Origin of the sequence: Bradyrhizobium sp. sBnM-33 (genome assembly GCF_032917945.1) — a bacterium.
Lineage (GTDB): Bacteria > Pseudomonadota > Alphaproteobacteria > Rhizobiales > Xanthobacteraceae > Bradyrhizobium.
The window spans coordinates 4,350,395-4,464,672 of sequence record NZ_CP136624.1 but is presented as its reverse complement, the minus strand read 5'-3'; the positions used below and the strand labels follow the sequence as shown (position 1 = coordinate 4,464,672).

The following is a 114,278-nucleotide window of genomic DNA, read 5'->3' as shown; positions in this document are numbered from 1 at the left end:
CCATCAGCGCCGGCACGCCCGGCGCACCGCTGGTGCTGCTGCTGCACGGCTTTGCGGAATCGATGCATTGCTGGCGTGCGCAGGTCACGGCCCTTGGCGACATGGGCTATCGCGCGGTGGCGCCGAGCCAACGCGGCTATTCGCCGGGCGCACGACCTGATCCGCGCGAATTTTCGCACTACCTGATCGACTGCCTGATGGACGACGCCATGGCGTTCGTGGCGGCTGCCGGCTATGGCCATGCGCGGTTTCATCTGGTCGGCCATGACTGGGGCGGCAGCATCGCCTGGGGCATCGCCGACCGGCATCCCGAGCGGCTGGCGTCGCTCACCATTCTCTCGCGGCCGCACCCGAACGCGTTCAACCGCGCGCTGGCAACCGACGGCGAGCAGGCGCAGCGCTCAGAGCATCACAAGGCGTTTTTGGAACCGGATGCCGCCGATATCGTGCTTGCGAACGATGCCAAATGGCTGCGCGAGCGTCTCGCCGCCAATAGCGTGCCCTCTGATGCGATCGAGAGACATCTTGCCCTGCTCGGCAACAAGGATGCGATGGAGGCAGCGCTCGCCTGGTATCGCGCACGCGGCGCGATCCGCGGCCCACTCGGTCCGATCCGCGTGCCGACGCTTTATATCTGGGGCGACGCCGACGACACTGTCGGTCGCGCCGCCGCCGAAGGCACGGTGGATTTCATCGCCGCGCCCTATCGTTTCGAGGTGCTGCCCGGCGTCGGGCATTTTGCAGCGGATCAGGCGCCGGAACGGGTGTGCGAATTGCTGCTGGAACATCTGGCTGCGCATCCTGCGTGAGGAACGCAACGCCCGCAAAAATGTTGTCGTGCACAAAAATGGAGTACGACAACATGACCAGTGAAAAAGATAGGGAAAAGGCTGCAGCGGAGCGCAAGCAAGCGCGGGATCAGCGCTCTCCGTCGCCGCCCCCGCCGCAAGTCTCTCCGCCGCTTGGGAATGACGGCCCGGAACTGGTGCGCGACAGCCACTGCTGACGATGAAAACAAAAACGCGACGGAGGAACAGTCCTCCGTCGCGTTTGCCTGATGTTCGACTTAAAGCGAATCGCCCTACTCGCTCTTATCAATGTTCCAGAAGACCGGCGTCGCCGGGCCGTCGAGCACACCGGTCAGCGACTTCCGCCACGCGCTCGGCGTGAGGTATTGGCCGAGCGGGATATAGATCACCTGCTCATAGGCTTCCTTCTGGATCTCGGCCGCGATCTTCTTTTGCTCCTCCGGCGAAGAAGAGCGCGCGAACTTGTCCTTTAGCTCCTCGATCTTGGCGCTTTCCGCCCAGCCGAACCAGCCGCCCTTGGTGCCGCGGCCGCCGATCGAGGCGTTTGCGATCGGGTTCATCACGTCGGCGCCGACCCAGTTGGTGAAGAACATGTTCCAACCTCCCTCCTTCGGAGGCTTCTGGCTGGCGCGGCGGGCCACGACGGTCTGCCAGTCGGTGGCCTGCAGATCGACCTTGAAGCCGGCGTCGCGCAACAACTGCGCCGCGACAATCGGCTGCGCCTTCAGCGTGACCACGTCGCCCGGCGCCATGATCACGACGGGGGTGCCGTCATAGCCGGATTCGGCCAGCGCCTTCTTGGCTTCCGCCATGCTGCCGCCCTTGGTCAGATTTCCTGAACCTTCCTCGGTCGCCAACGGCGTGCCGCAGACGAAGAACGCGCCGCAGGTCTTGTAGTATTCGGGATTGCCGACCAGCGCATCCAGCACGTTCTTCTGGTTCATCGCCAGCAACGCAGCACGGCGAACCTTGACGTTGTCGAACGGCGGGTGGAGGAAATTCATCCGGCCGAGCGTCTGGAAGCCGAGCTTGTTCAATATCTCGATCTTGATGTCTTTGTTGGCGGCTATCACAGGCAACAGGTCGAAGGACGGAGTCTCTACGAAATCAATGTCGCCCGACTGCAGCGAGTTCACCGCGGTCTGCGCATCCGGCATGGTGATCCACTCGACGCGATCGACCTTCACCACCTTGCCGCCGGAGGTCCAGCTCGCCGGCTCCTTGCGTGGCACGTAATCAGGGTTCTTTTCGTAGACCGCCTTCACGCCCGGCTGAAATTCAGCCTGCACGAACTTAAAGGGACCGGATCCCACCTGCTCCTTGATCTGCTGGCCGGCGGGGGTTTCCGCGAGCCGCTTCGGCATCATGAACGGTGTGTAGGACGACGGTTTGCCGATCGATTCCAAGACCAGGCCGTAGGGCTCCTTTAGTTTCAGCGCAAAGCTCTTGGCGTCGATCGGCTCGATGCTGGCGGTAAAGTCCATCAGCTTCTGGCCCATATTGTCGTTCCTGCCCCAGCGCTTCAGCGAGGCGACGCAGTCCTCCGCCGTCACCGGCGTGCCGTCATGCCACTTCAAGCCGTCGCGCAAGGTGAAGGTGTAAGTCAGCTTGTCATCTGAGACTTTCCAGTCCGCCATCTGCGGCTGGACCTTAAAATTGGAATCGGTCGCCAGCAACGTGTCGTAGACCATGTAGCCGTGGTCGCGGGTGATGTAGGCGGTGGTGAAGCCGGGATCGATGACGCGCAGGTCGGAATGCATCACGGCGGTGATGGTCTTCTTGCTGGCGGCCGTGGCCTGCGAAGTCGGGCCTAGCGACGTCAGCGCCGCCGACAGCGCAAGCACCGACAAAGCAGTCGCTATCGTGGGACGTTTCCAACGCATGATGTGGAACATTCGATCTCTCCTGACGTGAAACTGTTCAAAGTCCGCTGATTCATTATGCATGCGGTTCGTTATTTGGGCGAACTAACACGCTGTAAATCCTGACTATTTGAAGACTTGCATCAAGCGCGCGGCGCGTCAATCCGCTTTGAGGCGGCCACCGCGCTGCGAATAGCGCGGGACGCGCGTTCATGTTTCACTTTACAAATCCGCGCGAGATCATTCTCGTACGCGGCAAGGCCGGTGCCGGCCGGTCGAAACCCAAGAGCAAGAAAACCAAGAGAAGTCCATGAACCCAGCCAATCTTCCCTTTGATTCCGAGGCCATGCTGCAAGGGCTCCGCGGCTGGGTGGAGTACGAAAGCCCGACCTGGGACAAGGCTGCCGTGGAGCGCATGCTCGACCTCGCCGCGCGCGACATGGCGATCATGGGTGCGACCATCGAGCGCATCGCCGGCCGGCAAGGATTTGCCGGCTGTGTCCGCGCCCGCTTTCCTCACCCGAAGCAGGGCGAGCCCGGCATCCTGATCGCCGGCCACATGGATACTGTCCACCCCGTCGGCACCATCGAAAAGCTGCAGTGGCGGCGCGAGGGCAACAAATGCTTCGGCCCCGGCATCTTCGACATGAAGGGCGGCAATTACCTCTCGCTGGAAGCGATCCGGCAACTGGCCCGCGCTGCATTCACGACGCCGCTGCCGATTACGGTGCTGTTCACGCCCGACGAGGAAGTCGGCACGCCCTCGACCCGCGACATCATCGAGGCCGAAGCCGCGCGCAACAAATACGTGCTGGTGCCGGAGCCCGGACGGCCCAACAACGGCGTTGTCACCGGACGCTATGCGATTGCCCGCTTCAATCTGGAGGCCGTCGGCAAGCCGAGCCATGCCGGCGCCACGCTGTCCTCGGGCCGTTCCGCGATCCGCGAAATGGCACGCCAGATTATCGCGATCGACGGCATGACGACCGAAGATTGTACGTTTTCCGTCGGCATCGTGCATGGCGGCCAATGGGTCAATTGCGTTGCCACCACCTGCACCGGCGAAGCACTCAGCATGGCCAAGCGCCAGGCCGATCTCGACCGCGGTGTCGAGCGCATGCTCGCGCTGTCAGGCACCAGCAACGACGTGACGTTCACGGTGACGCGCGGCGTCACCCGCCCTGTGTGGGAACCGGATGCCGGCACCATGGCGTTGTATGAAAAGGCGCGCGGGGTTGCCGCGCAGATGGGCCTCGAACTGCCCCATGGCAGCGCCGGCGGCGGATCCGACGGCAATTTTACCGGCGCCATGGGCATTCCGACGCTCGACGGCCTCGGCGTCCGCGGTGCCGATGCGCATACGCTGAACGAGCATATTGAAGTAGACAGCCTCGCCGAACGCGGTCGCCTGATGGCGGGATTATTGGCGACGCTGGAGTGATGGTGCGCTCTATCAACGTCATTGCGAGGAGCACTTGCGACGAAGCAATCCATCGTGCCGCATACAGAAGAATGGATTGCTTCGCTTCGCTCGCAATGACGGCTGAAGGCCTTCTGAACCGCCTAGCTGCACCGCAAAAAACGCAGGCGCAATGGCACGGGACTTGCTGAAATGGTACGCTGGCGGCGCAGAAACCAGGTCTAAGGGCAGCGCTGCCCAATTCACCCACAACTGACGGATCAAGATGCTCGGATATCTGCTTCGCCGCATTCTCGCCGCCATTCCCGTAATGGGCGTGGTCGCGCTGTTTGTGTTTCTTCTGCTGCGGCTGACGCCCGGCGATCCCGCCGCTATTCTGGCCGGCGACAACGCAACGCCCGAACAGCTCGAGCGCATCCGCACCTCGCTCGGCCTCAACGAGCCGCTCTACACTCAATTCTTCACCTGGATCGGCAAGCTGCTGCAAGGCGACCTCGGCGTGTCCCTGATCTCGAACGTGCCGGTCTTGAAGATGATCAGTCAGCGCGTCGAGCCGTCGATCTCGATTGCTCTTTCCACGATCATTCTGGCTATTGTCGTTGCGGTGCCGCTCGGCGTGATTGCGGCGTGGAAGCACGGCACCTGGATCGACCGCTTCGTGATGGGCCTGTCGGTGGTCGGCTTCTCCGTGCCGGTGTTCGTGATCGGCTATGTCCTGATCCAGATCTTTGCCATCGAACTGCGCTGGGTACCGGTGCAGGGTTTCCGCAGCATCACGGCCGGCTTTGGTCCGTTCTTCGAGCGCATCATCCTGCCGACCTGCACGCTGTCCTTTATCTATGTCGCGCTGATCGCGCGCATGACCCGGGCCGCAATGCTGGATGTGCTCGGCGAGGATTATGTCCGCACCGCGCGCGCAAAAGGCATCACCGAAACGGGCGTGCTGCTGCGCCACGCGCTGCGCAACGCCGCCGTGCCCGTCATCACCGTGATCGGAACGGGATTCGCGCTGCTGATTTCCGGCGTCGTCGTCACCGAGAGCGTGTTCAACCTGCCCGGCATCGGTCGCCTCACCGTCGATGCCGTGCTGGCGCGCGATTATCCCGTCATCCAGGCGATGATCCTGTTGACGTCGCTGATCTATGTCACCGTCAATCTCCTGATCGACGTCGCCTACACCCTGCTTGATCCGAGGATTCGCTACTGATGGCGATCGAAACCCTTCCCGAACCGTCAATCCCTGTCACCACGCCGTTCCGGCCACGATTCGGATTCCTGACTGCGACGCCGATCATCGCCACCGCGACCGTCTGCCTCGCACTCGTCATCGCGATGGCGATCGCGGCCCCCCTGCTCGCGCCGCACGATCCGCAATTGCTGGCGCCGGCACAGCGGCTGAAACCATCAAGCGCGCAGTTCCTGCTCGGCACCGACGCGTACGGCCGCGACGTGCTGTCGCGTATCATCTATGGTGGGCGAATTTCGCTGTTGATCGGCCTGGGGGCTGCAGTTTTCTCGATCGGTATCGGGCTCGTGATCGGCCTCGTCTCCGGCTTCTTCAGGTGGGTCGACGCCGTGATGATGCGGGTGATGGACGGCTTGATGGCGATCCCTTCCATCCTGCTCGCGATCGCCGTGGTGTCGCTGTCGGGCGCCAGCCTGATGACGGTGCTGGTCGCGATCACGATTCCCGAAATTCCACGCGTGGCGCGGCTGGTGCGCTCGGTCGTGCTATCGGCGCGCGAAGAGCCTTACGTCGAGGCCGCGATCTCGGTCGGCACCAGCCTGCCCAAGATCATGTGGCGGCATTTGATGCCGAACACGGTCGCGCCGCTGATCGTGCAAGGCACTTACGTCTGCGCTTCCGCCATTCTCACCGAGGCGATCCTGTCGTTCCTCGGCGCCGGCATCAGCCCGGAAACGCCGACCTGGGGCAACATCATGGCCGAGGGCCGCGCCTACTTCCAGGTCAAGCCGTCGCTGATCTTCTGGCCGGGCCTGTTGCTGTCGATCGCGATCCTCAGCGTCAACCTGATCGGCGACGCCGCCCGCGATGCGCTCGATCCGCGCATGAAACAGCGGGAGGCCGGGAAGTGACGAAGACCTCACCCCGTCATTGCGAGCGAAGCGAAGCAATCCATCTCGCCGCACGAAGAAAGAATGGATTGCTTCGTCGCTTAGCCTGTCATCGGGCGCGCATTCGCGCGACCCGTTGGCTCCTCGCAATGACGCCAGAAAATGACTGACATGACCAACATCATCCTCGACATCGACAACCTCGCCGTCGGCCTCGGCAAGAACCCTTCCGGCCAGCGCATCATCGACGGCGTCTCGCTGCAGGTGCATGAGCGCGAAACCCTCTGCGTGGTCGGCGAAAGCGGCTCCGGCAAATCGGTGACGGCGTTGACCGTGATGGGGCTCTTGCAAAAGGGCGCGCTGGTGCCCTCGGGCGGCAGCGTCAAGCTGGTCGGCGAGGAGCTGCTCACCGCCACCGACAAGCGCCTGCGGCAGTTGCGCGCCACACGAATGGCGATGATCTTTCAGGAGCCGATGACGGCGCTCAATCCGGTGGTGCCGGTCGGCCGCCAGATCGACGAGGTCTTGCGCGCCCATACCGATCTCGACGCCCGTGCCCGCCGCCAGAAGATACTGGCGATGATGGAGCATGTCCGGCTTCCGGACGTGGAGCGCATCTTTGCCTCCTATCCGCACCGGCTGTCCGGCGGCCAGCGCCAGCGCATCATGATTGCGATGGCGCTGGTGCTCGAACCGAAACTCCTGATCGCGGACGAGCCGACGACCGCGCTCGATGTCACCACGCAGAAGCAGATTCTCACGCTGATCCGCGACCTGCAGCGCGATCATGGCACGGCGGTGCTGTTCATCACCCACGACATGGGCGTGGTCGCCGAGATCGCCGACCGTGTCGCGGTGATGCGCTACGGCCAGCTGGTCGAGACCGGCACGCTCGATAGCATTTTGCGCACGCCGACCATGGAGTACACCCGCAACCTGCTCTCCTCGGTGCCGAGCCTGGTGCCGCGGGCGCCCCGCGCGGAGACCGAAGAGCCGGTGGTGCTGGAAGCCAACGAGCTGGGCAAGGTCTATCGCGAGCGTTCCTTCCTCGGAAAGACACGCGAAGTCGCCGCCGCCAAGGACGTCACCCTCACTTTGCGCAAGGGCCGCACGCTCGGCATCGTCGGCGAAAGCGGCTCCGGCAAGTCGACGGTGGCGCGCTGCATCGTTCGCCTGATCGATCCCACTTCCGGCGGCGTGCGGCTCGCGGGCCGCGAAATCTCCGAGCTGTCGCGCCGGCTATTGCAGCCGCACCGCAAAAAGATCCAGATCATCTTCCAGGACCCCTACCGCTCGCTCAATCCGCGCGTCACCGTCGGCGAAACCATCGCCGAGGGCCCGATCAATTACGGCATGCCGCGTGCGGAGGCGCTGGCGAAGGCGCGCGATCTGCTCGAACTGGTCGACCTGCCGGCCGATGCAGTGTCGCGCTACCCGCATCAATTCTCCGGCGGCCAGCGTCAGCGCATCGCGATTGCGCGCGCGCTCGCGCTCGACCCGGATGTTCTGGTCGCGGACGAAGCGGTCTCGGCGCTCGACGTCTCGGTACAGGCACAGGTGCTCGAACTGCTCGACGAAATCCAGCAGCGGCTGGGCATTGCGTTGTTGTTCATCACCCATGATCTTCGCGTCGCAGCGCAAATCTGCGACGACGTCGCCGTGATGCAACATGGCCGGATCGTGGAACAGGGCCCGGCCGCGCAGGTGCTGACCCACCCGCAGCAGGCCTATACCAAGGCATTGCTCGATGCCGCCCCAGGGCGCGGCTGGGATTTTGCCAATTTCCGGCCGGTGGAAGTGGCGGCGGAATAGCCACGCCCCCTCAGCGTCATTGCGAGCGAAGCGAAGCAATCCATGCCGCCGCTTGTGGAGGTATAGATTGCTTCGTCGCTTACGCTCCTCGCAATGACGGGGCTGATCGCGGTGCGAGGCAATTACTAACGCCCACGCGGCATGCAAAACGGAATTGCTTCAATCCTTGCGCTTGCCACGATGTCCCGCTTAACGTCCCCCAACCAAAAACACTGGCTGAGGCACTATGACCCGCATCGCCGTCGGCGGCTTCCTGCACGAGACCAACACCTTCGCGCCGACCAAGGCGACCTATCAGGATTTCGTTCATGGCGGCGGTTGGCCGGCGATGGCGCATGGGCCTGAGGTCCTCAAGGTCATGCGCAAGATCAATGTCGGCCTTGCCGGCTTCGTCGAGGCGGCCGAAGCCCATGGTTGGGAGCTGGTCCCGACCATCTCCGCAGCCGCCAGCCCGTCGGCGCATGTCACGACGGATGCCTTCGAGCGCGTCATGAAAGAAATGGTCGACGGCATCGCCAATGCCGGGCCGATCGATGCCGTCTATCTCGATCTGCACGGCGCCATGGTGACCGAGCAGCATGACGATGGCGAAGGTGAAATCCTCGCGCGCGTGCGCAAGGTGGTCGGCCCCGATCTGCCGCTGGTCGCAAGCCTCGATCTCCATGCCAACGTCTCGCCCGAAATGATCGCGCATGCGGATGCGCTGATTGCCTACCGCACCTATCCCCACATCGACATGGCCGACACCGGCCGCGCCTGCGCCAAACACCTCGCGCTGCTGCTGAAGACAGGCCAACGCCTTGCAAAAGCGTTCCGGCAATTGCCGTTCCTGATCCCGATCTCCTGGCAATGCACCAACGACCAGCCGACCAGGAGCATTTACGAAAAGCTCGCGGCGCTCGAAAGCGATGCGGTACCCACGCTGTCGTTCGCGCCGGGTTTCCCGGCTGCGGATTTTCCCCATTGCGGGCCGAGCGTGTTCGCCTATGGAAGGACGCAGGCCGACGCGGATGCCGCCGCCGACAACATCGTCGCGCTCGTTGAGGCCCATGAAGACGATTTCGACGGCCCCATCTATTCGCCCGATGATGGCGTGCGCGTCGCCATCGAGCTTGCGAAAACGGCGAAGAAGCCGATCATCATCGCCGATACCCAGGACAATCCTGGCGCCGGCGGCGATTCCGACACCACCGGCATGCTGCGCGCCCTTGTGCGCAACGACGCGCCCCGCGCCGCTACCGGCGTGATCTACGATCCGGAGTCGGCCAAGGCGGCGCACGCGGCGGGCGTCGGCGCCACCGTAACGCTGGCGCTCGGCGGCAAATCGGGCATCCCGGGCGATGCGCCATATAAGGAAACGTTCGTGGTCGAAAAATTGTCGGACGGAAAATTCGTGGCGCCAGGCCCCTATTACGGCGGCCGCGACATGGACATGGGTCCCTCGGCCTGCCTGCGCATCGGTGATGTCAGGGTCGTCGTCGGCTCCTACAAGGCGCAGCTCGCCGATCAAGCGATGTACCGCTATGTCGGCATCGAGCCGACCGAACAGGCCATTCTCGTCAACAAGAGCTCGGTGCATTTCCGTGCCGACTTTGAGCCGATTGCCGAAAAGCTTTTGATCTGCGCCGCCCCCGGCGCGATGCCAGCCGATACCGCAACGCTACCCTGGACGCGGCTGCGCCCGGGCATCCGCCTCAAGCCGAACGGCCCCGCCTTTACCCCATTCGCTCCCTCACGCTCACAATCCTCAGTCACGGGATAAAAAGACATGCCCATCATTGAACGCATCGGCGGCTATGCCGAGGAACTCACCGCCATCCGCCGCGATCTGCATGCTCATCCCGAGATCGGCTTCGAGGAAGTACGCACCTCCGGCATCGTCGCCGAGAAGCTGAAGGGTTGGGGCATCGAGGTGCATCGCGGCCTTGGCGGCACCGGCGTGATCGGCGTGCTCAAGGGCAAGGGTGATGGCGGCAAGCGCATTGGCCTGCGCGCCGACATGGACGCGCTGCCGATGGAAGAAAACACCAACCTGAAATGGCGCTCGACCATTCCCGGCCGCTTCCACGGCTGTGGCCATGACGGTCACACCACGATGCTGCTCGGCACCGCGCGCTATCTGGCCGAGACGAAGAATTTTGACGGCACCGTGCACTTCATCTTCCAGCCCGCCGAGGAAGGACTTGGCGGCGCGCGCGCCATGATCAAGGATGGGCTGTTCGAAAAATTTCCTTGCGACGAGGTCTACGGCCTGCACAACGCGCCGGATCTCAATCACGGCGAGATCGCGATCCTGCCGGGGCCGGCGATGGCTGGCGCCGACTTCTTCGACATCACCATCCAGGGCTATGGCGCGCATGGCGCGATGCCGGAGCGATCCAAGGACGCGGTGGTGATCGCGACCACGCTGGCCCAAGCCCTGCAGACCATCGTCAGCCGCAACGTCGATCCGTTGAAGTCTGCGGTGCTGTCGGTCACGCAGATCCATGCCGGATCCGCCAACAACGTGATCCCCGGCGAGGCCAGGCTCGGCGGTACGGTGCGCGCCTTCGACGACGGCGTGCGCGCGCTGATCCGCGACCGCATGCGCAAGATCTGCGCCGGCGTTGCCGCGACGTTCGAGTGCGAGATCACGGTCGACATCCGTGACACGTTCAGCGTCCTCGTCAACGAGGAAGAGCAGTCCAGGGTGGTCGAAGCGGTGGCGAAGACGATCGTCGATCCCGCCAACGTCTTCACGCGCGCGACGCCAAAGATGGGTAGCGAGGATTTCGCCGACATGATGCAGGTGGTGCCCGGCGCCTATTTCTGGATCGGCCATGACGGCTCGGTGCCCGTGCACAATCCCGGCTATGTGCTCGACGACAAGATCCTGCCGATCGGCGCCAGCATGTTCGCCCGCATCATCGAAACCCGGCTCCCGGTAGGTTAGCATGCAGAAACCAGCCCCCGAGGAAGAGGTCACCTCGCTGCATGACCTCTCCGCCACCGACCTGATCGCCGGCTATCGCGCCAAGCAGTTCTCGCCCTCGGAAGTGCTGGAGGAAGTGATCGAGCATGTCGCGGCCTGGGAGCCGCACATCAAGGCGCTCTATCTTTTCGATCCCGACGGCGCGCGCGCGGTCGCGAAGGCGTCGACCGACCGCTGGCAAAGGGGCGAGCCTGTGAGCACGCTCGACGGCGTGCCGGTTACGATCAAGGACAATATCGCCACTAAAGGCCAGCCGATTCCGCTCGGCGCCGCCAGCGTGAAGCTGGTACCGGCTGAAAAGGACGCGCCCCCCGCCGCACGGCTACGCGAAGCCGGCGCGATCATCTTCTCCAAAACCACGATGCCAGACTACGGCATGCTGTCGTCGGGCCTCTCCAGCTTCCACCCCCTCACCCGCAACCCATGGGACCTCAGCAAAAACCCGGGCGGCTCTTCTTCCGGCGCTGGCGCAGCGGGCGCGGCCGGCTACGGTCCGCTGCATCTGGGCACCGATATTGGCGGCTCGGTGCGGCTGCCCGCCTGTTGGTGCGGTCTCGTCGCGCTGAAGCCGAGCCTCGGGCGCGTTCCGATCGATCCACCCTATCTCGGCCGGGTCGCGGGTCCCATCACCCGCACCGTCGATGACGCCGCGCTCATGATGTGCGTGTTGTCGAAGCCGGATCGCCGCGACGGCATGAGTCTGCCGGCTGACAGCAGCATCCACTGGAAGACACTCGACAAGTCGCCGCGCAAGCTGCGCATCGGCCTGATGCTCGATCCCGGCGCCGGCCAGCCGCTTGAGAACGAAGTGCGTGATGTAGCCGTCAACGCCGCCAAGGCGTTCGAATCCGCTGGCGCGATCGTCACCGAAGTCGACGGCATCCTGACGCGCGAGATGCTTGACGGGCTCGATAACTTCTGGCGGGCTCGGTTGTGGGACGATCTCTCGAAGCTTTCGCCCGAGGAGCGCGGCAAGACGCTGCCTTACATCCACAGATGGGCAGAAGCCGGCGCAAAGCTTTCCGGTGTCGACGTCGTCAGGGGTTTTAACGCCACGATGGCGATCCGTGCCGCGGCAGCGAAGCTATTCCACGAACTCGACTACGTGATCTCCCCGGTCTCGCCGGTGGTGAACTTCCCGGCCGAGTTCGCAGCCCCCATCAATGACCCGGACAGGCCGTTCGAGCATATCTGCTACACCGTGCCGTGGAACATGTCGGAGAATCCGGCCCTTTCGATCAATGGCGGCTACGACGCCAAGGGTTTTCCGATCGGCGTACAGATCATCGGCCGCCGTTTCGACGATCTCGGCGTGCTCGGCATGGCCAAGGCGTTCGAAGGTCTGCGCGGCCCGCAGCGGCCATGGCCGACGCCGCCGAAGTAACCGGCTAACAGTCTCCGTCATGGCCGGGCTTGTCCCGGCCATCCACGTCTTTACGCTGTCGATGAACAGAAAAGTCGTGGATGCCCGGCACAAGGCCGGGCATGACGATGTGTTGAGAGCAATCGAAAGAACACACAGGAAGGAAATCACCCCATGGCGTATGAGACCATCACGTACGAGGTCGACGATCAGATTCTCACGATCACGCTGAACCGGCCCGACAAGCTCAACGCCTTCAACGGCACCATGCAGCAGGAACTGATCGACGCCTTCGACGCCGCCGACAAGGACGACGATGTCCGCGCCATCATCGTGACCGGCGCGGGCCGCGGCTTCTGCGCCGGCGCCGATCTTTCGTCTGGCGCCAACACGTTTGACCGCGACGCGCGGCGTGGCCCAGTGAAGCGGCTCGCCGACGGTTCGGTCGACTACAGCGATCCTCAGGTGCGCGATGGTGGCGGCCAGGTGACGCTGCGCATCTTCAGGTGCTTAAAACCGGTGATCGCGGCCGTGAACGGGCCAGCGGTCGGCATCGGCGTCACCATGCAGCTCGCGATGGACATTCGCATCGCGTCGGAGGCCGCGCGCTTCGGCTTCGTGTTCTCCCAGCGCGGCATTGTGCCCGAGGCCGCCTCGAGCTGGTTCCTGCCGCGCATCGTCGGCATCTCGCAGGCGCTGGAATGGTGCTACTCGGGCCGCGTGTTCCCGGCGCAGGAAGCGCTCGCCGGCCGTCTCGTCAGCAAGGTGGTGCCGCCGGACGATCTGTTGCCGACCGCGCGCGCACTCGCCAAGGAGTTCACCACCAAAACCGCGCCGGTATCGGTGGCGCTGATCCGGCAGATGATGTGGCGCATGCTGGGTGCCGACGATCCGATGGAAGCCCACAAAGTCGACAGCCGCGGCATCTATGCCCGCGGCCGCTCGGAAGACGTCAAGGAGGGCGTGGTGTCGTTCCTGGAAAAGCGCCCGGCCGAGTTCAAGAACAAGGTATCGAGCGATATGCCGGACTATTTCCCGTGGTGGACGGAACGGGAGTATAAATAAGTGCGGTTATCCTATCTGACGCTGTCGTCACCCGCGAAGGCGGGTGACCCAGTAATCCGAGACGAGCGCAATTGAGCCGATGAGCCGCGGCGTACTGGATGCCCCGCCTTCGCGGGGCATGACGGGAGACTACCCCATCACCAACGCCACCCTGCCGATCGCCTTGCGGTCGATCAACAGCCGCATCGCTTTCGCATAATCCTCCAGCGGCAGCCGGTGCGAGACGTTGGGGCGGATTTTTCCGGCCTCCGCCCATTCCGTCAGCGCCTTGATCCTGACCTCGCCGAGCGCGGGATTTCTCCGCACCGCTTCGCCGGCACGAACGCCAAGCACGCTCGCGCCCTTGATCATCAACAGATTGGTCTTGGCAAGCCCGATGCCGCCGGTGAAGCCGATGACCAATAGCCGCGCGCCCCAGTTGATGCAGCGCATCGAGTTCTCGAACACTTCACCGCCGACGGGATCGAACACCACGTCCGCGCCCTGCCCGTCGGTGATGCGTTTGACGGCATCGCGAAACGGCTCCTGATCGTAGCGCACCAGATGATCGGCGCCCCTCGCTTTCGCAATTGCAAGCTTCTCGTCGCTTGACGCGGTCGCAATCACGGTGGCGCCGAGCATCTTGCCGATTTCGACTGCGGCAAGGCCAACGCCGCCGCCGGCGCCGTGCACCAGCAGTACCTCGCCCGGTTGAAGCTGGCCGCGATCGATCAGCGCGTGATAGGCGGTGCCATGGCCGGCCAGAAACGTTGCGCCCTCGGCATAGTCGAACGTCGACGGCAGGCGCACGAGCTGCGAGGGCACAGCCACGGCCTCGTCGGCATAGGCGCCGTGCCGCATCTTGACGATCACCCGGTCGCCCACCGCGACGCCTTCGGCGTCATTGATCTCGACAATATCGCCGGCGGCTTCGACGCCCGGCGTGAACGGCAGCGGCGGCTTGAGCTGATACTCGCCCGCCGCCATCAAAATATCGGGGAAATTGATCCCGGCGGCGCGAATGGCGACGCGCACCTGCCCCGGCGCCACCGGTACTGAGGCAAATGTTTCCAGGCGCAGCTTCTCGGGCGGGCCGAGTTCGCGGCAGACGACGGCTTTCGGCATCAGGCGACCCGCGCTTTCAGCCGCTCCAGCGCCTCGCGGATCAGCGGCATCCGGTCGTTGCCGAAATACATGTCGGTCTTACCGACGAAGATCGTCGGCGAACCGAATCCTCCGCGCGCCATCACCTCGTCCGTGCTGGCCTTGAGTTGGTCCTTGATCGCCTGCTGGCCGATGCCTTCGAAGAACTTTTCGGGGTCGACGCCGACCTTTTGGCAAATCTCCGACAGCACCGAATCCTTTGAAATGTCCTTGTCGTCACCCCAATAGGCCTCGAACACGGCACGCGCAAACGGCACCAAGAGTTCGCGAGATTGCTGGGAAACCCAGATGCAGCCGCGCATCGCCTTGACGCTGTTCACCGGAAACACCGTCGGCGGCATCTTGATCGCAAGCCCCGCGGAGCGCGCCCAGTCGGCGAGGTCCTTCTTCATGTAGCGCGCCTTCAAGGGCACCGGCGTCTCGCGGGCGGCATAGACGCTAGGGTTGACGGTGTTGAAGATGCCGCCGACCAGGATCGGCCGCCATGTGATCTCGATGCCGGCTTCTTTTGCCAGCGGCTGGATGTTGTGAAAGGCGAGATAGGTCCAGGGACTGGAGCAGTCGAAGAAGAATTCGAGCATGGGGTTTCCTTTTGTTGGTTCTCGAGCCTCATCCTGACGGGCGCGGAAGGCGCGTCTCGAGCGAAGGAGGGGCCTCATGGTTCGCCCGGCGATGCAAAGCATGGTCCGAAGACGGCGCAAGCGCCTCCTCACCATGAGGGACTAATACTGCTTGCTCCGCGGCGGCTGCCTCGCGGCCTACGAAAGCCCCAGTTCCTCCAGTATGATCGAGATTTTTCAGGCAATGGCGACTTTTGTTGTTCTGTACCTCGACCATAAGACATGGCAGACAGACGCTCAATCAGAACCCACCGGGAGGCACCCATGCTGTTTCCAACCACGATCGCAGGCTCCTTGCCGAAGCCGGAATGGCTGGCCGAGCCGAACACGCTGTGGGCGCCCTGGAGATCAAAGGGCGACGAGCTCGCCCGCGCCAAGCGCGACGCTACCATGCTGGCGCTGAAGCTGCAGGAGGACGCCGGCATCGATATCGTCACCGAGGGCGAGCAGGCCCGCCAGCATTTTGTTCACGGTTTCCTGGAGAAGGTCGAGGGCATCGACTTCGCCCACAAGGTCGAAATGGGCATCCGCAAAGACCGCTACAAGGCGATGGTGCCGCAGGTGATAGCACCGCTGACGCTCAAGGGGCGTGTCCATGCGGACGAAGCTCGCGTCGCCCGCACCCACACCACGCGCAAACTGAAATTCACCCTGCCCGGTCCGATGACCATCGCCGACACCGTCGCCGACCGGTATTACGGCGACAAGGTCAAGATGGCATTCGCCTTTGCCGAACTGCTCAACACCGAGGCCAAGGCGTTGCAGGCGGATGGCGTCGACGTGATCCAGTTTGACGAGCCCGCCTTCAACGTCTTCATGGACGAGGTCTCCGACTGGGGCGTAAGAGCACTGGAGCGCGCCGCCGAAGGCCTGACCTGCACCACCGCCGTTCACATCTGCTACGGCTACGGCATCAAGGCCAACACCGACTGGAAAGAGACGCTGGGCAGCGAGTGGCGCCAATACGAGGATATTTTCCCGGCCATCGCCAAGAGCCCGATCCAGCAGGTCGCGATCGAGTGCCGCAATTCGAAAGTGCCGCTGGATCTGTTGGCGCTGCTCCCCGGCAAGGTGGTGCAAGCCGGTGTGATCGACGTCGCCAGCGATACGGTGGAGACGGCCGAGGATGTCGTCAAGGTGATCGAGGCGGTGTCGAAATTCGTGCCGCTCAGCAATATCGTCGCGACCACCAATTGCGGCATGGCACCGATGCGGCGGGATATCGCCGAGGCGAAGCTGGCGGCGCTTGGCGCCGGGGCCAGCCTCGCGCGGGAACGGCTGGGGTAGCTCCGCCATTGCGAGGAGAGCTCTAGCTCATCGCACTCGGATGCAGTACCGGCTGATATCCGGCGCCAAGCACGCGCAGCGTTGATGGCGGCGTCAGCAGCATTGCGTCCACGACTGCGCCTTCCATCTTGCGATACCCGCCCATCGACCATTGCAGCGCCCTGCCCTGCACGATCAAAAACGACTCTTCGCCTTGCTGCACCATCGCGCCGTCAGGCAACTGCGCCACCGGCATCGGCAGCGGATGCAGCCGCTTCTTGCCGTGCTCCAGCCGTTCACCATGCAATACGGCATCCATCTCCCGCGCACGAACGTTCTTCACGCCATTGCCCTCTTCCCACGCCGCGCGAAAGCGGGTGGCATCGTCACGCCGGCAGAAGAAGCATGGGCGGTGCCCGGCGGCGAAGGCGGTCGCCTCGTCGAGAAAGAACAGCTCGGTCCAGCTCCGCCGGCCCATCACAGGCCGCCGCCAGCCCCTGAACTCGCAGACGCATGTGATCCAGGCCGCGCTCGACCAGCGCTTCTTCAATAGCGTCTTGGTCGCGGGGTCGTGGATGATGCCGCGGTTACCGGTGAACATACCGCGATGCGGGGTGGCGATGATGTCGCCAGTCGGGGTGACGCGGTTTTGCAGGGGCATGCGGTTAGCTCGATCTTTCGCCTCGTCATTGCGAGCCAACGGGTCGCGCGAATGCGCGCCCGATGACAGGCCCGGCGAAGCAAACCATCCCGCCGCAAGTGGAGGCATGGATTGCTTCGTCGCTTCGCTCCTCGCAATGACGGCGGGTCACGCCCCGTCGCGGATCGGCGGCTGGAACGACAGCGCGGTGTCCCAGGGAAAATGGATCCAGGTATCCTGCGACACTTCGGTGATGAAGGTATCGACCAGCGGCTTGCCCTGCGGCTTGGCATAGACGGCCGCGAAATGCGCGTCCGGCATCATCGAGCGCACCAGCCGCCCGGTCTTTCCGGTGTCGACGAGGTCGTCGACGATCAAAAGCCCCTTCCCTGTGCCGCCACCGAGCTTTGCCACGTCGGCCGAAACACCCTTGAGCGCCTGCAGGTCGCCCTGTCTGGTGTGGTCGTAGCTGGCAATGCAGACGGTATCAATGATGCGAATGCCAAGCTCACGCGCGACAATGGCTGCCGGCACGAGCCCGCCCCGAGTAATCGCGATGATGGCGTTAAACGGCCCGACCTCGTTGAGCCGCCAGGTCAGCGCCCGGCAATCGCGGTGAAATTGGTCCCAGGAGACCGGAAAGGCCTTCTCCGGTGGCGCCGTCATGGGCGCGCTCCAGAACGATCTGTCACTATGTTCTCCGTATTGCGAAGTTCGAAATCAAAGCACCCGCTTCGCCGCTACCGGGCGGTGATGTTCAGGTTCGCCAGCATCTCCTTCACCGCGATCATCGCGGCGTTGAGCTTTTCGGGATCGCGCGAGCGCACGACGAGATTAATGTTCGGCTTCTTGTCCTCGTCCATGAACGGATAGCTGCCGATGATGGTGTCCGGATGGGCGATCGCGATCTCGCGCAGCGGCCCGCCAATGTCGCCTTCACGGGCGTTGGCCCGCACGGAATCGGATAGCATCCGCACGCCCGATTTCAGCTTGGGCGCGACGATGTCCATCATCGCCTGCATGATCGAGGGGATGCCAGCCATGACGATGACATTGCCGAGCTTGAAGCCGGGCGCCAGGATGGTGGCGCTCTGGATCAGTTCGGCTCCGTCAGGCACGCGGGCCATGCGCAGCCGCGCCTCGTTCAGATCCTGCTCGCTCCAGCGCTCGCGGAAGCGCGCGACCACCTCCGGATGATGACCGATCCCGACACCGAAGGCCTTGGCGACGCTGTCGGCGGTGATGTCGTCATGGGTCGGGCCGATGCCGCCGGTGGTGAAGACGTAGGTGTAGCGATTTCGCAATGCATTAAGGGCGTCGACAATGTCGGTCTCGTCGTCGGCGACGATGCGGACCTCCTTGAGATCGATCCCGATATTGGTCAGGTACTCGGCGATGAAGCCGATGTTCTTGTCCTTGGTACGGCCGGACAGGATCTCGTCGCCGATGACCAGAATACCCGCCGTGACGATCTCGCTCATGACTTCTCCCCACCTGCCCCGTACTTTGCGCAAGCAACGCATTGAAGTCACGGGGGTTTGCTGCCGAAATAAGCACCCAGCAGCCTTTTTTTAGGGCAGCGCGGCCGGCTACCCCCACGAAATGCCGCAAGCCAATGCATATCGCGCTGGCCCGAGCCTTGCTACCATCCTGTGAACTCATGCACCGTGCCGCATGGCTTCGAGAGATAGTCAGGATTTATGGCAGTTGCCTTCGATGAAATGAACGGGCCCGGCGGCGATCTCCGCCCGGCCTATCGGGAGCTCTCCCGCTGGCTGAAGGAGACGCCTCCGGACGCCCTTGAGTATCGCCGACAGGAGGCGGAACTGTTGTTCCGCCGGATCGGCATCACCTTCGCCGTCTATGGCGACGCCGAAGCCCAGGAGCGGCTGATCCCCTTCGACGTGATCCCGCGAATCATGTCGGCGAAAGAATGGTCCGTGCTGGAAAAGGGCCTGAAGCAGCGGGTCCGCGCGCTCAACATGTTCCTGCGCGACATTTATCACGGCCGCGACATCCTGCGCGCCAACATCATTCCCGACGACCTGATCTTCCAGAACCCGGTATTCCGTCCCGAGATGAACGGCCAGAGCGTGCCGCACGACGTCTATGTCCACATCGCCGGAATCGATATCGTCCGCGTCGACGCCGACAATTTCATCGTGCTGGAGGACAACGCGCGCACGCCCTCAGGCGTCTCCTACATGCTGGAAAACCGCGAAATCATGATGCGGCTGTTTCCGGACCTGTTTGCCCGCCATCGCGTAGCACCTGTAGAGCGATACCCGGACGAATTGCTGTCGGCGCTGCGCTCGGTGGCGCCGCTCTCTGCCTCGGCCGAGCCGACGGTCGCACTGATGACGCCGGGCGTCTACAATTCCGCCTATTACGAACACTCTTTCCTTGCCGACAAGCTCGGCATCGAGCTGGTCGAGGGCCGCGACCTCATCGTGAAGAACGACGAGGTGTTCATGCGCACCACCGAGGGGCTGAAACGCGTCGACGTGATCTATCGCCGCGTCGATGACGATTTCCTCGACCCCCTCACCTTCCGCCCGGATTCGGCGCTCGGCGTGCCCGGGCTGATGTCGGCCTATGCGGCCGGCAATATCACGCTGGCGAATGCGGTCGGCACCGGGATTGCCGACGACAAGGCGATCTATTCCTACATGCCGGAGGTCGTGAAATTCTATCTCGGCGAGGAGCCGATCCTGAAGAACGTGCAGACTTGGCGCTGCCGTGAGCCGAAGGATCTGTCTTATGTGCTCGACAATTTGAGCGAGCTAGTGGTGAAGGAAGTCCACGGCTCCGGCGGCTACGGCATGCTGATCGGCCCGGCCGCGACCAAAGCGACGATCGAGGCGTTCCGGGACAAGCTCAAGCGCGAGCCGGAGGGTTTTATCGCCCAGCCCACGCTGGCGCTGTCGACTTGCCCGACCTGTACAGCCTCCGGCCTCGCGCCGCGCCATGTCGATTTGCGGCCGTTCGTGCTGACCGGGAGCAAGCACGTCACCATCGTGCCGGGCGGACTGACGCGAGTGGCGCTGAAGGAAGGCTCGCTGGTTGTCAATTCCAGCCAGGGCGGCGGCACCAAGGACACCTGGATACTGGATGAGTGATTTGATGCCGAGCGCGACAAGCAAGTACCCCCTCCCCCTGCAAGGGGGAGGGTCGGGGTGGGGGTCGGCCGCATACACCGAATGGAGAGAAGACCCCCACCCGACGCTTCGCGTCGACCTCCCCCTTTCAGGGGGAGGTATTTTCGGCCTCCGCCGCGTTTTGTGAGAACTCACCTATGCTGTCGCGCACTGCCGAAAACCTGTACTGGCTGGCCCGCTATGTCGAGCGCGCCGAATATATCGCACGCACCATCGATGCGACCTTGCGAGTCACCGCGCTTCCCGCCGCCTATATCGGCAAGACCAATGAGTGGGAATCGGCGCTGCTGACGGCCGGGGTCAGCGCAAGCTTCTACGAAGCCTATCCGGAAGCCACCGAGCAGAACGTCGTCGAATATCTGGCGTTCTCGCCTTCCAATCCCTCCTCGATCAAGAACTGCATCGAGGCGGCGCGGCTCAATTCGCGCTCGGTGCGAACCGCGCTGACATCGGAGATGTGGGACACCATCAACTCGGCCTGGATCGAATTACAGGAAGTCTGGGGCAAGGGCACGTCGAGCCGCGAGGAACTGGCGCGGTTCCTGCGTTTCGTGCAGGAGACCTCGCTGCGGTTCGACGGCTCGGCCTACCGGACCATGCTGCGCAACGATGCCTACTGGTTCTCGCGGCTTGGGCTGCATCTGGAGCGCGCCGACAACACCGCCCGCATTCTCGACGTTAAATATCACGTGCTGCTGCCCGAGGAGGAGCACGTTGGTGGTCCCCTGGACTACTACCAGTGGACCTCGATCCTGCGCTCGGTCTCCGCGCTGACCGCCTATCACTGGGTCTACCGCGAAACGCTGAAGCCGTGGCTGATAGCCGATCTCCTGATCCTGAACGACACGCTGCCGCGCTCCCTGGCAAGTTGCTACAGCAATCTGGTGCGCAATCTCGACCAGATCGGCGTCGCCTACGGCCGCCAAGGCGCCGCCCAGCGCCACGCCCGCGGCGTCCGCAACCGGCTTGAACACAGCCATATGGACGATATCTTCCAGCACGGTGTCCATGAGTTCATCCAGGAATTCATCGCGGACAATTCGCGGCTCGGTGAGATCATCACCAAGCAGTATTTGATTTGATGCACTCTTCGTCATGGCCGGGCTTGACCCGGCCATCCACGTCTTGCTTTGAGGGGTAAGGAAGACGTGGATGCCCGGCACAAGGCCGGGCATGACGATCCCAACCTGAACTGGCCTCGCCATGCGCCTGCGAATTGCCCACTCCACCAGCTATCGCTACGAGCCGCCGGCCACCGGTGTGATCCAGATCCTGCGCATGACACCCGGCAGCCATGACGGCCAGTATGTCGCCGAATGGCAGATCGATGTCTCGACCGACTCGCGCCTCGACATGCACCAGGACGCGTTCGGCAACATTACGCACGTGTTGACGCACGGGTCGATCGCCGACCTCACCATCCATGTCGAGGGCCTGATCGAGACTCATGACACTGGCGGCGTGCTGCGCGGCACCGACGAGCGCTTTCCGCCGAGCCTGTTCCTGCGCCAGACCGCGCTGACCGAAGTCAATCCGGCGATGGCGATCTTTGCCCGCGAGCTACGCTCGGAATCCGATGGCGATGTGCTCGGTTTCCTGCATGCGCTGATGGTGCAGATCAACGAACATATGACGTTCGACGAGGACCCTACCAACTCCGGCACGTCGGCGGCGGAAGCTTTCGCGCTCAAGCGCGGTGTTTGCCAGGACTATGCACACATCTTCATCGCCTGCGCCCGCTCCGGCGGCGTGCCAGCGCGCTTCGTCTCCGGGCACTTCCTGCGCTCCGACGGCTTGACTCATCAGGGGGCCGGCCACGCCTGGACGGAAGCCTTCGTCCCAGACCTCGGCTGGGTCGGCTTCGATGCCGCCAACGGCATTTGCACCACCGATGCCCACGCCCGCGTCGCGATCGGACTCGATTACCTCGGCGCGGCCCCGGTGCGCGGCACCCGCTATGGCGGCGGTGCGGAGACGCTGACGGTCGCGGTCAAGGTCGAACAGGCCGGGCGGCCGGGACAGTGGCAAAGCCAGTCACAGTCACAATAGGACTTACGCCGTCATTGCGGGGAGCCAACGGGTCGCGCGAAGGCGCGCCCGATGACAGGCTCCGCGACGAAGCAATCCATCTTTGGTTGCGCGGCGAAATGGATTGCTTCGCTTCGCTCGCAATGACGGGGGGCGGCCGTAACATGGCGCGCTAATACAAGGGTGGGCAAAGGCGCATCGCGCCGTGCCCACCATATGTCCACGATCAATGTTCAATGGTGAGCACGCTTCGCTTTGCCCACCCTTGCTCATTTATCCAGCCACTCTGGGTTTACGCCCTGGCATTGCCGGCCTCCGCCAGCGCGCGGAACAGCCGGATCGCTGGAACATAGTCGCCGCGGTTGTAGGCCACCATGCCGGCTTCCCACGGACCTGCCTGGGCGCCCACGCTGCCCAGCAGTGACAAGGCTGCAATCGAGCCAATCAGCGCTGATTTCCGCATGCGTTCCCCGCCTTCGGTTGGAGGTTTACCCGCCGGGCGCATGTCGCGCCACGGGGGAATTGGGGTTGGATGGCCCCTCGAAATTAGCTACTAGTTGGCGCCGAAAAATCAGGCGCGTTTGGGGATCGGGAATGACCTATTGTTGCGGAATTCTGGTGCGGGACGGTCTCGTCATGATCGCGGACACCCGTACCAATGCCGGCCTCGACAACGTCTCGACCTTCCGCAAGCTCCATATTTTCTCAAAGCCCGGCGAGCGCATCATGGCGATCGCCAGCGCCGGCAATCTGGCGATCAGCCAGTCGGTGCTGTCGACGCTCACCGAGGGCATGGAAGATCCGCACACCGGCGAGCTCGAAACGCTGATGAATGCGCCGACGATGTTCCAGGCCGCGCAACGCATCGGCCGCGCCATCCGCGCCGTGCACGCCACCGAAGGCGAGGCGCTGCGATCCGAAGACGTATCCTTCGACGTCTCTTTCCTGTTCGGCGGTCAGATCAAGGGCTCGCGGATGCGGCTGTTCATGGTCTACACCGCCGGCAATTTCATCGAATGCACCACCGATACGCCCTATTTGCAGATCGGCGAGCACAAATACGGCAAGCCGGTGCTCGACCGCGCGATGCATTACGACGTCGAACTCTACGAGGCGCTGAAGACCGGCCTGATCTCGATGGACTCGACCATGCGGTCCAATCTCGGCGTCGGCCTGCCGATCGACGTGCTGGTGGTGCGCACAGATGCCTGCGAGGCCGATCTCAACCACCGCATCGAGGCCGGCGAGCCCTATTTCCACGACCTGCGTTCGCGCTGGTCGGCGGCGTTGCGTGCGGCGCATCAGAATATTCCGAGACCACCCTACAAATCCGAAACAGAAACCAAGAAATGAAGGCGAGGAAACAATGGCCGACGCAACCAACAAGATCGCGCTCGTAACCGGTGCCGGCACCGGCGTCGGACGCGCGGCATCGCTGGCGCTGATGAATGCCGGCTTCACCGTGGTGCTGGCCGGGCGTCGCATGGAGATGCTGGAAGAAACCAAAAAGCTCGGCGAAAACATCGGCAAGAGCCTGTGCGTCTCGGCCGACATGACGAGCCCAGCCTCGATCGCAACCCTGTTTCAGGAGGTCAAGGATACCTATGGCCGGCTCGACGTGCTCTTCAACAATGCCGGTATGGGCGCACCGCCGGTCAATTTCGAGGATCTCAGCCTGGAGCAGTGGCAGGCGGTGGTGAACACCAACCTCACCGGCCCGTTCCTGTGCACCCAGCATGCTTTCCGCATCATGAAGGACCAGACCCCGCGCGGCGGCCGCATCATCAATAACGGCTCGATCTCGGCGCACGCGCCGCGGCCGTTCTCGGCGGCCTATACCTCGACCAAACACGCGATCACGGGTCTCACCAAGGCCTCCAATCTCGACGGCCGCATGTACGACATCGCGGTCGGCCAAATCGACATCGGCAATGCCGCGACGCCAATGACCGACCGCATGGTCGCCGGTCCCGGCGTGATGCAGCCCGATGGCACGATGAAGCACGAACCGCGCATGGACGCGAAGGCCGTCGGCGATGCGGTCGCCTACATGGCCGGCCTGCCGCTCGATGCCAATGTGCTGTTCATGACGGTCATGGCGACCAAAATGCCGTTCGTCGGCCGGGGTTGATCTCGTGCCCCGGGCGCAGCGCAGCACAACGTGCTGCGCTGCTGAACCGGGGCCCAGCTTTCCGCGCGTCACGACAAGGTCGCGGCTCTGCAGCGCGGCATGAAGTGGCGCCGCACCGCGTCCGGGACACGAGTTGGGCTTTCACAAATCGACAAGGTTGGCATAATCGCTCCCGGGTTTTCGGGGGATTCATGCTGCAACTGCAATCGGCGTTTGGCGTGCTGGCGTTGCTGGCGATCGCATGGGCGTGCGGCGAGAACCGCCGCGCCGTGTCGCTCCGTCAGGTGGCGATCGGGCTGGCCGTCACCATCGTCACCGCGCTGGTGCTGCTCAAGCTGCCGCCGGTGGCAAAAGCCTTCGGCGCCATCAACGACGCCGTGGGCACGATCGCGGCGGCGACGCGCGCCGGCACTTCCTTCGTGTTCGGCTATCTCGGCGGCGGCGCGCTGCCGTTCGATCTCAAGGCGCCGGGCGCGGATTTCATCCTGGCATTCCAGGCGCTGCCGATCGTGCTCGTCATGAGCGTTCTGACCACGCTCCTGTTCTACTGGCGCGTGCTGCCCCCGATCGTGCGCGGCATGGCGTGGCTGTTGGAGCGCACGCTCGGCGTCGGCGGGGCGGTCGGGCTGTCGGCCGCGGCCAATATTTTTCTCGGCATGGTCGAGGCACCGCTGTTTATCCGCCCCTACTTGGCGCAGCTCACGCGCAGCGAACTGTTCCTGGTGATGACCGGCGGCATGGCCGGCATCGCAGGCACCGTGCTGGTGCTTTACGCCACGTTCCTGGCGCCGCTGATTCCCGATGCGGCCGCGCATTTCGTCATCGCATCCGTGCTGGGCGCACCGGCCGCGATCCTGATCAGCTTGATCATGGTGCCGGAGACTTCCGATAAGCGCACTGGCGGCTCGCTTGGAGATCCCGACATGCATGCGTCCTCGACCATGGATGCAATCACCAAGGGCACGGCGGCCGGGCTCGAACTGCTGCTCAACATCGTCGCGATGCTCTTGGTGCTGGTGGCGCTGGTTTATCTCGTCAATGCGATCCTCGGGCTGTTGCCCGAGATCGGCGGCGCCAAAATTTCGCTACAGCGGCTGCTGGGGCTTGTGATGGCGCCGGTGTGCTGGCTGATGGGCCTGCCCTGGCCGCAAGCCGTCACGGCCGGAAGCCTGATGGGCACCAAGACCGTGCTCAACGAGCTTATCGCCTATCTTGAGCTCTCAAAGCTCGGCACTGATACGCTCGACCCGCGCTCGCGGCTGATTATGCTCTACGCGATGTGCGGCTTTGCCAACTTCGCCAGTCTCGGCATCATGATCGGCGGCCTCGGCACCATGGCGCCGGAGCGGCGCGAGGAGATCAATGCGCTGGGATTGAAGTCGATCGTGTCAGGCACGCTGGCGACGTGTTTGATGGGGGCGGTGGTGGGGGTGTTGACGTGACGCTCCGCGTCATTCCGGGATTGTGCGCAAGCACCAGACCTCAGATGCGCAATTGCGCATCGGGGAATCTCAAGATTCGGGGTTCGACGCTTCGCGTCGCCCCGGAATGACGGCGAGATTTACGACGCCAATTCCACCGTCTTGAACTCCGCCGGCAAGATCACTTCCAGCAACTCGACATCATCGGAATAATCCATGATCAGATGCTTGATGCGCGGCGGCTGGGTCCAGGCGCTGCCTTCTTTCATCAGCGTCTCGCCCTGTCCTTCCATATAGGTCTTCACCCAGCCCTTGAGCACGTAGACCATCTGGAATTCGACGTCGTGGTAATGCAGTTTTGAAACTTCTGCCGGGTTGCACGGGCCGATCAGGCGGATGACATGCGCCTGCGCCAGGCCATGCGTCGCGTCCGCGATGCCGAGGTCGCGGTATTTGGCGTAAGTTCGCAGACCATCGGCCTTGAAATCCTCTTCGCGGTGATGGCTGATGGCGATGCGCTGCTTCGGCCGGGCCTTCCTGGCCGGTTTGGCCTTGACCGCCGGCGCGCCCCTCGCCTTTGACTTGACGGCCTTGCGGGCTGAGGATTTGGCTGCCGCCTTGTGACCCGACCACTTCTTCTTCACGGCGAGCTGCGCCGCGGGACGTGATGCCGCTTTCTTCTTGGCCATGGGTGCCTCCCTTTTTGTTTGTCGCAGGAGGCTAACACAGAATTTTTTCGTAGGGTGGGCAAAGCGCAGCGTGCCCACCACCGCGAGCGGAGTGTCAGATGGTGGGCACGCTTCGCTTTGCCCACCCTACGGCAGCTCTACAGCAGCTCGGTCAATGCAGCCTGAACACCCCGTCGACGGCGCGCAGCTCCGTCGGCTTGATCAGCCTGGAATGCGCCACCGTCACGGAATATAGCGGGCCATCGAGCTTTTCCTGCCAGAACGCGAGGAAGTCCTTCAGCGCCGGGAATTTCGGAAACAGATCGTAATTCTGCCAGACATAGGTCTGCAGCAACGAAGGATGATCCGGCATCCGATACAGAATTTGCGCCGTCGTCAGCCCGTAACCCAGCACCTGCTTCCGGAAGTCGTCGGAAGCAACTCCAACCCGCGAGACCATGCCAAACCTCCATTGCTGGAAGCGCATTTCACGTGGTGGCCACACACCGAGCCGCCCCGGCGGAGATGCGCTCACATGAGAGAAATGTGACGCACGATACCAACCTATCACAAGCCTAAATGCTTAACGAATTGTTGAAAATTCCCGCGTTAGCAGCAGCTTACCGCACGTGCTAATACGGGGTCCGGAGGCTTCCGTCGCCGCGTTAATCATGCCGAACAAAATTGGCAGACGACATACTTGAGTGCTAATTTTTCTGCTAGAAGCCCTTGTCCCCCGAAGAATACTGGCCTAAATCAGCCCAGCCGGGTTGGCACTCGCCGGTCCGGACTGCCAAAATTCCAGAATTCTACAACATTCCCAGACGTTTAGGAGGACTGCATGAACTTCCGTCCGCTTCACGACCGCGTCGTGGTCAAACGCATCGACGCCGAAGAGAAGACCGCTGGCGGCATCATCATTCCGGACACTGCCAAGGAAAAGCCCTCCCAGGGCGAAGTCGTCGCCGTCGGCCCCGGCGGCCGTGACGAAACCGGCAAGCTGATCCCGATTGACCTCAAGGTCGGCGACCGCGTCCTGTTCGGCAAGTGGTCGGGCACCGAAGTCAAGATCGACGGCCAGGAGCTCCTGATCATGAAGGAGTCCGACATCATGGGCGTGCTCGACGCCTCCGCCGCCAAGAAGAAGGCCGCCTAAGACACCGCCTGCCACGCTCACCCTGAGGAGCGCCCGCAAGGCGCCTCCCCGACAGGGTGAGAAACAAAGATCAACTCAGGGAAACAAATATGTCAGCCAAAGAAGTCAAATTCGGCGTCGATGCCCGCGACCGCATGCTGCGCGGCGTCGACATCCTCAACAACGCCGTGAAGGTCACGCTCGGCCCGAAGGGCCGCAACGTCGTGCTCGACAAGTCGTTCGGCGCTCCCCGCATCACCAAGGACGGCGTCACCGTCGCCAAGGAGATCGAGCTCGACGACAAGTTCGAGAACATGGGCGCGCAGATGGTGCGCGAAGTCGCCTCCAAGTCCGCTGACGCTGCCGGCGACGGCACCACCACCGCAACCGTGCTCGCGGCTGCGATCGTCCGTGAAGGCGCCAAGTCCGTTGCCGCCGGCATGAACCCGATGGACCTGAAGCGCGGTATCGACCTGGCGGTGGAAGCCGTGGTCGCCGACCTCGTCAAGAACTCCAAGAAGGTCACCTCGAACGAGGAAATCGCCCAGGTCGGCACCATCTCCGCCAACGGCGACGCCGAAATCGGCAAGTTCCTCGCCGACGCCATGAAGAAGGTCGGCAACGAGGGTGTCATCACGGTTGAGGAAGCCAAGTCTCTCGAGACCGAACTCGACGTCGTCGAAGGCATGCAGTTTGACCGCGGCTACATCTCCCCCTACTTCGTTACCAACGCCGACAAGATGCGCGTCGAGATGGACGATGCCTATATCTTGATCAACGAGAAGAAGCTGTCCTCGCTGAACGAGCTGCTGCCGCTGCTGGAAGCCGTGGTGCAGACCGGCAAGCCGCTGGTGATCGTCGCCGAAGACGTCGAAGGCGAAGCCCTCGCCACCCTCGTCGTCAACCGTCTGCGCGGTGGTCTGAAGGTCGCGGCCGTCAAGGCTCCGGGCTTCGGCGATCGCCGCAAGGCCATGCTGCAGGACATCGCGATCCTGACCGGCGGTCAGGCGATCTCGGAAGACCTCGGCATCAAGCTCGAGAACGTCACCCTGCAGATGCTCGGCCGCGCCAAGAAGGTGATGATCGACAAGGAAAACACCACGATCGTCAATGGCGCCGGCAAGAAGGCTGACATCGAGGCGCGCGTGCAGCAGATCAAGGCGCAGATCGAGGAAACCACCTCGGACTATGACCGTGAGAAGCTGCAGGAGCGTCTGGCCAAGCTCGCGGGCGGCGTAGCCGTGATCCGCGTCGGCGGCGCGACCGAGGTCGAGGTGAAGGAGCGCAAGGATCGCGTGGATGACGCGATGCATGCGACCCGTGCGGCGGTTGAAGAAGGCATCGTGCCGGGCGGCGGCGTCGCCCTGCTCCGCGCCTCCGAGCAGCTCAAGCGCATCAAGACCGCGAACGACGACCAGAAGACCGGCGTCGAGATCGTGCGCAAGGCGCTCTCCGCGCCGGCCCGCCAGATCGCGATCAACGCCGGTGAAGACGGCTCCGTCATCGTCGGCAAGATCCTCGAGAAGGAGCAGTACAATTACGGCTTCGACTCGCAGACCGGCGAATACGGCAATTTGGTCTCCAAGGGCATCATCGACCCGACCAAAGTCGTTCGTGCGGCGATCCAGAACGCGGCGTCCGTCGCGGCTCTCCTGATCACCACCGAAGCCATGATCGCCGAACTGCCGAAGAAGAACGCCGGCGGCCCCGCAATGCCTCCGGGCGGCGGCATGGGCGGCATGGATTTCTGAGCCAGCCTCTCAGGCGATACGAATGCGGAACCCCGGCAGCGATGCCGGGGTTTTTGCTTTGACGGCGACGCCGACGGCCAGAGCGCTGATGTCACTGCAACGTGACGCTGAAGCAAAACCTTCCCGCTGCTTGAGATATCCCGGTTATACACAGCGCGGTGTAAATTATACCAGCGTATGCGTTGACAATTTTCAAAAAACTTCTCGCGAGAGTCGCAAACCGAACCGACAGTGCCGCTCTCCTCAAGCAAAGTTGTATCGGGTCGGGGCTAAATCAAAGCTCATCCAAATCTGGTCCAACACGGAGCGTGAGCTCTCGTGACGCAAGCGTGCGTCGCGAGGAATGCTTTCGCTCGCGAAGGAGTAATGCTCTGTGAGTGAAAGCGAAATGAAAGTCACACTGAACGGAACCAATGTTTTCGGCATGCCGTTGCCAGACTTCTCGAAGATCGGCTGGCCCGGCGTAAGCGGCGAGCTTGCCGAGCAGGGTTTCGCCCGCGCACGGGAAAACTACGAGAAGATCAAGGCCGCGTCGGCGGAGATGACGGAAGCGGTGCGCGAGACTTATTCGAGCAACGCCAGAGGCGCGACCGACTACGGGCTGAAGGTGTTCGAAATCTCCAACGCCAATGCCGCCGCGGCGCTCGACTTCTTCGCCCATCTCGTCGGCAGCAAGTCGCCCAGCGATGTCTTGACCTTGTCCGCGACGCAAGCGCGCAAGGCGTTTGAGACCGCATCCGACCAGAACAAGGAATTGTGGACGCTTGCCCAGAAGCTTGCAACGGAATCGGGCGAGCCGATCAGGAAGCACTTCACCAAGAGTCTCCACCCGGCCGGCTAAAAGCCGCGTCTAGTTCACGTCCAAGGTTCGTTTGAGGAGGGATCCGGCCGGTGGAATAAGCCCAGTAGCGAGCACGCAGCCCCCACTGGCCGATGCTCGACCAAATCAGGTGCGCGATGCCCCCCAAGTAACCCGCACCGACAAGAGGCGCACTCCAACCGGCCGGTGCTTTTCGAACAACAATAAAGCCAATCTCAAGGGAGGGCGATATGGGAATGGTCATGGTCAAATGTCCGCGAACCGGACATGCGATTCCCACCGGCATCAAGACTGATCGCGAGAGCTTTAGCCGCAGCGCAGTGTTTTTCGCGCGGACCCGTTGCGTGATCTGCCACGCCGATCACGCCTGGTTTGCCCGGGAAGCCTGGGTCGACGAGCCGAGCATCCGTGTGCGGCGGCGCAGCGCCGCCTCGGTCTAGCGTTTTCGAGCGAAGCGTGCCCTCGGACTTGATCCGAGGGCGAGGACCATTTCGCGCAAATACAATGCTTCAAATCCGCGTCGATACAGATCACGCGATAGTCGCGATGGAGGGACACCATGGCGCGAAAGGAAATTTCAATTGGAACGTCCGCCTGGCTGCTGCAGGCCAAGGACTTTCTTGAAGAAGCTCGGCGGTTGAAGCCGGGCCCCGAGCGCAACGAATTGCGGCAGACGGCGAAGGTGCTGCGAGAGATTGCGAAGCTCGAGGCGGGATCCGGTTCGGCACTCGACCGCGGCTGGCGGCAGAGAACCTGATCGGGCGAAGGATCCGTCCGTCGATGGGCGTTCCAGAACGCCATAGCAGCAAGTCACGATGCGGAACGACGAGCGATCGCGCGAAAGGCGCTTCACCTGGTACTGCCCGATTCAATTTCCGCGAACGCGCCGATCTTCGGATAGAACCGCGGCGCGAGATCGGGCCGAATGGAGCGCGAACATCTCCTCGACTTCGAGGCGCATGACGCTGTGGCATTCGCATGCTACCGTCGCGAGCCGCGCCTGATCGATCTCGATCAGGCCTCGCCGATCGGACCTTATCGCGCCACGCGCGCGCAGCTTGCGCATCAGCAGTGTTACGGTCGTGCGTCGTACCCCGAGTATTTGCGAGAGTGCCTGCTGAGTCAGCGGAAGCACGTCATGGTCGATGCGATCGCGAAGCTGCAGCAACCAGCGAGCCATTCTGGCTTCGACCGGGTGAAGCGCATTGCATGCCGAACCAAGCTGAAGCTGCATCAGCATCGCCCTCACGTGAATCTGGACCGCGTGCCGTATCGCTGGACTGCGGTTGAAAGCAGTGTGAAATCGCGATGCGGAAATCCTGGCGGCGGTGCCCGCCGCACGAACGACCGCGCTATTGTCTGAAGGAGAAGGCCCGAGCACTGAAAGAATACCTACCGCCCCCTCGCGCCCGACTGCGGCGGTGGCAACTGTATGCCCGTCCGCCATGTCGATCATTAGCGAGATGGCGCCGCTATGAGGGAAGTAGACGTACTCGATTGCGTCCCCCGCCCGCGAAAGGACCGCGTCCTGATCGAGCGCAATCGTCTCAAGCTCGGGCTCCAGCAGATCGAAGTCCGATGCCGGCAATGCTGCAAGAAGGCGATTTCCCATTCCGCGGCGAGGTGTCACCGTGGGGAACCCGAGGCACGCCTTCCGCGACGATCGCCATCTGGCGCGTCCGGTAACGGGAGCCTCAACGCAAGTTCAAATCTGCTTTCTGTACGCGCACTCACTCAAACATACTCTCACACAATAAAGCCCAAATACGCGGCCGCGAGGCGGACTGCTCGCAGCCTTCTAAGAAGTTAGATGCAAACGGGCCGCCGGACGCAACTGCAAAATGCGCATGGGTAACACCGTAAGCGTACGGGGATGCACGGTTCCAATTTCGGCGCACGGCAAGGCGGCTCGCGATCGAGCGGTGGCTATTGCACCACCGTGCCGATCCGCCCGGAACGGATGGCGGGCTGCGTGCCGTTGCCGCCGCGTTCCGAGAGAAGAAAATCATGCCCACGCTGCCGACGACATTCTCCAGCGGAATGTATCGACGGCCGAAAGGACGCGGCTGTCGGTAGAATTATCGCGGTTGTCGCCGAGCACGAACAGGTGGCCGGCTGGCACAGTGAGGACATTCGTGCGGTCGTCAATGCCTCTCGACGCAATCGAGCGTCTCGTAGTTCGCTCTATCCGGATTCCCCGCGCGACGACGTCGCGAGCCTCGGGGGTGCAATTGCACATCGGAGAATGACGGTTGGAAAAACGCGACACATATCACCTGTCGGGCAAATCACTTCTGATTTTCAGAAATCGTGTCAAGACCAGGAATCAAAAATATTCCGCTTCACGCGAGAGGCAAATCAGCCGCATAACTTCGCCCGTCTCACCCGATTGAGGGGCGCTCGCGATCGTCACGAACGTGCGGTGAGATGCGGTGGACGCGAGAGGCGCACAAGACGGTGGCGCCCGACGCTTACGGCGAAGTCGTGTGGTTCTGGCGCCGCGGTGCTGGCGTTAAGTCCTTTGGAAGCGAAGCTTCTCAGGCGGCGACGGTGGCAAGAAAGCCGTTCACCGGGAAGAGCACGAAGTAAGCCGTAAAGCCATTGCGCAGGGAAGGCCGGGATGCTCCCGCTGTACCTGTATGCTCGTGTGCACTTTTGTTTGCGCAAATCGCACGCGAGACCGCGGGTGCAGCAAGCACCCGGTCTTCCCTGCGCCCTCTGAAAAAGAGGGCGGGAAATGAAGAGCAAACCTCGGGCGCAAAGCGCCGCGAGATCGCGAAGTCATGCTCCGAATTGTAGGATGGGTGGAGCGCAGCGATACCCATCGTCTTGCAACAGCATTGATGGGTATCGCTTCGCTCCACCCATCCTACGGGACCGTCATCGCCCGGCTTGCCGCCTCCGCTAAAGCTACGGCGAGCCAAGGGAGAAAGCCTCGGCGAAGCCTTGGCGTAGCCGGGAGCGGGTGACCCAGTATTCCAGAGGCGTCAATGATTGAGCCGAGAAGCCGCAGCGTACTGGATGCCCCGCCGGAGCTTGCGGGCTCGCCGAAGGCGAATCCCGGTGGCGCGGCATGACAGCGTTATGCAGTTGTTGCAAATTGGATCTGACCGTCGAGCGCAGCAGCGCTACGCTCCGCGCTTACTGGATCTTCGCCAGCACTGCGAGGCGGCGGATGCCCTTGTTGCGATAGGCGTCGAGGAACGCATAGTAGTCCTTGAACGACACGCAGCCATTGGACTGGCCGCTCGGCCCGAGCATGTAGGTGTGCGCGAGCAGCCCGTCGCGGCCGAAGATTTTTTCTTCGCCGCCGATCGGCGTCAGCCGCAGCGCCGGCACGCCGTGAAACAGCGCCTCGCGCGGCTTCAGTTCGTAAATGTGCGGCGGCGTCACGCCCTGCATCCGTACATGCGAATAGCGTACGTCATCCATCTTGGAGCCGAGGCCCGAATGCGCCTCCAGCCTGGTGCCGTCAGGCAGATAGACTGTCTTCGCGGAAATGTCGTAGACGGCGGTCTGGCGATCATAGGGCGGCGAGCCGCCCATCATCGGGTTCTGCCTTCGCGTATCGATGATGCTGCCGGTGACGTTGGCGTCGGCGGATGCAAAAGCGAGCAGCGAGTTCTGCGAAGGCTGCTTGCCCCACAGTTTTTCAACCATGGTCTGCCTGTCGTTGGAAGCAATCGACATCACGGCGGCTTTGGCGCGCTGTGCCATGTCGCGAACGGTGGAGCCGGATGCCTTCGCGGTCTTGGCCTCGGTCTCCGCCGGGACCGGCGCGGGTGCGTTCAACGCGAGCTTGGTGGCAGGAGCGGAAATCTTCGGCTTCGTCGCTTCCACGGGGTTCGAAGCTTGAACGGCTTTCGGCGCTTCGGCCGGCGGCGAAGCTTCCGCCAGTCTCGTCGGTTCGACGGGTTTGGATTCGGCCGCTCTCGAGGGCTCGCCTTGCGCGGCGGCTGCGAACCTTTCATTGAACATCAGCGACGTCGCGACGTTCTCCGGCGCGGGAATTACCAGCGACTGCTGCGGCAGCGACGCGAAAATCTCATTGAAGGCCGGCCGCACGGCATGCGCAGTGACGGTGCTCGGGTTGTTGACGGCGGGCGCCTCGAAGCCGGCGTTGTTCACGGATGGATAGATGCTGGCGCCGAGCACGTTGGTGTAAACGGTCCAGGCGCAGCCCAGCACGAGGCCTGCGACCGCGACACCGCCGAGAAAATATTGGAGAATGCCTTTGCGGGAGGATTTCCCGCGGCTGCGGGCCGCAGGACCGAACGCACGCGTACGCTTACTCATTTACACAACGCCCAGAACAATTCCACCAAGTCCCCTATTGATGCTGCGTCCGGAGACGTTCCCTGCAGCATCTCGCAGAGGCACAGAGCGTCATTAAGGCGACTTTTAGTTAAATCCGGCTTAAACGCGGGCAGATGTAAGGCGGGCTCAAATCCATGGAATAATTGGGGAAATCACCCCGGTAGTGATGCGGGAATTGGTGCCAATCAGGGACACCCGGCGTGACGCAACACCGGATGTCCCATAACGGGCCAAGTTCGGCCTCAATCCTTGAACGGGTCGAACTCGTTCTCGCCGGCCATCGCCACTGCGAATGGACGCAGCGTATGCTGCACCTTGATCGAGCCGGCGTGCTCCGCGATCACCTCCGGCAGGCGGCGATAGGCCATCGGGCTTTCATCGAGGTCCGCGCCGATCAACGTCACGCCACGCGATTGCAACCATGCGTCCATCTCGGCACGCGTGAACCGGCGCTTGGCCTCCCTGCGGCCAAACAAGCGGCCCGCGCCGTGCACTGTCGAGTAGAGCGAAACCTTCGCCTCCTCGCTGTCGACACCTTCGACTATGACAGCCTCGTCGCCCATCGATCCGCCGATGAAGCCACGCTGTCCCGGAAATGCCGGGGTCGCGCCCTTGCGAACTACCCACAAATCCTTGCCGCCATGGTTCTCCCGCCACGCGTAATTGTGGTGGTTGTGAACCATGTCGGTGATCGCGCCGCCGATGATCCGACGCACGCGCTCGACCACCCATTCGCGGCCGGCATAGGAGTAGCGCCCGGCGAGTTGCATCGCCGCGATGTAGCGCCGCCCGATCTCGCTGTCCTCGTCGATGACGGCGGGCGGCACGTTCATGCCGTCCTTACCGCCCGCGGCCTTGAGGTAGCGGGTCGCGCTGGTGTGGCCGAGGCCACGGCTGCCGAAGTGCACACCGATCCAGACAAAGCCTTCCTCGTCGCGCAGCAGGTCGACATAGTGGTTGCCCGAACCGACGGTGCCGAGTTGCGACGCTGCCTTCTGCCGGTAGGCGCCCATGTCGGATTCACGCCACGCGTCATCATCGTCGAACAGGTCATGCTCGACGCGCTCGTCGTTGGTACGTCCGACGCCGAACGAAATCACGCTGTGCACGTCCTTGATGATCGTTCCGACGTTGCTCTCGATCTGGCTGAACGGCGTGTCGAGGCGCACAGCCATGTTGCCGCAGCCGATGTCGAAGCCGACACCGGAGATGCTGATGCTGATCTGCCTCTCATAGGCGATCACGCCGCCGACCGGCTGGGCATAGCCGAGATGGCCGTCCGCGCAAATGACGCCGGCGACTGCGTTGCCAACCGACATGCAATTGCGCATCTGCGCAATCGTGGCGTCCTCGTGCTTGCCGAAGATCTTGAGCGGGCTGTTCTGGTATTGCGCCGCCTGCGGCCTGAGCGCGATATCGGAAGCAATAGCCTCCGCATCGCGTGCAAGCTTCTCTTTGCGCGCGGCATCACGGAACAGGCACCAGGTCGGCATCGGCCGCTGGCCGGGCCTGTCGATCTTCGCATCGGGGTCGAGCCCGGCTTCAACGGCCAAGGCCCGGGCGCGCTCCTGGTAGGGATCGGATCGCATCTCACTCTCCTTCACTGCATACTTCGTTCCGCAGGCCGCTCAGGACTTCGGAAGGACCTGCGTCAATCGCGACACAGGTCGGGTTGGTTTTGCAGGCAGGGAGGAATTACAAGGTCGAGCTTGCCACGAATGGCACACCGCGGATCATTCCCTGCCTCAGCGGCAGAGGGAGACCCGCTGCCGCGTTACGCTGGTAGTTTGCCTTGCGGATACGATTCCCCAATCGAATACACGCCAATTGCGCACGCCAAGGCACGACCATGCCGGACGACCGGCTGGCCTGCACAACGTGACGGATTGGTTTCTATACGAGGCATCGTCTTTCCATGATCGGCCGAAGCGCGCGATCACTTACATCAATTTCCGGATTTGTAAATGGGTCGGCATCAGCCGCGAGCACCTCGCTAATAGCTCAACCGCGGATACCAGTCCTTGCCGCGTCCTTCCGGCGTGGTGTCGAGAATGGTCCACAGCGGATCGATGTCGGGCGCGCCGCGCGGGTCCTGTCCGGGGTCGGCGGTCGATGGTCCCATCTCGCCGGACCAGAAATGGCGGATGCTGGCGTCGCGGCGCGTGAACACGGTGTAGCCGGGCACATCGTCATCCGCCGCGCTGACATAATCGCGCGTGTAATCGCCCGACGCGTCCGAATAGATTTTATGCCGTGTCCAGCCGCGCGCCTTCTTCGCTTCGATCAATCGTGCGATCGGCGAGCGCGCCACGAACACGAAGGCGATGCGCTGTTCGACGTCGGGCAGCTTGCCTTCCCACGTGCTCATGAACGAGGTGCACATCGGGCACGGCTGCTCGCGCTGCGGACCAAACATGTAACTGTAGATCACGAGCGTCTGCTTGTCGCCGAACAGGTCCGACAAGGTGACCTTGCCGCCCTCGCCTTCGAACTCATAGTTCTTCGTCACCGCGCCGCCCGGCGGCAACGCGCGGCGCAACTCGGCGACCCGCTCGATGTGACGGCGCAGTTCGATCTCCTCGGCCAGCAATTGTTCGCGGGCGCGGCGATATTCGGTGCTCTCGTTAGGAAGGCGCACGCGGCTCGTGCTTGCGAGTTCGGCGGCGGGTTTCAGTGCGGAACTGGACATGGCAACACCTCGGTTGTGGTCGGGTGGTTACAAGACGTTTCGCGCCGTCGGTTCGACACCTGCGCAACGGAAATTTCGATGTTCCAACCGCCGTTTCGGTCCACTTTCGAGCCGTTTCCGTGCTGATTTACCGGATCCTTTTGCTGAACTGCCGGATCGGAAGATTTCGCCGAACCTTACCCGCCGAAGGCAGACATAATATCGTCTATTATTGGCTTTTGCACGGGATCGCGGCGTTTGATACGGCACCGTATCGCCTGTTTCGCCGTACCCAAAGGGGCCGCCATGACAATGCAGGCACGCGCCGGATCGATCGCCTTGGCAGCCATGCTGCTGTTCGCCGGACCTGCGGCGGCGCAGCCGGCAAAATCAGGCTGCACGTCCGCATCGACGGCCCAGGGAACGCAAACGTTGCGTTGCCAGAACGCGATCACGATCGTGGCCGAAAGCGGCGCGAAGTTCGAACTCAGGGATCGCAACCGTGATGGCCAGGTCGATTCCGTTGAACTCAGCAACAAGGCCCTGCTGCTCGAAGTGCCGAAGAAGCCGGGCCGCGTCAGGTTCGAGGTTATGACACCGCAGGCGATTGCCGCTGTGCGCGGTACCAAATGGACGGTGGACGCCGAAGGGGCTAAGACATCGGTCTTCGTCGTCGATGGCCGGGTGCGCGTGGCGCGCCCCGCCGGCCGCGGCAGCGTCGTACTCGGCGCCGGTGATGGCGTCGATGTCGAGCCGTCCGGCGAGTTGATCGTCAAGCGCTGGCCGCCCGCGCGCGTTGCGGCCTTGATGGCAAGATTGGGACAATAGAAGCCGAGCGGATGAGCCGTCGACGCCTTCATATTCTGGTTGTGTTGCTTTGCACGGGATTGTGGGCAGGCGCGATGTGGCTCGGCCATTCGGCCGGCCATCTGCGGTTCCTCGACCGGCTCGAGTCGGCATTGACCGACGTGCGCACGCTGGTGCGCGGCGTGAAGGCGCCGCCGGACCTCGTCACGATCGTTGCGATCGACGACACTATCGTCAAACTCGTCGGCACCTATCCCCTGCCGCGCGCGGAGATAGCCAAAATCGTCGAGGCGATCGCGCGGCTGGAGCCGAAAGTCATCGCGATCGATCTCTTGCTAATCGACAAGGGACCCGCCGACGGCGATGCGGCGCTCGCGAAATCGCTCGCGGCGAGTCCGACAGTGCTTGCAGCGGCTGCGGTGTTTTCGAACACCGTTCAGCCTTCCGCTGACAACGACGGGCCACTGGCCCGTCTGCCCAAGGCCAGCCGCTTCCTGCTGCCGCTGCCGGCATTCGCCGACCGCGCGGAAGTCGGTATCGCCAATGTGGCGACCGGCCAGACCGGCACGCCGCTCTCGGTCCCGATGCTGTTCCGGACGCACGACAAAATCGAATTGTCGCTTCCGCTCCGGGTCGCATCGATCGCGATCGACCAACCGCTGACGATCGAGCCCGACCGCCTCAGGTTCGGCGATCGGCCGATCCCAACCGCCTCCCACTATGCGCTGCCGATTTCCTATTACGGCCCTCGCCAGACGATTCGCACGATCAGCGCCGCCAGTCTGGTCGACGGCCAGGTCGACAAGCAAGCCATCCAGGGCCGCATCGTCGTGCTCGGCGCGACCGCAACCGGCGCCGGCGACTTCTTTCCGACGCCGTTCGATTCACTGATGCCTGGGGTGGAAATCATTTCCACTGCGATTACGCATCTGGTCGCGGGAGACGGCCTCGTGCGCAACCAAACGGTTCGTATCGCCGGGGCGATCACGGCGATCCTGCTCCCGATGCTGCTGGTCGGTTTGCTGGTGTGGCGGCGAAACCCGATCGGCCTCGTGGCGGTCAGCGCGGTCGTGCTGGCATGGGCGACCGTAAATACGATTGCTTTCGCGCACGGCATCTGGCTCGACGCCGCGACCACCATTGCCGCAGCAGCGCCGCCGCTCATGCTGTTCGGCGCGGTCCAGCTATGGTCGGGCCGGCGCAGTGCCCAGCACCTCGCCGTACAAAACAGGTTGCTCGAACAATTCCAGACGCCGGGCCTGCAGCAATGGCTGACACGCGATCCTGACTTCCTGCTGGCGCCGGTCCGGCAGAATGCCGCGGTCGTGTTCATCGATCTCTCTGGATTTACCTCGCTCAGCGAAACGCTCGATCCGGATGCCACGCGGGGGCTATTGAAGGGATTTCACGCGCTGGTCGACAAGGAAGCGACGCGATGCGGCGGCATGATCACGAGTTTTCTCGGCGACGGCGCTATGATCCTGTTCGGCCTGCCGGAGCCGGCGGAGGATGACGCTACACGCGCGGCAGAATGTTCGATCGCGCTCTGCGTCAAGACCGAACGCTGGATCGAAGCGTTGCCGCCGGCAATCGCGCATCGAATCGGATTCAAGATCGGCGCGCATTTCGGGCCGATCGTCGCCTCCCGGCTCGGCGGGCGCAACCATCAGCACATCACCGCGACTGGCGACACCGTGAATGTGGCGAGCCGGCTGATGGAAGTGGCGGCCCGCCACGATGTCAGGCTGGCGGTGAGCGATACGCTGCGCACCGTAGCCGAACGCGCCGGCGCGCGGCTGAAAACCGGAAGCCTTGTCGGCCCGGTCGAAGCGCAGATTCGCGGCCGGTCCGGCTCGCTCACGGTCTGGCTGTGGCAGAGTGAGCGCCCCACACTGGACCAACAACGTACACATCCCGACGCCGCCGAGTGACTGGCCCACGCGCCCTATTGCAATTCCGGCGGCGGCGTGCGGTCGAACACTTCGCCCTTCGGGCCGCGTAGGAGATGGAGTGCATAGGTCTCGACCACGAGCGAGCCGCGCGTGCGCTCGACCTCCCCGACCTTCTCCACGCTGGCGAACCTGTCCCTTAACGGAAGATCCCCCGGCCAGACCTCGCGGACATAAAGCAGCGGTCCGGCGAGCTGCGTCGCGTCGGGCTCGGGCATGTTGACCCATCGGATGCGCTGGCTCTGCTGCGCGACGCAGGTGCCGTTCGGCAGATAGAAGGCGAGCCAGCCGGTGGTGCCGTAATCCGAGGCCAGCACGCATGTGGCTCCCGTTCGCGCCCTCGCTGCTTCGATCTCTGCGGCCGTTTCGCGCCAGCCGATACCAACGCTGCGCACCGTGGCATCGCGGCGGTAGCCTGACAGCACGCCGGTGTCGGCCTGCACGACCAGCAGCACGAACATCAGAACGCCGCCCGGCACTGCCCAGCGCCGGCAGAAATCGACCAGGCGCTGCCAGCGCGGCTCCCAGTCGACCAGATGCGCGGCGACGGCGGCGGCGATGGCAAACGCAGGATAAACCGGCGCAAACCAGTTGGCCTCGACGCGCGCATGTAGCGAATGCCAGACGAAATAGGCGACGATGATCCAGAACATCACATTGACCAGCGCGCGCGCCGGCAGCGCGCCGGCCCGGCGGCGAAGAAGCGCGTAGAGTCCCATCGCGCCGAGCATCCACACCAGCGGCGTCGCGAACGCGATCTGCGTCGGGATCAGTTCGGCGATGAAGACGGGCCGAAAATCCTCGATCCGCGCCCGCCCCATCTGCTTGATGAAAGACACCCAGTGGTGCTCGGCGTTCCACAGAATGACCGGTGCAAACAGCGCTAGGGCAACGAGGCCGCCGAGATAAAGCCAGGGCGAGATGAGCCAGTGCCGCAGCTTGGGAACCGCGATCAGCCAGATCAGGATGGCGGGTCCGAAGAACAGTGCAGTGTATTTCGACAAGAGCGCGCAGCCGGCCGCTGCGCCGACCGCCAGCCACCACACGCCGCGGCCGGTCTGCAGCACCTTGGCGAGCGCAAACAGCAGGAGACTGGACGCCACCAGGAGCGGCGCGTCCGGCGTCACGATCATGGTGCCGACCGCGGCCATCAGCGTAATGTTCAGGAGGATCGCTGAGGAGGCAGCGACGCGCCGGCTGCCGAACAGGATGGCGGCGGCCTGGTAGATCGCCCAGCTCATCGGCAGCGCCAGCAGGATCGAGACCAGCCGCACGCCGAACTCGGTATCGCCTGCGATCAGGGTGCCGAGCCGGATCACCGCGGCAACCATCGGCGGATGATCGTAATAGCCGCCGGCAAGATGCTTCGACCACATCCAGTAATAGGCTTCGTCGAAGGTGATCGGCGTGAAAGCCGCGGCTACGAGCCGCAGCGCCACCAGCGCCAGGATCGCAAGACCCGTGTTGAGAGCAACGCGCGCCTCGTTCGAGTTCATTTTGGAGAGCTACCGGTCCTGATTGTATCAGGACCGGGCTCCAACTCGTTGTTTTGACCTTCCCACAACTCGTCATCCCGCCCGCCACCCGCCATCCCCGCGAAAGCGGGGATCCAGTACGCCGGGAAGCCAGTGACCAGATCGAAAGGCGGCGGCGTACTGGATCGCCCGGTCAAGCCGGGCAATGACAGCGGAATGTGAGGCGCGCGCGTCATCCCATCATCCCTCACACGAACCGGTATCCACTTCGCTCGAAAACGCTATCGGTCATCGCTTGCGCCAGACGAACAGTCCGGACATGGCGTAGTTCCAGACCACGCCCATCAGCGCGCCGGCAAGCCCCGCGAGCCACCAGATCGGCTCCTGGTCGAAGACCGCGAAGGCAACACCGACGTTTGCAAGCAGCCCGACGCCGCACACCAGATAGAACAGCAACAGACCGCGCAGGATCGCAAATCCCTTCAGCCGCTGGTCCCTATAGGTGAGGAAATTGTTCAGGATGAAATTGCTGGTCATGGCGACCAGCGCGCCAATGGCCTGCGCCTCAGCAAACGGGGCATTGAAGATTTCGTGCGCGATGAACAGCGCCACGAGATGGACGACAAGGCCAGTGCCTCCGACCATCGCGAACAACAGGAAACGCAGCGACACCACATCCTGGGTCAGTTTCGCCAGCACCAGGCCGAGGAAATCCAGCGCCACCATGGAATCGAGCTTGCTCTCGCCGTGCTGGCGCGAACCGAAGGTGTAGGGAATTTCGATGGTGCGCAATTTGCCGTGCGCGGAGGCGACGATATCAAGCAGGATCTTGAAGCCCTGGGTCGAAAGCTGCGGCGCCAGTTGCTCGAAACGGTCGCGGCGAATCATGAAGAAGCCGCTCATGGGATCGGCAATCTCGATCTTCAGCGCGCGCTTGGCGACCTCGGTCGCAAGCTGACTGGCCCCCGCCCGCTTTTTGTTGAAACTGTCGGCGCTGCCGCCCTCGATATAGCGGCTGCCGACGACCAGTTCCGCCTCGCCGCTGCGCAGCAGCGCCACCATCTTCGGCAGTTGTGCTTCGTCGTGCTGCAGGTCGGCGTCGATCACCGCCGCATAGGGTGCGCTCGATGCCAGAATGCCCTCGATGCAGGCACCCGACAGTCCGCGTCGCCCGATTCGGCGGATGCAGCGGACGCGGCGATCCTTTCGCGCCAGCCCCCGCACCACTTCCCAGGTTCCGTCAGGGGAATTGTCATCGACAAAGACGACTTCCCAGGCGATGCCGGCCAGCGTCGCCTCCAGCCGCCGGTACAGCACGGTGACATTGTCGCGTTCATTGAAAGTCGGGACGACGACCGAAAGCTCAGGCAAACCGGCCTGCGACGGGGTTTCGGGGCCCGGTTTGATGGCGTCATTCATGGCCGCCAGCGTATATCCGCCGCCGCCCCACATGCCAAGGCGGAGGTTCCGGAACAGCCACTCAATCGGGGAAAACGGCCTTAAAAAAGCGTCTAAAATGCCAACGACCACGAACAGAGGGCGCGCGTACATCCGGCGCAGCCAAACTATTCATGGTCGTCCCAGCGTTGGAGCTTTGAAGCGTCAACATCGCCGTTAAATTCGATATGGGAACACCGCCCGCGTTCCGCAAGGCGCGGTCCGCCTCCTAATTCGGCACTTCCCGAATCACCGGCCCGCGCGGCGCTGGCGCCGCAGGAGCCGGCTGCGCCGGCGCCGGTTGCTGGCTGCTGGCCGGTTTGGCGGGCTTTCCATATTGGCCGATCGGCCCATAGGCGACGGCGGCCACCAGCACGATCGAAGCGACGATGGCTCCCAAAAGACCGGCGACTGACTGCGAATTCATACTCAACGTTCCCCTACGCCTGACCGGGAACTGATATCATGGAAAAAGCGCGTGGAGGAATAGTCCCTGCGTCGACCATCGAGAAAACCGGCCATCGAGTCCGCCCTTCAAAATCTGACCACGCGAGCGCCGCGCAACCGACAAGCAAGAACCGCGATTAGATCGCAAACATGGCGGAGTCTCGACCTTTGATTTGCAGGGAATAGGGGAAGCAGATGTCGAATACAGATCAGGGCAAACCGGCCGGGAAATCCGGACGGCGCAACCGGAAGGGAGAGCGGGGAAAAAAGGCCGCTCCCCAAGAGAACCCGACGGTAAGTCCGACAGCGAGCCCGGCGCCGGTTGAGTTGCAAAGCCCGGATCAGGAAGCATCGCTGCAACCGGAGCCGGCGCACGCGGAAAGCCCGAAGGTCGATCAGCCTGCCGTCGACGAGCCGGTCGATGCTGTCGCCACGTCGCCCGAGCCGCACCCGGCCGCCGCGCCCTCGCCGGCCGAGCCCGCGCCAGCCGAAGCCGCGTCGATCCAGTCCGCGCCAGTCGAAGCCGCGGCGGAGTCCGCGCCGGTCAGTCTGCAGACCATTGCGAACGCCTATCGTGACTACACAAGGAAATCGCTCGAGGACTTCGGATCCTTTGTCGAGCAGCTCAGCGGCGCTCGATCGCTCGACAAGGCGATGATGGTTCAAAGCGAATTTGTGAAGCGGGCTTATGAGACGTCAGTGGCCGAGTCGCAGAAGATCTGCGAACTTCACAACCGGCTTGCCAAGCAAACCCTAGAACCCTTCAAGGGACTGACAGGCACTACGCGGGCGACGCACGGCAAGTCCTGAGGTTCGCGCGTTTCGGCGCAAATGCGTGAAAGCAAAGGACTCCGGTCTTCCGGAGCCCTTTTCCTTGCGAAGCGCTACGCCTATGAGCCAGCGCCTTGGCTCTGGCCTCGCTTCGATGCCGCTCCAGCCCGCGCATATAGTGTCGCTGCGGGCGGTAGCGGCCGGCCCAGTTCCGCATGATCTTGCGGGTTAGAACCGTGGCCAATCAGGGCCGAGTTGGTTAACATCGCTCGGAGCCCTCCTCTTTTTCGAAGAGTCTTCCCAGTGAGCAAGCCCTCGAAGTCGACCGCAACCAGCAGCGGCAGCATCTATATCGGCATCGGCGGCTGGACCTTCGAGCCGTGGCGCGGCGTTTTTTATCCCGAGAAGCTCGCGCAGGCGAAGGAGCTGTCCTACGCCGCCTCGAAGCTGACCTCGATCGAGATCAACGGCACCTATTACGGTTCGCAGAGGCCGGAAAGTTTTCGCAAATGGGCGCGTGAAGTGCCTGACGGTTTCGTGTTTTCGTTGAAGGGACCGCGCTTCGCGACCAACCGCCGCGTGCTGGCGGAGGCCGGAGACTCCATAAAGCGCTTCTACGATTCCGGCGTGATGGAGCTTGGCGACCGACTAGGCCCGGTGCTCTGGCAGTTCGCACCCACCAAAAAATTCGACGGGGCCGATTTCGGCAAGTTCCTCGAACTGCTGCCGCGCAAACTGGACGGGCGCGCACTGCGTCATGTGGTTGAGGTGCGGCATGACAGTTTCTGCGTGCCGGAATTCATCACCTTGCTGCGACAATTCGAGACGCCGGTCGTGTTCGCCGAGCACGGCAAATATCCCGCGATTGCCGACGTCGTCAGCGATTTCGTCTATGCGCGGCTACAGAAGGGCAATGACGAGATCAAGACCTGCTATCAGCCAAAACAGCTCGATGCCTGGGCCAAGCGGTTTCAAGCCTGGGCCGCTGGCGGCGAGCCCGACGACCTGCCGCGCGTCGACAAGACCAAGCCGAAGAAGATGCCGCGCGACGTGTTCGCCTATGTGATCCACGAGGGCAAGGTGCGCGCGCCGGCCGGCGCGATGGAGTTGATCGAGCGGGTGAAGTGATCCTCAGTCGAGCTTGATGCCTGCCTCGCGGATCAGTTTCGTCCAGTTGTCGTATTCGGACGCGACGAAAGCATCGAGCTTGTCGTCCGGCAGATCCCACGGCTCCCCGCCGCTCTTCTCAAAGCGCTCCTTCAGCTCTGGCAGCGAGGCACGGATTTCCCGGCGCAGTTTGGCGATGGCCTCTGGTGGCGTCTTGGCAGGTGCAAATATCCCGAGCCAGGAATCGACATCGAGGCCGGGCACACCGGCTTCCGACATCGTCGGCACATCAGGCGCCAACGGGCTTCGCTTCGACGACAGCACCGCAATGCCCCTCGCCTGCCCGGACTGCACGTAAGGCAGCCCGGCGGCAATCGAATCGAAGAACAGGTCGATGCGGCCCGCCAGCAGGTCGGTAAAGGCCGGCGGCGAGCCCTTGTAGGGTATTTCCTGAAACTTCACGCCAGCAGCCTTCATGAAGGCAGCCGCTACCAGTTGCTGACCGGTGCCGACGCCTGCCGTCGCGACCGAGATCGAGCCGGGATTGGCCTTTGCAGCGGCGACGATCTCCGCCAGCTTGCCGTGCGGCAAATCCTTGCGGCCGACCATGACGTAGCCGAACTTGTAGACCAGCGCGACCGGCACGAAGTCCTTGCGCGGATCGTAGCCGAGCTTGGAATAGAGCGCCGAATTGAATGCCATGTTGGAGAGCCCGCCGACCACTAGCGTGTAGCCGTCTGGCTCGCTCTGGCTTGCGGCCTGCGTGCCGACGACGGTGCCGGCGCCCGGCTTGTTCTCGACCACGAAAGCCTGCCCTATCCGCTTCGACAGCGCCTCCGCCACATGCCGCCCAACCAGATCGTAACTGCCGCCCGGCCCGATCGGGACGATGATCTTTACCGGTCGATCGGGATAGCCCGACTGTGCGTACGCTGCCGCAACGCTTAACACGACGAACGCGAACATCCATGCTAGCGAGCTGCAAATTCGGTTCATCGCTTTCCCCCCGTGACAACGGCCATCGACTGGCTCTTTCCCCGAACTATGGGATATGACGCCTCTATCGGCAATGCAGATGTAGCAATCGATCGATCATTACCGTAGCCTTGCGGCAGCGACATAATGTCTGGATTGGTATGGCCCGCAGGACCAAACGCATCTTCACCATCGGCTATGAGCAGACGCCGGCGAAGGCGGTGCTCGACGAGCTGGAAGCCGCCGGCGTCAAGCTTTTGGTTGACGTGCGCGCGGTGGCGGCGTCGCGTCGGCCCGGCTTTTCGAAGAATCAACTCGCGGCTGGCCTCGACGAGCGCGGCATTTCCTACCTGCACCTGAAGGGGCTCGGGACACCGAAGGACGGCCGCGAGGCGGCGCGCAGCGGCAAGTTCGATCTGCTGCACAGGATCTATTCGGCGCACCTCAAGACAGCACAGGCGAAGGAGCAGCTTGACGAGCTGTCGGCGCTGGTGCGGAAGTCCGGGCCCGTGTGCATTCTCTGCTACGAGCGCGACCACACGCAATGTCATCGGCAATGGATCGCCGAGATCATCGAGGACCGCGACGGCGTGAGGGTAGAGAATTTGGTCGCGCCGCAGGTGTAGAATCGTCGCCCGGATGAGCGCAGCGACATCCGGGTCGACACGAACACCCGTCCCGGATGTCGCTTCGCTCATCCGGCTACGAGACGGTTACGCTTTGCCATCCAGCCGGAACGTTCCTTCCATCATCTTCACGCAACTCCCGCCGACATAGATGGAAGCGATCTTGCCGTTCTGCTTGCGCACGCGCGTCAGCAACAAGCTCGGCCGGCCCATGTCGACGCCCTGCCCGATCCGCAATTTCACTTCGCCATCCTTGGTAGGGTCGAGATCGGCAAGCAGCGCCGCGCAGGCAGCCGTCGCGCTGCCGGTGGCCGGGTCTTCGGACAGGCCGCTGGCGCCGGGATGAAACATCCGCGCCTGCAAGTCGCATGGCTGTCCACCGGCCGGCACGTCGCGCGTATAGAAGTAGACCGCGTCGCTGCTGTCGCACGGAAAGGTTCTTGCGAACGCCGCGGCGTCCGGCGTCGCCCGCCGCAGCGCCTCGCGGGAGGCAACCTCCACTGCGAGGAACGCCAGGCCGACCGAGATGATCTGCGGCGGATGACGATCGGTCTTGACGTCGCCAGCCGACAAGGAGAGACAAGCCGCAGCCTGTTCAGCGCTGACATGCGACATCCCTTTCAACGGCTGCGGCGCCGTGAATTCGGTGCTGACGACCCTGCCCTGCTCGGTCACGACCTCGACCGGCACGAGGCCAGCCTCTTCCTCGAACAACAGCCGCGCCGGCGGTTTTTCCGCGAGCGTCGCCAGCACAAAGGCGGTGCCGACATTGGGATGACCGGCGAAGGGTATCTCGCGGTTCACGGTGAAGATGCGAACCTGCGCGTCGTGGGCGCTCTCGCGTGGCGGCAGCACGAACGTCGTTTCCGAATAATTGAACTCGGTGGCAATCGCCTGCATCTGCGCGGTCGACAGCCCGCCGGCATCGAGCACGACGGCGAGCGGGTTGCCGCCAAAGGCGCGGTCGGTGAAAACGTCAACGGTGATGTATCGTCGTTGCATATCGCTATTCCTTTATCCCAGCCGCCACACGGCCATCGGCCGCTCATAGCCCCTGACCTCCACCTCGCCGAGCGAGACGGCATCCCGGCACGCTTCACCAAGCGCTTCGCGCACCGCTTCGGAGATCAGGAATTGCGAGTTGAAGTCCTTGTTGAGCGCTTCGAGCCGCGAGGCGAAGTTCACGGTGTCGCCGATCACGGTGTATTCCTTGCGCCGGGGCGAGCCGATATTGCCGGCGACGACTTCGCCGAGGTGAATGCCGATGCCGATGCGCAGCGGCCAGCTCGTCGCTTCATTGACCCGCCCATTGGCTTCCAGCATTTCGCGCGCCGCGGCAACCGCCCGGTGCGCCGGGTCCGGCGCTTCCAGCGGTGCGCCGAATAGCGCCAAAAATCCGTCGCCCAGAAACTTATTCACGATACCGCCGTGGCGGTCGAGGATGTCGACCAGCACGGCAAAGGCGCCGTCGAGCCGATCCACCACTTCCTGCGGCGCGCGGGTGCGCGCGCCGGCGGTGAAGCTGCGGAAGTCGACGAACATGACGGCGACGCGGCGGATGTCGCTGTCGGTCTTGGCGCCTTCCGCCATTAGGCGTTCGACCACCTGCGGCGAGACGTGCTGGCCGAACAAATTGGTGATGCGGTCGCGCGCGGTAGCGGCCTTGATGCTCGCCTCGAACTGTCGCCGCAACTGATGGCCGACAGCGCCAGCGAGCAAGCCGCAGATCAGGATGATCAGACTGCGCGCGGCGTGGTAGTAAATGCTAGGCTCGGCATCGCCCGTGGGCGGATGATAGAACATCGCCATGCAAAACAGCTCGACGGCAGCGACGGCTCCGGTGAAGGTGGAGAGCCAGAAATCCAGCCTCAGCGTAGAGAGAATGATGAAGATGAAATAGGCCATCGGCGTCACGAAGCCGAGCGCCGCGACCGATCCCATGCTGTTGATGTGCAGCGCCAGCGCGATCGTCGGCATTGAGGTCTCGATCAGCGCGCCGAGGTAGCGGCGGACTATGGGTAGGTCGCGCCCCTTCTGCATGTGGCGGGTAATCTGGCCATGCACCCACAGTTCGAACAGGATGAACGGCACGAGCATCGCATAGAGGTATTCCGGCTTCAGATTGCCGTGCCAGACGCGGCTGACCACGTCGGATGCGAAGAAGTAGACCGTCCAGAGAATCAGGGCCAGCAACACGGTAGTCGCGATCAGCGCCTTGATGCGTAGCAGCTCGGTCTTCATCACCTCCTGCATTAACGCGCGCTGGAAGTCGGCCGACACTGCCGTGTCTTGGTCTTTTAACTTTCTACCCAAGAACCCGAGCATTATGGCCCCTTGTCATTCCGGGGCACGCGCAAGCGTGAACCCGGAATCTCTGGATTCCGGGTTCGGCGCTTCGCGCCGCCCCGGAATGACTGCAACATATACCCTCAATCGAGCGTGCGACGGAAGCGCGTCACGGCGATCGTCATTGCCACCAGCATCAGTACAATGAGTGCAATCGTGTCGTATTGCAGGTTGGAAGGAGCGGCGCCTTTCAACATGATTGCGCGGACGATGCGGATGTAATGGGTCAGTGGCAGCGCCTCGCCGAGATACTGCGCCCACACCGGCATGCCGGCGAACGGAAACATGAATCCGGACAGCAGAATGCTTGGCAGGAAAAACATCATCGACATTTGCATCGCCTGCAACTGGTTCTGCACGATGGTAGAGAAGGTATAGCCGATCGACAGATTGGTGGTGATGAACAGCGTCGTCAGCGCCGCCAGCAGCGCCACGCTGCCGAGAATCGGCACCCCAAACAGCAAGGTCCCGATGCCGACGATCAGCGAGGCCTGGATGAAGCCGACGATCACGTAGGGAATGATCTTGCCGAACATCACCTCCACCGGCCTGATCGGCATCGACAACAGGCTCTCCATGGTGCCGCGCTCGATCTCGCGCGTCACCGACAGCGCGGTGAAGATCAGCATGGTCATGGTCAGGATGGTGCCGACAAGGCCCGGCACGATGTTGAGCCGCGATTCCGCGGCCGGGTTGTAACGGGCATGTGCCCTGATCTCGAACGGCATCGCGGGCGGATCGCCGATGTGAAGGTCGTGCGCGAGTGCGGTCTGTACCACCGCACCGAGCGTGCCCAGCGCGGAGCCTGCCGCGACCGGATCGGTCGCGTCGGCCGCTACCAATAGCGCCGGGCGGTCGCCGCGCCGCACCGCGCGCTCAAAACCGCGTGGGATCTCGACCCCAAACAGCACCTTGCCCGACTGCAGGAGATCGTCGAACTCGGCGACGCTGTGTACTTCGCGGGTGAAGCGGAAATATTTGGTATTCTCCAGCGCCTTCAGCACCGAGCGCGCCAGATCGCTGTCCTCCTGGATCAGCACCGCCGTCGGCAGATGGCGCGGCGTGGTGTTGATGGCATAGCCGAATAGCAGCAGCTGCATCACGGGGATCATCACGATCATCGCGAACGAGACGCGGTCGCGGCGGAGCTGGATGAATTCCTTGACCAACATCGCATAGCTGCGCCGCCAGAAGCCGAAAGCAGGCTCCGGCATGCTCCGATTTTGGCTGGCAGCATCGGTTGCACTCATTGGAAATTGTCCTTTGAGCGGTTCATGAGATCGATGAACACGTCTTCCAGCGAAGGCTCGCTGTCCTCCCAGCGCCATCCGCTCTTATCGCGATAAGGCGCGATGGTTGTCTCAAGCGCAGATTTGTCGCGCCCCGAGACGTGCAGACTGGTGCCGAACGGCGCCACCATGTCGACGCCTGGCTTGCCTGCGAGGTCCGCCGCGAGTCCGTTGAGATCGTCGCCGGAAACCGTCCAGGTCGACAACGCCGATTTCGCGATCACCTCGTCCACTGTGCCGTGCGCCAGCAGGTGACCGTAGGCGATGTAAGCGATCTCGTGACAGCGTTCAGCCTCATCCATGTAATGAGTGGAGACCAGCACCGTCAGCCCTTCGGCGGCCAGCGCATGGATCTCGTTCCAGAAATCGCGCCGCGCCTTGGGATCGACGCCGGCGGTCGGCTCGTCCAGCAGCAGCAGTTGCGGATTGGGCAGCGTGCAGGCGCCGAGCGCAAGCCGCTGCTTCCAGCCGCCGGAAAGTTCACCGGCAAGCTGCTCCTCGCGGCCGTTCAGGCCGATCCGCCGGATCATGTCACGTGCGGCGCCGCGCGCGTCGCGCATGCCGTAAAGCCGCGCGACGAATTCGAGATTCTCGCGCACCGAGAGATCCTGATACAGGCTGAAGCGCTGCGTCATGTAGCCGACCAGGCGCTTGATCTTGTCGGCGTCGCGGCGGATGTCGTAGCCGAGGCAGGTGCCCTCGCCGGCATCCGGCGTCAATAGCCCGCACAGCATGCGGATGGTGGTGGTCTTGCCGGAGCCGTTCGGGCCCAGGAAACCGTAGATCGAGCCGCGTCTCACCTGCATCGAGAGATCATGCACGACTTCGCGGCCGCCGAACGATTTTGAAAGGCCCTCGACGTTGATGGCAATATCCGCGCCAGATGTCGTCAAAACCGAATTCATCTCTTCTCCGCTACCGGCGTCCGGGCGTTGAGGAATACGCTGATCGGCTGACCGACGCGCAAGGCGTCCGGCCGGCTCGGCCGCGCCTGGATCAGGTAGACCAGCTTGTTGCGCTCATCGAGGCTGTAGATGACCGGCGGGGTGTATTCCGCCGTCGTCGCGATGAAGTAGATTTTTGCGGTGAGATCGGCCGCGCAATTATCGCAGGTCACCTTGACCTCGTCGCCGATCGCAAGCTTCGGCAGCTCCGTCTCCGGCACAAAGAAGCGAGTCTTCATGTTGCCAGGCGGCATGATCGACAGCACGGGCCGCTGCGCCGGCACCATTTCGCCTTCGCGGAAATAGATCTGCTGGATGGTTCCGCCGACCGGCGCAAAGCCGCTGCGCCGCGCCAGCCGGGTCTGCGAGGTGTTGACGCGGGCTTCCGCGACGCGCAACGCCGAGGTCGCTGAATCGAGGTTGGCCTGGGTGCCGGAGCCGGTCTTGCTCAGCGACGCCGCGCGGTCGTAGGTCTGCTGCGCGTTGGCAAGCGTCGCCTTGTTCTGATTGAGGTCGGCCTGTTGCAAATCGTCGTCGACGGAATAGAGGAGATCGCCGGGCTTGACCTCGTCCCCTTCCCGCACGTTGAGCTTGATGACGCGGCCGCTTTCGTCGGGGCTGACGAAGATCATGTCCGCCTCCACCCAGCCCTGAAAGCCCGGATCCCGGCGCTCCTTGCAACCGGCGAGTACGGTGGCCAGCGCCAGCGCGGCCAGGATCGTTATCGTTCGCGACGAAGTCATGCTGTTCTCCGTTCGCCAAAAATCAGATCGAGGTGCACCCGAAACATTTCGAGGGCATCCAGTGGCGCATGTCTGCTGAAAAGGCTCTGCCAGATCACGGCGATGAGCGCCGGCGCCACCATGATTTGCGGAAACCGCGCCAGGTTCTTATGTTGAATCTCGCCGCGCGCGATGCCGAGTTCGATCAGCGCACGCATGCCAGCGAGGCCTCGCGAGACCACTTCGCGGTAGTAGAAGTCGGCGACCTCTGGAAATCGCGGGCCTTCGGCAACGATCAGCCGCACAAGGTCGCCGCGCCGCGTGGTCGCTACCTCCTCGATGAAGGTTTTGGCGAACCCCTCAATCATGTCGCGCACCGATGCTCCGGGCTGCGGCGGCGTCGCCCACAGGCGGGTCACCAGCGGCACGATCGCGGTCCGGATCAATTCCTCGAACATCGATTCCTTGTCCTTGAAGTGCAGATAGATGGTGCCCTTGGCCACGCCCGCGCGTTTGGCGATGTCGTCGAGCCTCGTCGCCGCAAACCCGCGCGCAATGAACTCCTCCATCGCCGCCTCGATGATGGCCCCGCGCCGCTCGGCAGCGCGTTCGGCACGGCTGGAGGCCAGCAGCGGCTTTGAGGACGCCGACGCCTTCGCCCCGGTCCGGCGATTGACCGGCTTCGAAGCTGATTTCCTGGCGGTTTTGGCAGCTTCTTTTGTCATGCGCCAGTTATGACTGACTGGTCAGTCATTGTCAATTCGAACCAGAAGGCGGCTCTTCACATGGGCGTGACCCGGCCGGAGATCCCCTCGATCGCGCTGCCCTTCGGATGATGTTGCGCCTCGCCAAAGCAGCGTCACATCCCATGCATGCGGGATGTCGCTGTGGTCTTTCCACGGTCATTGCGAGCGCCACAACGGGTCGTCATGCCCCGCGAATGCGGGGCATCAAGTACGCCGCGGCCTATCGGTTTAATCACTGCTGTCTCTGGAATACTGGATCGTCCGCCGGAGCCTGTCATCGGGTGCGCGTTCGCGCGACCCGTTGGCGGACGATGACAGTGAATGTGCGTCAGCGTTCTCGCGGCGCACTGCGCCCGAGCTTTTCATCTTGGTGTCCCCTCCTCGAGAACGAGGGTGCAGGGAATGCCGGGTGCCCTTCATCCTGAGGAGCCCCGCGGAGCGGGCGTCTCGAAGGACGTAGGCCACAGACGGGCCTCATGGTTCTCCCGGCGATGCGAAGCATCGTCCGGAGACGCGCGGAGCCTGTCATCGGGCCGCGCTACGCGCGGACCGTTGGCGCTCCTCACCATGAGGGGCTTATGACGCAATACGTTTAGCCGAAGGCGTCATCCGCCGTCGCACCTGACGTAAAATGGCGGATTACGCTTCGCTAATCCGCCCTACGCCCTTAACCAACCAGCAATTCCGACTCTCCCGACGCGCACCTCACCCCTTGCGCATTTTGCTGAGCAGGTAGTTGTCGTAATAGTTCTCCGCGATCTGCGTATAGAAGAGCACTTCCTTCATGTACGCGTCGTGGCTCTCCTTGGTCTTCTTGAACAGCGCGCTCTTCTCGGCGATCTCGTTCAGGTGGTCCTGCGTGGCCTTGTAGCAGGCTTCCAGGACCGGCTGCGGAAACGCGCGCAGCTCCGCTCCGTTGGCGACAAGCCGCTTCAGCGACGCAGGATTGACGCTGTCGTATTTTTCGATCATCCACGCGCCGGCTGCCGAAGCGGCCTGGTTCAGGATCGCCTGGTATGGCTTGGGAAGCGCATTCCACTTCTCCTCGTTCACGGCCATGTGCAGCATGGCCCCGCCTTCCCACCAGCCGGGGAAATAGTAGTACTTCGCCACCTTGTAGAAGCCGAGCTTCTCATCATCGTAGGGACCGACGAACTCCGCGGCATCGATCGTCCCTCGCTCGAGCGCCGGATATACGTCACCGCCCGCGATCTGCTGCGGCACGACGCCGAGCTTTGCCAGCACATGGCCGCCCATGCCGGCGATGCGGAATTTCAGGCCTTTGAGATCGTCGACGGTCTTGATCTCCTTGCGGAACCAGCCGCCCATCTGCGTGCCGGAATTGCCGCACAGAATCGCATGCGCCTTGAAAGGCTTCAGCGCCTCGTTGCAGAGATCAGCGCCGCCGCCGAACGTCCACCAGGAATGCTGATGGCGATGGTTCATGCCAAACGGCGCGCCGGTCGCATAGGTCAGCGCCGGCTCCTTGCCGATGTAGAAATAGAGCGGCGTCTGCGCGATCTCGACGGTCGCGGAGGTCACCGCATCAAGCGCCTGCAGGCCGGGCACGATCTCGCCTGCCGCAAAGGTTTGAATCTGAAACTTGTTGTCGGTGGCATCAGCCACGTACTTTGCGAAAGTCTGCGCCGTGCCGAAGATGGTTTCGAGCGACTTCGGAAAGCTCGAGGTCAAACGCCACTTGATCTCGGGTGCACCTTGCGCGATCGCAGGTGCTGCAACCAGCGTCGTCGCGCCGACCACGGCGCTGCCTTTGAGGAACGTACGGCGTTTCATGATGTGCTTGCTCCCTAAAATGAAAGTCGATTGGCGTCGGGGCAAAGCGGGCCTTCCGCCCGTTTGAGCGCATCATAACGGACATCGAGGCATGCGTGGAAGCACAACCTCACCGCTATCGGGCGGATTGTCGCTTGAACCGCCTCAATCGGACCAGCATTATTTGTCCCAGGGGCGCCGTCTCCAGAGCGCCCTCTCTTGGGAGGTACAGATGAAAGCAATCACATTCGGTGCGGCGATCGCGCTTGCGTTTTCCACCGCCGCCTACGCGCAAGCACCAACATGGACTGTTCCGTCGGAAAGCCAGCGCTGTCCGTCGAAATGGGGCGCGGCCGACGAGCGCGGTTCGGCCAATCATCAGAAGCCGGCGGCCGTGTTGAACGCCGCGAAATTGATCAAGACCGGCGAGGTGATCGAGTTGGCGCACGTGCTCGGTCCGAGCATGGCGTTCTTCGGAACGCGGCGCTTCGACATGCATGCCAAGCGCACGTTCATGAATCAGTTCTCGAACATGCGCGGCTCGAATGAGGAGATCATCATCACCGAGCTTGGCCAGGTCGGCACGCAGTTCGACGGCTTTGCGCACCAGACCCATCTCAATAGCTGGTACAATTGCCAGAAGGTCGACGAGAACGCCGACCGCATCGGCTTCAAGAAGTTCGGCATCCATAATGTGGGAACGCTGTTCACGCGCGGCGTCCTGATCGACGTCGCAGGGTTCAAGGGCGTCGACATGCTGGGCGACAATTACGAAATCACCGTGGAGGATCTCGAGGGCGCCCTGAAGAAGCAAAACCTGACACTGCAGCCCGGCGATGCCGTGATCATTCATACCGGTTGGGGCAAGCTCTACGGCAAGGACAACCCGCGCTACGTGAAATCCTGCCCTGGTATCGGCGTGCCGGCCGCGCTCTGGCTAGTCGCAAAGGACCCGATGCTGCTCGGCGCCGACAACTGGCCGGTCGAGGTCGCGCCCAATCCCGACAAGCAATTGTCGCTTCCGGTGCACCAGATCGCGCTCGTGGTGAACGGCATCCATCTGCTGGAGAACCTCAAGCTCGACGAGCTAGCGCAAAAGGGCGTCGGCGAATTCGCCTTTGTGATGCAGCCGCTCAAGATTCAGGGCGGCTCGGGCTCCACGGTGTCACCGATCGCGGTGAGGTAGCACAGCTCTCCGATCTCCGCGAGAAACCCGGTGCTTCGGAGATCGCAACCCACGATCACGCCCCGGGCCTCAGTGTGATGTCCGCTCTGGAAGCAGCGGACATCACGAAGGGCGCATATCGTGTCCCGCCTCTCTCAACTGATCGAACTCGCCGGGATGATAGATGGCGCCATCGGGCGTCACGATCTCGACGTTCCAGCAACCGTCCGACATCAGCTCCTCGGCCTTTTTCAACGCGGCTGGAACCGACTCCCGGTTAAGAGTTACGTTCCCCGCCGTATCCTGCCCTGTAATCAAAAACCTCATATGACCGGCTCCCCGCGCAAGCTGGCTACCAGCCTGGCCTGAAGCGCATTTGCGTCAAGAGGGTCGCTCGAGCTTCGGTTCTGATCGAACCGAAGCTCGAGATTTTTGTTTTGGCGCGCCTGTCCGAGCGAACCGGGCTACTCCTCGGTCGGTCCCGGAAGGAGACGACGCAGGCGCTGAGCTTCTTGCCATGTCGCAAGAACCGCCCTGCCAAAGCGAACGAGCCTGGTTGCGGAGTGCACGAGGATGAGTGTGATCATGGCAGCCGGCCCGCCTTAACAAGCAGACGCCCGGTCTGACGCTCGGCGTCGTCGGGCAGTTTAAGTCCGCGGGCGGCAAGGTACTGCTCGACGACACGGTCGGCCCGTTGCTGACGGGCTTGGATTTGAACGCGCAACAATCGGGTTAAAAACGAGGTTTTTCTGGTCGGGGCAGAAAACCAGGCCCCAGCGGTGAGTATGTTCGCCATGGATGGCTCCTTTATCGGAGTTGTCCTTGGGCGAATCTCCTTCCCTGGTTCAGAGATAGATATTGGTACCAACAAATGCGAGATCAAATACCTCGCAACGATGCATCAATTTTGCACCTCGCCGCGCAAAATGCCCGGCGCAATCACATGGCTGTAACAGCAAATACGCATGCCGTGGAGCCAAGCGAATCATTGCTGCGAGATCGTTGGGCGGAGTGTGAGTCGCGAGCGACTCACTTCGCGAACGGGTTCACCCAGCCTCCCCGGCCGGCCGGCGCGCGCGGCGGATAGGCCGTCTCAAGATAGTTCAGCACCACCTCACGATCCTTGTCGTCGAGCGGCGGCATGTTATGGCGGCGGATCATCAGGTTGATCGAATCCTCCCACTGCGTGCGCGTCATGCCCTGCTGCGCCACCAGGCGGAAACCGTGGCAGGCGGTGCAGGCGTAGAAGGTTTCGTGCCGGCCGGGACCGGCGGGAAACTGCTCCGGACTTTCCTCGCGTGGCGCAAACGTTGTCTGCGCCATGGCCGGCGCGATCCAGAGCGCGCCGGCCATCGCGAACCACACCAAGCGCTGCATCATCCGACCAGCACGGCGATGCGGTGCATGGCGTTGCCGCCATAGCCTTGCGGATTCCAGAAGCCGGCCTGATGCGGCTGCATCGCGCCCTTGGAGTCGGTCGCACGCGCCCAGATCTCGAAATAGCCGTCACTCGGCAGTTTCAAGGTCGCGGTCCAGCGCTGCCAGTCATATTTGTTCTTCGGTTTTTCGAGCGTCGCCCGCTGCCAACTCGCGCCGAAATCGCTGGAGATATCCACCTGCCTGACGGTGAGATCGCCGGCCCAGGAGGCGCCGCGCAGCTTCAGCTCCTTGGTGCCGGCCGCGAACTTCGCCCCGTTTGCCGGATTGGTGATGATCGAGCGCACCGGCATCGATTCGAGTATACGGAAATTCGCCGGATCGGCCTTGCCGCCGGGCACCATCGGCTTGATCGGGGTACGATAGGAAAACTCCGTCATGCCGGGGCCGTCATGCTCGCGGTCGCGGATGGTGATGCGCGTCAGCCACTTTTGCGATGCCGAGCCCGTCCAACCCGGCACGATCAGGCGCACCGGCCCGCCATGGATGTTCGGCAGCGGCTGGCCGTTCATGCCCCACACGATCATCGTGTTCGGGTCCATGGCCTTCTCGATGCGCACGCCGCGCGAGATGGTCGGCTTGCTGGCATCGCCCGACAGATGAAGATCGGCCGCATAATGCGCGGTGTATTTTGCGGATGGCTTCAGGCCCGCCTTCTTGAGCAAGTCGGCGAGCGGCACGCCGGTCCATTCGGCGCAACCTGCCCCGCCATTGGTCCACTGGTTGCCGCGCGCCGGCGGTGAGAACTGTGAGCGGCCGTTGCCGCCGCATTCCAGCACCATGCGCCGCGTCACGGCCTTGTGTTTCGATTTCAACTCGCCGAGCGTGATCTCGAGTCCGTTATTGACCTCGCCATCGATGGTAATCTTCCAGGCGTCGGGATCCTTCGTCTCCTCAGGGACCTGCCCGTTGTTGCGGATGTAGAATTTCTCGATCGGCGTGGTGTCGTCGTCGAGCAGGCTTTCGGGCGTCTCGGCGACCAGCGGCCGCTCGCCGAGCACGACAAGGCCCTCATGCTTGCCGGGATATTTCAGGTATTGCGGTCCTTTGGCCGGCGCGGGCGCGCCGGCCGACGGGGGCGTGGCGGCCGGAGCGGCCTGCGCATGGGCCTGAGGGATTCCCCCGTCGTTGCGTGAGAGCGGCATCGCGCCTCCGATGACGGCGCCGATCGCAGCCAGCCCTGAACTGCCCAAAAATCTGCGCCGGCTGGTTTTGAAATTATTGCCATTGGGCGCATCGCGCCCGGACTCCCGCGCCATGATATCCTCCCTCGCCGCCCTATGCCGGGCTTTTTGGCCGCAGTTCCCTTCGGAAACCCGGCTGGCGGGAGTATTCGCGTTTTGCGGCTTTGCCGCAAGACGGCCTGGACGAGCCGCCGCGCGCGCCTCAAGGCGTCCGGCATTGGCGTCAATTTGTCGCTCGACACGGCCCATAAACCTTGCGAGATTCCGCGATGCGACCGCCGCACACGGAAGGCGGGACATGCTTGTCGTCAGACTTGCGTTGCTCGCAACTCGATTGCGGGGTTGTGATTTTGTCTGCCAGGCAGACAGTCGGGCGTAAATCGCGCCCTCGAAGTGCCGGAGATATACTGGCAGCAATTATCATCACCGGTCGCTGCGGGCAGGTATCGCCGGTCTATCGAGGCATCGCCCGATAGCTGCCATGTCAAAGTTGGAAACAGCGGAGACCTGCCATGACTACTATCGAAGAAGCTCCGAGCAAGCTCGTTCTGAAAGCAGGCTCGACCACGCTTACGTTCGACAAGGATTCCGGCAAGGCGATACTGCAGAAAAAAATGTTATTATGGAACAAGAAGCCTGTCGAGTTCCCGCTCTCCGAAATCGATGACATCGCGGTAAAGTCGGACGTGGACGGCCTTTCAGGCGCGGAAATCCACCACAGCGTCATGCACAGGCGCAATGGCGAGATCACCGTCCTGACCACCGAGGAAGCCAAGGACGCTGCCGAGACGGTCAAGAAGCTGCGCGGATTTGTCGGACTGCAGAGTTGAGGCGCAGGACGTTGCCGCTCGGTGTCCGCTCTTGTGCGGACACCGCGCGATGCCTGACGGCACCATTTCTGGCATTGGGACAAGCTGACATTGTCATTGCTCCCGACGAGTGTCCGCTGGTGAAGGAACGCGCAGTCGGAACGATGTCCGTTCGTCGGCTTTCAGCAGCGTGACTGAGATGCCCGCCTCCTAGCTCGGCATCGCGACTTGAGCCGCCGCATGCGGAACATCGCTGGCACGTCCCCCAAACGATGTGCCCTAACCCTCACGCGAAGGCCCAAGGGGCTAAAAATTTACACGGTCACATCCAAGGAGCAACACCATGACCCCACACATCCCCGAGGAAGATTCTACCAGGTTGATCGACAGGAATCCCTTCGTAATCGTGGCCAACACGATGCCGCCTCGAGATCCTGATGAAGACGATGAAGACGAAGAAGACGAAGAGGAAGAGGACGAAGAAGAGGGCGCAAACGAAGCGCCGGTCGTACGCGAGCCGGACGAAGACTAAGCGAGATGTTTGAGACAGCCTGGGTTTCGGAACCAGTCGGCGCGCTGGCCCACTGGAGTGCGCAGCGAACGCCTGCCGACCGCTCTGAACTTATCGGTCGACTGCTCTAGATGTGAAACTTCAGCCCGTCGACGATCTTGTCGACCACCTTGCGCTCGGCGCGCATCGCGAGCCCAACCAGATTGAGCTCGGCACGGATCACGCCTTTAACCACCTCAAAGCCCCCGGGTTGCGCGATGCCTGCTGTGGCCCCGCCCTTTTATTGCTGAGGCATGGTCAGCGGTGCTGACACTAGATGCTACTCCAAACGTCTACGCCGCGCCTCGTGACCTTCGTAGTGACACCTCCGGAAATAGGGCGTACTCAAGCATTGCACTGATCACGGCCTCAGCGTCGTGGGCATAGCCCTCGAATGACACCGGGAACGACGACCGGTTCGTCGAACACTAGAAGCGGTGTTTTGGCATAGACCAAATATCGTCTGATCAGCGCCGAGCAAGGCGCGGGATTCCAATCGCGAAATCGCGCAGGGCTGCGATAAACAAACTCAAGGGGGCGTTCTCAAAGAGGAGAATTGCCATGAAACTTCGCGCAACATTGCTTTTTGCGGTTGTACTTGGCGGCGTTGCTGCCGTAGTTGCCCCTGCCAGAATTGCTGCGGCTGAGCCTGACAGCCAGATCACCATCCTCTACGACGCTTTCGGCAGTGATGCCGCGATGAAGAAGGATTGGGGCTTCTCCGCGCTCGTGGAGATCTCCGGCAAACGAATCCTGTTCGACACAGGCAACGATCCAGACATTTTCGCCACCAACATCAAGGCAAAGGGTGTTGACCTCACGAGCATCGATTTCGTGGTTCTGTCACACCGCCACTCCGATCACATGGCCGGCTTGAACCATGTTCTGAGCGTGAATCCAACGGTGAAGATCTACGCACCTAGGGAAGGATTCGGAATCTACGGCTCGTCGCTGCCATCGAGTTTCTACCGAAAGGACGATTCCTTGCCGCCCGCGATGCGCTACTACGACGGCAGGCCGCCGGAAGTCATGAAGTTCGGTACCGCGTGGCAGGGAGCCAACATCGAGCTTATCGACAAGACAACGGAAATCGCCCCGGGCATTACGTTGCTCGCACTTGTGTCCGACACGCCCGGCACGAAGGAACTCAAGGAGTTGTCCCTGGCCATCAACACCGCGGACGGCATTGTGCTCGTGGTCGGCTGCGCGCACCCTGGGATCGAAAAGATCGTCGAGGCGGCGACAGCGATCAATCCCAGAATTCGCTTGATCGCCGGCGGTTTCCACCTCGTCGTCGCATCGGACGAGATCATTGCCAAGGCCGTGGCAGCGCTCAAGGAAACATTTAAGGTAGAGAACATCGCTCCGGGCCATTGCACCGGTGAGCCGACATTTGCAGCGTTGAAGCAGGCCTACGGCGATCGATACCTTTATGCGGGTGTTGGCACCTCGCTGCCGTTGGCGCCAGGCACGGGTTCTGTTGGGCGCCGTGGCGAGGGACCGGCGCTCCAGGAAGATGATCTGGCCACCTATCGGAAGCTGGCCCGCCGCGAAGACCCCTTCGGTATCCTTCGGGCGCGGCAACGTATGAGGCATTCGAACCTATGAAGCCAGCCATGAGCAACGACCAAATGGACATGGCGCTCCCGGACATATCGCACTGCGCTAGCTGTGAAACCTTAGCCCGTCGACGATCTTGTCGATCACCTTGCGCTCGGCGCGCATCGCAAGCCCGACGAGATTGGTGCAGTCCGCGTTGTCAGGCATCAAGCCCGCCGGGATGAACCGGCGGGCTCTGCTGTGTTCGGGTTGATATATTTCAGTCTATGCTGCGCTTTTTGCAGGCGACGCAGCTCCGGTCACGCCGATCTGGTTCAGCAATGTGAGCATGTCGAAATAGTGCGTCGCGCTCCTGACCTTTCCACCTTCTACCTGGAAGATTTCGCAAGCTGGCACTTCGATCGGCTTGTTCGATGCCGCAATGGCACCGGTCGGCGTCTGCAGCGGCCCGGTGTGAATGCCCTTCCATACGAGTTCCAAGATGACGCTATCGTTGCTGACAAACTCGCGGATGAATGTCCCCTTCGAGTCGGGGAATGCCTGGGCCCAACCCTCGAGCGCTTCGATGATCTGACTCGAGCCCTCCAAGCGACGGCTCGTTGCCTTTTCGTCATACACGGCGTCGGCAGCCAACAAGCCTCTCATCTCGTTCCAGTTCTTGTTGTTGTATGCGGTAACGGTGGCTTTTGCGATTTCAATGACGTCCGCCATAGCTGATCCTCCAACTGGCGCCAAAGACACGCGGCGCCACAAGCAAACCATACTCGCTCTTGGCGGCGGTCGGGCGCAGAGCACCGCTCCCAGCCGCTCACTTTGTCTTGTGCGGGGGCGAGAAAGGTTCAAGTCCTTGCATTCGACGCGCCCAAGAGAGAGGTGGTAGCCAGTAAAATAATCGGCTCGCACGGCACGCTGGTAACTGCGTACTCAAGTGGGCGTCGCTGCCGCGTGCAATTCGCACCACCGGCTCCGATATGCACGCCGATTGGCATTGAGTTCAGCGCGCGCATCAGTACGAGGCAACCGATTGCTCACGCATCGTTCGGAATGCTCGGTTGGTGGCATCATGCATGATATTGACTATCGTGGGCCGGGGCGCAGTTCATCGGAAGCCGCGCCCGGCGCAGGCCAGACGCATTCCTATTCTCAGCGTGCGTCGACCCTGTAAGCCACAACAGTGCCCTCCATCATCATCGGGATGATGACGATCCCATCCGGTCCCATCCCGAGGTCGGCACTCCCCTTGGCGAGCGGAAGAAGGCGCGTCGCTGTGCCATTGCTCGCGATGCGGAATAGCCCGCCGCTCATCCAATCGGTGGCAAGATAGCCGCCCTTGCCATCGGGTTCGACGCCGTCGAGATTACCGACTGGTGTCGAGCTACCTAGATCGGACACTTTCTTCGTCGCGAGATCGACCACCTTCATGCGGCCGGGCACCTTCGTTGAGAAGTCAGGGGCCATCTTGCCCCACGACGCAACCACAAGCCGGCCGTCCTCGACGAGGAGCCCGTTCGGATTTTCGAGCGCGTCATCCTGCATCAGGAGAGACAGCTTGCCGCCGTCGAGCACCCAAATGCTGTTTGACACCATATCGGAAGCGTAAATCCGTCCACTCTTGTCAGCCGCGAGGTCGTTCAAAAACTTGGATCCGGATGCCTCGAACCGGTTCAGGACTTCGCCCTTGGCGAGGTCGATTTCCGCGATCCGGTCCACGTCTGCGACGTACAGCTTGCCACCGGCAAGCGCGAGCCCGGTCGGACTGTCGAGCCCCTTGAGCCACTCGATTGCTACGACCTTTCCATCCGGCCCGAGCTTTGAAACGAAGCCGTTGCCATCCTTCTTCATCGGATCGCCGTTAACGTTCGACACATAGACGGCCCCCGCAGCTCGGTCGAATACCGCCGATTCGGGGTTCTTGAAGCCACTCGCCTCCCACAGCTTCTGAGGTTCCGCGGCGCCGGCGCTGAAGGTAAGAACAGCTAACATTAATGCGGAGAGCTGAGGTGTCCTCATGGTAGCCTCCTCGTGCTGCCCCGACGAACGAACAAGCCTGTCACGGCAAGTGTTCCTCGGCTTTTCTCTTAACTTGCAGCGCCGGGTTAGACGGGCAGATCAGCGTCTTGCGATGAGCTCGACTGTTGGCGCGGCGAGCACTGCACCAACGATGTCCGGTCCGACGATTGACTTACCAAGTCAATTCAGCGGTTAGCGCGGCGGCTGCTTTGAGGTCACCCTTCAACGAGGCCGCCATGGCACAATGCCCGGCCAACAGCTCAGGCTTGCTCGAAACGCCTAGCTGTGAAACTTCAACCCATCCACGATCTTGTCGATCACCTTGCGCTCGGCACGGACGGCGATCCCGACGAGATTGAGCTCGGCACGGATCACGCCCTTGACCACCTCACGGTTGGCGACGTCATGCGTGGTCTTGAACATGTCCTCGGTATAGACCGCAGGCGTGACGTCGCGCGCAAGCGAGCGTTCCAGCGCGCGGGACAGCGCCGGGCGGTCGGCGCCGTAGATCAGGATCGGCTGGCCGATCAGCGATAGATATTTCGTGCCCGATGCGTCGCCATAGGGCTCGCCGATGCACTCGGGAAACGCCGCAGCGATGCCGCCGGCGAGGAAGGACGCGACGTTGAGCTTCTGCCACGCCTCGAGATCGGTCCGGATCACGACCGCGATCTTGGTGTCGAATTGCATTTGCGAATTACCATACGTTTGAGCGTTCAATGAACTCAGCTCCTTATGGTGAGGAGGCGCGCCAGCGCCGTCTCGAACCATGAGGCCCGAGCCGGGCCTTCATCCTTCGAGACGCGCGCAAGCGCGCTCCTCAGGATGAGGGTCAACTTATCACCCCTTCGCGTCGCAGGCCCAGGCGCGGATCACGCATTCCTTGCCGCCGAACTCGTAGCACTTCTTTGTTGCGGCGTTGAGCGAGCTCGAAATCCTGGGCTTCACGGCATAACCGTGGGGGCCGCAGGGGTTGGTCATGTCGACCGCGAACGCAGCGCAGGCGCGCTTGATGGTGATCGCGGTGCAGGTGCCCTTGCACTGCTTCAGCGCCGCGCTCCGCGCGTCGGCCTCGGCGGCATAATCATAGGCCTGGCCGTAAGCGCCGCACTTGCCGATCGCGACCGCGCCGGCCGCCCATGCCTTGGTGATGTAGCTCGAGACTGCCAGTATCAGAGTCAATGCAACGACAAACAGCGCGCGGCGCTGTGCCGCGACAGTCGAAACGATCAAAATCCCCTCCCCCGAGGTAACGGGTAGAATTTAAGCCGGGGGAGTTTCCAGTTGGTGAACGGTTGATTGAGAACGGAAGCGTCAGTCTATCCACGTCGTCGTCCCAGCGAACGCCTGGACCCATAACCACAGGATGACGTGTTGGGGCCAGGTTGTGGCCCCAGCTCGTCGCAACAATCGGCAGAGGTGGTTATGGGTCCCGGCTCAAGGCTGGAACGACAGCGGTGGTTGCTTTACGATCGCCGCGCCGCTTCCAGCGCTTGCGGCGTATCGATGTCGAGAAATGCGCTTTGGCCTTCGACCGGCACTTCGGCAACCGCCTCGGTATGCTTGGCGATCAGGTGACGGGCGCCGACGTCGCCTTCCAGCGTCATCAACTCTTTAAAGAAGCGGCGCGACCACAGCACGGGATTGCCGCGGCGGCCGTCGCTGACGGGGACCGCGATCAGGTGGCCGCGGTCCGGCGCGAAGGTTTCGATCAGCCGGTCGATCAACTGCGCATCAATCAGCGGCATGTCGCCGAGGCAGACGATGGCGCCGTCGGCGCTGTCGGGCACCGCGGCGATACCGGCCTTCACCGATGAGGCCAGTCCGCCGGCGAAATCCGGGTTGCGAACGAACTTTACATTGAGGCCTGCCAATGCCTGCTCGACCAATTCGGCCTGGTGGCCGGTAACGACGATCACTTCGGTTGCCTTCGAGGCCAGCGCCTGCTCGGCCACGATCCGCACCAGCTTCTTGCCGTCGATTTCGGCCAAGAGCTTGTTGGGACCCCCCATGCGGGTCGAGCGGCCGGCGGCCAGCACGATTGCCGCGACGTTACGGTTGGCTTCAGTATCGGCAACCGTGCGCGGCTGCGGCCTTGTCACGATTTCCATCAACAGGCCGCCGACGCCCATGCCGGTGATTTCGGCGCGCGTGACTTTCAGCCCCGCCATCAGCCGCATCAGCACCCAGTCAAAGCCGTTCTCGACCGGCGAACGGGCGCAGCCCGGCGCGCCCAGCACCGGCACGCCGGCGGCGCTGCCGATCAGCAGCAGATTGCCGGGATCGACCGGCATTCCGAAGTGCTCGATGGCGCCGCCGATTTCGCTGATCGCGGCCGGGATCACGTCGCGGCGGTCAGCGATCGCGGACGCGCCGAACACGATGACGAGCTCGGCTCCGAGCGCCAGCAATTCCTTGATGGACGCGGCCAGCGCTGCCTCATCGTGCGGAACGCGCCGCTCGGCAATGATGCTGGCGCCGGCCGGGGCCAGCCGCTCCGCCGTCACCCGCAACGTCTTGTCGATGACTTTTGGCGAGAGCCCCGGCAGTAGCGTCGAGACCACGCCGACGCGCTTGATGATGTAGGGTGCAATCCGCAGCACGTCGCAGCCTGCGGCGGCCACGGCGGCGTCGCGCAGCTTCGCCTCGACGCCAAACGGGATGAGCTTTACGGTTGCGATCATCTCGCCTTCGACGACGGGCTTGAAGGCCGAAAGCGTCGCAAAGGTGATGGCTTCGTCAACGCTGTTGATACGGTCGACCGCGGCGCGGTCCACCACCAGCACGCCGGCTTGCGCAGCAAACAGATTGGCGCGGCCGGTAAAGGCGCGCTCGACGGTGACGCCGTCGCCGGCGACGGCCTGTGCGATGCTGGCGGCGGCTTCATCTTCGGAGACGTCGCCCTCCTCCAGCCGTACCACGACGATTTCCTTCACGCCCGCCTTGTTGAGCGCCTCCACTTCCGCGGGCCCGATCGTGGTGCCCTTCTTGAGCACCAGCGAACCCTGCCGCAGCGTATGCACCGTGACGCCGCCAATCGCATCGGCCGGACTGGCGGGACCGAACTTCATGCCGCCTGCACCTTCGCGGTTTGCTTCTCGCCTTCCTTGGGCAGCCGCAGCTCGGCGGTGATCTCGGCCATGATCGCGACCGCGATCTCCGACGGCGACACAGCGCCGATCGAAAGCCCGATCGGCGCATGGATGCGCGCAATGTTGGCATCCGCAGCGCCTTGCGCCTTCAACCGCTCCGCCCGCTTGGCGTGGGTCTTTCGCGAGCCGAGCGCGCCGATGTAGAAGCAGTCGCGCTCGAACGCGTGCAGCAGCGCGGGGTCGTCGATCTTCGGATCATGCGTCAGCGCGACGAATGCCGTGTAGTGATCGATGTTGAGCGGCGGCAGCGCGACGTCAGGCCATTCCGCGATCAGCGGCACGTCGGGAAACCGCTCCGGGCTGGCAAACGCGGTGCGCGGATCGACCACCGTCACGTCGTAGTCAAGCGAGCGCGCCAGCGGCGCCAGCGCCTGGCTGATATGGACGGCGCCGACGATGACGAGCCGCGCGGTCGGCGCATAGACATTGAGAAACAGTTTCTTGCCGCCGCTCTCGACCATGCCGCTCTTGCCCATGCGGAGCTGTTTTGAAAGTTCGGCGCTCAGCGGATCGGTGGCGATATCCTTCGCCTTTACCAGACGCTGATCGCCATTGGCGACGTCGGTGACGACGATGACCGGCCGGCGCGCGGCGCGCTCGGCATTGACTTGTGTGAGGGTTTCCAGCTTCACGATTGGCCCACCTTCTCGACGAAGACGCGGATGGTACCGCCGCAGGACAGGCCGACGTTCCAGGCGGTCTCGTCGGCAACGCCGAATTCGAGCATTTTGGGCTTGCCGCTGGCGATCACGTCGAGCGCCTCGGTGACAACCGCCCCCTCGACGCAGCCGCCGGAAACCGAGCCCAAGAACGTGCCATCGTCGTTGATGACGAGGCTGGACCCGGCCGGCCTCGGGGCCGAGCCCCAGGTCTCGACCACGGTCGCCAGCGCCACGCCGTGACCAGCCTTCTGCCAGTTCTCGGCGGCCTGCAGAATGTCTTCGTCGCGGTTGAGCATGGGATGCCCTTTCAAGCTGCTGAGCGGATGCGACTCATATGGTGCGGCGGGGGCGGCGCCGAAAGCGCCTCGATCAGCCCTTCCATCGAGGTCAAGTTATGCACCGGGCGGAATTCGTCAACGTGCGGCAGCATCATTTTGATGCCCTGCGCCTTGGCCTCGAAGGCGCTGTAGCGCAGCAATGGATTGAGCCAGATCAGGCGGCGGCAGGAGCGATGCAGCCGGTCCATCTCGAAGGCGAGCTTGGCATCCGCCTCGCGCTCCAGCCCGTCGGAGATCAAGAGCACGATAGCACCCTGCCCGAGCACACGGCGCCCCCACAATTTGTTGAAAGAGTGCAGCGAGGTGGCGATGCGGGTACCGCCGGCCCAGTCCTCCACCGAGGACGAACAGCTCGCCAGGGCCTCGTCGGGATCGCGTGCCCGTAGCGCTCGCGTCACGTTGGTGAGCCGCGTGCCGAACAGGAACACCGAGACGCGCTTGCGGGCGTCGGTGATGGCATGAAGGAAATGCAGAAACAGGCGCGTATATTCGCTCATGGAGCCGGAGATATCGAGCAGCGCCACGATCGGCGCCGGTTTTTCGATCCGGCCGAGTTTTTTGATATCGATGATCTCGCCACCGGTGCGTAAGGAACTGCGCAAGGTGCGCCGCATGTCGAGCCGCAGGCCTTTCGCGTCGGGCTGGTATCTGCGGGTGCGCAGCTCCGCCTGCGGCAGCTTCATGTTCGCGATGGCATGAGTCACTTCGGCGATCTCGGCCGCGCTCATCTGCGCAAAGTCCTTTTTCTGCAGGATCTCCTTGTCGGAGACCGACAGCCGCAATTCCTGCTCCTGGACCTGCGGTACTTCATCTCGCGCCGAGGGCTGTGCCAACGCCTCCTGCACGCGGCGCGAGGCCGGCGGCGGCTTCTTTTTGGCGTGATCGGGCAACGGCACCGAATCCAGCATGTGCTTCCAGTCTTCGGCGGCGCGGAAGAACAGGTCGAAGGCCTGGGCGAAGATCAGCATATGCTCGTGGCGCTTGACGAAGATCGCCTCAAGCGTGGCGTAGACGTCGGCACGGTTGCCGATCTCGATCGCCTGCAGCGCGTTGAGTGCGTCGATCACGGCGCCCGGGCCGACCGGAATTCCGGCCGCGCGCAACGCGCGGGCGAAGCCGACGACGTTGTCGGCCATTTGGCCGGTTGGGGGGTTGAGGTGATCGATGGTGGTCATGGTGAACCCGGTTTCCACTCTCGTCATTCCAGGGCGACGCGACAGCGTCGAACCCGGAATCTCGAGATTCCGGGTTCACGCTTCGCGTGTCCCGGAATGACGACAGCTATGTCTCGCTCGTCGCGTCCTTCAAAACCTTTTGTAGCGCGTCGCCCTGCATCCGCGCGATGTCGTCCTGGTATTTCAACAACGCACCAAGCGTGTCGCCGACCAGTTGCGGCGTCAGCGAGCGGGCGTCGAGCTCGGTCAGCGCAGTCGCCCAGTCGATGGTCTCGGCGACGCCCGGCGACTTGTAGAAATCCTGGTCGCGCAGCGCCTGCACGAAACTGACGACCTGCTGCGACAGCTTTGCGGAAATGCCTGGCACGCGCGACTTGACGATCGCCAGCTCGCGCTCGGCTTCTGGGTAATCCACCCAGTGATAGAGGCAGCGGCGCTTCAGCGCGTCGTGGATCTCGCGGGTGCGGTTCGAGGTGATGATGACGATCGGCGGATGCGGCGCCTTGATGGTGCCGAATTCGGGGATCGTCACCTGGAAGTCGCTGAGGATTTCCAGAAGATACGCCTCGAACGCCTCGTCGGCGCGGTCGAGTTCGTCGATCAGCAGCACCGGCGCGCCGGCGACATCAGGCTCCAGCGCCTGCAGCAGCGGGCGCTTGATCAGGAAACGTTCAGCGAAAATATCCGACGATAATTGCTCGCGGTCGGTATCGCCGGCGGCTTCCGCGAGCCGGATCGCGATCATCTGCGCCGCGCTGCTCCATTCATAGACGGCGGAGGCGACGTCGAGGCCTTCGTAACATTGCAGGCGGATCAGCTTTCGTCCGAGCGCGGCCGACAGAACCTTTGCGATTTCGGTCTTGCCGACGCCGGCCTCGCCTTCGAGAAACAAGGGCCGGCCCATGCGCAGCGACAGATAGGTGACCGTCGCCAGCGACCGCTCGGCAAGGTAGCCGCGGGAGGTCAGGAGTTCGAGCATCCCATCGACGGATTTGGGCAGCGTCGATGCACTCATGGGACAGCCAATCTTGATGAACCAGAAAGCGGCAATTTTACTTCGCCGTTGCCGCTTCGACGGCGCGGCGGGTCAGCACGCCGATCAGATGCGCGCGATATTCGGCGCTGCCGTGTAGATCGCTGTTCAGCCCTTCCGGCGATGCCGAAATGCCGTCGAGCACCTTGTGCGAGAAACGCTTCTTTAGCGCTTCCTCAAACTGGGTGGCGCGGAATACGCCCTCCGAGCCGGCGCCGGTGACGGCGACGCGCACGTCGGACGGGCGCCTGGCGACGAACACGCCGACCAGGGCGTAGCGCGAGGCCTGGTTGCGGAATTTGACGTAGGCCGCCTTCTTCGGCAGCGGAAACATCACCTTGGTGATGATCTCGTCGCTTTCGAGCGCGGTGGTGAACAGGCCCTGGAAGAATTCCTCCGCCTTCAGCCGGCGCTTATTGGTGACGATGGTGGCGCCGAGCGCGAGAACGGCGGCGGGATAATCCGCGGTCGGGTCGTTGTTGGCGAGCGAACCGCCGATCGTACCCTTGTGGCGCACCGCGGGATCGCCGATTCCGCCCGCGAGTTCGGCGAGCGCCGGGATGGCTTCGCCGACGATCGGCGACGTCGCGACATCGGCATGCGTGGCGGTCGCGCCGATCACCAGCGAACGGCCCTTCATCTCGATCGCGTCGAGCCCTTCGATGTGCGAGAGATCGATCAGATGTGGCGGGCTGGCAAGCCGCTGCTTCATGACCGGCACCAGCGTGTGGCCGCCGGCGATCACCTTGGCGTCTTCGTTCTTCACCAGGAGATTGGCGGCCTGCCGCACGGTCGCCGGCCGATGATATTTGAATTCGTACATGAGAACTTCCTGATCGCTACTCGCGATGAAATCGATTAGGCGAACTTGTCGATTAAGCGGGCATGTTGGTTAAGCGGATTTGGCCATTGCCTTGGCGCCGGCGGCGATCGAGGTCACGATATTCTGATAGCCAGTGCAGCGGCACAGATTGCCTTCGAGCTCCTCGCGGATGACATGGTCCGAAAGGTCGTGGCCCTTGCGGTTGACCAGATCGACCGCGGTCATGATCATGCCAGGCGTGCAAAAGCCGCACTGCAATCCGTGATGCTCGCGAAAGGCTTCCTGCATCGGGTGCAGCGGCGCGCCGTCGGGCGCCAGGCTCTCGATGGTCTTGACCTCGTGGCCGTCAGCCATCACTGCGAGCGTGGTGCAGGACTTCACCGCCTTACCGTCGAGATGCACGACGCAGGCGCCGCACTGCGAAGTATCGCAGCCGACATGGGTGCCCGTCAGCCGGAGATTCTCCCGCAGAAACTGAACCAGAAGGGTACGGGGATCGACGTTGGCGTTTACGGGATTACCGTTCACGATCAGGGAAATCTTGGCCATCACCACTCTCTTGAGCTGCACCTTCCGGATATGCCGGCAGCGCAGGCGTTTATAGTCATTCCAAAGCCCATAATATGGGCCATCCCCCTAATGAGCAACCTCAGGAGCCCCTCGCCTGGGGCATAGCCTGAGTGACTTGACGGGCCTGTTCGACCAGGGCCGGTGCGCAGGAATCAGCCTGAAGATCAGCCCTGCACGGCCTTGCCGAAATTGGTGAAGAATTCGTCGGCCAGCTTCTTGGCCGCGCCGTTGATCAGGCGCTGTCCGAGCTGGGCCAGCTTGCCACCGATCTGCGCCTCGACATTATAACTCAAGAGCGTGCCGCCATCCTTCTCGGTCAGCGCAACCGTGGCGCCCCCCTTGGCGAAGCCGGCGACGCCGCCCTCACCTTCGCCGGAAATCTTGTAGCCGTTGGGCGGGTCGAGATCGCTCAGCATGACCTTGCCCTTGAAGCGGGCCGAGACCGGCCCGACCTTCATTTTGGCGGTGGCGCGGAAGCCGTTATCCTCGGTCTTTTCCAGCTCCTCGCAGCCGGGAATGCAGGCCTTCAGCACTTCCGGATCGTTCAGTTTGGCCCACACGGCCTCGCGCGACGCCGCAAGCTGGACTTCGCCGTTCATTGTCATGGCCATGGGGGTGCCCTCCTGGATCGCGTCAACCTGATAGTCCCCAAGTAAAGCACGCCCGGGCCAAAAGGAAGGGCGATAAGCAATGCATATTCGCAAGTGCAACAAGTACAAGGCGATAAGGGCATTGGCATTGACAGGCCGGAATGGTTAGGTCGCGCCGATGAGCACGTCCCTCTCCCCTTTGCTTTCCCCGATGCTGTCAAGCGCCGCGATGCGTGCCGTCTGCGACGACATGGCGAGCCTGCAGAACATGCTGGATTTCGAGGCGGCGCTGGCGCGCGCCGAGGCGGCAGCCGGGGTGATTCCGGCAGGCGCGGCCGGCCCGATTACCAGCGCGTGCCGGGCCGAATCATTCGACATCGCCGCGTTGGCTGATGCCGCGACCAAAGCCGGCAACCTCGCCATCCCCCTGGTCAAGGCGCTGACCGCAAATGTCGCCAAATCGGATGCCGCGGCTGCACGCTATGTGCATTGGGGCGCGACCAGCCAGGACGTCATAGATACCGCCGCCATGCTCGGCCTTCGTGCTGGCATCGATGCGCTGCTAGCCGACATTAATCGTGCGATCGCAGGCTTTGCCGGGCTGGCCCGACAGCACCGCCACACGCCGGTGGTCGCCCGCACCTGGCTGCAGCATGCGCTGCCGATGCCGTTCGCCCTGAAGCTCGCCGAATATGCCGCTGCATTGCAGCGCTCGAAGCTGCGGCTGCAGCGCGTGCGCGGCGAGGCACTGGCGCTGCAATTTGGCGGCGCTGCCGGTACGCTCGCGGCCCTCGGTGACAAGGGATTGGCGGTCGCGGAAAAACTGGCCGAGGAACTGAAGCTGCCATTGCCGGACGCGCCCTGGCACACCCACCGCGACCGCATCGCCGAAGCGGCCTCCGTGCTGGCTATCGTCACCGGCACTTGCGGCAAGATCGCGCGTGATGTCTCCTTGATGATGCAGACCGATGTCGGCGAAGCCTTCGAGCCCTCGGGCGGAGGCCGCGGCGGCTCTTCCACCATGCCGCACAAGCGCAATCCGGTGGCGGCAGCCAGCGCGCTGGCCGCTGCCACCATGGCGCCCAATCTCGCCGCGACGATATTTGCCGCGCAAGTGCAGGATCACGAGCGCAGCGCCGGCCCGTGGCACGCGGAATGGCCGACACTGCCGACGCTATTGCTGGTCACATCAGGTGCGCTTGCGGCCACCGTGGATATCGCGGAAGGGCTCGAAGTCGACGCCGCGCGCATGCGCGCCAATCTCAACACGACCGATGGGCTGATCATGGCCGAAGCGGTGGCGATGGCACTGGCCGAAAAGATCGGCAAGAGCGAAGCGCACCATCTGGTCGAGGCTGCGAGCAAGAAGGCGGTCAAGGACAAGAAACATCTGCGCGATGTGCTGACGCAAGATTCGAGAATCACTGCACAACTCGCCGCCGACAAGATTACCGAACTTTTCGAGCCGATGGCCTATCAGGGCGCTTCGCAAGCCCTGATCGACCGCCTGCTCGCTTCAATCGACAAAGGATGATGTCATTGCCGGGCTTGACCCGGCAATCCATCACCTTGAATAGACTCTTTTTGGATGGATGCGCGGATCAAGTCCGCGCATGACAGCGGAGGCCTAAACCCATGCCGATGATCGACGCCGACGGTTGCCTGCTCAACGTATTCGTCGAAGGCCGCGACGGTGGACCGACGCTGATGCTGTCGAATTCGCTGGGCTCGACTATGCAGATGTGGGAGCCGCAGATGAAGGCGCTCACTCAGGTGTTCCGCGTCATCCGCTACGACCGGCGCGGCCATGGCAAGTCGAGCGTGCCGCCCGGGCCCTACTCGCTGGAACGTTTCGGCCGCGACGTGCTGGCGATCCTCGACGATCTCAACATCGCGCGAACGCATTGGTGCGGCCTATCGATGGGCGGCATGGTCGGGCAATGGCTGGGCGCCAACGCGCCTGACAGATTCGGCAAGATCATCCTGTCCAATACTACCTGCTATTACCCGGACCCGACGCGCTGGCACGAGCGCATCAAGGCGGTGAAGGAAGGCGGCATCGCCGCGGTGGCCGATACCGTGATTGCCGGCTGGCTGACCGCGGACTTTCGTGAGCGCGAGCCGCAGATCACCGCCAATATGAAGGCGATGATGCTGACCACGCCGGTCGACGGCTACATCGCCTGCTGCGAGGCGCTGTCGACGCTCGACCAGCGTGAGCTGCTGCCCAGGATCAAGAGTCCGACGCTGGTGATCGCCGGCCGTCACGACATGTCGACGACGGTGGCGGACGCCGAATTCATGCGCAGCCGGATTCCCGGCGCCAGCATGACACTGCTCGATGCCGCGCATATTTCCAACGTCGAGCAGCCGCACGCCTTCACCGAAGTGGTGATCGGTTTTCTGACGCAACGGTAGCTAACCAGAGACGTCATTGCGAGCGAAGCGAACCAATCCATTTCACCGCTTTCGGATACATGGATTGCTTCGTCGCTTCGCTCCTCGCAATGACGGGGAGAGATCTTACCATGGATGACAACCAACGCCGCGATGAGGGCATGGCCCAGCGCCGCAAGGTGCTCGGCAATGAGTGGGTCGACAAGTCGATCAAGAACCGCAACGCGTTCAACACCGATTTTCAGGACCTGATCACCCGCTATGCCTGGGGCGACATCTGGACCCGGCCGCATTTCGATCACCGCACCCGCCGCGTGCTCGTGATCGGCACCATGGTGGCACTGGGACAGTGGGATGAATTCCGCCTGCATGTGCGCGCGGCGCTTGCCGAAGGCGGCTTCACGCCCGATGACATCAAGGAAATCCTGCTGCAGCAGGCGATCTATTGCGGCGTGCCGGCGGCCAACCACGCCGTCAAGGAGGCGAACGCGATCATCGCGGAATTGGGTTTGCTGAAGAGTTAGCTGGGCGGGGTTGTAGCGGCTGGCGCTGCGGCCTCGATCGCACTCGTGTCCCGGACGCGGCGCGGCACGAAATGACGCGACGCAGAGCCGGGACCCAGGCTGCATCTAGGGTCCCGGCTCTGCGGCGCACCGCCAAGAGGCGCTGCGCCGCGTCCGGGACACGAATGGGAATCAAGTCCGGTCGGCCACGACGGTAGTGGCCGGAGCGCGCACAAGAAAATCCCGCCTTTCGGCGGGATCTTTTTCTACTCCGGCATCTGCCGTGGATCCTGGCTGGGTTTCTGACCCTGACGGCCAGGATCCTGCTGCTGTTGGCCCGGCTTCTGACCGCCGCCCTGCTGCTGCTGGCCTGGCTTCTGACTTGGCTTCTGGCCCGGGTTCTGGTTCTGTTGGCCCGGGTTCTGGTTCATCTTGTTCATCGAGGGATCTCCGTTGCTGAGACGTAGCCCGAAGTAACGGAGAGCCACGGCGTCGGTTGCAGCGGAACAGCGGTTCCGGTGGGATCATCGGAAGGCAATGCCGTGTCAGGACTGTGGCGTCGGAACCGCTGCGCAAAAACTAGCTCTGTACAAGCCAAATAAGCCGCAGCCGGCGCTGTTGCCGCCCCCAGTTCCCACTGTTAGAAAATGACACGACGCGTCGTCATGGGCTGCCGGAGCTCTCTCCGCGTCCTGATGCAACAAACGGCAGCGCATGGATTATTTCGCCCAGCAACTGATCAACGGCCTCGTGCTCGGCTCGATCTACGGTCTGATCGCGATCGGCTACACGATGGTCTACGGCATCGTCGGCATGATCAATTTCGCCCATGGCGATATTTTCATGATCGGCGGCTTCATCGCCCTGATCACCTTCCTGATCCTGGTCTCGTTCGGGCTGACCGCCATCCCGCTCATCCTCTTGGTCGTGCTGCTGGTCTCGATGGCGATCACTGCGCTCTATGGCTGGGCGGTCGAGCGTATCGCCTACCGGCCGCTGCGGCACTCGTTCCGCCTGGCGCCGATGCTTTCCGCCATCGGCATGTCATTCGTGCTGACCAATTATTCGCAGGTCGCCCAGGGCGCCCGGGTCAAGCCGGTGCCGCCGATCATCACCGGCGGCTATACGCTGCATGAGGGTTCTGAAGGCTTTATCGTGCAGCTTTCCAACATCCAGATCATCGTCGTCATCACCACGATCGTGCTGCTGGCGCTGTTCACCTGGCTGGTGTCGAGCACGCGGCTCGGCCGCGACATGCGGGCCTGCGAACAGGACCAGACCATGGCCTCCCTGCTCGGCGTCGACGTCGACCGCACCATTTCCATGACCTTCGTGATTGGCGCAGCTCTCGCCGCCGTCGCCGGCATGATGTACCTACTCTATTACGGGCTGGTCGATTTCTTCATGGGCTTCGTCGCCGGCATCAAGGCGTTCACCGCGGCCGTGCTCGGCGGCATCGGCTCGCTGCCCGGGGCGATGCTCGGCGGTCTCCTGATCGGCCTGATCGAGACGCTGTGGTCGGCCTATTTCTCGGTCGAATACAAGGACGTCGCCGCGTTCTCGATCCTGATCGTAGTTCTGATCTTCCTTCCGACCGGCCTGCTCGGCCGGCCCGAAGTCGAAAAAGTCTGACGGGCGGCAGCGTGAGCGCACCCCCCGCCGCCCAAACCTCGCGCGCTCCGGGCGCCGCCTTCATCCTCAAGAAAGCGCTGATCAGCGCGTTCGTGGCGCTGGTGCTGTTTTCGCTGATGATCGGTGTGCGCACCGAGGCCGGTCCGCAAGGGCAATTGGTCTATTGGACGCGCTTCGACGACCTCGCCATCATGGTCGCGGCCGTGTTCGGCGGCAGCATCCTCGTCGAGTTGCTGCGGCAATGGTGGGGACCGGTCGACACCGTCAGGGTGGTGCCACCTTCGGTACAAAGCGCGCTGTCGCTCGCCGGACGCCTGGTCGCGCCGGTGCTGCTGGTGTTCACGTTCCTGGTGCCGGTCCTCTTCTATAATGAGCGCTACATTCTCGACCTCGCCATCCTCGTGCTCACCTACGTGATGCTCGGATGGGGACTGAACGTGGTGGTCGGCCTCGCCGGCCTGCTCGACCTCGGCTATGTCGCGTTCTATGCGGTGGGCGCCTATTCCTACGCGCTGCTCGCCACCAATTTCGGGCTGTCGTTCTGGATCTGCCTGCCGCTCGCCGGCATTCTCGCCGCGTTCTGGGGCGTGCTGCTCGGCTTTCCTGTGCTGCGGCTGCGCGGCGATTATCTCGCCATCGTCACGCTGGCCTTCGGCGAGATCATCCGCCTCGTCCTCATCAACTGGCAGAGCGTAACCGGCGGGCCAAACGGTGTTACCGGTATTCCGCGGCCGACCCTGTTCGGCATTCCGCTGACGCCCGCCGACGATGGGCTTGCGGCCCTGCTCGGCATCGAGTTCTCGCCGACGCACCGCATCGTGTTTCTATTCTACATTATCCTGGCGCTGGCCCTGCTGACCAACTGGGTCACGATCCGCCTGCGCCGCCTGCCGATCGGCCGCGCCTGGGAAGCGTTGCGCGAGGACGAAGTCGCCTGTCGCGCGCTTGGCATCAACACCACCACGACCAAGCTGACGGCATTTGCAACCGGCGCGTTATTCGGCGGTCTCGCCGGCGCGTTCTTCGCGACCAGGCAGGGCTTCATCAGCCCGGAATCCTTCACCTTCCACGAATCGGCGCTGGTGCTGGCGATCGTGGTGCTGGGCGGCATGGGGTCGCAGCTCGGCGTGGCGCTGGCTGCGCTGGCCATGATTGGCGGCTTCGAGCTGTTTCGCGGGCTCGACCAATACCGCATGCTGGTGTTCGGCATGGCGATGGTGCTGTTGATGATCTGGCGACCGCGCGGGCTGGTCGGCCATCGCGCGCCAACCGTGTTTCTCAAGCACAGCCAGGCGATTTCGTCCGACCTCGTCAAGGAGGGACACGGATGAGCGGCGATCCGATTCTCTCCGTTGATCGCCTGTCGATGCGCTTCGGCGGCATCGTCGCCGTCAATGATCTCTCCTTCGATGCCGAGCGGCGCAAGATCACCGCGCTGATCGGACCGAACGGTGCCGGCAAGACCACGGTGTTCAACTGCATCACCGGCTTCTACAAGCCAACCTCGGGCACCCTCCGGCTCACCCGTGATGACGGCCCCGCCATCCGGCTCGAGCGGCTGAACGATTTCCGGATCGCCAAACTGGCCAAGGTCGCGCGCACCTTTCAGAACATCCGCCTGTTTCCCGGGATGACGGCGCTGGAAAACCTGATGGTCGCACAGCACAACGCGCTGATGCGCGCCTCCGGGTTGACGTTCCTTGGCCTGATCGGGGCGCCGTCCTGGCGCCACGCCGAACAGGCCGCGATCGATCTGGCGCGGATCTGGCTCGACCGCATCGGATTGCTCGCCCGAGCCGACGATGCCGCCGGCAACCTGCCTTATGGCGACCAGCGGCGTCTGGAAATCGCGCGCGCGATGTGCACCCAGCCCGCCCTGCTCTGCCTCGACGAGCCGGCGGCGGGGTTGAATGCGCGCGAAAGCGCTGCATTGAGCGAATTGCTGCTTTCGATCCGCGCCGACCAGGGCACTTCGATCCTGCTCATCGAGCACGACATGAGCGTGGTGATGGAAATCTCCGACCACGTCGTGGTGATGGACCACGGGTTGAAGATTGCCGAGGGCACGCCGAAAGAGATCCGCGACGATCCCAAAGTGATCGCGGCCTATCTCGGCGCCGACGAGGAGGAAGCCATCGCGGTGATGGAGAGCGGGACGTGAGCGTGTCACGCGAAAAACCAACCTCCCCCTGCAAGGGGGAGGTCGACCGCGAAGCGGGCGGGTGGGGGTCACGCTTTTCCCGCACGAAAGATATGACCGCTAGGGCGCGATCTCTCCGCGCAAACATGACGGATGCTGAATTGCGGCTGTGGCGTGCGCTGCGCCGTGACCAACTAAATGGCCTTTCATTCAGAAAGCAGCATCCGATCGGGCCATACACAGTCGACTTCTATTGCTCCCGGCTCCGTCTCGCTGTCGAAGTGGACGGCGGACAACACGCAGAACAGCGTAAGCAAGCCGACGATCGTCGAACACAGTGGCTTGCCGAGAAAGGCATTACCGTCGTTCGCTACTGGAACAATGACGTGCTGTCGAATTTGGAGGGCGTGCCCAGCGACCTGCTCGGGCACACTGAGAGGCTTGCGCAAGCGGTGGCAACCCCCACCCCAACCCTCCCCCTTTCAGGGGGAGGGAGAACGGATACGCTCGCGCCACATGAGAATGAGGGCGAGTCATGACTCACCCCCTGCTCGCGATCCGCTCGCTGCGGGCGGCCTATGGTAAGATCGAGGCGCTGAAAGGCGTCGACCTCGACATCAACGCAGGCGAGATCGTCGCCCTGATCGGTGCCAACGGTGCCGGCAAGTCGACGCTGATGATGACGATCTTCGGCAGGCCCCGTGCCCGCGCGGGCCGAATCGAATTCGACGGCCGGGATATTACCGGCGTGCCGACGCATGAGATTGCGCGGCTGCGGATTGCCCAATCGCCCGAGGGCCGCCGGATTTTCCCGCGCATGAGCGTGGCGGAAAACCTGCAGATGGGCGCCGACGCCACCGACTCAAACGAGGCCGACCGGGCGATCAGCCTGGAACGCGTCTTCGCGCTGTTCCCGCGGCTGAAGGAACGCATGACCCAGCGCGGCGGCACGCTGTCCGGCGGCGAGCAGCAGATGCTGGCGATCGGCCGGGCCCTGATGAGCCGGCCGCGCCTGTTGATGCTGGATGAGCCGTCGCTGGGGCTGGCCCCCCTGATCGCGCGGCAGATTTTCGATGCAATCCGGACCCTGAACCGGCAGGACGGCCTGACCGTGCTGATCGTCGAGCAGAACGCCAACCACGCGCTGAAACTGGCCCATCGCGGCTATGTCATGGTCAATGGCCTGATCACGCTCTCCGGAACCGGCAGCGAATTGCTGCAGCGCCCGGAAATCCGCGCCGCCTATCTGGAAGGCGGCCGTAGCGGCGGATAGGCTCCCGGGCGCGCGCTGCGGCAAGATGCGGCGAACGGACCGTGGATTTGCCTGAAAATTGCCGATGACTTCGCCGTAAAATCAGCCGACAATGGGCGGGATTTTCGTACCCGGCCTGCCGGGTGTTTCCCGAAATCGACTGACTGCGAGGATATCTCATGAAATCACTGAAACTCATCGGCCTGGCATTGGGCGCATCGCTGGCGCTATCGACGACGGCACTGGCGCAGGACATCTCCATCGCAGTGGCGGGCCCGATGACGGGCGGCGAATCCGCATTCGGCCGGCAGATGAAGAACGGCGCCGAGCAATTCGTGGCCGACATCAACGCCGCCGGCGGCGTGCTCGGCAAGAAGCTGGCGCTGCAGGTCGGCGACGATGCCTGCGATCCCAAGCAGGCGCGCTCGATCGCGGAAAAGTTCGCCAGCGCCAAGATCCCGTTTGTTGCCGGTCACTTCTGCTCGTCGTCGTCGATCCCGGCGTCGGAAGCCTATGCCGACGGCAACGTGCTGCAGATTACGCCGGCCTCGACCAACCCGCTGTTCACCGAGCGCAAGCTGTGGAACGTGGCGCGCGTCTGCGGCCGCGACGACCAGCAGGGCCTGGTTGCCGCCGACTACATCGTCAAGAACTACAAGGGCAAGAACGTCGCCATCCTCAACGACAAGACCACTTACGGCAAGGGTCTCGCCGACGAAACCAAGAAGGCGCTCAACAAGGCCGGCATCACCGAGAAGATGTTCGAATCCTACAACAAGGGCGACAAGGACTTTAACGCGATCGTGTCGCGCCTGAAGCGCGACAATATCGATCTGGTCTTTGTTGGCGGTTACCACCAGGAATCCGGCCTCATCCTGCGCCAGATGCGCGACCAGGGCCTGAAGACGGTATTGATGGCGGGCGACGCGTTGAATGACAAGGAGTTCGCCTCGATCGCCGGTCCGGCGGCGGAAGGCACGCTGTTCACCTTCGGTCCCGATCCGCGCAACAAGCCGACCGCCAAGGCGATCGTCGAGAAGTTCAAGGCCAAGAACATCGATCCCGAAGGCTACACCCTCTACACCTACGCGGCGATGCAGGTGTGGACGCAGGCGGTGGCGAAAGCGAAAACCACCGAGCCGAAAAAGGTCATGGAAACCATCAAGGCCGGCGAATGGGACACCGTGCTGGGCAAGCTGGGCTTCGATGCTAAGGGGGACATCAAGGTGATCGACTACGTCGTCTACAAGTGGGACGCCAAGGGCAACTACACCGAAATCAATCCGAAGGGGTCCTGATCACTTCGACGATCAGCGCCGATCAGAACATCGAACGCCCCGGCTCGCCGGGGCGTTTTCATTTCGGGTTCCAAAAAATTTTTAACCCGTTGGAACAATTGGGTTCCCGGCGCATTGAGCAAACCGGGCTGAGTTCCATGTCATTGATTTCACGACCTTAACCGTTATTCCAGCTTGATCTGCCGCGGGGGCAGCGGTCTATTTGTGAAATCGCATTTCAGCCGAAATGATTTGCGCGAACTGGCCAAGGAAACACCATGAGTGATCTTTCCCCTGGAGCATCACCCTCCGCTCGCCGGGTCGCCAAATCCAAACCACCTCCCACCAACGGCACGTCCGATCCGATGCAGGATCTTTTGCACGCTTTGCAGGCGATGCGCGCGGGCGATTTCTCGGTACGCATGACCGGCGATCACCTCGGCATCGAGGGCAAGATTGCCGATACCTTCAACGAAATCGTCGCCGCCAACCAGCGCATGGCGCAGCAACTGGAGCATGTCGGCCAGGTGGTGGGGCGTGAAGGCAAGACGCGCCAGCGCGTCAAATTCGATCTCTCCAGTGGTTCGTGGGCGGACATGGAGGGATCCGTCAACACGCTGATCGACGACCTGCTGTGGCCGACCCGTGAAGTCACGCGCGCGGTCGCTGCGGTGGCACAGGGCGACCTGCTGCAGACCGTGAAGCTCGACGTCGACGGCCGCCCGCTGGGCGGCGAATTTCTGCAGTCTGCCACCATCGTCAACACGATGATCAAGCAGCTCGGCGTGTTCACCTCGGAAGTGACGCGCGTGGCGCGCGAGGTCGGCACCGAGGGCAAGCTCGGCGGCCAGGCCCAGGTGCCGGAAGTGACCGGCGTCTGGAAAGACCTGACCGAGAGCGTCAACTCGATGGCCAACAACCTCACCGGCCAGGTTCGCAACATCGCCGAAGTTACCATTGCGGTCGCCAATGGCGACCTGTCGAAGAAGATCACTGTCGACGTCCGCGGCGAGATCCTGCAGCTCAAGGAAGCCATCAACACGATGGTGGACCAGCTCCGCTCCTTTGCTTCCGAAGTGACGCGCGTGGCGCGCGAAGTCGGCACCGACGGCAAGCTCGGCGGCCAGGCGATTGTTCCCGGCGTCGCCGGCACCTGGAAGGACCTCACCGACTCCGTGAACGCGATGTGCGGCAACCTCACCGCACAGGTCCGCAACATCGCCAACGTCACCACCGCGGTCGCCCGCGGCGACCTCTCGCGCAAGATCACGGTCGACGTCCGCGGCGAAATCCTCGAGTTGAAGGACACCATCAACACGATGGTCGACCAGCTCAACTCGTTCGCATCGGAAGTGACGCGCGTCGCCCGCGAGGTCGGCACCGAAGGCAAGCTCGGCGGTCAGGCCCAGGTGCCTGGTGTGGCCGGCACCTGGAAGGACCTCACCGACAACGTCAACTTCATGGCCTCCAACCTGACGGCGCAGGTCCGCAACATCGCCGATGTCGCGACCGCCATTGCCGGCGGCGACCTCTCCAAGAAGATCACCGTGAACGTCTCGGGCGAAATCCTTCAGTTGAAGGAAACGCTCAACACCATGGTCGACCAGCTCAATGCATTTGCTGGCGAAGTGACGCGCGTGGCGCGCGAGGTCGGCACCGAGGGACGGCTTGGCGGTCAGGCCAACGTGCTCGGCGTCGCCGGCACCTGGAAGGACCTGACCGAGAGCGTCAACTCGATGGCCTCCAACCTGACGGCGCAGGTCCGCAACATCGCCGAGGTGACAACGGCGGTCGCCAATGGCGACCTGTCGAAGAAGATCACGGTGGACGTGCGCGGCGAAATTTTGGAACTGAAGGACACCATCAATACGATGGTGGACCAGCTCAACGCCTTCGCCGGTGAAGTGACGCGCGTGGCGCGCGAAGTCGGCACCGAGGGCAAGCTCGGCGGCCAGGCGCTGGTGCGCGGCGTCGCCGGCACCTGGAAGGATCTCACCGACAGCGTCAACTCGATGGCCTCAAACCTGACCGGGCAGGTCCGCAACATCGCCGAGGTTGCGACCGCGGTGGCCAAGGGCGACCTGTCGAAGAAGATCACGGTGAACGTCTCAGGCGAAATCCTTCAGTTGAAGGAAACGCTGAACACGATGGTCGACCAGCTCAACGCCTTTGCGAGCGAAGTGACGCGCGTGGCGCGCGAAGTCGGCACCGACGGCAAGCTCGGCGGTCAGGCCCAGGTGACCGGCGTCGCCGGCACCTGGAAGGATTTGACCGATAGCGTGAATTCGATGGCGGGCAACCTCACCGCCCAGGTCCGCAACATCGCAGAAGTGGCGACCGCGATTGCCGGCGGCGACCTGTCGCGAAAAATCACGGTCGACGTGCGCGGCGAAATCCTGCAGCTCAAGGAAACGCTCAACACGATGGTCGACCAGCTCAACCGCTTCGCGGGCGAAGTGACCCGCGTGGCGCGCGAGGTCGGCACCGAGGGGCGGCTCGGCGGCCAGGCCAACGTGCCCGGCGTCGCCGGCACCTGGAAGGACCTCACCGACAACGTCAACTCGATGGCCGGCAACCTTACCGGCCAGGTCCGCAACATCGCCGAGGTGACCACGGCGGTGGCGAAGGGTGACCTGTCGAAGAAGATCACCGTCGACGTCAAGGGCGAGATTCTCGAACTGAAGAACACCGTCAACACGATGGTGGACCAGCTCAACGCCTTCGCGTCGGAAGTGACGCGCGTGGCGCGCGAGGTTGGCACCGAAGGCAAGCTCGGCGGCCAAGCCCAGGTGCCGGAAGTCGCCGGCACCTGGAAGGACCTGACCGACAACGTCAACTTCATGGCCTCGAACCTGACGGCACAGGTGCGCAACATCGCCGAGGTCGCAACCGCCATCGCCGGCGGCGACCTCTCCAAGAAGATCACGGTGGACGTCCGCGGCGAGATCCTGCTGCTGAAGGATACCCTCAATACGATGGTCGAGCAGCTACGCTCCTTCGCTGCCGAAGTGACGCGCGTGGCGCGCGAGGTCGGCACCGAGGGACGGCTCGGTGGCCAGGCCGTGGTGCCCGGCGTCGGCGGCACCTGGAAGGATCTGACCGACAACGTCAACCTCTTGGCGGCCAACCTCACCACGCAGGTCCGCAACATTGCCGAAGTCACCACGGCGGTCGCCCGCGGCGACCTGTCGCGCAAGATCACCGTCGACGTGAAGGGCGAAATTCTCGAACTGAAGAACACCATCAACACGATGGTCGACCAGCTCAACGCCTTTGCCGGCGAAGTGACGCGCGTGGCGCGCGAGGTCGGCACCGAGGGCAAGCTCGGCGGTCAGGCACAGGTCCCCGGCGTCGCCGGCACCTGGAAGGACCTGACCGATACCGTCAACTTCATGGCGGCGAACTTGACCGAGCAGGTCCGCGGCATCGTCAAGGTCGTGACCGCGGTCGCCAACGGTGACCTGAAGCAGAACCTGACGGTGAAATCGAAGGGCGAAGTCGCAGCCCTTGCCGACACCATCAACAACATGACCGAGACGCTTGCGACCTTTGCCGATCAGGTCACCAGCGTGGCGCGCGAAGTCGGCGTCGAGGGACGCCTCGGCGGCCAGGCCAACGTGCCCGGCGCGGCCGGTACCTGGAAGGATCTCACCGGCAACGTCAACCTGCTCGCCGCCAACCTGACCTCGCAGGTGCGCGCGATCGCCGAAGTGGCGACCGCCGTGACCAAGGGCGACCTGACCCGCTCGATCCAGGTCGACGCCCGCGGCGAAGTCGCCGAACTCAAAGACAACATCAACACGATGATCGGCAACCTGCGGCTCACCACCCAGGTGAACACCGAGCAGGACTGGCTGAAGACAAACCTCGCAAGATTCACCAACATGTTGCAGGGCCAGCGCGAACTCTCCACGGTCGGCCGGCTGCTGCTGACCGAACTGGCGCCGCTCGTCAACGCGCATATGGGCGTGATTTATCAGGTCGAGAACGCCGACATCCCGCAATTGCACCTGCTCTCCTCCTACGCCGGCGACGGCGCCCGTCCGCATCCGCAGGTCGTTCAGTTCGGTGAAGGATTGATCGGCCAATGCGCCATGGACAAGCGCCAGCGGCTGGTATCGGACATTCCGAGCGATACGGCGCCGGTGAATTCGGCGTTGCTGCGCGTGATTCCGAAGAACATCGTCGTGCTTCCGGTGCTGTTCGAGAATCAGGTGAAGGCCGTGATCGAGCTTTCCTCGATCTCATCGTTCACGACGTCACAGATGACCTTCCTGGAGCAACTCACCGACAGCATCGGCATCGTGCTCAACTCGATCGAGGCCACGATGCAGACCGAGGGTCTGTTGAAGCAATCCCAGCAGCTCGCCGGCGAACTGCAAACGCAGCAGAAGGAATTGCAGCAGACCAACGAACAGCTCGAGCAGAAGGCCCAGCAGCTCGCCGAACGCAACGTCGAGGTGGAACGAAAGAACCAGGAAATCGAACAGGCGCGGCGCGCGCTTGAGGAAAAGGCAACGGAACTTGCGCTGACATCGAAGTACAAGTCCGAATTCCTCGCCAACATGTCGCACGAGCTGCGGACGCCGCTCAACAGCATCCTGATCCTCGGCCAGCAGCTCACCGAAAATCCCGACGGCAATCTGTCGGCCAAGCAGGTCGAGTTCGCCCGCACCATTCACGGCGCCGGCACCGATCTTCTCAACCTGATCAGCGACATTCTCGACCTGTCGAAGATCGAATCCGGCACGGTGACGGTCGATGCCGAGGAAATCCTGACGTCGAGCCTGCTGGAGACGGTCGGCCGCCCGTTCAAGCACGAGGCCGAAAACCGCCACCTCTCGTTCAACATCAATGTCGACGAGAACCTTCCTCGCAGCATGGTCACCGACTCCAAGCGGCTGCAGCAGGTGCTGAAGAACCTGCTGTCGAACGCGTTCAAGTTCACCGCGGAGGGTGGCGTAAAGCTGAGCGTATCGGCAGCCGTCGGCGGCTGGAGCGCCGAACACCCGATCCTCAATCACGCCCCCGCCGTCGTCGCCTTCGAGGTGACGGATACCGGCATCGGCATTCCCTTGGAGAAGCAGAAACTGATCTTCGAGGCGTTCCAGCAGGCGGACGCCGGCACCAGCCGCAAATACGGCGGCACCGGTCTCGGCCTTGCCATCAGCCGCGAGCTCGCGAGCCTGCTCGGCGGCGAAATCCATCTGCGCAGCGCACCCGGCAAGGGCAGCACCTTCGTGCTCTATTTGCCGCTGAAATATTCCGGCCCCACGATCGCGCCGCGCATCGCTGCCCCGTCGCCGTTCACGTCCGCGCCGGCGCTGCAAGCCACCCCAACGCAGGAGCGGGCCGTCGAGCAATTGCCGGACGACCGCCTCAACCTCGCGCCGGGAGACACCATCCTCCTGATCGTCGAGGACGATCCGCATTATGCGCGGGTGCTGATCGATCTGGCCCGCGACAAGGGCTTCAAGGTGCTGGTCGCGAGCCGCGGCGCCGAAGCCCTTGAGCTCGCCAAGCAGTTCCAGCCGACAGCGGTCTCGCTCGACGTGTTCCTGCCTGACATGCTGGGCTGGACCGTGCTGAGCCAACTCAAGCACAATCCGCTGACGCGGCACATTCCGGTGCAGATCATCACGCTCGACGAAGACCGCCAGCATGCGCTGGCGCGCGGCGCGTTTTCCTTCGTCAACAAGCCGACCACGACCGAGGGCGTCAGCGCGGCGCTGTCGCAAATCAAGGAATACGCTAAACCTCGCCGCAAGCGCCTGCTTATTGTGGAGGACAATGCCGCCGAGCAGATGAGCATCACCGAATTGCTTGGACACGACGACATCGAGATCCTCACCGCCGACACTGGCGCCGATGCATTGTCGACGCTGCGGAATCAACCCTGCGACTGCGTCGTGCTCGATCTGCGATTGCCTGACATGAGCGGCTTCGAGGTGCTCGACCGGCTTCGCAACGACGAAGTGCTGTCGAACGTGCCGGTCGTGGTGTTCACGGGGCGGGAACTTTCGGCCGAGGAAGACGCGGAACTTCACACCATGGCGAGAAGCATCGTGGTGAAAGGCGTCGAGTCGCCGGAACGCCTGCTCGACGAAACGTCGCTGTTTTTGCACCGTGTGATCACGGAATTGCCCGTCGAAAAGCAGAGAATGCTCGAAAAGCTCAATAGCTCCGATGAGGATCTTGTTGGCAAGACCGCGCTTCTGGTTGACGACGACGCCCGCAACATTTTCGCACTATCAAGCGTTCTAGAACGACGCGGGATGAAGGTGCTGACCGCGACCACCGGCCACGAGGCCATTGCGCTGGTCGAGTCTACCCCAAACATCGCAATCGTGCTGATGGATATCATGATGCCGCAGATGGATGGATATCAAACCATCGGCGTGATCCGCGAAAATCCGTCCTTCAGCCGCCTGCCGATCATTGCGTTGACCGCCAAGGCGATGAAGGGCGACCGCGAGAAATGCCTCGAAGCCGGCGCTTCGGACTATCTCGCCAAACCCGTCAATACCGAGCAGTTGCTGCTCGCCATCCGAATGTGGTTGCACCGCTGACCGGCGTAAGCAGATGATGGATCAAGAGAAGGTAAACATTCTTCTGGTTGACGATCAGCCGGCGAAGCTGCTCGCCTACGAGGTCATCCTGAAAGAACTCGGCGAGAACCTGGTCAAGGCCTCGTCCGGGCGTGAAGCGCTCGAGTTCCTGCTCAAGAACGATGTTGCCATCATCCTGGTCGACGTCTGCATGCCGGAACTCGACGGGTTCGAGCTCGCCGCCATGATCCGCGAACATCCCCGCTTCCAGAAGACGGCGATGATCTTTATCTCCGCGATCCAGGTCAGCGATATCGACCGGCTGCGCGGCTACGAGATGGGCGCGGTCGACTACGTTCCGGTGCCTGTCGTGCCGGAAGTGTTGCGCGCCAAGATCAAGGTGTTCGCGGAGCTCTATCGCAAAACGCGCCAACTCGAACGGCTCAACGTCGAACTGGAGGACCGGGTTCGCGCTCGCACCGCAGAACTCGAGGAGTCGCACGCCAGGCTTCTGGAAAGCGAGCAGCGCCGCAGCCTGGCGATCGCGGCCGGAAAGATGGGCTCATGGGACTGGGACTGGGTCAATGGCGACTTCATGTGGGACGAGGGCCAGTATCAGATCCTCGGTGTCGATCCCGCCACGTTCGAACTGACGCCAGCCAACATCCAGGCGCTGATTCACCCCGACGACGTTCATGAATTGCACGAGGCGTGGGCCAGCTTCGCCCGGGGCGCAAAATCATATGAAGCGGAATTCCGCATCATCCGGCCGAATGGCGAGGTGCGCTGGTGCGCGGGAACGGCGGCGGCAAGCACCGACAAGGGTGGCCGCGTCATCCGCGTCAGCGGTGTCACCGTCGACATTACCGAACGCAAGCAGGCCGAGGAGCGGCAAAGCCTGCTGGCGCGGGAAGTCGATCACCGCGCCAAGAACGCGCTGGCGCTCGCGCAATCCATTGTCCGATTGACGCGCGGCGACAATGTGAAGAGCTACGTCCGTTCCGTCGAAGGACGCATCAATGCGCTTGCGCGTGTGCACACCGTACTCTCGCTCTCGAGCTGGCAAGGCGCCGAAATACGCAAACTGATCGATGAGGAGCTGGCGCCCTACTCCACCGGCGACCAGATCGACTTGTCCGGCCCGGAGATCCATCTCGAGCCGGCGACGGCTCAGACGGTTGCACTGGCCCTGCACGAACTCGTCACCAATTCGGCGAAGTACGGCGCGCTGTCTGCGCTGTCGGGCCGGCTGTCGGTGAGTTGGGAAGACCAGGCGGGCCTTCTCAAGATCCTATGGGCGGAGACCGGTGGGCCACATGTCGAGAAACCGGTGTCACGAGGGTTCGGAACCAGAAGCGTCATCGCCAGCATCGAGTCGCAGCTTGGTGGCCGGGCGGAATTCGACTGGCGCCCGGAAGGACTCGTTTGCCGCCTGTCGGTGCCGTTGTCGCAACGGCAGTTTGCCGTCGATCCGGTTTCGCTCATCGAGGCTGCTGTAGATAACAATGGCCTGCGGCGCGCCGAGCGGTAAGGCGGCGTTGGACGGACCAGCGGGCATGCGGAAGCTGTTGCCAGACGCCGGTCTGCTAAAGCGCTGCCCCTGCTACAGCACCGCCTTGCGGCCGGGCCGGTCCCATCGCCGTTTCGATCGCACACATCAAATCCGGCGGACGAAACGGCTTCTGCAGACAAATGACGTCGGAAAGTTCTGGCGCTTCGGACAGAAAGTCCAGCGCGGTCATGCCCGAAATCGCAACGACGGGCAGACCCGGCACGCGGGCGCGCATCGCTGCAATCAGATCGGAGCCGTTGGTGCCCTGCAGAAAGATGTCAACGATCGCAAGGTCGAAGCTCGTATCTTCGAACAGCTTCAGTGCGGATGCAGCGCTGTCTGCCTCGACGATTTCGAAACGATGGATGCGCAGCACGATGGAAATCATCGTACGGACGTCGGCCTGATCGTCAACAACAAGCACGCGGGGCATCAAAGCCTCCCGGGTCGGTCGGGCGAGCTTACGACGAAATCCGTGGATTTCGGCGATCCTGCGGTCATTATTCTGCCGGTCGGTAAAGAGGTGGTTACCCCAATCAGCTTCCCTGCTGTTTCCTTCAGGTCATACGTAACCTTGGGTTGATTCCCGCCGCGGCGCCACTAGCGTAGTCTTGGCCGCGCAAATCCCGCGCCGATAGCGGCTGGATATCCAGCCGCATCGGATGCATAGTTTTATCGGATGCATAGTTTTTTGGTGTTTGAAGTTTTTGATCATGGCGCGTTCGCTGCCATTTTGGCCGGAAGACAATGGGTGACGAGCGCAACATTTTTCTATCCACGATGAAGGCGACGCGCGGCGATCGCATGGCTGCGCTAGCCGTGGTCGGCGTCTCCGCGGTGCTGTTCGCCTGCGCCGTGCCGTTTGCCGGCGTGCCGCTTGCCCCGGTCCCGGCGTTCGTCGCGAGCTATCAGTCCGCATTGGCTATCAACGACCTGATCACCGCCGTCCTGCTGTTTTCTCAGTTCGCGATTACCCGCTCGCGGGCGCTGCTGCTGCTAGCCAGCGGATATTTGTTCACGGCGATAGCGGCCATTGTCCACACCCTCACCTTTCCCGGCTTGTTCGCGCCGGGCGGGCTGCTCGGCGCGGGAACGCAGACAACCGTTTGGCTCTACATGGTCTGGCACGGCGTATTCCCGCTACTGGTTCTCGGCTATGCGCTGCTGAAAGCAGGGGACGACGAGCCGAAAATACGGGGCGCGGCCCGGGCGGCCGTCGTTACGAGCATCGTTGCGGTCAGTGTCGCGATCGCGGCGTTCACCTGGGTCGTCACGGCGCAACACGATCGTCTGCCGATCCTTCTGAGCGGCGGTCACTACACGCCTACCATGCTGGGGGTGGTTTCGACCGTATGGTGCCTGAGCTTCGCTGCATTGATAGTGCTGTGGCTTCGCAGGCCGCATTTCGTCCTCGACGTCTGGCTGATGGTCGTGATGAGCGCCTGGTTGTTCGACATCGCCCTGTCGGCGATCCTGAACGTGGCGCGGTTCGATGTCGGCTTCTATCTCGGCCGCATCTACGGCCTCTGCGCCGCAAGTTTCGTGCTCGCCGTGTTGCTGATCGATAATGTCGGACTGCAAGCCAAGCTCGCGCGCCTGCTCGGAACATCGCGCCGCGAAATCGTCTCGGAAAGAAATCTTCGCACCGAACGCGAGCGCCTGTTCAGCGCCGTCGTGGAATCGTCCAGCGACGCCATCATCACCAAACTGCTCGACGGAACCATTTCGGGCTGGAACGGCGCCGCAGAGCGCCTGTTCGGCTTCACGGCGGCGGAAGCGGTCGGCAAGACTATCGATCATCGTCCCGCCGGACAAACGCGCGGAGATCAGCAATCTCCTGGAACGAGTCGGCCATGGCGAGCGGTTCGAACATTATGAAACCTCGCGCGTCTGCAAGGACGGACGCACCGTCGACGTCTCGCTCAGCATCTCTCCGATCCGGTCGGCTTCCGGCGAGATCATCGGCGCTTCAAAGATCGCGCGCGATATTACGGAAAGGAGGCGAACGGAGCAGGCGCTTGACCAGGAGATGGAAGAGCGTCGGCGCATCTTCGAATCTTCGAATGACCTCATCCTGGTGAGCGATTCTGTGGGGAATTTGATCCAGGTCAGCCCGAGCGTCAGCGACATCCTTGGCTATCAGCCATCGGAAATGGTCGGACACAACGCGATCAAGTTCATCCACCCCGACGACCTCGAACACACCCGCAAGGAGATGCGGGCGGGACGACGGGGGCGAAGCAAGCGCAATTTCGAGACGCGCTATATCAGCAAGGAGGGCAAGTCCGTCGCGTTGAACTGGACCGGGACCTGGTCGGAGCCGGTCCGCCGCCATTTCTTCATCGGCCGCGACCTGACCGAAAAGCAGGCTGCGGAAGCCCAGTTGCGGCACGCGCAGAAGATGGACGCGGTCGGCCAGCTCACGGGCGGCGTCGCGCACGACTTCAATAACATCCTGACCGTGATCACCGGCACCATCGGCATTCTGGAAGAAGCGGTCGCCGATCAGCCTCAGCTCGCCGCCGTCGCGAAATTGATCGACGAGGCGGCGGAGCGCGGGGCCAATTTGACCAAGCATCTCCTCGCCTTCGCCCGCAAGCAGCCGTTACAGCCCGTCGAAGTCGACGTCAACGCGCTGGTGCTGGAGGCCGCCAAGCTGCTGCACCCCACGCTCGGCGAACACATCGAAATTACGCCGCTACTGGCCGAGGATGCATGGACCGCGCTGGTCGATCCGAGCCAGCTCACCACGGCCGTCCTCAATCTGGCCATCAACGCGCGCGACGCCATGCCCAATGGCGGCAAGCTTGCGCTCGAGACCAGCAATGTCTTCCTCGACGAAAACTACGCGAGCCTGCACAGCGAGGTCACGCCCGGCAATTACGTGATGATCGCAGTCAGCGACACCGGCTCCGGAATCCCGCCCGCGCTGCTCGAACGGGTATTCGAACCCTTTTTCACGACCAAGGAAGTCGGCAGGGGCACCGGCCTCGGGCTGAGCATGGTGTTCGGCTTCGTCAAGCAGTCGGGCGGACACGTCAAGATCTACAGCGAGGAAGGCCACGGCACGTCCGTCAAGATCTATTTGCCGCGGGCAACGGGCTTGCAGCAGACCGCGGCGGAAGCGCTGGTCTCGGGAAATATCGAGGGCGGCAACGAAACCATCCTCGTCGTCGAGGACGATGCGCTGGTGCGGCGCTATGTGATGACCCAGATCGAGAGCCTGGGCTATACGACTCTGGAGGCGGCCAACGCCTCCGATGCCCTGCGCATCATCGACGATGGCCCCGCCATCGATTTGCTGTTCACCGACGTGATCATGCCTGGCATCATGAACGGCCGCCAACTCGTCGACGAGGCGCTGAAGCGCCGGCCTGACCTCAAGACGCTCTACACCTCGGGATATACCGAAAACGCCATCGTCCATCACGGCCGGCTGGATTCCGGCGTGCTGCTGCTGGCAAAGCCCTATCGCAAATCCGAGCTTGCCCGGATGATCCGGCTGGCGCTGGCCAGTTGAAGCAGCGCTGCGGCTGATATATCCGTGATGGAACGCTCCAGGCGGATGCAGCCCACGGACCGGCGCTTTGAATAACCTGCTCACCGATATTTCCGGCGTTCGCGTCGGCCACGCCCACGATGTAGCCGCCGCTTCCGGCGTCACCGCGATCCTGTTCGACTCGCCCGCCGTGGCCTCGATCGACGTGCGCGGCGGCGGCCCTGGCACCCGCGAGGAAGCGCTGCTCAGCCCTGAAAGCACCGTCGAGGCGATCGACGGCATCGCGCTTTCCGGCGGCTCGGCGCTCGGACTGGATGCCGCCGGCGGCGTCCAGGCCTGGCTTGCCGAACAGGGGCGCGGTTTTCGAATCCGTGACGCGGTCATCCCGATCGTTCCGGGAGCGATCTGCTTCGATCTGCTCAACGGCGGCAACAAGGCATGGGGACGCTTTCCCCCCTATCGCGATCTCGGCTACGCCGCGGCCAGTGCGGCGGCTGACGATTTCGCGCTCGGCAGCGTCGGCGCCGGCCTCGGCGCGACCACTGCCAATTTCAAGGGCGGCCTCGGCTCCGCTTCGGCACAGACCGACGGCGGCGTGACCGTCGGCGCGCTCGCGGTGGTCAATGCGGTGGGCAGCGTGACCGTCGGCGACGGCCCGTGGTTCTGGGCGGCGCCGTTCGAGAAGGACAGCGAGTTTGGCGGGCACGGACTGCCGCCCTCGTTCACGCCTGATATGCTGAGAGCCCGCCTCAAGGGCGCGCCGTTAGCGACTCCGTCGCAGAACACCACGCTGGTGGTCATCGTCACCGATGCGGTGCTGTCCAAACCGCAGGCCAGGCGGCTCGCGATGATTGCGCAAACCGGCATGGCGCGCGCCATCTATCCCGTGCATGCGCCGCTGGACGGCGACGTGGTGTTTGCCGCCGCGACCGGCAAGAAGCCGATCGATCCGCTGTTCGGCCTCACCGAACTCGGCATGGTAGCCGCCAACACGGTTTCGCGCGCGATCGCGCGCGGCGTGCATTGTGCGACCGCACTGCCCTTTGCCGGCGCATTACCTGCCTGGAAAGATCGCTTCGGCTAGGTCGGAGTCCGAAGGATCATCGCCAGTCTCGTGCTCAGGCGCTGACCGAGAGCGATGCGGTGGCGGCGGATGAAATCGCCTTGGCCTCGCGCTGGATCATCCGCTCGATGAAATTATAGGACGAGGTTGCCGCGCTGGACGAGCTTCCGGAGGCCGGGGACGTCATCGTCACCTTCGAGCCGTCCGCATAGGTCAGCGATGTCGTTACCGAACCGTCGCTGTTGGTGACTGACGTGGTGGTAGCGCCCTGCCGTGCCTGCGAGACTGGATCGGAAGCTGATCCGTCGCTATTGCTCGCCTCATCGCGATCGCGATGATGGCCGTTGTTGGGCCGGAGCGCCGACGCCAGTTCCTTGAGACTGACCGAGCCGTCGCCGTCTTGGTCGAGCTTGCCGAACACGCTGTCGGCCTGCGCAAGATTGGTGCCGCCGGCGCCAAGCGCCTCTTCGAATTCCGTCTTGCTGATCTTGCCGTCGCCGTCGCCATCGATCTGGCCGAACAGATCCTTCAGCGCGTTGTGGCGGCTCTTGGAAGCTGTGGTCGATCCCGTCGAAGACTGGCTTTGCGCGTCAAGCAGCGCGCTCATGGTTTCCGGCGATATCGGCGAGCCGGTGCCGCCCGAACCAGTTCCTGGGCCGATCGAAGCCGACGCATTCGAGGACATGAAGGCGAACGGACTTGCCGAGTTCTGGCTGACGCCGGTGGATGGCGCTGGTGACTTCGACGACGTCAGCGCCTTGAGAGCATCGATAGCCGATGACGCGGCGCCCAGAGCAAAGAACATGGCGGAACTCCAACAATGCCGCGCAGGAAATAGCGGCCCACACCTTCTGTCCGCTTTCCTCAGCAAGTGCTATGCCATGACGAAAATCCAATAAAATCGGGCTTTTCCGTATTCCGTTCGATCAGCAAACCCGGCAATAGCTGCCCGCCGCGGCAGATTTTTCCGCCCACAGGAGACGTCGGCGCTCCGCATTGCCCCCGGCCGTGCTGCATGTTACGCGGGGGCCGTTCCGCCTTCTCGCAGGCCTTTCGGGAAAACGCACATGTCCCAGCAATTTGCGGCGCGTCCCCTCGTCATCGCACCGTCGATTTTGGCGGCGGATTTCGCCAAGCTCGGCGAGGAAGTCCGCGCCGTGGACGCGGCGGGCGCCGACTGGATCCATCTCGACGTGATGGACGGGCATTTCGTCCCGAACATTTCCTACGGCCCCGATGTCATCAAGGCGATGCGCCCGCATACGAAGAAGATTTTCGACGCGCATCTGATGATCTCGCCCTGCGACCCCTACCTCGAGGCGTTTGCAAAGGCCGGCTGCGATCACATCACCGTCCACGCCGAAGCCGGACCGCATCTGCATCGCTCGCTGCAGGCGATCCGTGCGCTCGGCAAGAAGGCCGGCGTCTCGCTCAACCCGGGTACGCCGGCGAGCGCGATCGAATATGTCATCGACCTGATCGATCTGGTGCTGGTCATGTCGGTCAATCCCGGCTTTGGCGGCCAGGCATTCATCAAATCCGCGCTCGGCAAGGTCAGCGACATCAGGGCGATGACCGCGGGACGTCCGATCGACATCGAGGTTGATGGCGGCGTCGCGCCTGAGGTCGCCGGACAATTGGCCGCTGCCGGCGCGAATGCGCTGGTCGCGGGCTCCGCGGTGTTCAAGGGTGGCACCATGGAAGCCTACAAGGCCAACATATCCGCGATCCGCAACGCAGCGGCGCTGGCGCGCGGCGAAGCGGTCTAGCGCGGACTGCCGCCCTCACACGCCGAGCGCACTGAACGACGTAAGCAGGACAGCAGGAAAGCCACACCCGGCGTGCGGCGAGCCATGGAACCCGAAAGTCCATGCTCCGGCCACAAAGCTTCACGCATCTCGCCATAAACGCGGACCAGCATCCCGTCTTTCACGGACGGGACAGAGATATGATCAAGGCCTTCACCGCAGCCGCAATGCTCCTGGTACTCGCGCCCTCAGCCGCGCTCGCGCAGCGCGCAGGCGACGCGGCCCTCGGCGCCGTAGCCGGTGCCGTCGTGCTGGGCCCGGTTGGGGCCCTCGCCGGCGCGTTCGTCGGCTACACGGCCGGGCCTTCGATATCGCGCTCGTGGGGACTGGAAGGCTCGCGCTCGTCGCGGCACCGGAGACATACTTCGAGAGACAGCGTGCGAGGTGCCAGGGCGGAAGCCGTAGGCCCCGCATCCGCCGGTCAGGCCGAACGCAGCGGCCGCGTCACCAGTTATCCCGTGCCGAACCCGCCGCGCTCCAGCACAAAGCTGCCGCCGGTCCAGACTCTCGAGTGAGCGCACGCCTGATCCATCGCTAGCCCTTGAACTCTGGTCGGCCGGATAACAGCCGGACGTCCGGCCCGGTCGCTTCGAGTGCGCTCATGATCGGCATCTCCCCTCAAGTCATCGCTATCACGTTGTACGCCGCTATGGGACGACGCAAACCTTTGAGCGTCAATTCACCTACGGGCTCCGCAGTCGCCCTCTCGCCTAGCGCCTCATGCACTTTGCTATCGACCAAAATCTGACCGTCGCGCGCCTCCGCGCAAAGACGGGCAGCGAGATTTACTACTGTCCCGATCGCGCTATATTCGGAGCGGCCCTCGAAACCAATAGCGCCGAGCGTCGCATATCCATATGCAATGCCGACACCAAAACCGAGTTCGTGTCGTTCACGCCGCCACTTCTTCGATAGTTCCAATAGCCGGCTTCGCATCGCGACCGCCATCTGGACAGCTCGCTCGCACGGATCTGGAAAAGGAATCGGATCGCCGAAAATCACCATGATTCCGTCGCCCAGGAATCTCTCCAACGTACCTTCGAACTCGTGGACGAGGGAGCCTAAGGTTGCATGATATTCCCGCATCACCGCCATCACCTCCTCGGGCTCGGCGATCTCGGAGAAGGCGGTGAAACCTCTTAGGTCACCGAAGACTATCGCCACCTGTCTGCGGTGGCTCGCCAAGAGCTCGTATGTCGAGGAAGAAAGAATCAATTCTGCTATCTGCGGCGAAAGAAAACGCTTTAGGCGGCTAACCCGTTCAATTTGTACAACTTGCTCCGCAACGCGTTGCTCAAGCATTCTATTCCACGCAGCGAGTTCGACTGCCTGGGCTTCAACTCGATCATGCAATTCCTTGATGCGGAGCATAGAGCGCACACGCGCCACCAGGGCCGCATGGTCGATCGGCTTGGTCAGATATTCGTCGGCGCCCGCGTTAAGTCCCGTGACGACATCCTTTGAATCGGTCCGCGCCGTAACCATAATGATTGGAACAAATCCAAGCGTATTGTTGACCTTCAGTCGCCGGCAGACCTCAAAGCCATCGATTTTCGGCATCATGACGTCGAGCAGGACAACGTCCGGCGCGACTTCACCCACGACTGCGAGCGCCCTCTCGCCGTTTTCAGCCTCCATGGTCTCATAACCCTCGGCACCGAGCCGCGCGGTAAGGAGGCAGCGATTCGTTTCGTTGTCATCCACGATCAGGATTCGGGGTGGGACATGCATTTCTGCTCCACGTCTGGACGCGCTGGAACCCTATGTCAGGTATCGATTGATCGTCTCCAGTAGCTTTCGTGCGCTGTAGGGCTTGGCAACGTAGGCATCGCAGCCCGCCGCACGCGCCTTTTCTTCGTCGCCGCTAAGCGCATAGGAGGTGACGACGACGATTGGAATATGGCGGAGATCTGATTGTGCTTTTATGCGCCGTGTCGCCTCGTATCCGTCAAGAATGGGCAGTTGGATATCCATCAAGATCAGGTCGGGACTTTGGGTGCGCGCTGCTATGAGCGCTCCTTCGCCGTCATGCGCCTCGATCATTTCGTAACCTACGCTTGCGAGCAGATCGCGCAGAATCTGCCGATTGTCCTCCTGATCTTCGACCACCAGTACGCGCTTGCTCATGTCTGCGTCGCCTGTTGCTCAAGTCGGGCCGGCACCAGAAACGAAAATCTCGCGCCATGACCGGGGCGGGATTCTACCCAGATTCGTCCACCATGCATCTCCACAATTCGCTTTACGATGGCGAGGCCCAATCCAGCGCCTCCCTTCGTCTTGGTGATCGAGTTGTCCACTTGCTGGAATTCTTGGAAGATTTTTGCTTGATCGGCTTCGTCGATGCCCGGTCCTGTATCTTGGATGGAAAATTTGTAGGAATCCCCGTTCGCCTCCACTTCGATCCGAACCTCTCCCGCATCGGTGAATTTGATCGCGTTACCAACAAGATTGAACAGGGCCTGAGCGAGCCTGCGTTCGTCTCCTCGCGCCGGCGGCAGACCAGGGGGAACGGAAACTCTCAAACCCAATTGCTTTTCGGCGGCGAGGGATTCGACGGATACATAAACGCCGCTAACCAATTCCTCTACGGAATAGTCGGCCAGAGAAAGTCGAAGCTGTCCGGCTTCGATCTTGGAGAGATCAAGGACATCGTTGATGAGCCCGAGCAGATGTTTGCCGTTCCGTTGGATGCGTTCGACGGCTGATCGCATTCTTTCTGGAAGATCGCCGTAGATGCCGTCCAGCAGGAGCTCTGAAAAGCCGAGTATCGCGTTCAGTGGCGTTCGCAATTCGTGACTCATGTTTGCCAGGAACTGCGATTTGTGACGGCTCGCCTCTGCAAGGCGTTCGTAGAGCTGATGGAGCTCTTCGCAGGCCGAATTGACGTGCGCCGCAAGTTCTCCAAGTTCGTCTCGATTGGGAACCTCGATGCGCTCGGCGAAATTGCCGGCCGCTATTCGATTTAGGCCGTCGTGGATAATGCGGACTGGGTCGATTACCGATCGCGAGATCGCATGTCCCAAGACCAGCGTAAGCACGAAGCTTGCGAGCGCGACAGCGGCGACAAGTATTTGAGATTTGATATAGGTTTGCCGGCTGGCGTCCAGACCGGCGACCATGTCCGCTTCGGCCCGGTTGACCAATTGATTGGTTAGTCGTTCGAGCTTGTCCGCGAGCGGCCCGAGCTCCACCAGCTCGCTCTGTTTGGCCTCGGCCGCGCGACCATTGCGGATGAGATCCACAATATGTGAGACTACAGCAATGAAACGCGCATATTCTTCGCGCACTTGGTTGAGCAGCGCAACCTCGTCCTTTGCGACGAACGAAACACGGTCAAGGTCGTACCCGAACTGGTTGATCTGCCGCAGCGCACCTGCCAATGTCGTTTCGTTCGGAAAGGCGAGAGCTGTGGATACGCCATAAAGCTGTCGAAGCGTGCCGTGCTGCATCTGCCGATATGCCTCGATCTTTTGCCGCAGGCCAACGACTTGGTTCGCCCGCTGGTCGGCTTCGCGCAGCGCAAGAAGGCCGATTACCCCAACCGAGACCAAGAGCGTCTCGATTACGAAGAAGGCTATCAGCAATTTCGTGCGCAGCGAGGGGCGTAATTCGAAGCCGAGGAGACCGTTCTTCACCCACGCCCCGTCTCCGCTTGCTCGCGGCGCTGCAGAGAGCGGGCGCTGACCAAGGAACGACGTCGGATCAGCCTCCAAGTTCACGTCGAACCTCATTGAGGAACCGCCAGTTGGCTCCATCCGCGATGATTTTCGCAGGGCTTGATTTCAGCATCCCAGCTTCACGCAGACGAAGCGCGTAAAAGCGGATTGTGTCCTCAGGATCGTACTCGCGCCAGCGGTTGTACGGCACGTCCGCAAGCGTCTGGACCGCATAGTCGTAGCGAGCCGTGAAACCCCTATCCACCATACGCTGTGCAACAAGAGCCGGCTCGCTCACGCACAAATCTGTCGCCCGGAGCATGGCGCGCACCACGCGCTTGGTGGCGATGGGATTCTTTCGGACGAATTCGCTATTCCCCGCCAACATGCAGCAAAAATACTGGGACCATGGGCGATCCTGTGCGCTGTTGACGATAACACGACCGATGTTCTGCGAGCGCAAGCGTTGAGGTTCTGGGGGAAATCCGAGAAAGGCGTCGATCTTTCCCTCGGCGAACAACTCGATAGGTTTGACCTTCGCGCTCGTCACCCACTCGATATCTTTGGAGGGATTGAGTCCAACAAGTGTCGCCATCGCGCTCAGGAATACATGCGGGGGTGACTCAAGCGATTGAATGCCGACAGTTCGACCCTTCAGGTCGGCGACGCTGCGTATGCCCTCTCTGGCGAATAGCTCGAAACAGCCGACATGAATCCCGGCCAGAATGGTAGTGCTCAAGCCCCGATCGATCTCAAGAACAAGTGGACCAGAGAAATTCACGTTGAAGTCGACGTCGCTTTTCCAGATAGCTTTGTTTTGTTCAGCGCCGCTACCAACGTACACGCCCCTTTCGACGTAAACGACGTTTGTGAACCCCTCGGCATTCAGCAGATCGCTTACCACGTACACAGGCGCGATGCAGATGCTTGGGGTCTTCGCGAGGCGGATTGTGGCGGTTTCTGGCGGCGGATCGGGCTCTTCGGCCCTGAGCCGAGGGGTAACGCTCCAAAGCAGCGCAGTGGAGGCGGCGCAGCACCCCGCCAATAGCAAGTCGCGACGATTCGTATGCATCGGGACCTCCTCGAAATACCTTAGCGGTAGCTTCCGGGGGCCGACCGTCGGTCCGACGTGATTTGCGGGACTAAGGGTCCAGCTAGTGACGAAGATAGCACCGCCGAGCCACCTCGGATATGGCCGAATGCCTGACGCGTTTGCGGTTACTGGAATCCCTCACCGAACTGATGTTTTCCAAAGCTCCTTTGGGGCACACGTGGTCGGCTTCGGCTCAACGTGATCTCGGCACTTGACCTTGCCGTAGCCGCTTCATCCCAAAACGGTTCGGATTACAAAAGGGCCGTCACTGCTTGCGCGGCGCTTCCAGGCTCTTGAGCAGCAGCGCGAGCAATGCATCGATTCGCGCCGGGGCACCCGGCTCGTTCCATTCTTCGGCGTGCGCAGGATGGTGGAAGCGGCTGGTGGCGTCGAAAATGGCGCGTGCCGTCGCCTTGACGTCGGCCACCTGAAAGACACCATGCTTCACGCCATCGGACAGGATCATGGCAATCTGATCGACCAGGCAGTCCTTGTGGCAGTTCACGGCCTTGCAGGCCTCGCGCGCCAGCGTCAGGTAGGTCGCAAACATCTCGGGGTCGTCGCCGAGCCGCTTGTGCTTGATCGAAAACATCGTGCGCAGCCACTTATCGAGCCGCGCCGGCGCCGGGCCGGAGCTTTCAGCGATCTTCAGGAGCGGCGCGCTGAGACGGTCGAGCCAGCGCTTGGCCACCGCCTCGCGTAATGAGGCCTTGCTGGGGAAATGGCGGTAGACGCTGCCGTGGCTGACGTCGAGCGCACGGGCAACATCCACCACCGTTGCTTTGGCCAGCCCGTAGCGGCGCAAAACGTCTTCGGTGACCTCCAGGATCCGTTCGGGGGTCAAAACCACGACTTCGTTCATGCGCACACCTGCGAAACAACGGGACGGGCGGTCATTCTAATCCCCCTTGCAATCCGCTTTTAACCCCTTTTGGCGGGTTAATGTTTCACCGGTTCCAGCCGCTCGGCCTGGGCAGCCAGATGACGGGCGACGCTCTGGTTGAGCCAGCGCTGGATTTGGGCGGTCAGATGAATGAGATGGGCAGTCATGGCGTAGTCCTTTGCAAGTACCCGGGGCTCAGAGCCAACGAGCCGGGTGACGCCCAGTATCAGCGTCGGCAATGGATATAGCATGTCTCGCTGACAGATTTCAATATCTGTCATTCAATAACCCGTGATCGATCGGCCTTCTGAGTCCCGCCGCTTCCCGCCTTAAACTTACTGCTCGTCCTTGGGTGGCATCCGCGGCGGGAGCAGCGGCGTAAACGACACGCCGTCGCCGTCGCGGGGTGCTGCGGCCAATCCCGCGCCCGTGGAGGGGTCGCCTCCCGACGTATCGATGATCGCCGTGGGCATGATGTACTCCCTGACAGCCTCGAGCAGGCTGCCCCCGCCATCGCCAAAATCGGCAGCGCGGCCGCCCTGCGGTCGCCCGGCGGCGATCTCACTGGTCGCCTTGTCGGTCTTTTGCGCGAGCTTGTCGCTATAGGGAACGCGGAACGCCCGGGGGACGCCGCTCGGCCGATTGCCGTCGTCGAGCGCTTCGACCCAGAGATAGATCGAGCCCGGATCGCCCTCCAGCGAGTGCGGCTCCACGATGCGCGCCTGCAACAGCTTGAAACTTGCGGGCAGCCTGTCGACGCTGGCCCACCCCAAAAGGCCGCGCACGCCCATGAAGCTCGCAATGTAGAACGCGCTCGTCACCACCACGGCGACTGCCTTGGCCGACCAGGGCAAGCGCGCATAGACGAGGACAATCAGCAAGAGCGCGCCGATCAGCGCGTAACTGAGAGCGAGCGTGAGGACGACCGATTGCAGGTTACTCACGGCGCGGCATCCTGACGCCGGTTTTCGGATCGAGATCCGCGCCATTGGCCCGGACGTTGCGGAACGTCTCCATCAGCGACTTCTGCCGCTGCTGGACATCGACCACCTTGCCTTCGGCATCCAGCCAGAAACGTAGCGCGGTTCTTTCCTCGCCGGTGTGATCCAGCGTCAGCTTGTTGTCGAAGATCACCTGCGCGGTCGGATTGAGTTTTTGGACTTTCACGCTCACCGCCACGGGCTTCCCGGTCGTTGCCTGAAAATGCGAGACGTTGACGGTGTATTCGCCGGCCACGATGCCGCGCACAGTGACGATCTCTTCCCGGATCGGCGACGCAATCTTCTTGCCGTTGACGACGATGAAATTGTTGGCGCCGCCGCGGTCGTCGCGATCGAGCGTGAGGAAGCCGGCTTCGCGATGGCGATACCAGGCGATGTTGCCGGCAGGATCCTGCACGAACAGGTCGAGATCGTCAGGATGGTTGTCCGGCCAGTCCATCGTGATGATGAACTCGGCCTTGGAATCGATCTTGCCGTCCTTCGCGTCCGGCGAAACCGCGAGCAGCGCCAGGAAGAACAGGAACGCAATCACCTGAAGCGCCTTGAACAGCATCACGCCGAGCGGATCGAAGGCCTCCTCGCGGGGATAGAGACCGAAATCGTCCATCATGCCGGCGTTCCAAGATGGCGTTCCAGGGCCGGGGTGACGTGCGTCTCGGTCAGCATCACGGCATCGGAAAACACCCGCTGGGTCGCGGCATCCAGCATGTAGTACTGGATCTTCACGAGGATGGAGCCGATCAGGCCGGCCAACGTCGTGTACATGGCCACCGCCATGCCGTCGCTCATCAAGCCCATCGATGATTTCATTGCGGCCTTGTCGGCCGCGTCGAGCGTGGCAATCGGCGCCAGCATGATGATGAAGCCGATGATGGTGCCGAGCAGCCCGAGCTTCATCAGCGTGTCGGACACGAACGCGCCAAATCCGTTGGAGCCGCGCAGCCGGTCGGCGAGCGAGCGGAGCAGCAGCGTCTGGTCGATGCGCCCGGCAGCCTGCGCCTTGGCCTTCTGCACCAGGCTGCGAATGTGATCCGTCACCAGCCCACCCGGCAAGGCGCGCGCATCCTCGTCCAGCCCCCTTGCGCCGCCCGGGACCGCCAGGATCGCGCGGCAGCGTCGCGCGATCTCGCCTTCACGCGCAATCGCACGCGTCCGCCAGAAGCAATGGAAGCAAGTGACGATATAGAGGACGGCAATGACGCTCGAAATGTAGGTGCGGTCTGAAATGATCATCAGATGGAGCAACCCGTATCGCCATAAGACGACCACGGCGAAAACCGAAAGCCCGGTGAAAATCATCCATAGCAGGAGTACGCTGCGTTCCGACGTATCCGCGCCGGATGCTGCGGTCTCGGCGCCAGCCGTTGCACTCATGCTGCATGAGCTCCTGTAAACGCGCACCGCGGTCCAAAGGCCGCCTGCGAATAGGCCCTGGCTTTGATAGATCAGCGGTCACGACCGCGTCCAAAGACATATGCCCACGGTTGGTTGGGAAATTTTCCCGAATTAGAACTCGCTGCATTGGCACGGGTTGGCGGTGCTGTTACGCTTATCCGCACATTCGGGAGTGATCGCATGCGCCTCGTGCTCCAGCTCGTCGGCCGCCTGTTTGTCGTGGTCATCCTGTGCCTGGGAGCGGCAACCATCTGGGCAACGATCGACGCGCATCGCAGCGTCGATCGTGCCACGGCCGCTTCCGCTGAGCGTGTCTCGGTGGCGCTGGAAGCGCTCTACTGGCGCGAATTGATGTTGCGCAGCAACAGAATGCGCGAGCAACTCCTGCCGGTGCCGGAATGGCGCACCATCGAAACGATGGGGCTGATCTCGCCGGGCATCTGCATCCGGCTCGAGCCGGCGGGCGCGTTCGAGAAGCCGCTCTGCGGACAGAACAAGGGGATCGGCCAATCTCCGCCGCGCTGGTTCGCGGCCACCGTGCAGACACTGCTTGGGGATCACGCCGCGGTCGTCCAGCCGATCAGCACCCGCGCGGCCAACGCAGGCAGCGTCTCGGCCGCTGCCGATCCAAGTGCCGCCATCGCACTCGCCTGGCAGCACATCCTCGACAACATCCACGTCGCCCTGCTGATGGCCGTTGCAATCGCGCTGCTTGCCTCGCTCGCGATTGCGCACACGCTTGCGCCGGCGCAGCAGATCGTCGCCGCGCTGCAGCGGATGGCGCGCGGACAATACAGCACGTCGCTGCCTCGCTTCCGATCGATGGAACTTGCCATGATCGGACAGGCCGTCGGCGATCTCGGCGGCCGTCTCGCGCAGTCCATGGAGGAACGCGCCGCGCTGACCCGGCGCCTGCTCGAAATCCGCAGCGACGAGCGGCGGGCGCTTGCCCGTGAACTGCATGACGAATTCGGACAGAACCTGACGGCGATCCTCGCTTTCGCCAACACGATCGAAGCAACCAGCGCGCAGGAAAAAGACAAGAGCGAGGTTGCGCAGGACGCGCGGATGATCTCGCAAGCCACCCACCGCATCATGGCGTGTCTGCGCGATACATTGAACCGCTTGCGCCATCCGCCCGCCGAGGAACTCGGGCTCGAGGCCTGCCTCGTCGATCTCGTCGATAGCTGGCGCTCGCGGAACGCCGCACAGCCGATGATCCAGCTCGATCTCAAGGGCGACCTCGCCGACGTCCGCGGCGCCGTCGCCGCGACCGCCTATCGGGTCGCCCAGGAGTGCCTGACCAATTCCTTGCGGCACAGTTCGGCGCGGGTGATCGTGCTGCGGATCGAGCGGCGCACCGGCGCCGAAAACGCGCTGCTGGTTCACGTCGAGGACGACGGCGGCGGCGATGCGGCCAAATTGGCCCGCTCTCCCGGCTTCGGCCTGACCGGCATTCGCGAGAGGGTCACAGCGCTCGGCGGCTCGCTATCGATCGCGGATGCGACCCGCGGGGTCAGCGTGGCCGCCACGATCCCGCTTGCAGCCTGATGACCGCGTCGCAGACCAAAGGCGTTTCGATCCTGCTCGTCGACGACCATCCCGTAGTCCGGCAAGGCTACCGGCGCGTGCTGGAGCATCAGGATGATTTCCAGGTGGTAGCCGAAGCCGACAACGCCGCCGACGCCTATCGCGCGTTCAAGGCGCACGCTCCTGACGTCGTGGTCATGGACATATCGATGCCGGGCGCCAGCGGGCTCGAGGCGATCAGGAACATTCGCGCCCGCTCCTCCGACACCCGCATTCTCGTCTTCAGCATGCACTGCGAGGCGGCGCAGGTGAAAGCCGCCTTCAATGCCGGCGCGAACGGCTATGTCACGAAGGGCTCCGACCCATCAGCGCTGATCCGGGCGATCCGTTCGCTTGTCCGCGGCGAACAGGCGATGAGCGATGACATCGCGCGCGTGCTGGCGCTCGAAAGCCTCTCCCCCTCGGGATCGGTGCTCGATCAACTGGGCGAGCGCGAAATCGAGATCCTCAGGCAATTGGCTGCCGGCGCCACCACCGAGCAGATCGCCTCGAATCTCAATATCAGCATGAAGACCGTGCAGAACTACCACTATCTGATCAAGACCAAGACCGGCATGCGGACGGACGCGCAGCTTGTCCGCCTGGCCGTGGAATGCGGGCTGGCCAGCCTATAGGGACGGCGGGGCGCCCCGTCGCCGAACGGGTTTCTGCCCTGCCGGAGCTCTCGGTTTTCCCGTCTCTGCGGCCCTGTATGGGTGGCCTCTCCTGACACGATTTGCTAAGCCGTGGCGTAAAAAACAAATCGGCCGGGGATAGCCTTCCGCCCCGCCCTGCTCGTCCGGAGTTTTCGATGATCCCCCGCTACACCCGCCCCGAAATGGCTTCCATTTGGGAGCCGCAGACCCGCTTCAAGATCTGGTTTGAGATCGAGGCGCATGCGGCTGATGCGCAGGCGGAATTGGGCGTGATCCCGAAGGAAGCGGCGAAGGCGATCTGGGCCAAGGCCAGGGATGCGACCTTCGACGTGGCGCGGATCGACGAGATCGAGCGCGAGACCAAGCACGACGTCATCGCCTTCCTGACCCATCTGGCCGAAATCGTCGGCCCCGAGGCGCGTTTCGTCCACCAGGGCATGACCTCCTCCGACGTACTCGACACCTGCCTCAACGTGCAACTCACCCGCGCCGCGGACCTCTTGATATCAGACCTCGACAAGGTTCTGGCCGCGCTGAAGAAGCGCGCCTTCGAGCACAAGATGACGCCGACCATCGGCCGCTCGCATGGCATCCACGCCGAGCCGGTGACGTTCGGGCTCAAGCTTGCCTATGCCTATGCGGAATTCTCCCGCGCCCGCGAGCGCCTCGTCGCCGCCCGCAAGGAAGTCGCGACCTGCGCGATTTCGGGCGCCGTTGGCACTTTCGCCCAGATCGACCCACGCGTGGAAGAACATGTCGCCAAGGCGATGGGGCTGGTGCCGGAGCCGATCTCGACCCAGGTAATCCCCCGCGACCGCCATGCGATGTATTTTGCGACGCTTGGTGTGATCGCCTCCTCCGTCGAGCGGCTGTCGATGGAAATCCGCCATCTGCAGCGCACCGAGGTACTGGAAGCCGAAGAGTTCTTCTCCGAGGGCCAGAAGGGCTCGTCGGCGATGCCGCACAAGCGCAACCCGGTGCTGTCGGAAAATCTGACCGGCCTGTCGCGCATGGTGCGCGCCTATGCGATGCCGGCGATGGAAAATGTCGCCCTCTGGCACGAGCGCGACATCTCGCACTCCTCGGCCGAACGTATGATCGGGCCTGATGCCACCGTGACGCTCGACTTCGCGTTGATGCGGCTTGCCGGGCTGATCGAGAAGCTCCTGATCTATCCCGCCAACATGCAGAAGAACCTCGATCGCCTCGGTGGTCTCGTGCATTCGCAGCGGCTTCTGATCGCGCTGACGCAGAAGGGCGCCAGCCGCGAGGACGCCTACAAATACGTCCAGCGAAACGCCATGCCGGTCTGGCGCGGCGAAGGCGACTTCCAGACGCTGCTGAAAAAAGACGCCGACGTGAAAAAGCATCTGAGCGATGCCGAAATCGAGGAGCAGTTCGACCTCGGCTATCACTTCAAGCACGTCGATACGATTTTCAGGCGCGTGTTCGGCGAGAGCTGACACGCACGCCATCCGAACGCCTGACGGTCATCTCTCGGTCTGCAGCAAACCGACCGCTAGATGTCGGAAAGCCTCGACAGCCTTTGCAAAGACGGCGTGCGGATCGTCGGCTGCGGCAATCCAGAGCGAGGCGTTGAGCGCCGCTCCGTTGATGAGCCGCGCGGCAGCTTCCGCATCCATCGGCTTCACCGTTCCTTCGTCGATAAGCGCCTGGATCGATTGCATCGTCGTGCGAAGACACGCAGTCTGGTTGGGCCATAGCGATGGATCGCCGAGCACGGCCGGCCCGTCCAGCAGCATGATGCGCTGAATCTCCGGCTCCAGCGCCATCTCGATATAGGCGACGCCCACGGCGAGAAAGCCGAGCCACCGGGTCTCCGCCCGATCTTGTACAGCGCGCATTCGCGCCATCATTTCCGCGTCGATCTGGTCGATCACGGCCTGCAGCAGACCCTTCTTATCGCCAAAGTTGTGATAGAGCGCGCCGCGCGTCAGGCCGGCCTCGGCGGTCAAATCGTCCATCGACGCCGCCGCATAGCCTTTGGTCGCGAACGCCTTCCGGGCGGCCCGGATTAGCTTGGCCCGGGTTTCCTCCACCATTTGTGCGCGTCGCTTCGCGGCCACCGCCATTCCCCGCAAAAGACATACGCCCCGTATGCTAGTTGACATACGCGGCGTATGTAATTTATAGAAACATACGGAGCGTATGTCAAACACCGCCCGACAATGGAATGCAAAGAGCCGGAACCGTGGAGGTCTGGCCTGCCTTTGAACAAGGAAGTGACGTTATGGCCAAACGCGATGCAATCTTTCCTGCTGGCAGGCAGGCGCTCTACGAGATCAACCGTTATTCGGCGGCGATCCGCTCGGGCGGCTTTCTGTTCGTCTCGGGCCAGGTCGGCAGCCGCGATGACGGGTCGCCGGAGCCGGTCTTCGAAAAACAGGTCCAACTTGCCTTCGACAATCTCTCGGCCGTGCTGAAGTCTGCCGGTTGCACGTTCGACGACGTCGTTGACGTGACCACGTTCCACACCGACCCGGCCACGCAATGGGAGGCGGTCAACGCAGTTCGCTTGAAGGAGATCGGTGAGCCGCCCTATCCGAACTGGACCGCGGTGGGCGTTAACTGGCTGGCGGGCTTCGATTTTGAGATCAAGGTCATCGCGCGAATTCCTCAGTCCACCTGATCGATTGGCGGCGAGCGTCGAAGGTGCCTGGTCTCTTGCACTGGAGTTAAAGCCGATGCTGACCAAGCTGCCGCTGACCCCGCTCGACCACGCGTTGATCGCCGCCCAGAGACAGCGGACGGACGGCCGTCCGTCGTCTCCTGGACACTCCCATCGCAGTTCGGTCGAACTTTGCCCGTGGGTGCCCTGGGTAGCCGAACCAGCAGTTTCCCGGCCTTGCCAAGCCGAATTAGATGGTTCCAAATTGCCACAACCGCCGCCGACAAGCTCCGTGACCCCCGCCGGCATCCTCGAAGCAACCTAACGGTAACCGCAGATCGGCTAAGGTCGCAGCGTGTCATCCCCGCCGAAAATCCTCGTCTTCGACTCCGGCCTTGGCGGCCTCACGGTCCTGCGCGAGATCGTCCGCACCCGGCCCGACGCGCACTACGTCTATGTCGCCGACGACGCGTTCTTTCCCTACGGCCATCATAGCGAGGAGCAGATCATCGCCCGCGTGGTGCCGTTGGTCGGCGAGTTGATCGCCCGGCACGCCCCTGCCCTGGTGGTGATTGCCTGCAACACCGCCTCCACGCTCGTGATGTCGCATCTGCGCAGCACCTATAGCGTGCCGTTCGTCGGCACCGTGCCCGCGATCAAGCCGGCCTGCGCCAGCTCGAAGACCAAATGCGTGTCGGTGCTCGGCACCAAGGGCACCGTCAAGCGCGAATACACCAAGCGGCTGATCGATGATTTCGCGCAAGGTTGCGAAGTGACGCTGGTGGGATCGGCCGAGCTCGCTTCCCTTGCCGAATCCGCGCTCAGCGGCAACGACGTGCGCGACGAGGATATTGCGGCCGAGCTTGCCCCCTGCTTTGTCGGAAACGGTGAGCATCGCACCGACACCGTCGTGCTGGCCTGCACCCACTATCCGCTGTTGCTCGACCGCCTGACCCAACTCGCGCCGTGGCCGGTTGACTGGATCGATCCAGCCCCCGCGATCGCCCGGCGCGTGTCCGAACTGCTGGGGTCGCTAGGCCGGAAAAGCGACGAGGCTGGGGCCGAGATGATATTCACGTCCAGGCGGTCGCATACGCTGAGCCAGGCCCTGATGCCGTTTTTCGGCGGCCGCGTGCCGGCGTAACGTCGGCTGTGGTGTGTATTCAAAAAGCAGTGGACTGAAAAACTTAATAAAAAGGTCAGTTTGGCGGTTAGAGCATGATGATCTTTGGTTAGATCGATTTGGCCGCAGACGCACTTCACCTCTCCCGCTTGCGGGGGTCGAGACGAGCAAAGCTCGCTCTTAGGTCGGCGCGAAGCGCCAGGTGGGGGTTCTCTCCACTCGGGCAGTGTCGCCCGCGGAGACATCCCCACCCATAGCCGATGCTCCGCATCGGCCTTCTACTAAAGAACGGCGGACATGGGCCGCCTATGCCTCCCCCGCAAGCGGGAGAGGGAGCGCGCACCTTCTTCGTGGTCGCAATCAAATCCAATTTCATCATGCTCTAGTCATGGCGCGGCACGGCTGCGTGCAGAACCGTGCCGGCTCTCGTACGCCGAATGAAATTTTTATGTCGTTCCAAGGCCGGCCTTGGCGCATTGCTCGTCCTGGTCGCCGGTGACGCCACTCACTCCCACGCCGCCAGTGACTTTGCCGTCGACCATGATCGGCACTCCGCCAGGCGAGGCAAAGACCCCGGGCAGAGTGGCCGTGGCTGTCCCGCCTTTGTTGATCGCCTCCATGAAAACGCGGGTCGGGCGCCGATAGGTCGCCGCGGACCTCGCCTTACCGATGGCGATGTCCATGCTGGCCGTCTGCGTGTTGTCCATGCGTTCGAAGTACACCAGGAAGCCGTGATTATCGACCACCGCGACGGCCACGTTCCATCCGTTCTTCTGGCATTCGGCGAGGACGCCGGTTGCGATCTTCTTAGCACCCGCGGCATTGACCGCTGTGCCGTAGTCAGGGCGCTTGTCCTGCGCGGATGCGCCAACGGTAAGGGCGGCGAGTGCAGCGGCGACTAGGATTGTCCTCATCTTCGACTCCTCCCTAGGTTTTATTGTGCAGGGGATCATACCGGGGCGGATGAAAACGTCGATGTCCAATGATGTCGCAAAGCCCTATGGTTCGCTGCCAGCCAAGCGCCCGAGCTATCAGGCCGAGGCCGAAGATGACCTTCACTTCCCAGCGGCCGCATACGCCGAGCCAGGCGCTGATGCCGTTTGTCGGCGGCCGCGTGCCGGCGTAAACTGCCGGGCATTGATCAACCCGCTCAGGGCTTCTGAAGATCTCGCACGCCAGCGAAGGTAAGCGGGAGTTCGCCGCCCCTGCGCATCAGGCTGAGCTTGCGACCCCAATTGAGCGTCGGCACTTCGACAAGCAGGTGCAAGACCGCCGCGAGGCCGATCGAAAGCAAAATGCTGGCTATGATGACGCCGGCCGGAGAAATCTGCCACAGCTCGGGGAAGTTCGCGATCCATTTGATCAGCAGATAATGTGAGATGTAGAGCGAATAGGAGATGCTGCCGAACCATTGCAGGATGCGCGAAAAGCAAGTGCCGTGGAGTTCGGCCGAGACCACGGTATAGATGAGGAGTGCCGCACCAAGACCATAGGTCGGCACACGTGCCAATTGAGGATTGCTCGATCCGTGGACGAAGATCCAGTACCAGCCCGCAGCGAATAAGGCTGCGGAGATAGCCGTGCTGTATGGCAAAACAGGCAGCGTTCCCTTCATCCGGACAAGATAAGCGATAAAGACACCGGCGCCGAATTCCAGAATTAGGGGATGCGAATAGATCCCGAGAGGCAGCTTAAAAACGACCGCGACCACCGCAACGCCGAGGCCTACGAACAAGAGCTCGAAAAGGCGGTGCGGTGCAATGGCAAGTATCACCGCAACAACAGCGTAGAAGTGCATTTCAAATGCGATCGACCAGGCGGGTGGGATATACCAGTTCGGATAGTCCCACGCGAAGAGGTGGCCGAGGTCCAGCGCAGCGCGATCTCCCGGGCCAGGTGCGATCCAGTAGGAACTGACAAACGCCCCCAGCAATACAAGCCAATACATCGGATAGATTCGAATGGCCCTTCTGAAAGCGAAATTCAGCGCGTCTGTTTGCGACGCGGCCGTGGTCGCAATGATGAACCCGGAAATGACGAAGAAGATGTCGACGCCGCTCGCCAGGATCGTGTGCGCCGCTTCGGCGGCATTTTGCGTCGCCGGATCAGAGCGAGCGATCACCGCGTGTCCGCAGACGACAGCCAGCGCCGCGACGCCGCGCATGGCTTGCACACCATAGAATGTCCGCATAACGCCCCGGCACGCTCATTTTTGTGAACGCAATTTTTGCGGGTAAGCTATTAACATATGGTTGTGCGGTTGACGCATGTCCGTATCGCCATGCGTGGCGGGCTGAATGTCGATGCGCAAAAAGCAGGTGGCTCGATGGCCCACGAATTGATCCATATGATGCCGGGTGCCGAATTTTGAATCGATCAATTAGGGAGCTTCCACTTGACCTCCGCAAAGCCAGCGCCGCTCAACCGTCTCCGCCAATCGTGGCGGGAGGCACGCCCGACCTTCGGCGCGATCGCGACCATTCCCTCGATCCAGACCGTGCAGATCATGGCGCGTTCGGGAATCGACTTTATCATCGTCGATCTCGAGCACGGCCCGATCGATCTCGGCTCGGCGCATGCGATGATTACGGCCACCTCAGGCACGCCGTGCGTGCCGATGGTGCGGATTGCCGCCAACGAGCCCTGGCTGGCGAAAGCGCCGATGGACATCGGCGCGCTCGGCATCAACTTCCCGATGATCTGCAGCCGCGCGGATGCCGAAAAAGCCGTGCGCAGCGTGCGCTATCCGCCGAACGGCGATCGGCTGTGGGGCCCATTTCACGCGCCGTTCCGCTGGGGCGTCTCGATGGCGGATTACATGGCGACCGCGGATGACGACATGATCTGCATGGTCACCATCGAGCATGTCGAGGCGGTCGAGCGCATTGATGAGATCATGGCGACGCCCGGCATCGATGTCGCCGTGATCGGCCCCGGCGATCTCGCCACCTCCATCAACAAGCGCGGCCTGCCGGATGATCCCGAGGTGGTGGCGCTGATGAAGCGTGCCGAGGAAGGCATCCTTAGGAGTGGCGTACCAATCGGCGGCGTCGCGCGCACGGCCGAGCAAGCCAACAAGATGATCGACCGCGGCTACGTCGCGCTGGCGCTCGGCTTCGACTGGTCGCTGTTCCAGCGCGGTATCGCGGCAAGCTTTGAAGGGATCAAGCGATAGGTGCCGAGACGGCAGCAAGTCCTTCAAAGTCTTCGGGTTTACGGGGGGTCCCTCGGGGCCGCGGCGCCGGCCAACCGGGGCAATCCGGATGCGAACCTCATGGCGTCAAAACGCCTTGTTCGTGCTAGATGAGGTGCTGGCAGGTTACTGAGCGGCCTGCCGGCTTTCTGATTGCCTATTGCGGAAACCCGGGCGGAGCGATGCGCGGAACGGTTCGAAAAATCACACTGCCGCGCCGGCTGGTCGCTGACCTCATGCACGCGTCGCTTGGCGTGCCGTTTGTCTCGCTCTCGCGCCCCCTTAACATACGCACCATGCAGGAAGCCCGCGCGCAGGCCGTCCCGCGGCCGGGCTGGGCTGCGATTTTCGTCAAGGCGTTCGCGCTGGTGGCCAAGGAAGAGCCGATCCTGCGCACCCTCTACGTCAAATGGCCGATGCCGGCCTTCTACGAGCTGCCGCGCAGCGTCGCGATGGTGGCGATCGCCCGGATCGAGGACGGCCAGGATTGCGTGCTGCCGCAAAAGGTCGCCGCGCCCGACGAAATGCCGCTTGCCGAGGTCGACGCCCTGATCAGGCACGCCAAGGTGGCGCCGATCGACGAGGTGCCGGCGTTCCGGAAGATCCTGCGAACCACGCGGCTGCCGCTGCCGCTGCGGCGGCTGTTCTGGGCGGTCGGGCTAAATTTCGGCCGCCAGCGGGCCAATTATTTCGGCAGTTTTGGGGTCACCTCCGTGGCCGCCTATGGCGCGGGCCAGCTCCATGCCATCAGCCCCGGGCCCTTTATCCTGAGCTATGGGGTGGAAAAGCCCGATCAGACCATCGATGTCGTCTTGCGCTGGGATCACCGGATTACCGATGCCGCCCCGATGGCCCGGGCGTTGAACCGGCTGGAACAGGTACTGAACGGCGAAATATCAGCCGAATTGCGGGCCAATCGGCAGCAAACCGAGCCCAAACCGGTCCGGGCGGTCGCGACCTGACGGCCTCCAGGCCGTCATTCCGGGATGGTCCGCAGGACCAGACCCGGAATCTCGAGATTCTCAGGTGCGCAATGCGCACCATAGTTCGATGCTTTGCATCGGCCCGGAATGACATCCATTTCATTGACAGAACGGCGGTTTCTCCCTAAGAACCCGCTTGCTCGCGGGCCGGTTTCGGCCCGCGATGCGTTTCGCGACCCGTGGTCCTCCCCGAGCTTTCGAGGCGGACCTGTCGGCCCCGGCAAGTGCCGGTGCACAGGAGGGCGCGTTTCCTCAACACTCAAACCCTATACAGAGGACGCGATGACAAAGCGCAGTGAGGCGAAATACAAGATCGATCGCCGTATGGGCCAGAACATCTGGGGCCGCCCGAAGAGCCCCGTGAACCGCCGGGAATACGGCCCCGGCCAGCACGGCCAGCGCCGCAAGGGCAAGCTGTCCGACTTCGGCGTCCAGCTCCGCGCCAAGCAGAAGCTTAAAGGTTACTACGCAAATATTTCCGAGCGCCAGTTCCACGGCATCTATGTCGAGGCCGGCCGGATGAAGGGCGACACCGGTGAGAACCTGATCGGCCTCTTGGAGCGCCGTCTCGACACCGTGGTCTATCGCGCCAAGTTCGTCGCGACGATGTTCGCAGCGCGCCAGTTCATCAACCACGGCCACATCAAGGTGAACGGCCGCCGCGTCAACATTCCGAGCTACAAGCTCAAGCCGGGCGACGTCGTCGAGGTCAAGGAATCCTCTAAGCAGCTCACCCCGATTCTGGAAGCAAGCCAGCTCGGCGAGCGCGACGTGCCCGACTTCATCGAGGCCGATCACTCCAAGATGACG

At 62.8% G+C, this 114,278-nt stretch carries 108 protein-coding genes and 4 pseudogenes (2 of these 112 running past the window's edge); 54 read left to right on the top strand and 58 right to left on the bottom strand.

Annotation, left to right across the window (positions count from 1 at the left end):
- On the top strand, positions 1–809 hold the 3' portion of the coding sequence (locus RX328_RS20480; RefSeq protein WP_213245766.1) for an alpha/beta fold hydrolase. Its footprint begins 49 nt before the window's first position; only the last 809 of its 858 coding nucleotides appear in the window; the start codon falls outside the window, past its left edge; it ends in the stop codon at positions 807–809.
- A 272-nt stretch (positions 810–1,081) separates the two neighbouring features.
- Here RX328_RS20480 and RX328_RS20475 read toward each other — a convergent pair whose 3' ends face one another.
- A complete protein-coding gene (locus RX328_RS20475) occupies positions 1,082–2,704 on the bottom strand; it encodes an ABC transporter substrate-binding protein (RefSeq protein ID WP_213245770.1) in 1,623 nt (540 codons plus the stop codon).
- Positions 2,705–2,981: 277 nt separating this feature from the next.
- On the opposite strand from RX328_RS20475, the gene RX328_RS20470 reads away from it, so the two are divergent.
- From RX328_RS20470 to RX328_RS20435, 8 genes are all read left to right on the top strand, one after another.
- Entirely contained in the window at positions 2,982–4,112 is a 1,131-nt protein-coding gene (locus tag RX328_RS20470; protein ID WP_213245772.1) for a M20/M25/M40 family metallo-hydrolase, read from the top strand.
- 244 nt (positions 4,113–4,356) lie between these two features.
- Positions 4,357–5,298 carry an ABC transporter permease gene (locus RX328_RS20465; RefSeq protein ID WP_213245774.1) on the top strand — a complete coding sequence of 314 codons (942 nt, stop codon included), beginning with the start codon at positions 4,357–4,359 and terminating at the stop codon, positions 5,296–5,298.
- The gene (locus tag RX328_RS20460; protein ID WP_213245776.1) at positions 5,298–6,188 is read left to right on the top strand and encodes an ABC transporter permease; all 891 of its coding nucleotides are present in this window, start codon (positions 5,298–5,300) and stop codon (positions 6,186–6,188) included. The genes RX328_RS20465 and RX328_RS20460 overlap by 1 nt, the downstream gene beginning before the upstream one ends.
- A gap of 150 nt (positions 6,189–6,338) precedes the next feature.
- A complete protein-coding gene (locus RX328_RS20455) occupies positions 6,339–7,979 on the top strand; it encodes an ABC transporter ATP-binding protein (protein ID WP_409410717.1) in 1,641 nt (546 codons plus the stop codon).
- Positions 7,980–8,205: 226 nt separating this feature from the next.
- On the top strand, positions 8,206–9,741 hold the full coding sequence (locus tag RX328_RS20450) for a M81 family metallopeptidase (RefSeq protein ID WP_213245780.1): 1,536 nt from the start codon (positions 8,206–8,208) through the stop codon (positions 9,739–9,741).
- Positions 9,742–9,747: 6 nt separating this feature from the next.
- Positions 9,748–10,911 carry a M20 aminoacylase family protein gene (locus tag RX328_RS20445; RefSeq protein WP_213245782.1) on the top strand — a complete coding sequence of 388 codons (1,164 nt, stop codon included), beginning with the start codon at positions 9,748–9,750 and terminating at the stop codon, positions 10,909–10,911.
- A gap of 1 nt (position 10,912) precedes the next feature.
- Positions 10,913–12,334 carry an amidase gene (locus RX328_RS20440; RefSeq protein WP_213245784.1) on the top strand — a complete coding sequence of 474 codons (1,422 nt, stop codon included), beginning with the start codon at positions 10,913–10,915 and terminating at the stop codon, positions 12,332–12,334.
- A 153-nt stretch (positions 12,335–12,487) separates the two neighbouring features.
- Positions 12,488–13,378, top strand: coding sequence for a crotonase/enoyl-CoA hydratase family protein (locus tag RX328_RS20435; protein ID WP_213245786.1), 891 nt, complete (start codon positions 12,488–12,490; stop codon positions 13,376–13,378).
- A gap of 129 nt (positions 13,379–13,507) precedes the next feature.
- Here the strand turns inward: RX328_RS20435 and RX328_RS20430 are convergent, their stop codons facing one another.
- Both RX328_RS20430 and RX328_RS20425 read right to left on the bottom strand, forming a co-directional pair.
- Positions 13,508–14,482 carry an NADPH:quinone oxidoreductase family protein gene (locus tag RX328_RS20430; RefSeq protein WP_213245788.1) on the bottom strand — a complete coding sequence of 325 codons (975 nt, stop codon included), beginning with the start codon at positions 14,480–14,482 and terminating at the stop codon, positions 13,508–13,510.
- A complete protein-coding gene (locus RX328_RS20425) occupies positions 14,482–15,102 on the bottom strand; it encodes a 2-hydroxychromene-2-carboxylate isomerase (protein WP_213245790.1) in 621 nt (206 codons plus the stop codon). The genes RX328_RS20430 and RX328_RS20425 overlap by 1 nt, the downstream gene beginning before the upstream one ends.
- Positions 15,103–15,405: 303 nt before the next feature.
- On the opposite strand from RX328_RS20425, the gene RX328_RS20420 reads away from it, so the two are divergent.
- Positions 15,406–16,428, top strand: a complete 1,023-nt coding sequence (locus tag RX328_RS20420) for a methionine synthase (protein WP_213245792.1) — start codon at positions 15,406–15,408, stop codon at positions 16,426–16,428.
- Between the two features lie 22 nt (positions 16,429–16,450).
- Here the strand turns inward: RX328_RS20420 and RX328_RS20415 are convergent, their stop codons facing one another.
- The 3 genes from RX328_RS20415 to RX328_RS20405 all read right to left on the bottom strand — a co-directional run bounded on the left by RX328_RS20415 (position 16,451) and on the right by RX328_RS20405 (position 18,528).
- The gene (locus RX328_RS20415) at positions 16,451–17,068 is read right to left on the bottom strand and encodes a hypothetical protein (protein WP_213245794.1); all 618 of its coding nucleotides are present in this window, start codon (positions 17,066–17,068) and stop codon (positions 16,451–16,453) included.
- 147 nt (positions 17,069–17,215) lie between these two features.
- Positions 17,216–17,713: a xanthine phosphoribosyltransferase gene (gpt, locus tag RX328_RS20410; protein ID WP_213245796.1), complete on the bottom strand. Its 498-nt coding sequence runs from the start codon at positions 17,711–17,713 to the stop codon at positions 17,216–17,218.
- Positions 17,714–17,787: 74 nt separating this feature from the next.
- On the bottom strand, positions 17,788–18,528 hold the full coding sequence (locus RX328_RS20405) for a competence/damage-inducible protein A (protein ID WP_213245798.1): 741 nt from the start codon (positions 18,526–18,528) through the stop codon (positions 17,788–17,790).
- Between the two features lie 219 nt (positions 18,529–18,747).
- Between RX328_RS20405 and RX328_RS20400 the strand changes: the two genes are divergently transcribed.
- The 3 genes from RX328_RS20400 to RX328_RS20390 all read left to right on the top strand — a co-directional run bounded on the left by RX328_RS20400 (position 18,748) and on the right by RX328_RS20390 (position 22,254).
- Complete coding sequence (locus tag RX328_RS20400; RefSeq protein WP_213245800.1) at positions 18,748–20,166, top strand: circularly permuted type 2 ATP-grasp protein; 1,419 nt, start codon at positions 18,748–18,750, stop codon at positions 20,164–20,166.
- Between the two features lie 176 nt (positions 20,167–20,342).
- Positions 20,343–21,287, top strand: a complete 945-nt coding sequence (locus RX328_RS20395) for an alpha-E domain-containing protein (RefSeq protein ID WP_065748002.1) — start codon at positions 20,343–20,345, stop codon at positions 21,285–21,287.
- Positions 21,288–21,408: 121 nt separating this feature from the next.
- On the top strand, positions 21,409–22,254 hold the full coding sequence (locus tag RX328_RS20390) for a transglutaminase domain-containing protein (protein WP_213245802.1): 846 nt from the start codon (positions 21,409–21,411) through the stop codon (positions 22,252–22,254).
- Between the two features lie 271 nt (positions 22,255–22,525).
- Here the strand turns inward: RX328_RS20390 and RX328_RS20385 are convergent, their stop codons facing one another.
- Complete coding sequence (locus tag RX328_RS20385; RefSeq protein ID WP_213245804.1) at positions 22,526–22,696, bottom strand: hypothetical protein; 171 nt, start codon at positions 22,694–22,696, stop codon at positions 22,526–22,528.
- 131 nt (positions 22,697–22,827) lie between these two features.
- Here RX328_RS20385 and RX328_RS20380 point away from each other — a divergent pair, with 131 nt between their 5' ends.
- The 3 genes from RX328_RS20380 to RX328_RS20370 all read left to right on the top strand — a co-directional run bounded on the left by RX328_RS20380 (position 22,828) and on the right by RX328_RS20370 (position 25,806).
- Positions 22,828–23,586, top strand: coding sequence for a proteasome-type protease (locus RX328_RS20380; protein ID WP_213245806.1), 759 nt, complete (start codon positions 22,828–22,830; stop codon positions 23,584–23,586).
- 13 nt (positions 23,587–23,599) lie between these two features.
- Entirely contained in the window at positions 23,600–24,364 is a 765-nt protein-coding gene (locus tag RX328_RS20375) for an SDR family oxidoreductase (protein ID WP_213245808.1), read from the top strand.
- Between the two features lie 191 nt (positions 24,365–24,555).
- Complete coding sequence (locus tag RX328_RS20370; protein ID WP_213245810.1) at positions 24,556–25,806, top strand: NupC/NupG family nucleoside CNT transporter; 1,251 nt, start codon at positions 24,556–24,558, stop codon at positions 25,804–25,806.
- Positions 25,807–25,925: 119 nt separating this feature from the next.
- Here RX328_RS20370 and RX328_RS20365 read toward each other — a convergent pair whose 3' ends face one another.
- Together RX328_RS20365 and RX328_RS20360 are read right to left on the bottom strand one after the other, a co-directional pair.
- Positions 25,926–26,474 (bottom strand): cupin domain-containing protein, encoded by a 549-nt coding sequence (locus RX328_RS20365; protein ID WP_213245812.1) that lies wholly within the window; start codon positions 26,472–26,474, stop codon positions 25,926–25,928.
- A gap of 151 nt (positions 26,475–26,625) precedes the next feature.
- Positions 26,626–26,913 carry an usg protein gene (locus RX328_RS20360; protein ID WP_213245814.1) on the bottom strand — a complete coding sequence of 96 codons (288 nt, stop codon included), beginning with the start codon at positions 26,911–26,913 and terminating at the stop codon, positions 26,626–26,628.
- A 381-nt stretch (positions 26,914–27,294) separates the two neighbouring features.
- Here RX328_RS20360 and groES point away from each other — a divergent pair, with 381 nt between their 5' ends.
- The 5 genes from groES (at position 27,295) to RX328_RS20335 (ending at position 30,916) form a co-directional block, all read left to right on the top strand.
- Positions 27,295–27,609, top strand: a complete 315-nt coding sequence (groES, locus tag RX328_RS20355; RefSeq protein WP_213245816.1) for a co-chaperone GroES — start codon at positions 27,295–27,297, stop codon at positions 27,607–27,609.
- Between the two features lie 89 nt (positions 27,610–27,698).
- Positions 27,699–29,339 carry a chaperonin GroEL gene (gene groL / locus RX328_RS20350; RefSeq protein WP_213245818.1) on the top strand — a complete coding sequence of 547 codons (1,641 nt, stop codon included), beginning with the start codon at positions 27,699–27,701 and terminating at the stop codon, positions 29,337–29,339.
- A gap of 388 nt (positions 29,340–29,727) precedes the next feature.
- Complete coding sequence (locus tag RX328_RS20345; RefSeq protein WP_249725976.1) at positions 29,728–30,180, top strand: phasin; 453 nt, start codon at positions 29,728–29,730, stop codon at positions 30,178–30,180.
- 209 nt (positions 30,181–30,389) lie between these two features.
- Positions 30,390–30,599, top strand: coding sequence for a hypothetical protein (locus tag RX328_RS20340; protein WP_213245820.1), 210 nt, complete (start codon positions 30,390–30,392; stop codon positions 30,597–30,599).
- 119 nt (positions 30,600–30,718) lie between these two features.
- Positions 30,719–30,916 (top strand): hypothetical protein, encoded by a 198-nt coding sequence (locus RX328_RS20335; RefSeq protein ID WP_213245822.1) that lies wholly within the window; start codon positions 30,719–30,721, stop codon positions 30,914–30,916.
- Positions 30,917–31,027: 111 nt separating this feature from the next.
- On the opposite strand, the gene RX328_RS20330 is transcribed toward RX328_RS20335, so the two are convergent.
- The 5 genes and pseudogenes from RX328_RS20330 to RX328_RS20310 all read right to left on the bottom strand — a co-directional run bounded on the left by RX328_RS20330 (position 31,028) and on the right by RX328_RS20310 (position 37,165).
- The gene (locus RX328_RS20330; protein ID WP_213245824.1) at positions 31,028–31,771 is read right to left on the bottom strand and encodes a Crp/Fnr family transcriptional regulator; all 744 of its coding nucleotides are present in this window, start codon (positions 31,769–31,771) and stop codon (positions 31,028–31,030) included.
- 382 nt (positions 31,772–32,153) lie between these two features.
- Positions 32,154–32,351, bottom strand: a pseudogene (locus RX328_RS20325) (S26 family signal peptidase); the annotation flags it as partial.
- Positions 32,352–33,300: 949 nt separating this feature from the next.
- The gene (locus RX328_RS20320) at positions 33,301–34,455 is read right to left on the bottom strand and encodes a DUF2778 domain-containing protein (RefSeq protein WP_213245826.1); all 1,155 of its coding nucleotides are present in this window, start codon (positions 34,453–34,455) and stop codon (positions 33,301–33,303) included.
- 263 nt (positions 34,456–34,718) lie between these two features.
- The gene (locus RX328_RS20315; RefSeq protein WP_213245828.1) at positions 34,719–36,065 is read right to left on the bottom strand and encodes an RtcB family protein; all 1,347 of its coding nucleotides are present in this window, start codon (positions 36,063–36,065) and stop codon (positions 34,719–34,721) included.
- Between the two features lie 404 nt (positions 36,066–36,469).
- Entirely contained in the window at positions 36,470–37,165 is a 696-nt protein-coding gene (locus tag RX328_RS20310) for a DUF899 family protein (protein ID WP_213245830.1), read from the bottom strand.
- Between the two features lie 285 nt (positions 37,166–37,450).
- Here RX328_RS20310 and RX328_RS20305 point away from each other — a divergent pair, with 285 nt between their 5' ends.
- Together RX328_RS20305 and RX328_RS20300 are read left to right on the top strand one after the other, a co-directional pair.
- Positions 37,451–37,972, top strand: a complete 522-nt coding sequence (locus tag RX328_RS20305) for a FecR domain-containing protein (RefSeq protein WP_213245832.1) — start codon at positions 37,451–37,453, stop codon at positions 37,970–37,972.
- Positions 37,973–37,983: 11 nt separating this feature from the next.
- Positions 37,984–39,882: a CHASE2 domain-containing protein gene (locus RX328_RS20300; RefSeq protein WP_213245834.1), complete on the top strand. Its 1,899-nt coding sequence runs from the start codon at positions 37,984–37,986 to the stop codon at positions 39,880–39,882.
- A 14-nt stretch (positions 39,883–39,896) separates the two neighbouring features.
- Here RX328_RS20300 and RX328_RS20295 read toward each other — a convergent pair whose 3' ends face one another.
- From RX328_RS20295 to RX328_RS20285, 3 genes are all read right to left on the bottom strand, one after another.
- Positions 39,897–41,396: a glycosyltransferase family 39 protein gene (locus tag RX328_RS20295; RefSeq protein ID WP_213245836.1), complete on the bottom strand. Its 1,500-nt coding sequence runs from the start codon at positions 41,394–41,396 to the stop codon at positions 39,897–39,899.
- A 267-nt stretch (positions 41,397–41,663) separates the two neighbouring features.
- The gene (locus tag RX328_RS20290) at positions 41,664–42,794 is read right to left on the bottom strand and encodes a glycosyltransferase (RefSeq protein WP_213245838.1); all 1,131 of its coding nucleotides are present in this window, start codon (positions 42,792–42,794) and stop codon (positions 41,664–41,666) included.
- Positions 42,795–43,041: 247 nt separating this feature from the next.
- The gene (locus RX328_RS20285; RefSeq protein ID WP_213245840.1) at positions 43,042–43,239 is read right to left on the bottom strand and encodes a hypothetical protein; all 198 of its coding nucleotides are present in this window, start codon (positions 43,237–43,239) and stop codon (positions 43,042–43,044) included.
- A 215-nt stretch (positions 43,240–43,454) separates the two neighbouring features.
- On the opposite strand from RX328_RS20285, the gene RX328_RS20280 reads away from it, so the two are divergent.
- Together RX328_RS20280 and RX328_RS20275 are read left to right on the top strand one after the other, a co-directional pair.
- The gene (locus RX328_RS20280) at positions 43,455–44,069 is read left to right on the top strand and encodes a phasin family protein (protein ID WP_213245842.1); all 615 of its coding nucleotides are present in this window, start codon (positions 43,455–43,457) and stop codon (positions 44,067–44,069) included.
- A 264-nt stretch (positions 44,070–44,333) separates the two neighbouring features.
- Positions 44,334–45,158: a DUF72 domain-containing protein gene (locus RX328_RS20275; protein WP_213245844.1), complete on the top strand. Its 825-nt coding sequence runs from the start codon at positions 44,334–44,336 to the stop codon at positions 45,156–45,158.
- 3 nt (positions 45,159–45,161) lie between these two features.
- Here RX328_RS20275 and RX328_RS20270 read toward each other — a convergent pair whose 3' ends face one another.
- Complete coding sequence (locus RX328_RS20270) at positions 45,162–46,133, bottom strand: Bug family tripartite tricarboxylate transporter substrate binding protein (protein WP_213245846.1); 972 nt, start codon at positions 46,131–46,133, stop codon at positions 45,162–45,164.
- Between the two features lie 140 nt (positions 46,134–46,273).
- Here RX328_RS20270 and RX328_RS20265 point away from each other — a divergent pair, with 140 nt between their 5' ends.
- Complete coding sequence (locus RX328_RS20265; protein ID WP_213245848.1) at positions 46,274–46,738, top strand: DUF488 family protein; 465 nt, start codon at positions 46,274–46,276, stop codon at positions 46,736–46,738.
- 87 nt (positions 46,739–46,825) lie between these two features.
- On the opposite strand, the gene RX328_RS20260 is transcribed toward RX328_RS20265, so the two are convergent.
- From RX328_RS20260 to RX328_RS20230, 7 genes are all read right to left on the bottom strand, one after another.
- Complete coding sequence (locus RX328_RS20260) at positions 46,826–47,740, bottom strand: PhzF family phenazine biosynthesis protein (protein WP_213245850.1); 915 nt, start codon at positions 47,738–47,740, stop codon at positions 46,826–46,828.
- Between the two features lie 12 nt (positions 47,741–47,752).
- A complete protein-coding gene (locus RX328_RS20255; RefSeq protein ID WP_213245852.1) occupies positions 47,753–49,063 on the bottom strand; it encodes an adenylate/guanylate cyclase domain-containing protein in 1,311 nt (436 codons plus the stop codon).
- Between the two features lie 104 nt (positions 49,064–49,167).
- Positions 49,168–50,334: an ABC transporter permease gene (locus tag RX328_RS20250; RefSeq protein WP_249725977.1), complete on the bottom strand. Its 1,167-nt coding sequence runs from the start codon at positions 50,332–50,334 to the stop codon at positions 49,168–49,170.
- The gene (locus RX328_RS20245) at positions 50,331–51,278 is read right to left on the bottom strand and encodes an ABC transporter ATP-binding protein (RefSeq protein WP_213245853.1); all 948 of its coding nucleotides are present in this window, start codon (positions 51,276–51,278) and stop codon (positions 50,331–50,333) included. Before RX328_RS20245 ends, RX328_RS20250 begins: the two co-directional genes overlap by 4 nt.
- Positions 51,275–52,060, bottom strand: a complete 786-nt coding sequence (locus RX328_RS20240; protein WP_213245856.1) for an HlyD family secretion protein — start codon at positions 52,058–52,060, stop codon at positions 51,275–51,277. Before RX328_RS20240 ends, RX328_RS20245 begins: the two co-directional genes overlap by 4 nt.
- Complete coding sequence (locus RX328_RS20235; protein ID WP_213245858.1) at positions 52,057–52,764, bottom strand: TetR/AcrR family transcriptional regulator; 708 nt, start codon at positions 52,762–52,764, stop codon at positions 52,057–52,059. The genes RX328_RS20240 and RX328_RS20235 overlap by 4 nt, the downstream gene beginning before the upstream one ends.
- A gap of 726 nt (positions 52,765–53,490) precedes the next feature.
- Positions 53,491–54,579, bottom strand: a complete 1,089-nt coding sequence (locus tag RX328_RS20230; RefSeq protein WP_213245860.1) for a TRAP transporter substrate-binding protein — start codon at positions 54,577–54,579, stop codon at positions 53,491–53,493.
- Positions 54,580–54,790: 211 nt separating this feature from the next.
- On the opposite strand from RX328_RS20230, the gene RX328_RS20225 reads away from it, so the two are divergent.
- Positions 54,791–55,744, top strand: a complete 954-nt coding sequence (locus RX328_RS20225; protein ID WP_213245862.1) for a cyclase family protein — start codon at positions 54,791–54,793, stop codon at positions 55,742–55,744.
- A 102-nt stretch (positions 55,745–55,846) separates the two neighbouring features.
- Here the strand turns inward: RX328_RS20225 and RX328_RS20220 are convergent, their stop codons facing one another.
- From RX328_RS20220 to RX328_RS20205, 4 genes are all read right to left on the bottom strand, one after another.
- Positions 55,847–56,050 carry a hypothetical protein gene (locus RX328_RS20220; RefSeq protein WP_213245864.1) on the bottom strand — a complete coding sequence of 68 codons (204 nt, stop codon included), beginning with the start codon at positions 56,048–56,050 and terminating at the stop codon, positions 55,847–55,849.
- Positions 56,051–56,306: 256 nt separating this feature from the next.
- Positions 56,307–56,519, bottom strand: coding sequence for a hypothetical protein (locus RX328_RS20215; protein ID WP_213245866.1), 213 nt, complete (start codon positions 56,517–56,519; stop codon positions 56,307–56,309).
- 233 nt (positions 56,520–56,752) lie between these two features.
- Complete coding sequence (locus tag RX328_RS20210) at positions 56,753–57,103, bottom strand: hypothetical protein (protein WP_213245868.1); 351 nt, start codon at positions 57,101–57,103, stop codon at positions 56,753–56,755.
- The gene (locus tag RX328_RS20205) at positions 57,100–58,419 is read right to left on the bottom strand and encodes a sulfite oxidase (protein WP_213245870.1); all 1,320 of its coding nucleotides are present in this window, start codon (positions 58,417–58,419) and stop codon (positions 57,100–57,102) included. The genes RX328_RS20210 and RX328_RS20205 overlap by 4 nt, the downstream gene beginning before the upstream one ends.
- Before the next feature lie 437 nt (positions 58,420–58,856).
- Between RX328_RS20205 and RX328_RS20200 the strand changes: the two genes are divergently transcribed.
- Entirely contained in the window at positions 58,857–59,174 is a 318-nt protein-coding gene (locus tag RX328_RS20200; protein WP_213245872.1) for a hypothetical protein, read from the top strand.
- A gap of 322 nt (positions 59,175–59,496) precedes the next feature.
- Positions 59,497–59,685, top strand: a complete 189-nt coding sequence (locus RX328_RS20195; protein WP_213245874.1) for a hypothetical protein — start codon at positions 59,497–59,499, stop codon at positions 59,683–59,685.
- Between the two features lie 106 nt (positions 59,686–59,791).
- Here the strand turns inward: RX328_RS20195 and RX328_RS20190 are convergent.
- Positions 59,792–59,896 (bottom strand): annotated as a pseudogene (locus RX328_RS20190) (DUF2000 domain-containing protein); the annotation flags it as partial.
- A gap of 368 nt (positions 59,897–60,264) precedes the next feature.
- Between RX328_RS20190 and RX328_RS20185 the strand changes: the two are divergent.
- Positions 60,265–61,311: an MBL fold metallo-hydrolase gene (locus RX328_RS20185; RefSeq protein WP_213245876.1), complete on the top strand. Its 1,047-nt coding sequence runs from the start codon at positions 60,265–60,267 to the stop codon at positions 61,309–61,311.
- A 57-nt stretch (positions 61,312–61,368) separates the two neighbouring features.
- On the opposite strand, the pseudogene RX328_RS43770 reads toward RX328_RS20185, so the two are convergent.
- From RX328_RS43770 to RX328_RS20125, 13 genes and pseudogenes are all read right to left on the bottom strand, one after another.
- A pseudogene (locus tag RX328_RS43770) lies at positions 61,369–61,446 on the bottom strand (DUF2000 domain-containing protein); the annotation flags it as partial.
- A gap of 81 nt (positions 61,447–61,527) precedes the next feature.
- The gene (locus RX328_RS20180; protein WP_213245878.1) at positions 61,528–61,974 is read right to left on the bottom strand and encodes an ester cyclase; all 447 of its coding nucleotides are present in this window, start codon (positions 61,972–61,974) and stop codon (positions 61,528–61,530) included.
- A gap of 432 nt (positions 61,975–62,406) precedes the next feature.
- On the bottom strand, positions 62,407–63,273 hold the full coding sequence (locus RX328_RS20175) for an SMP-30/gluconolactonase/LRE family protein (protein WP_213245880.1): 867 nt from the start codon (positions 63,271–63,273) through the stop codon (positions 62,407–62,409).
- A gap of 279 nt (positions 63,274–63,552) precedes the next feature.
- Positions 63,553–63,963, bottom strand: a complete 411-nt coding sequence (locus RX328_RS20170; protein WP_213246321.1) for a DUF2000 family protein — start codon at positions 63,961–63,963, stop codon at positions 63,553–63,555.
- Positions 63,964–64,113: 150 nt separating this feature from the next.
- The gene (locus tag RX328_RS20165) at positions 64,114–64,503 is read right to left on the bottom strand and encodes a DUF4189 domain-containing protein (protein ID WP_213246323.1); all 390 of its coding nucleotides are present in this window, start codon (positions 64,501–64,503) and stop codon (positions 64,114–64,116) included.
- Positions 64,504–64,739: 236 nt separating this feature from the next.
- Positions 64,740–66,344: an NTP transferase domain-containing protein gene (locus RX328_RS20160; RefSeq protein ID WP_213245882.1), complete on the bottom strand. Its 1,605-nt coding sequence runs from the start codon at positions 66,342–66,344 to the stop codon at positions 64,740–64,742.
- Entirely contained in the window at positions 66,341–67,057 is a 717-nt protein-coding gene (locus RX328_RS20155) for an XdhC family protein (RefSeq protein WP_213245884.1), read from the bottom strand. Before RX328_RS20155 ends, RX328_RS20160 begins: the two co-directional genes overlap by 4 nt.
- Positions 67,054–67,383, bottom strand: coding sequence for an XdhC family protein (locus RX328_RS20150; protein WP_025589337.1), 330 nt, complete (start codon positions 67,381–67,383; stop codon positions 67,054–67,056). The genes RX328_RS20155 and RX328_RS20150 overlap by 4 nt, the downstream gene beginning before the upstream one ends.
- An 11-nt stretch (positions 67,384–67,394) precedes the next feature.
- Positions 67,395–68,600 (bottom strand): vWA domain-containing protein, encoded by a 1,206-nt coding sequence (locus RX328_RS20145; RefSeq protein WP_213246325.1) that lies wholly within the window; start codon positions 68,598–68,600, stop codon positions 67,395–67,397.
- A gap of 106 nt (positions 68,601–68,706) precedes the next feature.
- Entirely contained in the window at positions 68,707–69,615 is a 909-nt protein-coding gene (locus RX328_RS20140; RefSeq protein ID WP_213245886.1) for an AAA family ATPase, read from the bottom strand.
- A gap of 37 nt (positions 69,616–69,652) precedes the next feature.
- Positions 69,653–70,456, bottom strand: coding sequence for an FAD binding domain-containing protein (locus RX328_RS20135; protein WP_213245888.1), 804 nt, complete (start codon positions 70,454–70,456; stop codon positions 69,653–69,655).
- Between the two features lie 69 nt (positions 70,457–70,525).
- Complete coding sequence (locus RX328_RS20130) at positions 70,526–71,005, bottom strand: (2Fe-2S)-binding protein (RefSeq protein WP_213245890.1); 480 nt, start codon at positions 71,003–71,005, stop codon at positions 70,526–70,528.
- Positions 71,006–71,190: 185 nt separating this feature from the next.
- Positions 71,191–71,637 (bottom strand): SRPBCC family protein, encoded by a 447-nt coding sequence (locus RX328_RS20125; RefSeq protein WP_057837317.1) that lies wholly within the window; start codon positions 71,635–71,637, stop codon positions 71,191–71,193.
- Between the two features lie 157 nt (positions 71,638–71,794).
- On the opposite strand from RX328_RS20125, the gene RX328_RS20120 reads away from it, so the two are divergent.
- From RX328_RS20120 to RX328_RS20110, 3 genes are all read left to right on the top strand, one after another.
- Positions 71,795–73,150: a 3-carboxy-cis,cis-muconate cycloisomerase gene (locus tag RX328_RS20120; protein WP_213245892.1), complete on the top strand. Its 1,356-nt coding sequence runs from the start codon at positions 71,795–71,797 to the stop codon at positions 73,148–73,150.
- Positions 73,151–73,251: 101 nt separating this feature from the next.
- Positions 73,252–74,034, top strand: a complete 783-nt coding sequence (gene pcaD, locus RX328_RS20115; RefSeq protein ID WP_213245894.1) for a 3-oxoadipate enol-lactonase — start codon at positions 73,252–73,254, stop codon at positions 74,032–74,034.
- Between the two features lie 110 nt (positions 74,035–74,144).
- Positions 74,145–74,537, top strand: a complete 393-nt coding sequence (locus RX328_RS20110; protein WP_213245896.1) for a carboxymuconolactone decarboxylase family protein — start codon at positions 74,145–74,147, stop codon at positions 74,535–74,537.
- Between the two features lie 245 nt (positions 74,538–74,782).
- Here RX328_RS20110 and RX328_RS20105 read toward each other — a convergent pair whose 3' ends face one another.
- Entirely contained in the window at positions 74,783–74,956 is a 174-nt protein-coding gene (locus RX328_RS20105; protein WP_213245898.1) for a hypothetical protein, read from the bottom strand.
- Between the two features lie 274 nt (positions 74,957–75,230).
- On the opposite strand from RX328_RS20105, the gene RX328_RS20100 reads away from it, so the two are divergent.
- The 8 genes from RX328_RS20100 to RX328_RS20065 all read left to right on the top strand — a co-directional run bounded on the left by RX328_RS20100 (position 75,231) and on the right by RX328_RS20065 (position 88,896).
- On the top strand, positions 75,231–76,148 hold the full coding sequence (locus tag RX328_RS20100) for an ABC transporter permease subunit (RefSeq protein ID WP_213245900.1): 918 nt from the start codon (positions 75,231–75,233) through the stop codon (positions 76,146–76,148).
- An 11-nt stretch (positions 76,149–76,159) separates the two neighbouring features.
- Positions 76,160–77,479, top strand: coding sequence for a high-affinity branched-chain amino acid ABC transporter permease LivM (livM, locus tag RX328_RS20095; RefSeq protein WP_213245902.1), 1,320 nt, complete (start codon positions 76,160–76,162; stop codon positions 77,477–77,479).
- A complete protein-coding gene (locus RX328_RS20090; protein ID WP_213245904.1) occupies positions 77,476–78,309 on the top strand; it encodes an ABC transporter ATP-binding protein in 834 nt (277 codons plus the stop codon). Before livM ends, RX328_RS20090 begins: the two co-directional genes overlap by 4 nt.
- Positions 78,310–78,434: 125 nt before the next feature.
- Positions 78,435–78,827, top strand: a complete 393-nt coding sequence (locus tag RX328_RS20085) for an endonuclease domain-containing protein (RefSeq protein ID WP_249725979.1) — start codon at positions 78,435–78,437, stop codon at positions 78,825–78,827.
- Entirely contained in the window at positions 78,824–79,561 is a 738-nt protein-coding gene (locus tag RX328_RS20080; protein WP_213245906.1) for an ABC transporter ATP-binding protein, read from the top strand. The genes RX328_RS20085 and RX328_RS20080 overlap by 4 nt, the downstream gene beginning before the upstream one ends.
- Before the next feature lie 158 nt (positions 79,562–79,719).
- Positions 79,720–80,838, top strand: coding sequence for a branched-chain amino acid ABC transporter substrate-binding protein (locus RX328_RS20075; protein WP_213245908.1), 1,119 nt, complete (start codon positions 79,720–79,722; stop codon positions 80,836–80,838).
- A 344-nt stretch (positions 80,839–81,182) separates the two neighbouring features.
- Positions 81,183–87,386, top strand: a complete 6,204-nt coding sequence (locus RX328_RS20070; RefSeq protein WP_409410718.1) for a HAMP domain-containing protein — start codon at positions 81,183–81,185, stop codon at positions 87,384–87,386.
- 16 nt (positions 87,387–87,402) lie between these two features.
- Positions 87,403–88,896, top strand: a complete 1,494-nt coding sequence (locus RX328_RS20065) for an HWE histidine kinase domain-containing protein (RefSeq protein ID WP_213246329.1) — start codon at positions 87,403–87,405, stop codon at positions 88,894–88,896.
- Between the two features lie 55 nt (positions 88,897–88,951).
- Here the strand turns inward: RX328_RS20065 and RX328_RS20060 are convergent, their stop codons facing one another.
- The gene (locus RX328_RS20060) at positions 88,952–89,350 is read right to left on the bottom strand and encodes a response regulator (protein ID WP_213245912.1); all 399 of its coding nucleotides are present in this window, start codon (positions 89,348–89,350) and stop codon (positions 88,952–88,954) included.
- Positions 89,351–89,664: 314 nt separating this feature from the next.
- Between RX328_RS20060 and RX328_RS20055 the strand changes: the two are divergent.
- Positions 89,665–92,437 (top strand): annotated as a pseudogene (locus tag RX328_RS20055) (PAS domain S-box protein).
- A gap of 67 nt (positions 92,438–92,504) precedes the next feature.
- Positions 92,505–93,500, top strand: coding sequence for a P1 family peptidase (locus RX328_RS20050; protein WP_213245914.1), 996 nt, complete (start codon positions 92,505–92,507; stop codon positions 93,498–93,500).
- A gap of 34 nt (positions 93,501–93,534) precedes the next feature.
- On the opposite strand, the gene RX328_RS20045 is transcribed toward RX328_RS20050, so the two are convergent.
- Positions 93,535–94,086, bottom strand: a complete 552-nt coding sequence (locus RX328_RS20045) for an EF-hand domain-containing protein (protein WP_312017917.1) — start codon at positions 94,084–94,086, stop codon at positions 93,535–93,537.
- Here RX328_RS20045 and RX328_RS20040 point away from each other — a divergent pair.
- The 3 genes from RX328_RS20040 (at position 94,085) to RX328_RS20030 (ending at position 95,802) form a co-directional block, all read left to right on the top strand.
- Positions 94,085–94,378, top strand: coding sequence for a hypothetical protein (locus tag RX328_RS20040; RefSeq protein ID WP_312017918.1), 294 nt, complete (start codon positions 94,085–94,087; stop codon positions 94,376–94,378). The two genes, RX328_RS20045 and RX328_RS20040, sit on opposite strands and share 2 nt — an antisense overlap.
- A gap of 168 nt (positions 94,379–94,546) precedes the next feature.
- On the top strand, positions 94,547–95,248 hold the full coding sequence (gene rpe, locus RX328_RS20035) for a ribulose-phosphate 3-epimerase (protein ID WP_213245918.1): 702 nt from the start codon (positions 94,547–94,549) through the stop codon (positions 95,246–95,248).
- A gap of 179 nt (positions 95,249–95,427) precedes the next feature.
- Positions 95,428–95,802: a DNA-directed RNA polymerase subunit N gene (locus tag RX328_RS20030; protein ID WP_213246331.1), complete on the top strand. Its 375-nt coding sequence runs from the start codon at positions 95,428–95,430 to the stop codon at positions 95,800–95,802.
- A 103-nt stretch (positions 95,803–95,905) separates the two neighbouring features.
- On the opposite strand, the gene RX328_RS20025 is transcribed toward RX328_RS20030, so the two are convergent.
- From RX328_RS20025 to RX328_RS19985, 9 genes are all read right to left on the bottom strand, one after another.
- Complete coding sequence (locus tag RX328_RS20025) at positions 95,906–96,991, bottom strand: response regulator (protein WP_312017919.1); 1,086 nt, start codon at positions 96,989–96,991, stop codon at positions 95,906–95,908.
- A 57-nt stretch (positions 96,992–97,048) separates the two neighbouring features.
- Positions 97,049–97,414 (bottom strand): response regulator, encoded by a 366-nt coding sequence (locus RX328_RS20020; protein ID WP_213245922.1) that lies wholly within the window; start codon positions 97,412–97,414, stop codon positions 97,049–97,051.
- Positions 97,411–98,922: an ATP-binding protein gene (locus RX328_RS20015; protein WP_317258787.1), complete on the bottom strand. Its 1,512-nt coding sequence runs from the start codon at positions 98,920–98,922 to the stop codon at positions 97,411–97,413. Before RX328_RS20015 ends, RX328_RS20020 begins: the two co-directional genes overlap by 4 nt.
- A gap of 67 nt (positions 98,923–98,989) precedes the next feature.
- Positions 98,990–100,015, bottom strand: coding sequence for an ABC transporter substrate-binding protein (locus tag RX328_RS20010; protein WP_213245926.1), 1,026 nt, complete (start codon positions 100,013–100,015; stop codon positions 98,990–98,992).
- Positions 100,016–100,301: 286 nt separating this feature from the next.
- A complete protein-coding gene (locus RX328_RS20005; protein WP_213245928.1) occupies positions 100,302–100,898 on the bottom strand; it encodes a TetR family transcriptional regulator in 597 nt (198 codons plus the stop codon).
- Between the two features lie 77 nt (positions 100,899–100,975).
- The gene (locus RX328_RS20000; RefSeq protein ID WP_213245930.1) at positions 100,976–101,200 is read right to left on the bottom strand and encodes a hypothetical protein; all 225 of its coding nucleotides are present in this window, start codon (positions 101,198–101,200) and stop codon (positions 100,976–100,978) included.
- A gap of 54 nt (positions 101,201–101,254) precedes the next feature.
- A complete protein-coding gene (locus RX328_RS19995) occupies positions 101,255–101,863 on the bottom strand; it encodes a hypothetical protein (RefSeq protein WP_213245932.1) in 609 nt (202 codons plus the stop codon).
- Positions 101,856–102,530, bottom strand: a complete 675-nt coding sequence (locus RX328_RS19990; protein WP_213245934.1) for a hypothetical protein — start codon at positions 102,528–102,530, stop codon at positions 101,856–101,858. The genes RX328_RS19995 and RX328_RS19990 overlap by 8 nt, the downstream gene beginning before the upstream one ends.
- Positions 102,527–103,294 carry a MotA/TolQ/ExbB proton channel family protein gene (locus RX328_RS19985; protein ID WP_213245937.1) on the bottom strand — a complete coding sequence of 256 codons (768 nt, stop codon included), beginning with the start codon at positions 103,292–103,294 and terminating at the stop codon, positions 102,527–102,529. Before RX328_RS19985 ends, RX328_RS19990 begins: the two co-directional genes overlap by 4 nt.
- 201 nt (positions 103,295–103,495) lie before the next feature.
- Here RX328_RS19985 and RX328_RS19980 point away from each other — a divergent pair, with 201 nt between their 5' ends.
- From RX328_RS19980 to purB, 3 genes are all read left to right on the top strand, one after another.
- A complete protein-coding gene (locus RX328_RS19980; RefSeq protein WP_213245939.1) occupies positions 103,496–104,866 on the top strand; it encodes a histidine kinase in 1,371 nt (456 codons plus the stop codon).
- The gene (locus tag RX328_RS19975; protein WP_213245941.1) at positions 104,866–105,519 is read left to right on the top strand and encodes a response regulator transcription factor; all 654 of its coding nucleotides are present in this window, start codon (positions 104,866–104,868) and stop codon (positions 105,517–105,519) included. Before RX328_RS19980 ends, RX328_RS19975 begins: the two co-directional genes overlap by 1 nt.
- A 176-nt stretch (positions 105,520–105,695) precedes the next feature.
- On the top strand, positions 105,696–107,003 hold the full coding sequence (gene purB / locus RX328_RS19970; RefSeq protein ID WP_213245943.1) for an adenylosuccinate lyase: 1,308 nt from the start codon (positions 105,696–105,698) through the stop codon (positions 107,001–107,003).
- A 27-nt stretch (positions 107,004–107,030) separates the two neighbouring features.
- Here purB and RX328_RS19965 read toward each other — a convergent pair whose 3' ends face one another.
- Positions 107,031–107,627: a TetR/AcrR family transcriptional regulator gene (locus RX328_RS19965; RefSeq protein ID WP_312017920.1), complete on the bottom strand. Its 597-nt coding sequence runs from the start codon at positions 107,625–107,627 to the stop codon at positions 107,031–107,033.
- Positions 107,628–107,791: 164 nt separating this feature from the next.
- Between RX328_RS19965 and RX328_RS19960 the strand changes: the two genes are divergently transcribed.
- Complete coding sequence (locus tag RX328_RS19960; protein ID WP_213245945.1) at positions 107,792–108,190, top strand: RidA family protein; 399 nt, start codon at positions 107,792–107,794, stop codon at positions 108,188–108,190.
- A 334-nt stretch (positions 108,191–108,524) separates the two neighbouring features.
- On the top strand, positions 108,525–109,313 hold the full coding sequence (gene murI / locus RX328_RS19955; protein WP_213245947.1) for a glutamate racemase: 789 nt from the start codon (positions 108,525–108,527) through the stop codon (positions 109,311–109,313).
- A gap of 425 nt (positions 109,314–109,738) precedes the next feature.
- Here the strand turns inward: murI and RX328_RS19950 are convergent, their stop codons facing one another.
- Both RX328_RS19950 and RX328_RS19945 read right to left on the bottom strand, forming a co-directional pair.
- A complete protein-coding gene (locus tag RX328_RS19950) occupies positions 109,739–110,206 on the bottom strand; it encodes a GlcG/HbpS family heme-binding protein (RefSeq protein ID WP_213245949.1) in 468 nt (155 codons plus the stop codon).
- A 236-nt stretch (positions 110,207–110,442) separates the two neighbouring features.
- Positions 110,443–111,456: an acyltransferase family protein gene (locus RX328_RS19945; RefSeq protein WP_213245951.1), complete on the bottom strand. Its 1,014-nt coding sequence runs from the start codon at positions 111,454–111,456 to the stop codon at positions 110,443–110,445.
- A 231-nt stretch (positions 111,457–111,687) separates the two neighbouring features.
- Between RX328_RS19945 and RX328_RS19940 the strand changes: the two genes are divergently transcribed.
- The 3 genes from RX328_RS19940 to rpsD form a co-directional block, all read left to right on the top strand.
- On the top strand, positions 111,688–112,467 hold the full coding sequence (locus tag RX328_RS19940) for an HpcH/HpaI aldolase family protein (RefSeq protein WP_213245953.1): 780 nt from the start codon (positions 111,688–111,690) through the stop codon (positions 112,465–112,467).
- A 200-nt stretch (positions 112,468–112,667) separates the two neighbouring features.
- Entirely contained in the window at positions 112,668–113,447 is a 780-nt protein-coding gene (locus RX328_RS19935) for an acyltransferase (RefSeq protein WP_213245955.1), read from the top strand.
- 303 nt (positions 113,448–113,750) lie between these two features.
- Positions 113,751–114,278, top strand: partial view of a 30S ribosomal protein S4 gene (gene rpsD / locus RX328_RS19930; protein ID WP_213245957.1) — the 5' portion only. The gene runs 90 nt beyond the window's last position; 528 of the gene's 618 nt are visible here — the first part of the coding sequence; it begins with the start codon at positions 113,751–113,753; its stop codon lies off the right edge, out of view.

Coding starts and splice junctions, on each gene's coding strand:
- RX328_RS20475 (WP_213245770.1), bottom strand. CDS start 2,704: ATGTTCCACATCATGCGTTGGAAACGTCCCACGATAGCGACTGCTTTG.
- RX328_RS20470 (WP_213245772.1), top strand. CDS start 2,982: ATGAACCCAGCCAATCTTCCCTTTGATTCCGAGGCCATGCTGCAAGGG.
- RX328_RS20465 (WP_213245774.1), top strand. CDS start 4,357: ATGCTCGGATATCTGCTTCGCCGCATTCTCGCCGCCATTCCCGTAATG.
- RX328_RS20460 (WP_213245776.1), top strand. CDS start 5,298: ATGGCGATCGAAACCCTTCCCGAACCGTCAATCCCTGTCACCACGCCG.
- RX328_RS20455 (WP_409410717.1), top strand. CDS start 6,339: ATGACCAACATCATCCTCGACATCGACAACCTCGCCGTCGGCCTCGGC.
- RX328_RS20450 (WP_213245780.1), top strand. CDS start 8,206: ATGACCCGCATCGCCGTCGGCGGCTTCCTGCACGAGACCAACACCTTC.
- RX328_RS20445 (WP_213245782.1), top strand. CDS start 9,748: ATGCCCATCATTGAACGCATCGGCGGCTATGCCGAGGAACTCACCGCC.
- RX328_RS20440 (WP_213245784.1), top strand. CDS start 10,913: ATGCAGAAACCAGCCCCCGAGGAAGAGGTCACCTCGCTGCATGACCTC.
- RX328_RS20435 (WP_213245786.1), top strand. CDS start 12,488: ATGGCGTATGAGACCATCACGTACGAGGTCGACGATCAGATTCTCACG.
- RX328_RS20430 (WP_213245788.1), bottom strand. CDS start 14,482: ATGCCGAAAGCCGTCGTCTGCCGCGAACTCGGCCCGCCCGAGAAGCTG.
- RX328_RS20425 (WP_213245790.1), bottom strand. CDS start 15,102: ATGCTCGAATTCTTCTTCGACTGCTCCAGTCCCTGGACCTATCTCGCC.
- RX328_RS20420 (WP_213245792.1), top strand. CDS start 15,406: ATGCTGTTTCCAACCACGATCGCAGGCTCCTTGCCGAAGCCGGAATGG.
- RX328_RS20415 (WP_213245794.1), bottom strand. CDS start 17,068: ATGCCCCTGCAAAACCGCGTCACCCCGACTGGCGACATCATCGCCACC.
- gpt (WP_213245796.1), bottom strand. CDS start 17,713: ATGACGGCGCCACCGGAGAAGGCCTTTCCGGTCTCCTGGGACCAATTT.
- RX328_RS20405 (WP_213245798.1), bottom strand. CDS start 18,528: ATGAGCGAGATCGTCACGGCGGGTATTCTGGTCATCGGCGACGAGATC.
- RX328_RS20400 (WP_213245800.1), top strand. CDS start 18,748: ATGGCAGTTGCCTTCGATGAAATGAACGGGCCCGGCGGCGATCTCCGC.
- RX328_RS20395 (WP_065748002.1), top strand. CDS start 20,343: ATGCTGTCGCGCACTGCCGAAAACCTGTACTGGCTGGCCCGCTATGTC.
- RX328_RS20390 (WP_213245802.1), top strand. CDS start 21,409: ATGCGCCTGCGAATTGCCCACTCCACCAGCTATCGCTACGAGCCGCCG.
- RX328_RS20385 (WP_213245804.1), bottom strand. CDS start 22,696: ATGCGGAAATCAGCGCTGATTGGCTCGATTGCAGCCTTGTCACTGCTG.
- RX328_RS20380 (WP_213245806.1), top strand. CDS start 22,828: ATGACCTATTGTTGCGGAATTCTGGTGCGGGACGGTCTCGTCATGATC.
- RX328_RS20375 (WP_213245808.1), top strand. CDS start 23,600: ATGGCCGACGCAACCAACAAGATCGCGCTCGTAACCGGTGCCGGCACC.
- RX328_RS20370 (WP_213245810.1), top strand. CDS start 24,556: ATGCTGCAACTGCAATCGGCGTTTGGCGTGCTGGCGTTGCTGGCGATC.
- RX328_RS20365 (WP_213245812.1), bottom strand. CDS start 26,474: ATGGCCAAGAAGAAAGCGGCATCACGTCCCGCGGCGCAGCTCGCCGTG.
- RX328_RS20360 (WP_213245814.1), bottom strand. CDS start 26,913: ATGGTCTCGCGGGTTGGAGTTGCTTCCGACGACTTCCGGAAGCAGGTG.
- groES (WP_213245816.1), top strand. CDS start 27,295: ATGAACTTCCGTCCGCTTCACGACCGCGTCGTGGTCAAACGCATCGAC.
- groL (WP_213245818.1), top strand. CDS start 27,699: ATGTCAGCCAAAGAAGTCAAATTCGGCGTCGATGCCCGCGACCGCATG.
- RX328_RS20345 (WP_249725976.1), top strand. CDS start 29,728: ATGAAAGTCACACTGAACGGAACCAATGTTTTCGGCATGCCGTTGCCA.
- RX328_RS20340 (WP_213245820.1), top strand. CDS start 30,390: ATGGGAATGGTCATGGTCAAATGTCCGCGAACCGGACATGCGATTCCC.
- RX328_RS20335 (WP_213245822.1), top strand. CDS start 30,719: ATGGCGCGAAAGGAAATTTCAATTGGAACGTCCGCCTGGCTGCTGCAG.
- RX328_RS20330 (WP_213245824.1), bottom strand. CDS start 31,771: ATGGGAAATCGCCTTCTTGCAGCATTGCCGGCATCGGACTTCGATCTG.
- RX328_RS20320 (WP_213245826.1), bottom strand. CDS start 34,455: ATGAGTAAGCGTACGCGTGCGTTCGGTCCTGCGGCCCGCAGCCGCGGG.
- RX328_RS20315 (WP_213245828.1), bottom strand. CDS start 36,065: ATGCGATCCGATCCCTACCAGGAGCGCGCCCGGGCCTTGGCCGTTGAA.
- RX328_RS20310 (WP_213245830.1), bottom strand. CDS start 37,165: ATGTCCAGTTCCGCACTGAAACCCGCCGCCGAACTCGCAAGCACGAGC.
- RX328_RS20305 (WP_213245832.1), top strand. CDS start 37,451: ATGACAATGCAGGCACGCGCCGGATCGATCGCCTTGGCAGCCATGCTG.
- RX328_RS20300 (WP_213245834.1), top strand. CDS start 37,984: ATGAGCCGTCGACGCCTTCATATTCTGGTTGTGTTGCTTTGCACGGGA.
- RX328_RS20295 (WP_213245836.1), bottom strand. CDS start 41,396: ATGAACTCGAACGAGGCGCGCGTTGCTCTCAACACGGGTCTTGCGATC.
- RX328_RS20290 (WP_213245838.1), bottom strand. CDS start 42,794: ATGAATGACGCCATCAAACCGGGCCCCGAAACCCCGTCGCAGGCCGGT.
- RX328_RS20285 (WP_213245840.1), bottom strand. CDS start 43,239: ATGAATTCGCAGTCAGTCGCCGGTCTTTTGGGAGCCATCGTCGCTTCG.
- RX328_RS20280 (WP_213245842.1), top strand. CDS start 43,455: ATGTCGAATACAGATCAGGGCAAACCGGCCGGGAAATCCGGACGGCGC.
- RX328_RS20270 (WP_213245846.1), bottom strand. CDS start 46,133: ATGAACCGAATTTGCAGCTCGCTAGCATGGATGTTCGCGTTCGTCGTG.
- RX328_RS20265 (WP_213245848.1), top strand. CDS start 46,274: ATGGCCCGCAGGACCAAACGCATCTTCACCATCGGCTATGAGCAGACG.
- RX328_RS20260 (WP_213245850.1), bottom strand. CDS start 47,740: ATGCAACGACGATACATCACCGTTGACGTTTTCACCGACCGCGCCTTT.
- RX328_RS20255 (WP_213245852.1), bottom strand. CDS start 49,063: ATGCTCGGGTTCTTGGGTAGAAAGTTAAAAGACCAAGACACGGCAGTG.
- RX328_RS20250 (WP_249725977.1), bottom strand. CDS start 50,334: ATGAGTGCAACCGATGCTGCCAGCCAAAATCGGAGCATGCCGGAGCCT.
- RX328_RS20245 (WP_213245853.1), bottom strand. CDS start 51,278: ATGAATTCGGTTTTGACGACATCTGGCGCGGATATTGCCATCAACGTC.
- RX328_RS20240 (WP_213245856.1), bottom strand. CDS start 52,060: ATGACTTCGTCGCGAACGATAACGATCCTGGCCGCGCTGGCGCTGGCC.
- RX328_RS20235 (WP_213245858.1), bottom strand. CDS start 52,764: ATGACAAAAGAAGCTGCCAAAACCGCCAGGAAATCAGCTTCGAAGCCG.
- RX328_RS20230 (WP_213245860.1), bottom strand. CDS start 54,579: ATGAAACGCCGTACGTTCCTCAAAGGCAGCGCCGTGGTCGGCGCGACG.
- RX328_RS20225 (WP_213245862.1), top strand. CDS start 54,791: ATGAAAGCAATCACATTCGGTGCGGCGATCGCGCTTGCGTTTTCCACC.
- RX328_RS20220 (WP_213245864.1), bottom strand. CDS start 56,050: ATGAGGTTTTTGATTACAGGGCAGGATACGGCGGGGAACGTAACTCTT.
- RX328_RS20215 (WP_213245866.1), bottom strand. CDS start 56,519: ATGGCGAACATACTCACCGCTGGGGCCTGGTTTTCTGCCCCGACCAGA.
- RX328_RS20210 (WP_213245868.1), bottom strand. CDS start 57,103: ATGATGCAGCGCTTGGTGTGGTTCGCGATGGCCGGCGCGCTCTGGATC.
- RX328_RS20205 (WP_213245870.1), bottom strand. CDS start 58,419: ATGGCGCGGGAGTCCGGGCGCGATGCGCCCAATGGCAATAATTTCAAA.
- RX328_RS20200 (WP_213245872.1), top strand. CDS start 58,857: ATGACTACTATCGAAGAAGCTCCGAGCAAGCTCGTTCTGAAAGCAGGC.
- RX328_RS20195 (WP_213245874.1), top strand. CDS start 59,497: ATGACCCCACACATCCCCGAGGAAGATTCTACCAGGTTGATCGACAGG.
- RX328_RS20185 (WP_213245876.1), top strand. CDS start 60,265: ATGAAACTTCGCGCAACATTGCTTTTTGCGGTTGTACTTGGCGGCGTT.
- RX328_RS20180 (WP_213245878.1), bottom strand. CDS start 61,974: ATGGCGGACGTCATTGAAATCGCAAAAGCCACCGTTACCGCATACAAC.
- RX328_RS20175 (WP_213245880.1), bottom strand. CDS start 63,273: ATGAGGACACCTCAGCTCTCCGCATTAATGTTAGCTGTTCTTACCTTC.
- RX328_RS20170 (WP_213246321.1), bottom strand. CDS start 63,963: ATGCAATTCGACACCAAGATCGCGGTCGTGATCCGGACCGATCTCGAG.
- RX328_RS20160 (WP_213245882.1), bottom strand. CDS start 66,344: ATGAAGTTCGGTCCCGCCAGTCCGGCCGATGCGATTGGCGGCGTCACG.
- RX328_RS20150 (WP_025589337.1), bottom strand. CDS start 67,383: ATGCTCAACCGCGACGAAGACATTCTGCAGGCCGCCGAGAACTGGCAG.
- RX328_RS20145 (WP_213246325.1), bottom strand. CDS start 68,600: ATGACCACCATCGATCACCTCAACCCCCCAACCGGCCAAATGGCCGAC.
- RX328_RS20140 (WP_213245886.1), bottom strand. CDS start 69,615: ATGAGTGCATCGACGCTGCCCAAATCCGTCGATGGGATGCTCGAACTC.
- RX328_RS20135 (WP_213245888.1), bottom strand. CDS start 70,456: ATGTACGAATTCAAATATCATCGGCCGGCGACCGTGCGGCAGGCCGCC.
- RX328_RS20130 (WP_213245890.1), bottom strand. CDS start 71,005: ATGGCCAAGATTTCCCTGATCGTGAACGGTAATCCCGTAAACGCCAAC.
- RX328_RS20125 (WP_057837317.1), bottom strand. CDS start 71,637: ATGGCCATGACAATGAACGGCGAAGTCCAGCTTGCGGCGTCGCGCGAG.
- RX328_RS20120 (WP_213245892.1), top strand. CDS start 71,795: ATGAGCACGTCCCTCTCCCCTTTGCTTTCCCCGATGCTGTCAAGCGCC.
- pcaD (WP_213245894.1), top strand. CDS start 73,252: ATGCCGATGATCGACGCCGACGGTTGCCTGCTCAACGTATTCGTCGAA.
- RX328_RS20110 (WP_213245896.1), top strand. CDS start 74,145: ATGGATGACAACCAACGCCGCGATGAGGGCATGGCCCAGCGCCGCAAG.
- RX328_RS20105 (WP_213245898.1), bottom strand. CDS start 74,956: ATGAACAAGATGAACCAGAACCCGGGCCAACAGAACCAGAACCCGGGC.
- RX328_RS20100 (WP_213245900.1), top strand. CDS start 75,231: ATGGATTATTTCGCCCAGCAACTGATCAACGGCCTCGTGCTCGGCTCG.
- RX328_RS20090 (WP_213245904.1), top strand. CDS start 77,476: ATGAGCGGCGATCCGATTCTCTCCGTTGATCGCCTGTCGATGCGCTTC.
- RX328_RS20085 (WP_249725979.1), top strand. CDS start 78,435: ATGACGGATGCTGAATTGCGGCTGTGGCGTGCGCTGCGCCGTGACCAA.
- RX328_RS20080 (WP_213245906.1), top strand. CDS start 78,824: ATGACTCACCCCCTGCTCGCGATCCGCTCGCTGCGGGCGGCCTATGGT.
- RX328_RS20075 (WP_213245908.1), top strand. CDS start 79,720: ATGAAATCACTGAAACTCATCGGCCTGGCATTGGGCGCATCGCTGGCG.
- RX328_RS20070 (WP_409410718.1), top strand. CDS start 81,183: ATGCAGGATCTTTTGCACGCTTTGCAGGCGATGCGCGCGGGCGATTTC.
- RX328_RS20065 (WP_213246329.1), top strand. CDS start 87,403: ATGGATCAAGAGAAGGTAAACATTCTTCTGGTTGACGATCAGCCGGCG.
- RX328_RS20060 (WP_213245912.1), bottom strand. CDS start 89,350: ATGCCCCGCGTGCTTGTTGTTGACGATCAGGCCGACGTCCGTACGATG.
- RX328_RS20040 (WP_312017918.1), top strand. CDS start 94,085: ATGGTTTCCGGCGATATCGGCGAGCCGGTGCCGCCCGAACCAGTTCCT.
- RX328_RS20045 (WP_312017917.1), bottom strand. CDS start 94,086: ATGAGCGCGCTGCTTGACGCGCAAAGCCAGTCTTCGACGGGATCGACC.
- rpe (WP_213245918.1), top strand. CDS start 94,547: ATGTCCCAGCAATTTGCGGCGCGTCCCCTCGTCATCGCACCGTCGATT.
- RX328_RS20030 (WP_213246331.1), top strand. CDS start 95,428: ATGATCAAGGCCTTCACCGCAGCCGCAATGCTCCTGGTACTCGCGCCC.
- RX328_RS20020 (WP_213245922.1), bottom strand. CDS start 97,414: ATGAGCAAGCGCGTACTGGTGGTCGAAGATCAGGAGGACAATCGGCAG.
- RX328_RS20010 (WP_213245926.1), bottom strand. CDS start 100,015: ATGCATACGAATCGTCGCGACTTGCTATTGGCGGGGTGCTGCGCCGCC.
- RX328_RS20005 (WP_213245928.1), bottom strand. CDS start 100,898: ATGAACGAAGTCGTGGTTTTGACCCCCGAACGGATCCTGGAGGTCACC.
- RX328_RS20000 (WP_213245930.1), bottom strand. CDS start 101,200: ATGACAGATATTGAAATCTGTCAGCGAGACATGCTATATCCATTGCCG.
- RX328_RS19990 (WP_213245934.1), bottom strand. CDS start 102,530: ATGATGGACGATTTCGGTCTCTATCCCCGCGAGGAGGCCTTCGATCCG.
- RX328_RS19985 (WP_213245937.1), bottom strand. CDS start 103,294: ATGAGTGCAACGGCTGGCGCCGAGACCGCAGCATCCGGCGCGGATACG.
- RX328_RS19980 (WP_213245939.1), top strand. CDS start 103,496: ATGCGCCTCGTGCTCCAGCTCGTCGGCCGCCTGTTTGTCGTGGTCATC.
- RX328_RS19975 (WP_213245941.1), top strand. CDS start 104,866: ATGACCGCGTCGCAGACCAAAGGCGTTTCGATCCTGCTCGTCGACGAC.
- purB (WP_213245943.1), top strand. CDS start 105,696: ATGATCCCCCGCTACACCCGCCCCGAAATGGCTTCCATTTGGGAGCCG.
- RX328_RS19960 (WP_213245945.1), top strand. CDS start 107,792: ATGGCCAAACGCGATGCAATCTTTCCTGCTGGCAGGCAGGCGCTCTAC.
- RX328_RS19950 (WP_213245949.1), bottom strand. CDS start 110,206: ATGAGGACAATCCTAGTCGCCGCTGCACTCGCCGCCCTTACCGTTGGC.
- RX328_RS19945 (WP_213245951.1), bottom strand. CDS start 111,456: ATGCGCGGCGTCGCGGCGCTGGCTGTCGTCTGCGGACACGCGGTGATC.
- RX328_RS19935 (WP_213245955.1), top strand. CDS start 112,668: ATGCGCGGAACGGTTCGAAAAATCACACTGCCGCGCCGGCTGGTCGCT.